Genomic DNA, 111,544 nt, shown 5'->3' with positions numbered 1-111,544 from the left:
TGGCAGTTCACGGCCTCGCAGTCGCAGGTAAACCGCTTCGGCACGGATACCGAAAGCGCTTCGAGCGCCGCCGTCATCATCAGTTCCCGGTTGGTCCGCGCGAACCGCTGGGCCCACGACACCGCGCCCATATAGTCGCCGAACAGCTCAGAGCCTTCCGGCAGGTAGGCCAGGTCTTCGTCCGGCAGGTTGATGAACCACCGCTTCATCTCGTGCTTGGCGCGCTCGATGAAATAGGAGCCGATCTTGTTGCCGATGCCCCGCGACCCTGAGTGCAGCATGATCCACACGGCATCGTTTTCATCGAGGCAGACCTCGACGAAGTGGTTGCCGGTGCCCAGCGTCCCCAGGTGGTTCTGCGCCCGCTGCGCAGACTGTGAAATCTTCGGATGCTTCTCGACGATCTTTTTCAGCTCGCCGGAAAGCTTCGAAAATTCAGCATTGGCCGCCTCAGTGGCTTCACCCCACGCGCCGCGGTCATTGACACCACCGTTGTCGGTCCGGCCGTGCGGGATCCGCGCTTCGATCGCCGTCCGCAGACCCGACAGATTGTCGGGCAGGTCAGACGCGGTCAGGGTCGTCCGCACCGCCATCATGCCGCAGCCGAGGTCGACGCCGACCGCCGCCGGGATGATCGCGCCTTTGGTCGGGATGACAGAACCTATGGTCGCGCCCATGCCCCAGTGAACGTCGGGCATGATGGCCACGTGCTTATGGATGAAGGGCATGGCGGCGATATTGTCGAGCTGCTTGCGCGCCTGATCCTCGACGGCCACACCGTCGATCCACGCCTTGATCAAGCCCCCACGGGCGCCTTGGAAAACTTGCATGTGTTTTCTCCTTTTCTGCTCGTTTTCGAAATGAAATCAAAAAAGCCCTTTCGACCGGGTCGAAAGGGCTGGATGCGAAACATCGGACGCTAAGGGTCCTATGGTTTTCGGATACAGCCCGGATTGTAATCGGGGGTCTGGCGCAGCAGGCGTGCATCAACGCCGTTCTCTTGCGAGACGGTCGGCTTGCTCATCTGGGTATAGCTGGCTTTCGTAAACATGCGGGCCTTATTTACCATCCGCGATAGCCGGTCAAGCCGGGAAAGTTGCAAACGCAACAGCGTTGCCTAAAAGACGCATAAGCGCATCTCACTATCTGGACTCTGCCTTCCATCCATGCCCGTTTCCAATGGTTAACGGCGAGGGTGGGCTTTACGTTGCACAATATCACAGGATCGATATGCGCGGCCGCGCTTGCCGGGCTGTGGTTGACGGCTTGCCCGGCCCTGGCCGAAAGCGCGCCGGAAGATCTGGTCAGCCGCGCCAATGCCGGCGATGACGCCGCGACTTCCGAACTCGGCGCCTGGCTCTACGGCCGCGAAGACAAGGCCGCCATGCCGTGGTTGAGGAAGGCGATGGCGCATGGTGATGCCGAGGCGACCTATGTGCTGGGCATGATCAAGAGAGATGGTGAACTGGGCGTCGCAGCCGACTGGAACGGTGGCATGAGCCTGCTGCAGCAAGCGGCATTAATGGGCAGCGGCAATGCCATCTATGAACTGAACACCTGCTGCGACACCCCCCAGGCCTACGCGCCGCCGGCCGCCGGCGTCGAGCGCCTGCGCTGGGCCTTGCGCGTCAGGGACGCCAATGGCGAAGATACCCGGCTGGAGGCCGAAATCGCCGCGCTCAACAAGGCCGGTTACGGCGCCGACATCGCCGAATGGCGCGTGGCCTACCTGGAAGACCTGAAGGCCGCCGAAGACGGTGACGCCCGCGCCGCCGAAGCCGTCGCCTACCGCTATCTCACCGGCGAAGGCGTCAGGCCCGACATGGCCAGCGCCGAAAAATGGTTCCAGGCCGTGGCTGACGATGGCGAATACTATCATCAGCTGATCACGGCCCGGCATTACGAGTCCGGCGAACTGGGCGACCAACGCCGCGGCATGGCCGTCATCTACTACACCCGCGCCGCCGGCAGCGTTCGCGCCCGCGCCGAAGCCGGTGACCGCGATGCGCAGGTACAGCTGGCCAGACTCTATGCCGATGACCGGCTGGGCGCCGTCAATACGGCCGCGCAGGCGTTTCAGTGGTACATCCGCGCCGCCGCCTCAGGCGATGTCGAGGCACAGGCGGCGGTCGGCAAGGCGCTGCTCAACGGGCATGGCACGACGCAGGATACAGGCGCAGGGCTCGACTGGCTGACGCGCGCCGCCAACAACAACGGCCATCGCCTGACCGGCGACGACAACGCCCGGGCGGTCTCGGCCTATCAGGTGGACCTGGCTAAGGTCCTGGCCGCCCGAGGCGAACACGCCCAGGCCGACTACTGGCTGCAACTAGGCCTGGACAATCGCGGTGATACCGATGCGGCCGATCATGTGGCGCTTCAGAGGAAGCTGCAGGGCAAGCTCAGCGACGCGCAAAAGCAGGACAATGCCAGCGCCGTGCGCGTCTGGCACGGCCGCTACGACCCGCCGGCTTACGCTTTGAAGTAATCGTGGCCGCCCTTGATCGCGCGGTGATAATCCAGCCGGCGATAAAAGGCTTCCGGATCCTTGGGCTTCACCACCCATGACGGATCGTGGTTGAGCAGGTCATAGAGCCGCGTCAGGGTAAAACGCACCGCCGAGCCGCGCGCGAACAACGGCAAGGCAGCAATCTCGGCTTCGGACAGTGGCCGCACGGCGTGATAGGCCCCGGCAAAGGCGCGGATCATCTCCGGCAAAGGCTGCCCGCCCGGCGTAAAACCCCAGGCATTGAGCGACACCGCCAGGTCATAGGCGTAGAAATCCGTGCAGGCATAGTAGTAGTCGATGACGCCCGTGACTTCGCCATCGTCGCTCATCAGCACATTGTCGGTGAAATAGTCGGCGTGGATGGCGCCCTTAGGTAGCTGGGTCGGCCATTGCCGGGCAAGCCAGTCAAGCTCCTTGCGGAAATCCTCCAGAACGTCCTGGGCGCGTGGTGAGGCCTCGGCCTTCGGCACACACCGCTCGATCAGGCCCGGCCAGGCTTGCGGCCCCATGCTGTTTTCACGGATTTGCGGGAAATCGCCGCCCATCACGTGCAGCATGGCCAGATACTGGCCCGCCGACGCGGCGTGGCGCACATCCGGATTGCGCGGCCAACGGCCCGGCAGCCACTTGATCAGGGCGCACGGCTTGCCGTTGATCTCGCCCAGGGGCTGGCCATCACGCTTGAGCGCAGGCCCCGGCGCCGGATAGCCTTTGCGGTCGAGATAGAGGGTATAGTCCATGAACCACGGCAGGTCGTCCCACGGCGTCGCGGCTTCGAACAGAGTCAGGGCGTAGAGGCCCGTCGTCGTTTCGACCTTGAAATTTGTGTTGGAGACGCCTTCCTCGATGCCTTCGAGGTGGATCAGTTCGCCGATGTCATAGTCACGCAGGTAGGCTCTGGCATCATCCAGCGAAACGGGAGTGAAAACAGCCATTTTGGCGCGGACCTGCATCCATTGGGAAACGTAAGGCGTCTGCTATAGAGCGAGCCTTGCCGTCCGCGCAAGGTCAATCAGGCTTTGCGGGTTTTGGGATTGCCGAGCACAAGTTTCACGAGCGCGCCACCCAGTGTCGAAATCACGAACCTGTTGGCCACGCGGAAGCAAACAACGCCGAAGCGGTCGAGCAGGGACTCGTTTTCCTGCACTATCTTGTTTTTATTATCGTTTTCCGACATGCGAAGCCCTCCCACCATTATATAGTAAACAATCCATCCCGCTCCCAGTCCCGCGAGTATGGATATTATAAAGCTGAGGACGGCCATTAACAACTCCATAACCATGTTGCCCGTCAGCCGCCCTGAAATAACCGTCAGAAAAATAAAAAGGCCATGCGTTTGTCACCGGTTACACGGCGACACGCGGCTCTTGCCGTTACGTGGCAGGACGACTAAATCGCGCCATTAGAATCCATCGCTTGGGCAAACGGCGGCAATTTGTTAGCTAGCCTCACCTTTTTTGAGAACCATTCCCATGTCCGCACCTGTCAATTCCGTCGTCGACCTGATCGGAAACACACCGCTGATCCGCCTGAAGGCGGCATCCGAAGCCACGGGCTGCGACATCTATGGCAAGGCCGAATTCCTTAATCCCGGCCAGTCGATCAAGGATCGCGCCGCACTCTGGATCATCCGCGACCACGAAAAGAACGGCCGTCTCAGGCCCGGCGGGACCATCGTCGAAGGCACGGCCGGCAATACCGGCATCGGCCTGGCCATGGTCGCCAATGCGCTTGGCTACAAGTGCGTCATCGTCATTCCGCGCACCCAGGCGCAGGAAAAGAAGGACGCCATCCGTCAGCTTGGCGCCGAGCTGATCGAAGTCGATGCTGTCCCTTACGCCAATCCGAACAACTATGTCCGTTATTCCGGCACCCTGGCCCAGGAACTGGGCGCGGTATGGGCCAACCAGTTCGACAATGTCGCCAACCGTCAGGCGCACATCGAGGGCACAGGCCCCGAGGTGATGAAGGCGCTCGACGGCAAGCTCGATGCCTTTATCTGCGCGGTCGGTTCGGGCGGTACGCTCGGCGGCATGAGCCTCTACCTGAAGGGCCAGAACCCGGACATCCAGATCGGCCTGGCCGACCCGTTCGGCGCCGCGCTCTACAGCTACTACACAACCGGTGAACTGAAGGCCGAAGGTACTTCGATCACCGAAGGCATCGGCCAGGGCCGCATCACCGCCAACCTGGAAGGCATCCACGTCGACCGCTCCTATCAGGTATCGGACGAAGAATGGCTGCCGGTGCTCTACGACATGATCCAGACGGAAGGGTTGTGCCTGGGCACCTCGTCGGCGCTGAACGTCGTCGGCGCGATGAAGATGGCGAAGGACCTGGGCCCGGGCAAGACGATCGTCACCGTGCTGTGCGACTATGGCAACCGCTATGCGTCGAAGATCTTCAATCCGGCTTTCCTGAAGGACAAGGGCCTGCCGACCCCGCCGTGGTTCCCGGATACGGGGGCCGCTGCGTAAGGTGTCGAGAGTCGCGAAAAGTAACCCCTTCGCTCTCCCCATTCATGGGGAGGGGGGACCATCTGCGGAGCAGATGGTGGGCGGGGCTTTGCGCGATTTGCAAAAGACACAAAACCATCAAGTCATGGCGCTTGCAGCAAACTGTGATGAGCCCCGCCCACCATTGGCTCCGCCAATGGTCCCCCCTCCCCACAGGTGGGGAGGGCGAAGTGAGTTTGCGCCTAATGGGTCTGCGCCTTTAAATATCCTGAGCGGCAAACACGGGGCGCTCCTTGGCGCCGCCCGCCGCCGGCTCGGCATTTCTCGCCTCGGCCCGCAGCCAGTCCATGAAGCGCAACTGGGCCGGGCTGGGCTCGCGCGTCTGCGGCCACACCAGGTAATAACCGAAGTTCAGCGGCGCATCGGCCTCGTCGAACAGGACCATCAAACGCCCGGCCTGGAGATCGGCCTCGGCAATGGTGCGCTTGGCCAGGGCGACGCCACGGCCGGCCACGGCCGCCTCAATGACCATGGACGACTGGTTGAAGCGCGGACCGCGCGACGCATCGACGCCTTCGACACCGTGCGCCTTGAGCCACATGGCCCAGTCCGGGCAGCTGGGGTCGGCTTCGAAGCCGACATCGTGCAGCAGGACGTGGTGACCGAGATCGGCGGGCTTCTTCATCGGCGCGGCTTCGAACAACAGCGGCGAGCACACCGGCACGACGGCTTCGGCCAGCAGGTGCTCGACATGCAATCCGTTATAATGGCCGTTGCCGTAGCGCACGGCCAGGTCGATGTCGGACACGGCGAAGTCAACCGGCTGCATGTCGGCGCTGACCCAGACGTCGATGTCTTCGTTAGCGGCGCTAAACTCGTAGAGACGCGGCATAAGCCACTTGGCGGCGAAGCTGGGCGCGGCGGAAACCGTGACGCGGCCCTTGCTGATGCCGGCCTTCATCAGGCGCGTCGCCTCGAACATCTTCTCGAAGGCTTCCTTGAGGATCAGGGCGGATGCCTTGCCGGCGTCGCTCAGGACCACGCGACGGCCGTCGCGGACGAACAGCTCGACGCCGACATGTTCCTCGAGAAGGCGGATCTGCTGCGACACAGCGCCCGGCGTGACGAACAGTTCTTCGGCCGCCTGCTTGAAACTTTCGTGCCGCGCCGCCGCTTCGAACACGCGAAGCGCCGACAGCGGCGGCAGTCTATCCCTGGACATGCCGTAACCTCTGCTAAATTCAGCGCCCTAATATAGCGCTTTTCAGTTTAACAAAACTATCTATCTGCCTCTGGAGACAAATAATGACCGACGTAAACCCCCTGCACCAAGTCGACGCGCTGGAAGCGGGTCAGACCTGGACAACGGACGTCGTCGTCATCGGCGCCGGACCGGTCGGCCTGTTCAGCGTCTTTGAACTGGGCCTGCTCGACATCAAGGCCCACCTGATCGACATTCTCGACAAGGTCGGCGGTCAGTGCGCTGAGCTGTACCCGGAGAAGCCGATCTACGACATTCCGGCCTGGCCGATCATTTCGGGCGATGACCTGACCAAGCGCCTGCTGGAACAGATCCATCCGTTCGGCGCCAAGTATCACTTGGGCGAAATGGCCGTGGCCGTGCGCAAGATCGAAGAGGGCGAGGAAGACGCGGGCCTGTGGGAAGTGACCACCGACCAGAAGACCGTCGTGCGCGCCAAGGCCATCATCATCGCCGCTGGCGGGGGGTCCTTCCAGCCGAAGAAGCCGCCGATCCCGGGCATCGAAGGCTTTGAAAACATCGGGCCGGGCAAGGGCGTCCACTATGCCGTGCGCAAGATGGATACCTTCCGCGGTAAGAAGATCGTTATTTCGGGCGGCGGCGACTCGGCGCTCGACTGGACGCTGAACCTGCAGCCGATCGCCGAACGCGTCACCCTGATCCACCGCCGCGACGACTTCCGCGCCGCGCCGCACAGCGTCGCCCAGATGCGCCAGTTGGTCGCCGACGGCAAGATGGACCTGATCATCGCGCAAGCCACCGCGCTTAAGGGCGAGACCGGCCACTTCCTCGAGTCGGTACTGATCGAAGATGCCGACGGCAATGAATCGCACATCGAAGCCGACGCCTTCCTGCCCTTCTTCGGCCTGACCATGAAGCTGGGGCCGGTGGCGGAGTTCGGCCTGAACCTGCACGAAAACCTGATCCCGGTGGATACGGAAAAGTTCGAAACCTCGACGCCGGGTATTTTCGCCATCGGCGACATCAACCACTATCCGGGCAAGCTGAAGCTGATCCTGTCGGGCTTCCACGAGGCGGCCTTGATGGCGCAGCAGGCGCACCGCTATGTCCACCCGGACCGCAAGCTGCGCTTCCAGTACACGACGTCGTCGAGCGATCTGCAGAAGAAGCTGGGCGTAAAGTAAAGGGGTTTGGGGCCTGCGGCCCCAAGTCTTCCCTAATCCAAAAGAAAGCCCCGCCCCGTTAAGGGCGAGGGCTTTTCTTTTGGAATAAGAAATATTTGTGGGGTCGCGGACCCCACACCCCATTCGCTTTACGTCAGGCGATCTGAGGCAGCCTAACTTGGCCGGAAGAACAGGCCCAGCTTCAGGCTCTCGCCAATCCGATGGGCGCGAACCATGAAGTATTCGACGGCAGCTTCATTGGGGGCGATATCGCGCAGGGTCTGTTCGAACAGATAGAGCCACTCGCCGAAGTGCGCCGGTTCTATTGAAGGCACGCGCATATGCGCCTGCATCGGCCGGCCGGAATAGCTGCCGGAATGCAGCGCGACCGAAGCCCAGAACTGTTTCAATTTGGCCAGGTGATCCGGCCAGTCGTCGACGGCGCCGTTGAACACCGGCCCCAAACGTTCGTGCACCCGCACACGGGCGTAAAACGCCTCGACCAGCCGATCGATAAAGGCTTCGTCCACGCCGATCGCGGCCGCTTCCCGGCGGATTTTTTCCCTTGCGGCCAATGCCTGTTCTGACGTCATATCCCGATCATAACATGCCGAAACAAACTGTCCCATGCGGCGGCTTGTCCAGGTGGAAAAGAGGAGGAACACGACCATGCTGCATCAGGGAAGCTGCCACTGCGGCAAGATCGCCTTTGAAGTCGAAGGTGATTTCGAAACCGCCATCGACTGCAACTGTTCGCTATGCCGTCGGCGCGGCAGCCTGTTGGCCTTTGTCGGCGTACCGGCCTTTACGCTCAAAACGTCCGAAGCCGATCTTGAGACCTACACCTTCAACTCGCACAAGCTGCAACACCATTTCTGCGGCACCTGCGGCACCGCGCCATTTTCCGAAGGGGTGAAGCCCGATGGCACACCCATGCGCGCCATCAACCTGCGCTGCATTCCCGACATCGACCTCGAGACCTTGAAGATTCGCAAGTGGGACGGCGCCAGCCATTAGTCTGGTCGCGCTTTTACCCCAAAAACCGCTGGACACTTTTTGGAAAGCGCTTGGTGCCCGCTTATCAAAACCCGCGTTCGCCAAGGTTTGCGCGCATTGTTTCCTTATTTCCGCCCTCCTAGCCTCCGACTGTCCGGGCAGGAGCCAGAATCATGCGTCATGAACAGTTTTACCACGGCAACAATATCGCGTTCGAGATCGACGCCGACTTTATCGACGGCGCTGAATGCAGCTGCGCCCTGTGCCGCCCGCACTCCAGCCTCCTGGCCTTCGCCTCGCGCGATGGCCTGACGGTCGACGTCCCGGGCGTCCATGCCCCGCATTTCAACCGCCAGCGCCTGACCCATTCGTTCAGTCATGTTTCGGACGCTGACACCCTGCATATCCGGCCTTTCGGTAGCTGGAATTCCGCCCGGTCAGCGTAAGCCGGATCGCGTTAGCCGCCCTAAACACTGCTGCCACAAACCATCGCTTTATTTCGCGGGTCTGAAACCCTACATTCAGACCTGTCGAAGTAAGAGTCTGAGCGATGTTAGCCCTCCCCCTGTCATGGCCATTGGAAAACCGTCAGGTCGTCCTGATCGGCGAAGGCGCATGGCTGACGCGCAAGCTGAACCTGTTCGCTCGCACGCCGGCGCAACTGACTGTGTTCACCCCTGTCGAAGCGACCCTGATCGAGGCCGAGGCCACCGTGCACACGCGCTGGCCCGACGCTGGCGAACTGAATGACGCCGCCCTGATCGTCGTCGCGTTCGAAGACCGCGCCCTGGCTGAAAAAGGCGCGACGCTTGCCCGCACCTCGCGCGCGCCGCTCAACGTCGTTGACTATCCCGACCTCAGCGACTTCCATTTCCCGGCGATCATCGATCGCGGTCCTTTGAGCATCGGCGTCGCCACCGGCGGTACCGCCCCCGTTCTGGCGCGCGAAACCCGCCGCAAGATAGAAGCCGCCGTACCGCCGTCGGACACGCACATCGCCGAGTTTGCGCTCGCCATCAGCCCGCTGCTGCGCGAGGCCATCACCAACGTCGATGACCGCCGCCGCTTCTGGGAAGACGTACTGCAATCGCCCGCCGCCGAACTGGCGCGTGAAGGCCGCATCGCTGAGGCTGTCGCAGCCGTCAAGGCGACCCAGTACCAAATCGAACGCGCGGGCGTTGTGCACCTCGTCGGCGCCGGTCCCGGCGATCCCGAACTGCTGACACTGAAGGCGCTGCGCCTGCTCTCCGAAGCCGACGTCATCGTCTATGACCGCCTGGTTGGCGCCCAAATCATGGATCTGGCCCGCCGCGACTCTGAGCGCTTCTACGTCGGCAAGGCGCGCTCCAACCACTCGGTCCCGCAGGAGCAGATCCACGACCTGCTGGTCGAACAGGCACGCCTCGGCAAGCGCGTCGTACGCCTGAAGGGCGGCGATCCGTTCGTCTTCGGCCGCGGCGGCGAAGAGGTCGAGGCCTTGCGCCAGGCCGGCATCGAGGTCCACGTCACACCCGGCATTACCGCGGCGCTGGGCTGCGCGGCCTCGGCCGGCGTGCCCCTCACCCACCGCGACCACGCCCAATCGGTCACCTTCGTCACGGGCCACCTCAAGGACGGCGACCACAGCAATCCGCTCCAGCTTGACTGGTCGGCCCTGTCGGCGCCGCACCACACCCTGGTCATCTACATGGGCGTCGCCACGGCCAGCGAGATCGCCGGCAAGCTGATGCATCACGGCCGCATGCCGGACACACCGGTGCTGATCATCGAGAACGGCACGCGCGCCGATGAGCGCCGCACCCTCGCCGATCTCGCAACGCTCGAAGCCATCATCGCGGCCAACCCGCCCCAGGGCCCAGCCCTGCTCATCATCGGCGAGGTCGCCTCGCTTTACGCTCCCGAAGTCGCCGGTCTCATCGAGACCGCTCAACAGGTACACGCATGAAACTGCTCACCGCCAACCGTCTGACCGACGGCCTGACGCTCTGGTATTCCGGCTCGGGCTGGGTCGAGGACGCTGCTGAGGCCACAAAACTCAGCGACGACGACGCCGACGCCCTGCTGATCGAATGGAAGCTGCGCGAAACCGAAGTCGTTGCGCCCTATCTGATCCCGCTGACCGATACCGGCAATCCGGTGCAACGCGAACACGTGCGCGAATTCGTCCGCGCCAACGGCCCGACCATCGGCCAAACCACTGATGCGGTGGCAAAAGAACATGGCCGCACGGCCATCTTTGAGGAATAAGGCATGCCAGCCACTACCCAAGCCCCGACACCTACCATGTATAAGTACGACGCCTTCGACCACGCCTTTGTCCGCGACCGTAACAAGGAATTCGCCGGCCAGGTCGCCCGCCGTCTGGCGGGTGAGATCACCGAAGACCAGTTCAAACCATTGCGCCTGATGAACGGCCTGTACCTGCAACTGCACGCCTACATGCTGCGCATCGCCGTGCCGTACGGCGTCCTGTCGTCGAAGCAGATGCGCAAGTTCGCCCACATCGCGCGCACCTATGACCGCGACTTCGGCCACTTTACCACGCGCCAGAACCTGCAGTTCAACTGGATCAAGCTGGCCGATGCGCCGAAGATTCTGGAAGAACTGGCTGAGGTCGAGATGCACGCCCTGCAAACCTCGGGCAACTGCATCCGCAACACCACGACCGACCAGTTCGCCGGTGCTGCCAGGGACGAAGTCGCCGACCCGCGCCCGTGGGCCGAAGTGATCCGCCAGTGGTCATCCAACCACCCCGAATTCACCTTCCTGCCGCGCAAGTTCAAGATCGCCATCACCGGCGCGACGAAAGACCGCGCCGCTATCCGCGTCCACGACATCGGCCTGCACCTGAAGCCGTCGGGCTTCGACGTCTATGTCGGCGGCGGCATGGGCCGGACCCCGCACGTCGCGCCGGTCATCAAGCGCGACCTGAACCCGGAACAGCTGCTGAGCTATCTTGAGGCCTGCCTGCGCGTCTACAACCGCTATGGCCGCCGCGACAATATCTACAAGGCGCGGATCAAGATCCTCGTTTCCGCTCTGGGCGCCGAAGAGTACGGCCGCCAGGTCGAAGAAGAATGGTCGCGCCTCGACAAGGCCAAGGTCGATGCCCCGGCCGCCGAGGTCAACCGCATCAAGAGCTTCTTCCCGGACCCCGCCTTCGTTGACGGGTTCGACAGCGCGGCGTTTGAGCGCGCCCGGACGGCCGATGCCGGCTTTGCCCGCTGGGTGAAGAACAACACCAACCCGCACAAACGTGACAACCACGTCTCGGTGACGATCTCGCTGAAGCCCACCGGCCTGCCGCCCGGCGATGCGTCGTCGGCGCAGATGGACGTCATGGCCGACGTGGCCGATGCCTATGGTTACGGCGAACTGCGCGTCAGCCATGAGCAGAACATTATCCTGCCGCACGTCGCCAAGAACGACCTCTACACGCTCTATGAAAAGCTCGATGCCGCTGGCCTAGGCACCGCCAATGCCGGCAAGATCACCGATATGATCGCTTGCCCGGGCCTCGACTACTGTTCGCTGGCCAATGCCCGCTCAATCCCGCTGGCCCAGGACATCTCGCAGCGTTTTGAAGACGCCAAGCTGACCGACCAGATCGGTGACCTGCAGATCAAGATTTCGGGCTGCATCAATGCCTGCGGCCACCACCATGTCGGCCACATCGGCATTCTGGGCGTCGACAAGCAGGGTATCGAATTCTACCAAATCCTGCTGGGTGGCCGCGCCGACGAGAAGGCGGCGCTTGGCCAGATCACCGGCAAGGGCCTGTCGGCGGAAGCCGTGCCCGCCGCCATCGAACGCGTTGTGCGCCTGTATCTTGACCTGCGCACAAGCGAAACCGAACGCTTTATCGACACTTTGGAGCGCGTCGGTCGCGACGCCTTCGCGGAGGCCCTGCATGAGCACGCCTAAGGCCAACTCCACCTACGATGCCCAGTTGGTCACCAATGCCGGCGACGTTATTCCCAACGGCTGGCGCCTGCTGGCTGACGACGAGACCCATGGCGTCGACGGTCCGGTCGTACTTGGTTTCGATCGCGCCCTGCGCGAACTCGACGGACTGAACGGACACTACGGCGTCCGCATCAATCCGGGTGACGATGTCCGACTGCTCGAGCCCTTCCTCGACAAGCTGACCGTGATCGAGGTCGCCTTCCCAGGCTTCCGCGACGGCCGGGGCTATTCGACCGCCCGCATCCTGCGCGAAGACCTGGGCTATACCCGCGTTCTTCGCGCCGTCGGCGACGTGCTGCGCGACCAGCTCTTCTACATGCTGCGCTGTGGTTTCGACGAGTTCCTGGTCAAGGACAAGGACCCGGCGGAGGCCGTCACCTCGGCGGCCAAACGCTTTTCAACGACCTACCAGGGGGCGGCCGATTCCGCCCGGCCGGCTTGGGCCCTGCGTCACGCCGGCGTTTAAGGATACAAGACCATGACGGTCCTGATCGACATCGCCCGCGACCTGCAAAGGTCGGAAAACGGCCAGCGCGCCGCCGAACTCAGCGCGCGTTATGAGGATATGACTCCGCAGGAGATCCTGCGCGACGCCATCCGCAACCAGTTCTTCGGCGACATCACCCTGTCATCGTCGTTCGGCGCTGACTCGGCCGTGCTGTTGCACATGGTGTCTGAGATCGATCCCAACCTGCCGGTGCTGTTCCTCGACACCGACCGGCATTTCTTCCAGACCCTGCAATATCGCGACGAGCTGGCAAGCCGCCTGGGCCTGACCAATGTCATCAACCTCAAGGCTGATGAAAAAGAAGCCGCGGACGAAGACGGCAAGGGTACCCTGTGGCGGACCCATCCTGACCAGTGCTGCGACTTGCGCAAGGTGCGGCCGCTGAACAAGGTTATGGAAACCTACGGCGCCTGGATTTCCGGTCGCAAGCGCCACCAGGCCAAGACGCGCGCAAACTTGGCCATCGTCGAATGGGATGGCCGTCATTTCAAGGTCAATCCGCTGGCCAAGTGGACGCAAGCCGATCTCGACGCCTATTTCGCCGAACACGACCTGCCGCCGCATCCGCTGGTGGAACAAGGCTTTCCGTCGATCGGCTGCTTTACCTGCACCAAGCCGGTGGAAAAGGGTGAAGACGCCCGCGCCGGCCGCTGGGCCGGGACCGAGAAGGTCGAATGCGGCATCCACAACCCGATCTATGGCGGCGACGGGATTTAGTTGGTTGATTATTTGTTAATCTGACGGCAGGGTTGCCAAACTCCACGTTTGGTGGAGCAACAACCTGGAGAACGACCTTAAATGGTTTCATATTCTCCCCTGTACAAAGGCTAACCTTTGTCAGGGATTCAAGCCTTTAATGAGTTCATGGCTCACGCTGCCAATTATCTAGAGGTAATCATTCCGGCGGCAATAGCAGTTAAATGGTTACATAAGAAAATTGTAGCGTATTTGCTAAATAGGCAGAGGCAGCCCGTTCCCGGGCTGCCTTTTTTATTAGTGCTTCGTCTCGCGGATCAGCTTGGTGTCGTAACCGAGCTCGGCCACGCGTTTGATCAGTTCATCGCGGAAACCCTGCGACGGATGGGCGTTGCGGCTCAGAATCCACAGATACTTGCCCGACGGCTCACCGACGATCGACCAGGTGTAATCGTCGGCGTGGTCCAGAACCCAGTAGTCGCCAAAATAAAAGGGGCCGAAGAAGGACACCTTCAGCTTGGCGTTGTTGCTGTCCGGCACGACCTTGGCCTTGCCTTCTGATGTCTTGCCCGGCTTGCCGTCGCGCTGACCGCAGGTGTTGAGGATATTGACCTGTCCGTCTTCAGCCAGGCTGTATTCAGCGGTAACACCATCGCAGCCCTTCTCGAAGCGGTTCTCATAGCGGCCCAGTTCGTACCACTTGCCTAGGTAGGACTTGAGATCAACAGGCTTGGCGGGTTGCGGAACGGATGTGTTGCCGACCGGCATGGCGGTGGCGATGTTTGCGGTCACCGCGACGGCAGCGATGGACAACAGGGCGACGGGAATAGCGAAATCGCGCGGTTTCATGGGAGCACTCCAATTAAGTTGGCGAACATGTACGTCGGGCGATAAGGATGCGATCATTGGCCTGCGCTTTCAATGTAACCTCCCTATTGTTCTTTTGCAGCAACGCCTCTTAGCCTCGGGCCATGAAACACGCCTTTGCCGCCCTGCTCGCCGCGCTTTTCCTGATAACCCCCGCCCGTGTCGCCGATATCGAATTGCCCGCCGTTTTTCATGATGGCATGGTCTATCTGAAGGTGTCGGTGAACGGCGCCGAACCGGTGTGGATGAACCTCGACAACGGCACCTCGCCGTCAGCCATCAGCCTCGACTATGCCCGCGGCCTGGGCCTCAAGCTCGACAAGGCGGCCGGCTGGGGCACGGGCATAGGCCACAAGCCGGTCGAGTTCTTCAATACAAAGGCCGACCTGACGGCGGGTGACAGTACACGCCGGATTGACTTCGCCGCCAGCCGGCTGGACGGTATGCTGGGGCCGGACGGAAGGCCGCTCGCCGGTGTCCTGGGGCACAGCTTCCTGGCCGGCCGGATCGTGGTCATCGATTATCCACGAAATCGCGTCTGGTTTACCTCGCGCCTGGAGCCGTGCGGCTGCGACCTGCCCATGGGCGAGGATTTCAATATCCCGACTGTTCCCGTGACCGTGGCCGGGCGTCGCATGACGGCCCTGATCGACAGCGGCGGCATGTATGAGCTGCTGATTACGCCTTCAGGCGTGCGGGCGGCGGGTTTGCAGGCCTATGCCGAGGCCGGCCGGCCGCGCACCAGCTACGGCTATGCGGGCGCGCAAACCGTTCATGTCGGGACCGCACCCGATGTCATCGTGGGAAAGATCCGGCGCGATAATCCTTCGGCTGTGTACGGAGCGTTCGGCACGTCGCCGTTGAAGTCCCAGGCAGCCTTGGGCGCCATGTTTCTCAAGGACTATCGCGTGACGTTGAACTATCAGGCGCGCAAGGTCCGGTTACAGTGAAAAAGTGCGGCATTTATCCCATTTGGGATATGACGGCCGGTGCTTGAACGGCTACGAAAAAAGTCTCCTGGTTCGGTCCGCGCGTTTATCTTCTGCGCAGCGGCCTGAAAGAAAAAGGCGGTCTCTCCCGGGGCCGCCTTTTTTTGCTTTGTTTGATTTCGGGGTGTGGGGTCTGAGACCCCACAAATCTTTCTTTTGAAGTAGGTAAGGCTTGGGGCCACAGGCCCCAAACCCCGACCATCAAGACAAACGCAACGGCGGCAACGACAGCACCGCCGCGGCAATCTGCGTCTGTCGCCGGCAGCCCAGCTTGGCCATGATCGTCTTCAGTTGCACCCGCACGGTCCCTTCAGCGACCTGCCGCTTTTCCGCGATGTCCGCCGGGCTCAGTCCTTCGGCCAGGCTGATGCTGATCTGCGCCTCGGCCTGCGACAGACCGAACAACTGCATCAGATGCCGGTCGAGATCACGCTGCCGCCCGAACGGCCGCTTGACCATGATCAGCGCCCGCCGTTTCACCCCCGGCACCCTGAGCGGCGATACGGTGACGCTCAGCCGCGCCTCGCCGATCGACAGCAGGGACGCCTCCGGAGCTGCCATGTCCGTCGCCCGCGCAATGGCGCGCTTAAGCGCCTCCGCGTCACCGCCTCCGGCACGCAGATGTCCCCGCACCTGGCGCAGGCCCGACGGCCCGCGCAGCAGCTCATCGGCCTGGGCATTGCCATCCAGAACCTTGCCGCCGGCATCGACCTGCAGGATTGCCAGCTCCATGCTGTCGAAGCTGCTGCGCGCCGCGTGCCGGTCGGTCCGCGCCGTCATCAGCTCGCCACGCACCGCCATCATCCGCTTGAGCGCCGTGCTGTACTGGTTGATGTGCGCCACCGCATCCTGGTCGAACACGTCGTGATGACGCCCACGCTGGATGCCCAGTGCACCCACACCGAAGGGCGTGTCGAAGATAATTCCCATGCAACGGAAGGTGTCGTCATCCATCGGCCGGATGAATTCGTTATACATGACGCTGCGCGCAAAGACGTCGTCGGCCACAAGGGTGTTCATGGCGACGGCCCGATTACGGATGCCCGAAGCCAGCCCCGCGCTCATCCACAGATCGTCGCCGGCATAATGCTCGGCATAGGCCTGCATGATCTCATCGGTGAAGTAGCGGCTATGGACCAGAACCTCGGCGCCGCCATGGATGTGCCGCCAGTGCAGCAGCGCCGACCGGCCGCCGGCGGCATGCGCCAATGCCTGCGGCAGCTCGGCGAACGCCTCGTCATCGAGAATCGCTTCGTAGATCAGATCCTGGCTGAGCGGCAGGCCCATCGCACACCTCCGCCGCAATCATGACGTGGCGTAACGGGGATAGCAATACAAGGCGTGATCACGTTTTGCCCGAAAAAAAACGGCCCCGAAGGGCCGCTTTCTCTTAACGCCGTTCGCCATGATGTGGCGAAAATCGTAGGCTTGCGAGAAACGAAGCGGAGCGTACTTGAGTACGTGAGCATCGTATCGCAGCGAGACTGCGGTTTGCAGCCCATCAGGGCGGGCGGCTACGCTATCTTGGCTTGCTTCTGCTGGATCGCCAGTATCTCATTCGGCATGATCTCGACAAAGGCCTTCAGGCTGTTATCCCAGTCGTCGAGCAGGGTCTTGGCCTTGGGCGACAGGGTCTTCTCGTAGTGCTCGGTGATCAGGCCTTTGAGGCCCGCCACATTGGCGTCCGGCACTGAACGCAGCGTGATGCCTTCACCGTTGACGCATGACGCCAGCGCCGCATCCGGGTCGTAGACATAGGCGACGCCACCGGTCATGCCGGCGCCGAAGTTCTGGCCGACCTTGCCCAGGATGACGACCTTGCCGCCGGTCATGTATTCGCAACCGTGCGCGCCGACGCCTTCGATGACGGTGGTCGCACCCGAGTTGCGGACGGCGAAACGCTCACCGACCGAACCGGCGACGAACAGCTTGCCCGAGGTCGCGCCGTAAAGGATGGTGTTGCCGGCCAGCGCCTGGCCTTCATGCCAGACCTTCGGGCGGACGATGATGGTCGCGCCCGACAGGCCCTTGCCGACATAGTCGTTGGCTTCGCCGATCAGGTTGATGGTCAGGCCCTTGACGGCGAACGCGCCGAGCGACTGACCGGCCGAACCACGCAGTTCCAGAGTCAGGTGGCCTTCGTCCAGCGTCGAGCCAAACTGGCGCACCAGATGCGACGACGTCCGCGTGCCGATGGCGCGCATGGTGTTGCGCACATCGTAGGTCAGGGTCATCTTTTCCTTGCGCTGAAGCACGTAGGCCGCATCCTGGACGATCTTGGCGTCCAGCGTGTCGGCCACGGCATTGCGTTCGGTCGGCAGGGTGATGATGGCGTTCTCGTCCATCTCGACCTTGACCAGCAACGGGTTGAGGTCGAGGTCGTCGAGGTGGATGCCGCCGCGCGAAATCTGCTGGAGCAGATCGGTGCGGCCGACCGCCTCCTGAAGCGTGCGCAGGCCCAGGCTCGCCAGGATTTCACGCACCTCGGTGGCGATGAAGGTGAAAAGGTTGATGACCTTTTCCGGCGTGCCGGTGAACTTGGCGCGCAGGCGTTCGTCCTGGACGCAGACGCCGACCGGGCAGGTGTTCGACTGGCATTGGCGGACCATCAGACAGCCGATGGCGACCAGCGAGGCCGTGCCGATACCGAACTCTTCCGCGCCCAGGAGCGCCGCCACGACGATGTCGCGGCCGGTGCGCATGCCGCCGTCCGCACGCAGACGGATCTGGCCGCGCAGGTTATTGAGCGTCAGCACCTGGTGGGCTTCCGACAGGCCCAGTTCGAACGGCAGGCCGGCGAATTTGATCGACGACAGCGGCGAGGCGCCCGTGCCGCCGACCTGACCCGACACCAGGATGGCGTCGGCCTTGGCCTTGGCGACGCCGGCGGCGACCGCGCCGATGCCTGATTGCGACACCAGCTTGACGGTGACGCGGGCGGTCGGGTTGATCTGCTTCAGGTCATAGATCAGCTGCGCCAGGTCTTCGATCGAGTAGATGTCGTGGTGCGGCGGCGGGCTGATCAGGCCAACGCCCGGCGTCGAGTGACGCATGCGGGCGATGAATTCCGTGACCTTGAAGCCCGGAAGCTGACCGCCTTCGCCGGGCTTGGCGCCCTGTGCGACCTTGATCTCGATTTCCTGGCACTGGTTCAGGTATTCCGCGGTGACGCCGAAGCGGCCCGAAGCGATCTGCTTGATGGCCGAGTTCGGGTTGTCGCCGTTCGGACGGCGCTGATAGCGTTCCGGATCCTCACCGCCCTCGCCCGACACCGAACGGGCGCCGATGCGGTTCATGGCGATGTTCAGCGTCTCGTGCGCCTCAGGAGAGAGCGCGCCCAGCGACATGCCCGGCGTGACGAAGCGCTTGCGGATTTCGTTGACGCTTTCGACTTCCTCGATGGCGATCGCCGCCTGCTTGGGCTGGATGGCCAGCAGGTCACGGGGCGAGGTCGGCGCCGTCTTCGACATCTTGGCCACCAGACCCGAATAGGTCTTGAAGGTCTCGTAGTCGTCGCGCGTCGTCGCATCCTGCAGCAGGTGGATCAGTTTCGGCTGATAGTAGTGGGTCTCGCCGGCGGCGCGCAGCTTGTAGAAGCCGCCGATGTGCGGGACCGGACGCTTGGAGGCAAAGGCCTTGGCGTGCAGTTCCGACAGCTTCTGTTCGATGCCCGACAGACCGATGCCCGAGATGCGCGAGGTCACGCCCGGGAAGTATTCGGCGACCAGGGCCCGCGACAGGCCCAACGCTTCGAATTCATAGCCGCCGCGATAGGACGAAATGACCGAAATGCCCTTCTTGGCCAGGATCTTCATCAGGCCGGCTTCGATAGCCTTCTTGTAGTTCAGGAAGGCCTTGTGCTCATCCAGGCCCGGATAGCGGCCCTGCGCCAGGCGTTCCTGCAGCAGTTCCAGCGACAGGTAAGGGTTGATGGCCGTGGCGCCGACACCGACCAGGACGGCGAAGGCGTGCGGATCCATGGCTTCGGACGAGCGCACAACGATCGAGACGAACGAACGCAGGCCCTTCGCGACCAGGCGCGAATGAACGGCGGCGGCCGCCAGGATCATCGGCACGCCGATCTTGTCCGTGCCCAGCTGTTCGTCGGTCAGGACGATCATCGACGCGCCGTCTTCGGCGGCGGCGACGGCTTCGTCCCGCAGGCGCTCCAGCGCACCACGCAGGCCATTGCCGGCGACGTCGCCGTCTTGCGGCAAGGCGAAGGTGGCGTCGAGCGTCGCGACCTTGCCGGCGCTGTCGAAACGGATCATCCGCTCATACATCAGCGTCGTCAGGAAGGGCGATTCGAGCACGAAAACGTTGGTCTGCGCTTCGTCTTCGGCCAGGATGTTGCCGAGGTTCTTGAAGCGCGTGCGCAGCGACATGCCCGAGGCTTCGCGCAACGGGTCGATCGGCGGGTTGGTGACCTGGGCGAAGTTCTGGCGGAAATAGTGCGCCAGCGGACGCCACTGTTCCGACAGCACGGCCAGGGGCGTGTCATCGCCCATCGAGCCGATGGCTTCCTTGCCGTCCTTGACCATGGCATCGAGCACCGTGTCGAGGTCTTCGAGCGTGAAGCCGGCGGCGATCTGGCGGCGCGCCAGCTCTTCGCCGTGCAGGACGCGCGGCTCAGGGCCCGGCGCGATCAAGGGTTCCAGCTCGATGATGTTTTCCAGCCAGGCCTTATAATCGTTCTTCGACGACAGGGCGTCGACGACTTCGTTTTCCTGGTAGAGGCGGCCTTCTTCGAGGTCGACTGCGATCATGCGGCCCGGCGCAATGTGGATGCGGCGGGCAATGCGGTCTTCGGAAACGCCCGTCATGCCGGCTTCGGAGCCAACGATCAACAGGCCGTCATTGGTTTCGGCGACGCGCAAGGGGCGCAGGCCGTTGCGGTCCTTGCCGGCGACAACCCAGCGGCCATCGGTGGCGCAGATAGCGGCCGGACCGTCCCACGGCTCCATGACGGCGTTGCAGTAGGCGTAGAGCGCCTTGTGGGCGTCGGACACGGTCGTGTTCTGGGCGACGGCTTCCGGAATCAGCAGGGCCTTGGCCATCGGCGCCGAACGGCCGGCGCGGACCAGCAGTTCGTAGACATTGTCGAGACCGGCGGAGTCCGAACCACGCGGCTGGATGACCGGCTTCACGTCGCGGTCATTGTCGCCGAAGGTCGCGGCCGCCATGCGGATTTCGTGCGACTTCATCCAGTTGACGTTGCCGCGCAGCGTGTTGATTTCCCCGTTGTGCGCCAGCATGCGGAAGGGCTGAGCCAGACGCCATTCAGGGAAGGTGTTGGTCGAGAAACGCTGGTGGAAGATGGCCACGCTGGAGACAATGCGCGGGTCCTTGAGGTCGAGATAGAAGTCGTCGACCAGCTCGGCGCGGAACATGCCCTTGTAGATCAGGGTCTTGGCCGAGAAGGAGCAGATATAGCAGTCGAGATTGGCTTCATCGACGCGCTTTTCGATGCGGCGGCGGCAGAGGAACATGGCGCGTTCCAGCGCTTCGCCCGACAGGCCTTCCGGCGCGGCCATCATGATCTGCTCGATTTCCGGGCGCGTCGCCGAGGCGCGCTGGCCCAATTGCGACACGTCGACCGGCGGCTGACGCCAGCCGTAGAGGTAGAAGCCCGAGCGCAGAATTTCCGACTCGACGATGGTCCGGGCGGCTTCCTGGGCGCCGAGGTCCGAACGCGGCAGGAAGACCTGTCCGACCAGGACCGGACCCGAGCGCGGGTTGTGACCGATATTGCGGACCTGCTCACGGAAGAAGTCCTGCGGCACGTTGATCATGATGCCGGCGCCGTCGCCCGACTTGCCGTCGGCATCGACCGCACCCCGGTGGAACAGGGCCTTGAGCGCCTTGACGGCCAGTTCGACGACGTCGCGGCGCGGCGTGCCATCGATCGAACAGACGACGCCGACGCCACAGGCGTCGCGTTCCATGGCCGGATCGTAAGCGTTGCCGTCGATCAGGGCCTGACGCTGCGAGAGGTAGTGCTGGTACGAGTCAAACTGGGTCATTATTCGGCAACTCCCGCGAGCTGGGCATCGCCATCGTTGGCGGCAGCAAGCAACTGGGTCTTCAGATAGTGGTGGATGTCGGCAGCGGCGTCCTGGCCTTCACGAACGGCCCAGACGACGAGCGAAGCGCCGCGCACGATGTCGCCAGCGGCGAACACGCCCGGCACCATGGTCTGGAACTCGCCCGCCATAACGCGGATCGTGCCCCAGCGCGTGACTTCGAGGCCTGGCTCGTTGAACATGACCGGCAGGTTTTCCGGCTCGAAGCCGAGCGCTTCGATGATCAGGTCGGCCGGCAGATCGTTTTCGGCACCGTGGATGTCTTCGATGCCCTGGCGGCCCTGCGCGTCCGGCGTCGTCAGACGCATGCGCTGGATCTTGATGCCCTCGACCGTTTCGGCGTCGCCGAGCACGGCCTTGGGCGCCGACAGCCATTCGAAACGCACGCCTTCTTCTTCGGCGTTCGACACTTCGCGGTCGGAGCCCGGCATGTTGGCGCGATCGCGGCGGTAGACGCAGGTGACGGCCTTGGCGCCCTGGCGCGTCGCGGTGCGCACGCAGTCCATGGCGGTATCGCCGCCGCCGACGACCACGACGGTCTTGCCCTTGGCGTTAAGGCGGCCCGAGGTGAAGTCTTCGATCTCGTCACCGAAACCGACCTTGTTGGCGGTGATCAGGTAGTCGAGCGCGGCGACCACACCCTTGGAGCCGCAGCCCGGCACGCTCAGGCGGCGCGCCTTGTAGACGCCGGTGGCGACCAGGATGGCATCGTGCTTGTCACGCAGCTCTTCGAAGGTGACGTCGTTGCCGATATCGCAGTTCATGACGAATTCGACGCCCGACTGGGCCAGGCGGTCGGTGCGGCGGGCGACGACGTGCTTTTCCAGCTTGAACGACGGAATGCCGTAGGTCAAAAGGCCGCCCGGACGGTCGTAGCGGTCATAGATGCTGACCTTGTAGCCGAGCGTGCGCAGGCGGTCGGCGGCGGCGATGCCGGCCGGGCCCGAACCGATGATGCCGATCGACTGGCTGCGTTCGACATCCGGCTGAATAGGCTCAATCCAACCGTTTTCGAACGCCATGTCGTTGATATAGCGCTCGACGCTGCCGATCGTGACGTTTTCCCAGCCGGATTGTTCAAGCACGCAGGAGCCTTCGCACAGGCGGTCCTGCGGACAGATGCGGCCGCAGATTTCCGGCAGGGTCGAGGTCGCCGACGAGATCAGGTAAGCCTCTTCGATCCGGCCTTCGGCCGTCAGGCGCAGCCAGTCGGGGATGTTATTCTGCAACGGGCAGCCGTGCTGGCAGAAGGGTACGCCGCACTGGGCGCAACGCGACGACTGATGCGACGCTTCTGTTGTCTTGAAGTCGGCATAGATCTCGTTGAAGTTTGTGATGCGTGTCTTCGCATCCGTCTTCTGCGGGGTCTTCTTCTTCTCGATCACAAAGCGGTTCGTTTCGCCGGTCATGGCCAACTGCCTTCTTACTTACTTCCGGGTGAAGTCCCGGCGCTATCCACGCGCGTTCCAAAAGCGGAAAAGCCACGCCTGGGAAAGTGAATTCCGTAGTCTCGCCTTTTCACCCCGCCGGTTTTTCCGGTCTGATGGCAAAAATGCCGTTGCGATATCAAAAGATACCAATTTCATTGTCTGGCGGGTAAGCCTTCTACCACGGAATGACCTTGAGGAGTCAGACTTTGATGGCAAAGACCCTGCCAAATGTGAGGTCAAGTTCCGGGAGCATGACATGCAAACCCCCTCGGCGGACTTTCGTCGCATCGAGGGGGAGCCATTTTTCCGGCCTTTGAACCCTGCTTTTCCTTAGTGCAGGGTCTCCCCGTGTTGCGACATGTCGAGGCCTTCGATTTCCTCTTCCTCTGTCACGCGCAGGCCTGTTGTGTACTTGCAGACCATCAGGATGAGGAAGGTGAGAACCGCGCTCCAGCCGACCACCACCACCAGTCCGATGAACTGTTTTACGATGGTGGCATTGGCGGCGGCTTCGCCTGTATTGATCGTTGTATCGACAAACACGGCTGTCAGCAGGGCGCCCGTAAAGCCGCCCACGCCGTGGACGCCGAAAGCATCCAGGCTGTCGTCGTACTTGAACATGTTCTTGATGTAGGTCGAGGCGACATAGCAGATCGGGCCTGTGATCAGGCCGATCAGCATGGCGCCGCCCGGGCCGACGAAGCCCGCGGCCGGCGTAATCGCGACCAGACCGGCGACCAGACCCGACAGCATGCCCAGCAGGGTCGGCTGCTTGCGCTCGATCCACTCCGGCACGATCCAGCCGATGATGCCGGTCATGGCGGCGACGATGGTGTTCAGCATGGCGACCGCGGCCAGGCCGTCCGCCGCCCATTCCGAGCCGGCATTGAAGCCGATCCAGCCGACCAGCAGCATCGAGGCGCCAATCATCGTATAGCCCAGGTTATGCGGGGCCATGTTGTCGCGGCCGAAGCCACGGCGCGGCTTGAGAACCAGGGCGCAGACCAGGCCCGCGACACCCGAATTGACGTGGACGACGGCGCCGCCGGCAAAGTCGAGGACCCCCATGGCGCCGAGGAAGCCGCCGCCCCACACCCAGTGACAGACCGGCGCATAGACCAGCAGCGACCACAGCGCGGTGAACAAGACAAAGGCCGAGAACTTCATGCGTTCGGCGATCGCACCGGCGATCAGCGCCGGCGTGATGATCGCGAACGTCATCTGGTACGCGATCCACAGGAATTCCGGCAGGTGCGGCGCGGCCGAATAGGCGGTCGAGGTCGTCACGCCCTTGAGCAGGACGGCATCGAAGCTGCCGATAAATTGATTGGCCGCGCCCGGCGCAACGCCGAAGGCCAGCGAATAGCCGACCAGGATCCACAGGATGGTGGCGACGGCGGTCACGGCGACCGATTGCGCCAGGGTCGATAGCAGGTTCTTCTTGCGGACCATGCCGCCGTAGAACAGGGCCAGGCCCGGCAGGGTCATGAACAGGACCAGGCAGGTGGCGACGATCATCCAGCCGGCATCGCCGTTGTTCAGCTCCAGGACTTTCTGATGCGCCAGCAATTGCGGCATAGCCGTAGCCGTCGCGGCCGGAGTCACCGCCACTGCACTGCCTTGCGCGCTTGCCGAAGCTATTGCCGAAGCTACTGTCATCTGTCGCCGATATCCCTAGCCCACAGCCACAGCACAATGCGCACCGAGTCTTCGGTCAGTGTGCAGGTGCGAAATGTGACGTTATTTTTTCAGTCCATAGCAAGACTCTCAGCGGAGTCAAAGTGAAATTTTTCCTGCGCTCCGACATTTTTTGAGAAATTTTCTCAATTGGTGGCAAAAATGGTTATCGCTCAGGTAAAAATTTGCGCCAAAACCACCCTGTTAGGGCACAATTACCCGCCGAATGCGGTTACAGCCGCAATAATCTGGTCCTGGGTCGCCTCGTCGAGATAGGGGCTGAACGGCAGGCTGATGACGGTTTTCGCCTTGGCTTCCGACACACCAAGGTCGCGCGGACCGCCCTGGAACATGGCGTAGCCCGGTTGCTGGTGCAGCGGGATCGGATAATAGACCGCCGTCGGCACGCCGGCATTGCGAAGATGAACCTGGAGCGCGTCACGGTTTTCGTGCTCGATCGTGTACTGCGCCCAGGTCGAGACAAAGCGGTCTTTCACGAATGGCACGCTCGCCACCTTTCCGGCCAGCAAGGCGTTATAGCGCGCGGCAACCTTCTGACGCATATCGATTTCTTCACCGAAGATGCGCAGCTTTTCGATCAGCACCGCCGCCTGGATGGTGTCGAGGCGCGAATTCATACCGACGCGGACATTGAGGTACTTGGCCTCATGATCGAATTTGTGCTCGGCCATGTCGGTCGCCGTGGCGCCGCCGTGGACGCGGAACGACACCATGCGCTCCATCAGGGCGTCGTCATTGGTCACCACCGCGCCGCCGTCGCCATAGCAGCCGAGTGGCTTGGCCGGATAGAAGCTGGTCGCGGTTGCAACGCACCATTCCAGCGACTGCCGGCCATTGATCGTGCCGCCAAACCCTTGCGCCGCGTCCGAGATCAGCGGCAGGCCATGCTTCTTCGCGATGGCCGACAGCGCCGGATAGTCGGCGGGCTGGCCAAACAGGTCGACGGCAATGATGGCGGCGGGCTTCAGCCGGCCTTCCTTGCTGACGGCCTCGATGGCCGCGTCGAGCTTGGCGACATCGATATTGTAGGTGTCGGGTTCGATATCGACAAAGACCGGCTCTGCGCCGGTCATCGGCACGACTTCGGCCGTGGCCACGAAGGTAAAGGCCGGCACGAAGACCGCATCACCTGGGCCTACGCCCAGCCCCAGCAGGATCAGCTCTATGGCGTCGGTGCCATTGGCGCACGACAGGCAGTGCTTCGATTTGGCGAAGACGTTCATGTCGGCTTCGAAGGCGCGGACTTCCGGGCCCATGATATAGGCGCCGTGGTTGATGACCTTGAGCACTGAGGCTTCGATCGCCGCGCCGATACGTTGACGCTGAATGCCGAGGTCGATAAACGGAATAGCCATGAGAAGCGCCTTTGATCGGTAACTATTTGATTTCGGGCTTTAAACAGCCCCCGCTCAGAATGCACCTCAAAAGGCGTTACCCAAGGTTTCACAGCGCACCGTGTTATGCGCACCTTCAAAAGTGTATAGCGGTTTTCGGAAAGAGATACGCGACAGGACAATAAGGGGTTACAAACGGCATTTGTCTGACTATATAGGCGCCGTCACGCCCGCCTATATGACCCTTGTGAGCGCTAACATAGTGTCCTATAGAGCCCAAAACATCACATCGTGAGGAGCCACCATGCCGGATACCCAAGGCCAAATTTCCACTAAAGGCAACCTGATCAACGGTGAGTGGGTCACCACCGACAAGACCTTCAACGATATCAATCCGTCGGACACCAACGACATCATCGGCGTTTACTCGACCGCCGGCGAAGCCGAAGTCAAGGCCGCCATCGCCGCCGCCAAGGCCGCTTTTGAAACCTGGCAGTTCTCGACGCCGCAGCAGCGCTTCGACGTGCTCGATAATGCCGGCACCGAGATTCTTGCCCGCAAGGCCGAACTCGGCGCGCTTCTGTCGCGCGAAGAAGGCAAGACCCTGCCGGAAGGCATCGGCGAAGTCACCCGCGCCGGTCACATCTTCAAATATTTCGCCGGCGAAGCGCTGCGCGCCCATGGCGAAGTCCTTGACTCGGTCCGTCCGGGCGTCAAGGTCGAGATCACCCGTGAGCCCGTCGGCGTCATCGGTCTGATCTGCCCGTGGAACTTCCCGATCGCCATCCCGGCCTGGAAGATGGCGCCTGCCATTGCCTTTGGCAACACGGTCGTCTGCAAGCCCGCCGAACTGACCCCGGCCTGCGCCTGGGAACTGGCCGACATCCTGAACCGCGCCGGCCTACCCAAGGGCGTGCTGAACGTTGTGTTTGCCCGCGGCTCTGTCGCCGGCCCGCTGATGATCGACGGCTGTGACGCCATCTCTTTCACCGGCTCGGTGCCGACCGGCACGCGCGTCCGCGACCAGGCCGTCGCCAAGGGCAAGCGCGTCCAGTGCGAAATGGGCGGCAAGAACCCGGTCGTCGTCCTCGACGATGCCGATCTCGACAATGCCGTCAACTCGGTGCTGAACTCGTCCTTCTTCTCGTCGGGCCACCGCTGCACGGCCTCGTCGCGCATCATCGTCACCGAAGGCATCGCCGACAAGTTCGTCGAAGCGCTCGCCGCCGCCACCAAGGCGATCAAGGTGGGCGACAGCCGCGCCGACGGCGTCCAGATGGGCCCGATCGCTTCGCAGGAGCAACTCGACATCGCCCGTGACGCGGTCGCCAAGGCCAAGTCCGAAGGCGGCGTCGTCGTCGCCGGTGGCGAAGACCTGACGTTCGGCACGCCTGGCTACTATTATGCTCCGACCCTGATCGACAAGACCTCGCCCGACATGGCGATCAACAAGGAAGAGGTCTTCGGCCCGGTCGCTTCGGTCATCCGCGTCAAGGACCTGGAAGAGGCCATCAAGGTCGCCAACGACACCGAAATGGGCCTGTCGGCCGGCATCTGCACCAAGTCGCTGAAGGCCGCCGAGACCTTCAAGCGTCGCATCCAGTCGGGCATGGTCATGGTCAACCTGCCGACCGCCGGCGTCGACTACCACGTGCCGTTCGGCGGCCGCAAAGCCTCATCCTTCGGCCCGCGCGAACAAGGCGCCTACGCCAAGGAATTCTACACGATCGTCAAGACGGCTTATCAGTTCCCGCTCTAAGCGCGGGAACTCAAGATCCAGATAAACTGGCGGCGCCCCATAAGGAGCGCCGCCTTTTTTTACCAGTTGTCGGCGCGGGCGTACTGACGTGGCGTTTCCGGCGCTGAGCGGACGACGCGCACATTGCTAACAGTGTCATCCTTGCCGTTGGCTTCGCCTTCAACCACCCAGGTCTTCTGACCATCGCGTTCGACGTGATAACGGAACTTGGCGCGGAACTTGGTGCTGCCGCCTTCGCAGCGGTCCAGATCGATCGCGCGCGCCCCCTGACGTTCCTCAGCCGGGATATTCTTCTCGACCTTCTGCGCGATGGCGCGGCCGACCATTTCCTCCTGGCGGCCGTCGCATTCGGCCCACGCCGGACTGGACGCCAGGGTGAGGCCCGCAAGGGTCAATGAGGCAAGGACAACAGATTTCATCATAGGGTTTCACTCCGGTTTTTTTGGTCTTGGGCGTAACGCCTGTTCCGGGCACAGCCTGAATACTGCCCTCTCAGGCTGCGCCTTTTTTTGTGATTTTCAAGTGAATTTTGTCAGCTAACGGAGTATTTTCACTGAAATTTGAGTCCGTAATTTTAATCCTTATACGGATTATAATTTTTATGAGATTATTGAATACCTTATATTTATATGTAGACCATCACACAAAAATAAGGACATCCAGCTGCGTCTCATTCGCAGCGGAAACCGCAAAATTCAGGTTTACAAAGCCAAGAGCCGCCGTGCGGGTTATAGTGGAGCCGCCTCAACCAGGAGTTTTCCATGCCGCCGATGTCCGCCTTCTGGCCCATATGGCCGAATCTCGCACCCGAAAAACTGGAGCAGCCGATCCTGCCGATCACCTTCTCCACGACAATCAACGAAGCCAATTCCTCGGCGCCCGACACCGAGCGACGCATACTGGCCCAGGACTCTTACGGCCGGCAGATCGGTCGGGTGATGGACGTAGTCGCGCTGCTGATCGAGCGCGAGGTTGAGACAGACCCCGCCCTGTCGAAAGACAGGTGCGTCACCGACCTCATGGAACTGAAGGCGCGCATCGATCGGGAAAAGACAGAGGCGCGCCAGACGCGGCAGGACCGGCTGGTCGAGGACCTGCTCGACCTGAGGCGCAGGGATGCCGCCCAGTTCAGGGCGGTCCTGGCGGCTGTCAACCTGCCGTGATTAAGCCACCGCACGGGCGGCAAGCAGGTTGTGAAGATCAGCAAGGCTCTTGGGGCGGCTGAAATAATAGCCCTGCAGGAAGTGACAGCCCGCGAGTTTCAGCAGGCGCACGTGATCTTCGGTCTCGACGCCTTCGGCCGTCACGGCCAGGCCAAGCGCGTTGGCGATATTGACCGTGCCGGCGACGAGCGCGGCGGCCTGCGGATCGCGATCGACCTTGCCGGCCAGCGACTTGTCGATCTTGATCTTGTCGAAGTTATAACGGCGCAGGTAACCGATGCTGGAATAGCCCGTGCCGAAATCGTCAAGCGCGATCGAAACGCCCAGCGCCTTCAGCGTGCCGACGGCGGCGATCGCCCGGTCCGGGTTTTCGATCAGGTAGCCTTCGGTCACCTCCAGCTCCAGACGCTCGGCCGGGAAGCCGGTCTCGGCCAGGATGCCTGCGACCTTGCTTTCAAATTCGGCATCACGGAATTGCGCCGGCGAGATATTGACGCTCAGGCGAAGCCCCGGCATGTGCAGGACGTCCTGGCACGCCTTGCGCAGCACGAACTGACCCAGCGGATGGATCAGGCCGCTGGACTCAGCCAGGGAAATGAACTGGTCAGGGAAAAGCTCGCCTTCGGGGCGGCGCGGCCAGCGGACCAGGGCTTCGACGGCGATCACGCCTTGCGTGCGCGCATCGACGATCGGCTGATAGACGACATCGAACTCGTCGCGTGTCAGACCATTGCGCATGCCGGTCTCGAGGGCTTGCTTGCGCATCCGGGCGGCATCAAGCTCGCCGTCGTACCAGGTGATGCGCGCCTTGCCGGTGCTCTTTGAATGGTACATCGCCATGTCGGCGCGGCGGAACAGCTCCTGGCTGCGGCAGGTCTTCAGGTCACCGGCGGCGATACCGATGCTGGCGCCAATCTGGACCGTGCGTTCCCCGATCTTGATCGGCTTGGTCAGGAAGGCCAGGGCCTGTTCGGCGAAAATCTGACAGTCTTGGTCAGCGTGCTTGCCGCCCAGCAGCATGGCGAACTCGTCGCCACCCATGCGGGCCAGGACGCCGTCCTTGGGCAGGAATTCCTTCAGCGCCGCCGCGACGATCATGATCAGCTTGTCGCCCGTCGAATGGCCGTAGACGTCATTGACATCCTTGAATCCGTCGAGGTCGATGAAGACCACGCATTTATGCACCGGTCCGCGCATGGCGCCGAACTTCTGCAGGCGTTCAAACAGCGCCCGGCGGTTGGGCAGGCCGCTGAGATTATCGGTCAGGGCGAAGGTCCGCGCCACCTGTTCGTTCTTGGCCAGCCTGAAGAGGCTGTAACCGGCGATGCCGAAGACCAGCAGGACGACGCCACCGATCAGCCAAGCGATCATCTGGATATGCGAGCTGGCCGCGCGAACGGCTTCCACGCCCGGCTGGCGCAGGATCCAGGTCAGGCGGCCGACCTCCTGGTTGCTGGCGTCGACAAGCCGGAGGTAAGGCTCGGCCGAATTCGTCGTCGGCGTCAGCTTGATGCCGTCGATGCGAAAGGTTTCGGACAGGTCCGTCAGCATGGCCGCCGACATGTGGCGCGTCATGACCAGATAGCGTTTGGTGGCGCCGTGACCGGTCAGGACGCCCTTGGTCGGGCGGACCAGGCTGATGCCGACAATAGCGACGCCGTCCTTCATGTAGGTCAGGCCTGAGACCGGATGGGCGCCGGAGCGAAGGGCTTCGCCATGCAGCCCGATCAGGGACGCAAATCCATTGCCGAACATAGCGAGGTCGGCGTCGGGCTGCCGTTGGCCGTTGCGGTAACCTTCAAGAACGCGGAAGTTCTCGTCGAGAACGTAGACGCCATCATAGCCGTAATCGTCCTGGGCCACGGCGCCCCAGGTCGAATAGACCCACTTCCGGTCCAGTTTGGGCGCATAAAGGTGCGCGACGGCATCGTCCCAAAGGGTGTTGTCCTCGACCTGGGAGGTCATGCGTTCAATGGTCGTCTGGATCGCGCCCTGAACGGATTCGATCGAGCGGACAGCGTAGATTTCATTCGCCTTGTCAGTCACGACGGCCAGCGACGAGTACATCAGCGCGATGATCGCCACAATGAAACCGACGCACCCCAGCGCCACCAGACCAAACAAGGTGCGCGCCTTGGGCTCGATACGCCAACCCGAGAACAACTTCTGCATTCTGCCACCGATTCGATAGGACGCTTTTCGCGCGTCCTCAGATTCGACACATCATGGGGCAAAAACGTGAATTTCTCGCTTACGCGCCGGACGCCTGAATAACTTCACCTTCGGGCGCGCCACGTAGCAGACGGTCCGGCAATGGATGTCCTTCGGCAACAAAATCCATGGCAACCGAGTTCAGGCAATAGCGCAGGCCTGTAGGGCGCGGGCCGTCCTCGAAGACGTGGCCCAGGTGCGAATCGCAGCGGCCGCAGCGGATTTCGATGCGTATCATGCCGTGCGAGGTGTCGCGAATATTCCGGATATGGTCGGCGTCGATGCATTCGAAGAAGCTCGGCCAGCCGGAGCCGGAATGGAACTTGGCGCGCGACGAAAACAGCGGCAGGCCGCAGAGGTTACAGACATAGGTCCCCTCCTCTTCGTATTCATCGAATCTGCCGCAGAAGGGCGGTTCGGTGCCGTGATTGAGCAGGATGCGCCGCGCCTCCGGATCGAGCCGGGCGGCCAGCGCCGTGATCTCATCGGCGGTCGGCGGGGTCAGGTCGAATCCCAGTGAAGACCTGGCAGCGGAAGAAGGGGAATCTGCGGACGGGGTCATTGCGCGGTCCTTTCATGCGTAGCCGTCTATATACGGCTTCCTGACCGCTACGGTTACGCCGATCGCGGATTTTTTCGCAATAAGGTTCGTGACCCCGCCCAGCCTGGCGGATCAGTAGCGGCCGAACACGTCCCGCCCCTGGCCGACATAGCGATCATCGTAGCGGTCGTCATAACGGTCATCATGTTCCGCATCGCGATAGTGACCGCTGCGGCAGGGGCAGTCGTCATGACGAGCATCATAGCGTTGATCGCTATAAGCATGCGACGACTGGTAATATTCATGCCTTTCGTTTTCGACCACGACGGCGCGCGAGACGACGCGCGGCGCCGTATAGCCGACCTCGCGGCGAACTTCGGTGGCACATGGCGGTGGCGGAGGAGGCGCATAGGCCGTCACGCACACCGACCGGCACGGTGCAGCGTAACGGTTGGCGTCTTCGTAATATTCGTCCGCGTAACGCGTTTCACGGTACGCTTCGTCCCGGTAGTCGGCATCGTCATGCGCGGTCTGGACGTCCAGTCCGCCACGGAATTCGCCGCCGGTATAGGCCTCGGGCGCGCGGTACGCGTCGCCGCCATAGACGCGCATCACGCCTTGGCCGTCGTGCGCGCGCTGCCATTGGGCGGGACGGTGGTTGCTGGAATAAGCCGCGCCGGCCGACGCGGCCAGCGGCAGAAAGGACAGTACGAACGCGGCAGAGATACCAAGAATGAGGGCGGGTCTGGTCATGTCGCAATCTCCTGATGGGCGCGCGTTAACCTATTACGCGGCCGCGAACGACTAAACCCTATTAACCATTTTCGCGAACTTATTATGCGCCTATTCCACCGGGCTCTTCGAGCCGGGAAAACCGGGCAGGGCCAGGTTGAAACGGATGGCCGCGGCGCGCAGGCCGAAGGCCGCGATGAACGCCGCGACTGCCGACGGCCAGAAAGTCAGGCCCAGGCCCTGCAGCCCCGCGAAGACGATGGCGCCCAACAGCGCCGCCGTCACATAGATTTCCCGGCGCAGCAAAAGGTTGGGCTCCCCGGCCAGGACATCGCGAATAATACCGCCAAACGTCGTCGTCAGCACACCCATGATGACCGCCGAAACGGCCGGCACGCCAAGGTTCAGCGCCTTGGCCGTACCCACCACCGCATAAGCGGCCAGGCCCAGGGCATCTAGCCACAACAGGGCGCGAAACCGCCAGCCGCGCCGCCCCATCAGCCAGACGATGAGGGCCGCGACCAGGCTGACGACGATGTAGCCCGGGCGGCTGACCCAGAAGACCGGCGCGCCGATCAAAAGGTCGCGCAGCGTCCCGCCGCCGACGCCGGTAATGGCGGCAAAGAAGCAGAAGGTGATGATGTCGTGCTTGCGATGCGCGGCCGCCAGCGCGCCCGTGGCGGCGAAAACGGCCACGGCGGCGTAGTCCAGCCAGTAAAAGGCGGTTGTAAGCGCGTCCATGCCGCGCCATATCACAGGCAATTGCCGCATTCAAAGGATAGCCGCCATGACTCCGAAGCCTGTTGTGCGTCTTCATGGCGCTTATCGAGATGACATCGGCGATCTTGTCACCCGCAGACCCATACCGTCGCGCGAGCTGAACAATATCGGCGCCTTCCTGTTTCTCAATCACCATGGGCCGCAGACCTATCCGCCCAATAATCGCGGCCTGCCCTTCGGTCCGCATCCGCACCGCGGCTTCGAGACTGTGACCTTTATTCTCGAAGGCGAACTGGCACACCGCGACTCGGCCGGCCATGAGAGCATTATCGAAGCCGGCGGCGTGCAGTGGATGACGGCCGGCAGCGGACTGGTCCACGAAGAGGTGTCGCCGGAGCGCTTCAAGCGCAGCGGCGGGCCGATGGAGATTCTTCAGCTGTGGGTCAACCTGCCGGCGCGGCTGAAGCTGACGGCGCCCGCCTATACGGGCGTGCAACAGGAAACCATTCCGGCGATTGAGACGGATGAAGGCCGCGCCAAGGTCAACCTGATCTCCGGGCAATGGCAGGGCCGGACGGGTCCGATTACATCCCTGACCGGCATCTTCATGACAACGCTTGAGCTCAAGGCCGAGGGCCGCGTTGTGTTCGAGGGTCTGACCGGTCGCGACATCTTCTTTTATGTGGCGCGTGGTGACGTGGCGGTGAATGGCGTCGACGCCGCCAGATGGCAACTGGTCGAATTTGGCGAAGGCGACCTGATTGATATCGAAGCGACGACGGATTCGGTCGTGCTGTTCGGTCACGCCGAACCCTTACGCGAACCGATCGTGGCGCACGGCCCCTTCGTCATGAACACGGTCGAGGAAATCCACCAGGCCTATGCTGATTTCCAGGCCGGGAAGTTTGGGTAGCTGTTCAACTCCTCTCCCCGTTACGGGGAGAGGGAACCTAACCAATCATCTCGTCATTAAGCGGCTCGCCGCGCGACAGGTCGCGGCTGGCCGGCTTGCCCAGCACGTCCCACAGCCGCACCGGCGCAAGGCCCAGGCCGGGGCGGATCGAGCGGACATTCTCCTTGGTCAGTTCCTCGCCCTTCTTCACGTCCTGTACGACGTAGAGCGAGCGGCGGAAGGTCTTGGAGCCGCGCTCCGAGCCCAGGGTGTCGTAATGGACGCGGCCCAGCGCCTTCCAGGCATCCTTGCAATCGCGGACCAGCGAAGTGAATTCGGCCGGCTCCAGCGAAAAGCCCGAATCCGGACCGCCATCGGCGCGCGCCAGGGTGAAATGCTTTTCGATGACAGACCCACCGAGCGCCACCGAGGCAACCGACGCGGCCGTGCCGAAAGTGTGATCGCTCAGGCCCGACACGCATTCGAACTTGCGGCCGAGATCCGGCACGGTCCGGACATTGGCGTCGGCGATATCGGCCGGATATTCGCTGACGCAATGCAGCAGGATGATTTCGCCCGTACCGTACTTGCGCGCCGTCGCGGCCGCCGCGGCAATTTCGGCGTCATTGGCCATGCCGGTCGACATGATCAAAGGCTTGCCCTTGGAAGCAGCATAGGCGACCAGCGGCAGGTCGATCAACTCGAACGAAGCGATCTTGAAGGCGGGAGCGTTCAGGCTGTCGAGGAGGTCAACCGCCGTGTCATCGAACGGCGATGAGAACAGGGTGACGCCCCGCGCCTTTGCCCGCTCGAACAGGGCCGGGTGCCAGTCCCACGGCGTGTGCGCCTCATTATAGAGATCGTAGAGCGAATAGCCGTCCCACAAGCCCCCCTTCAGCTGGAACTCCGGACGGTCGGATTTCAGGGTGATCGTGTCAGCCGTATAGGTCTGCAGCTTGATGGCGTCGCAGCCGGTATCGGCGGCGGCATCGATCATTTTCAGCGCACGGTCAAGGCTGCCGTTGTGATTCCCGGACAGCTCGCAGATGATATAGGGCTCGTGGTCGGCGCCGATCTTGCGGCCATCAATAGTGACTTCAAAGGCCATCCAAAACCTCCTCCAAAGCAGTAATCACCCGTTCGGGATCGCCGTCCTGCATATCGGCATATAACGGCAGGGACAGGGTCGTGCGGTAGTACTGGTCAGCCCCGGGCAAATCGCGGCCGGCCAATGCCCGCTCACGCCACCACGGCTGGCGGTGGACCGGAATATAATGCACCTGCGTGCCAACACCACGCGCCTTCAAACCGGCCATGACTGTGCTGCGGCTTATGCCCAAAGCTTCAAAATCGATGGTGACCGCGAACAGATGGAAGGCCGGACGCGTGTCAGCCTCGGGCGCGGTCCACGCAACCGGCAGATTGCGCTTTTCCAATGCCGCCTGATACCCGGCTACCAGCGCATCTCGCCGAGCCAAAAAATGGGGCAGGCGCTTGAGTTGGGCAATGCCCAGGGCACAGTTCAAATCCGGCAAACGATAGTTATAACCTAAGCCATGCATCTCATAAATCCAGGACCCGGCGTCGTTGTCACCGCCGAAACCAAGGCCTGCGAAGCGCAACGGATCGCGCTCGATGCCATGGCTGCGCAAAGCGCGTAAGCGCCGTGCCAGACCCGGATCGTTGGTGGTGACGGCCCCGCCCTCACCCGTCGTCAGCGTCTTGACTGGATGAAAGGAAAAGACCGCCATGTCCGATTTCGCGCAGGCGCCTGTTTTGCCGTCCGGCCCATCGGTGCCGATAGCGTGGCAGGCGTCTTCGAGCAGGAAGGCATCGTGCGCGACGCAAACCTCCGAAATATGGTCAAGCGCTACCGGTCTGCCCGAGTAGTGCACGGGTATGACCCCGGCAAAGCGGTTGGCAGGATGCCGCGTCTTCAGGGCATCAAGCGCTTCATCGAAGGTTGCGTCGGTCATCAGGCCGGTCGCCGGATCGACATCGGCGAACACGACCTGCGCGCCGCAAAAGGCAATACAGTTAGCCGAGGCCGTAAAGGTGATCGACGGCACGATGACCACGTCATTCGCCGTCAGGTCCTGGGTCAGGGCGGCGATGTGCAGGGCCGCCGTACCATTGGCCACGACGACCGCGTCCCCGGCGCCCACGGACGCAGCCAGGTCAGCTTCGAAGCGATCGACGCTGGGACCGGTCGTCAAATAATCGGAACGCAGGACCTCGACGACAGCCTCAATATCGGCTTCGCTGATCGACTGGCGGCCATAGGGAAGAAAGCTACTCAAGATAGACCTTCATCATCGCCTTGATGCCGTCGGCGTCGAGGCGCTCAGGGTTGTTGTCGCTGGCATAGAAGAAGCCCTCGGGCACCTTCTTGATGCCGCGCACCTTGGCGAAGGACTTGCGGGTATATTCGGCGAATTCCGGCTCGATGACGTAGCGGTCGTCGAGTTCGAAGGTCGAGCGCGAGTCGTCCGCCGAAATCATCATCTCGTGCAACTTCTCGCCGGGGCGAATGCCAACCACGGTCTGTTTGACTTTCGGCGCCATGGCGGTCGCCAGGTCGGTCACCAAAGTCGCCGGAATCTTCGGCACGAAGATCTCGCCGCCCTGGCTCAGCTCCAGGCACGACAGCACGAAGGCCACGCCCTGGTCGAGCGAGATCCAGAAACGCGTCATCCGGTCGTCGGTGATCGGCAGCTCCTTGGCGCCCTGGGCCAGAAGCCGCTTGAAGAAAGGCACCACCGAACCGCGCGAGCCGACGACGTTGCCGTAGCGCACGACGCAGAAACGCGTACCGATATCGCCCGACAGGTTGTTGGCGGCGACGAAGATCTTGTCGGAAGCCAGCTTGGTCGCGCCATAGAGGTTGATCGGCGAACACGCCTTGTCGGTCGACAGGGCGACCACGCGCTGGACGCGGTTGGACAGGCAGGCAGCGACAACGTTCTCGGCGCCCGAAATATTGGTCGCGATGCATTCCGACGGGTTATATTCGGCTGCTGGCACCTGTTTCAGGGCCGCTGCGTGGATGACGATATCCACAGACCGGAAGGCCAGCTCGAGACGGTTGCGGTCACGGACGTCACCGAGGAAGAAACGCAGGCGCGACAGCTTGTCGGCCGGGAACATCTCTTCCAGCTCACCGCGCATCTCGTACTGCTTCAGCTCGTCGCGCGACAGGATGATGATCTTCTTCGGATCGAAGTCGCGCAGCAGGGTCTGGACCATCTTACGTCCAAAACTGCCGGTGCCGCCGGTGATCAGGACGGTCTTGCCCTTTACCGGATCGATCTGGGGCGCGAAATCGCGAAGGGACGGCGTGGTCATAGGTTCCTAACCCGAAACTGTTTGACCCGCATGGTGAATGATCGCGGCTAAAATGACGTTAACAGTATGTCGCCGCGCATAACGCAAACAGCCCCGCACGTGGCGGGGCTGTCTGTTGTTTCAAGTCTGATTGATGGGCTTAGTCGACCATCGGACGCAGGGTGATTTCCACCCGGCGGTTCTTGGCGCGGCCTTCGGCGGTGTCATTGCTGGCGACGGGTACGCGCTCACCCATGCCGGCGATGTAGATGCGCTCGGACTTGACGCCGCGGTTGGACAGATAGCCGGCCGTCGAGTTGGCGCGGCGTTCCGACAGGTCGAGGTTAAACTCGTCACTACCCTGGCTGTCGGCATGACCAACGACGTCGATATAGGTCGACGGATACTGATTGAGGATCTGAGCGACCTCATCCAGCACCGGGAAGAACTTGGCGTCTATATCAGCCGAAGCCGACGAGAAGGTGACGTCCGACGGCATGTTGAGCACGATGGTGTCGCCGACGCGCTGGACCGACACGCCGCTGCCGCGCAACTGGTCGCGCAGTTCCTGCTGCTGGCGGTCCATGTAGTTGCCGACAGCGGCGCCGGCCAGGGCACCGATACCGGCGCCGATCATGGCGTTCTTGCGCGCCTGGTCGCCCTTCTTGTTGGAAACGGCGCCGATGGCAGCGCCGACACCGGCGCCGATCAGCGCGCCAGTCTTGGTGCGGCTTGACACGCGCATGCCGCTTTCTTCTTCGATGGTCGTACAACCGGCCAGGGCAAAGGCGGCCAGGGCGGAAACCATAATGAACTTACGCATAGGATTTGTCCTCTCACAAACAAATACTCACGCCGCTTTCGCGGCCATATTCCAAGTCGTGGCTGCGATGAACGCAAAGGCCGGATAAAAAGTCAGTGCTTTTCACCTTGGGCGGTATGCCACGACAGCGACAGTAAACGCGTTAAACTGAACCCAGAATGAAGGAGACTATTTGGCCGCCGTTCACGACTTGGCGTCGGCCTTCCTGCACCGCCACACCGTCTGGGTTTCGGGCGGCATGGTCAGGTAGGTCTGCGACAACAGGCGCACCTTGACCAGGTTCTGGTTGAGCGCGGTGGCCGCGCCGCTGCCGGGCCTGGCCGCACAACGCAGATCGCCCAGCGCATTGCGCTGCGTGACATATTCCTTATGCAGGTCGGGTTCGAGCCGGAACTCGCTGCGCTTGAACAGCTGACCGTCGGCCGACAACTCCAGCCGCGCCGCCATCTGGGTGCCTTCGTTGACCGCAAAGCGCACCAGCGTGCCGTCGGACTGGCGTTCATAGGCCGTCTTGCCGCTCACGCACGCGTTCTGAGCGTCGAAATCGAATTCGATCGGTCCAGCCGCGGCGATCGGATTGGGCGAAGCCGCGGAATCGACCGTGCAGGCCATATGGACGACGCCGGCCGGCGCTGTTGCGGCCGCGAGCGGCGCCGTCAGCCGGCGGGCGGTGTCGCGATCCTTGATCAGCAGGAAGGCGACGGCGGCGATGATGATCAGGCCCAGGGCGATCCAGCCCCACGGAATGGGATGCTTGACGCCCGGCACCTTGACCTTTTTGTCGAGCATGTTGTGCGCCGGCTTGGCCTTGGGCGCCGTCTCGTTGGAGAAGGCCGTAGGCGCTACGTCGCGTTCCTTCATGTGGATTTCGTGGCGATGGCGCATTTCGCGGCGAATAATCAGCCCGATCAGGATCAGGACCAGCACCGACAGCAGGACCAGGGTGCCCAGCTGCCAGCGTTCCAGGGCGGCGCGGTCGGCCTCGGCCTTGCGTTGCTCTTCGATGCGCGCGGCCTGGGCTTCGGCGGCGGCGGCCAAAGCATTGGTCAGCGCATCGTCCTTGACGATCTCATCCTCGCTCTTGGCGTAGCACGGCTTGGACGCCATGGTCGGCGTCACGGCGGCCGAGGCCAGGAAGGTCTGGAGTGCGGTCACGCGCGTGGCGACATACTGGCCCGTGGCGATGTCGAGGTCGCCGCCGGCCGACATGGTCGACGGCGCCGTCCAAGTGTTGACGCCCACCACCTGGCCGCACTCATTGAGCAGCGGCCCGCCGGAATTGCCGTGATTGATCGGCGCCGTGTGGAACAGGGTATCGATGCGGCTGCCGTCCGGATTGGTCGAGGCGAACAGCGCGATCGACCCTTGCGTCACATAGGCGTCGCTCGGTTCCAGCAGTTGGGTGCCCGAGCGGTTGAGCAGGTGGTCGGTCGCGTCAGGATAGCCCATCGACACGACGCGTTCATTCTTGTTGGGCTTGGCGAACAGCTTGAGCGGCGGGATCTTCAGGCCGTCCGCCTTCAGCAGGGCCAGGTCGCCCTCGGTCCAGGTCTTGACCAGCTCGACGCGCTGGTAGCCAGCGCCGGCATCCTTGTGCGGGACGATATAGACGTCGGCGCTGGATGCTTCAGCCGGCACTTCGACGACGTGGTAGTTGGTGATGACATAGCCCGGCGCGACGACGAAGCCCGAACCCATGCCGACCGAATCGAGCGGCGTGCCGCCATAGCCGCGATAGACGACCAGCACGCGCACCACCGATTGCTCGGCCGCGGAAAGCGCCTTGGTCGAATTGACCGGCTGCAGGTCGGGGTTGACGATCGGGGCAGCGGAGGCGGCCGGCTTGGCATCGTCAGCGGCGGCGCGATGGTTCAGGCCGACGCCGATGGTCACGCCCAGGCACAGGACAAGCGCAAGCGCGATCATGCGCGCGCTGACAATATTCCGACCTGCGCCTGACTTGGACGCCACCGACCCTATCCCACTCTGTCCCGGCTCAGTGCGTGATCACACTGTGTGCCCCATGCCCACGCTTTGAAGCCAAGCGTGTTTAGGATTGGTTAATAGCGGAGTTCTGTGACAAAATCACCCCTCAAGCGCTGCTTTTAAGTGACTGTGGCATAATAAAGCATCAGGTCGCCGCGGCTTGCGTTTGCCAGGTTGCGGCTTTAGATCGGAATGATTTTTGAAGTAGAAAATCATCCCGATCTAAGTTTTTGCTTTGCCGCGATATTTGGTCGAAAACCGCTGCACACTTTTCGACATATCGCTATAAGCGGAACCTCCGTTTTCTATGATCAAGGACCTGTCATGTCCGTCTCCGCCATCCCGCCCGTTCCGCTTGCCCTCTACGACGAGGATTTCGCTGGCTTTTCCGCCCAGCTGGGCGCGGCATTCGAGCGCTACGGCTTCGCGGTGCTGGGCGGGCATGGCCTCGACCCAAAGCTGCTCGACCGGGCGCTTGCCGCCACCAAGGCCTTCTTCGCCCTGCCGGAAGAGATAAAACGCGCCTATCACGTCAAGGGCAAGGGCGGCGCGCGCGGCTATACGCCGTTTGGCATAGAGACCGCCAAGGGCCACACGCACCATGACCTGAAGGAATTCTGGCACACGGGCCGCGAACTGCCGGAGGGTCATCCCTATCGTCAGTATATGCCGGACAATGTCTGGCCGGCCGAGGTCGCCGACTTCCATGACAGCGTTCTGGCGCTTTATGAAGGCCTCGACGCGCTGGGCCAAAAGGTCCTGCGCGCCATCGCGCTCTATCTCAAGCTCGATCCGGGTTTCTTCGAAGACAAGGTCGATCTCGGCAATTCGGTGCTGCGCCTGCTGCACTATCCGCCGGTGACGTCGGCGGGCGAATCCGTCCGCGCCGGCGCCCACGGCGATATCAATGTCATTACCCTGCTGCTCGGCGCCGAAGAGCCCGGCCTTCAGATCCTCGACCGCGACGGCCAGTGGCTGCCGATCACCCCGCCGGAAAACTGCATCGTCTGTAATATCGGCGACATGCTGTCGCGGCTGACCAATGGCGTCCTGCCGTCGACCCAGCACCGCGTCATCAATCCGGCCGAGGCGCGCAAGGATTTCGCGCGCTATTCGACGCCATTCTTCCTGCACTTCAATCCGCCCTACGTAATCGAGACCCTGCCGAACTGCATCGCGGAAGACCGCCCGAACCTGTTTCCGGAACCGATCACGGCCGAGGACTTTCTCCAGCAACGCCTGCGCGAGATCAAGCTGGCCTGACCGCCAACGCATCCAGCCACTCATCGAACGCCTTGCGGCGATGCCGGCTGAGCGGCAGGCTGAGACCCGTCACCAGTTCCACCTTGTCGGACCTGGCCTCCTTGATCGCCGTATCCGCCACCCAGTGCGAACGGTGAATCTGAAAGCCGTGCGGCAGCATGGCGACGGCTTCAGCCATGGTCATCAGAATCAGCGCCTCGCCCTTCGGCGTATGGACGCGCAGATAATGGTCTTCTGACGATAGCGCCAGGATCGGCTGGCTGCGCAGGCCGCGCGGCAGACGGGCGTGAAAGGCGGGGGCCTCTTCGGCGACTTCAGGTTTGGTTTCGACATGACCGCCTTCGCGAATACGCTGCCACGACAGCGCCAGGCTGATGACCCGGAAGATCAACGTCATCAGCAGGTTCTGCCAGATCAGACTGGCGGGCCCGACATTGGCCACCACATCGGGCGCGAAAAGGCTGAGACTGCCATAGACGACCGCGGCGCCCGGCAGCACCAGCGCCAGATCGACGCAAAGTCCCGCCCAGAGTGGCCAGTAGCCCTGGAAGAACCGCCGCGCGATGTCATAGGACACGATCAGCGAACAGCCGCCGATCAGCGTCACGCACAGCACGAAGTGGCCAATGCGCTCCAGCACCGTCATGCCGACATAGCTGCCGAACGGGCCGATCAGACCAATGATGATCCCCGCAACCGGCAGGCTGAGCAGGGACTGCCAGCGCAGCAGCGGCGCGGAACGCTCGGTTAAAAACGACATCGCACCCCCACACGAAAGCCATTGGCGAATAAGCGGCGCCATTGGCGAAGGAACCCTGCCACTGGCGAAAACACGGCAGACTTAGCGGGCCGCCGGCGGCTAGGCAAGACGGGTCAACCACACCAAACGGGGGAAGCCCATATGCTCAAACACATCATTCGCGGCCTGATCATCACACCAGTCGTCATGGCCACAATCGCCGCCGGCGTCCTGGTCTTCACCGCTCCCAAGTCGCCGCCGCCCATCGTCGCCATCGAAAGCGCCAATGATCCGATGGCCGCCTACGCCAGACAACAGCCACCGGCCCAGTACCTGACGGCACGCGATGGCGCCAAACTGGCCTACCGCATCTATCCGGGCAAGCCCGGCGGCGGCGTGGTGGTCGCCGTGCACGGATCTTCGGGCACCACGGTCGCGATGCACGGCGTCGCCAGCACGCTTTCGGCACGAGGCGCCACCGTCTATTCGCTCGATATGCGCGGTCATGGCCTGAGCAAGGGACCGCAAGGCCGTCTGGGCGACGTCGTCTATCGCGGCCAGTATGAAGACGACCTGGCGGATTTTGCCGAACTGGCGGCACGCGAACATCCGGGTGAAAAGCGGCTTCTCGTCGGCCATTCGATGGGCGGCGCGATCATTCTGAGGACCGCGAGCCTGCCCGCCTATGCAAAGAATTACGATAGCTATCTGGCTTTGGCGCCGCTGATCGCGCCGGGTTCGGTGATGGATCGTCCCAATCAGGGCGGCTGGACGACGGTCAGCGTGCCGCGCATCGTGGTCTTAACCATACTCAACAGCTTCAGCATTTCGGCATTCGACCACATGACCGTGCTGGCCATGGCCGTGCCGGAAACCGACAACAATATGCGCCCGCGCAGCTACAGCCATGCGCTGCTGGCCTCAGCCAACCTGCCGCGCAAATGGGAACCGGCGGTCGCGGCAATCAAGGCCCCGACCCGCATCCTGATCGGCAGCGATGACGAACTGTTCCGTGCCGAGACCTATCCGACCGAACTGGGCCGCGTGAATTCTGCCATTCCGGTGACGCTCCTGCCCGGCATCGGCCATATGGGCATTGTGTATGAGCCTAAGGCGCTTGAGGCGGTCGGGAGCACGGTGGCGGAGATGTTGGCGAAGTAGAAAAACGTCCGGGTATGGGGCCTGCGGCCCCACACCCCGGACGTTATCAGCTTACGCCTGCCAGCCGCAGGTCTGCCCCTTGTTCTGCTCCTGCAGCCATGCATCCAGCGGTGCGAAATAGTCGAGCACCGCCTTGGCGTCCATTTCGCGCGTGCCCGTAAAGGCTTCCAGCGCATCCGGCCACGGTTTCGACTGGCCCATTTCCAGCATGTTCTGCAGACGCTCGCCGACAGCCTTTTCGCCGTAGATCGAACAACGGTGCAGCGGGCCTTTCCAGCCGGTCTGCGCGCACGCCGCCTGCTGGAACTGGAATTGAAGCACGTGCGCCAGGAAGTAGCGCGTATACGGCACCGACGCCGGCACGTGGTACTTGGCGCCCGGATCGAAGCTGGAGGCCGGACGCTCGCCCGGCGGCATCAGACCCTGGTACTTGTTGATCAGCTCCCACCAGCGGCGGTTATACTCCGCCTCGGTGATCTGGCCCGAGAAGGCCTCCCAGCGCCAGCGGTCGACCATGATGCCGAACGGCAGGAAGGCGACCTTCTGCAGCGCCATCTTCAGCAGGAACGGAATGTCCTCGGACTCGGCCGGCACCTTGTCCAGCAGGCCAATCTGGTTGAGATAGGTCGGCGTCACCGAGCTTAAGCCGACGAAATCGCCGATCGCTTCGTGGAAGCCGTCATTGGCACCGTTCTTGAACAGATACGGCTGATCCATATAGGCCCACTGATAGTAGTTGTGACCCAGCTCGTGGTGGATGGTGTAGAAGTCCTCGGCATTGACCTGGGTGCACATCTTGATGCGCAGGTCCTCGCGGTTGTCGACATCCCAGGCCGAGGCGTGACAGACGACTTCACGGTCCTTGGGGCGCACGATCTGCGACCGCTCCCAGAAGGTCTGCGGCAGTGGCTTCAGGCCCAGCGAGGTGTAAAAAGCCTCGCCCGTCTTGACCATCTGAACTTCGGTATATTTCTTGTTGGTCAGCAGCTTGTCGAAATTGTAGCTCGACTTGATGGTCTTGGGCGCCACCACGTCATAGATGTTCGACCAGTCCTGGGCCCACATATTGCCCAGCAGGTCGGCGCGGATCGGTCCGGTCTTGGGCTGGACCATATCGCCGTATTTTTCGTTCAGCTTGCGCCGCGTGAAGCAGTGCAGGTTGTCGTAGAAAGGCTTGATCTGGCCCCACAAACGGTCGGTTTCGGCGGCAAAGGCGTCGGGCGCCATGTCATAGCCCGACCGCCACAGGGCGCCGGTGTCCTTGTAGCCGAGGCCCTGCGAGCCCGTATTGGCGGCGGCGATCAGCTTGGTGTAGTCGGACTTCATTGGGCGGGCGATGCCCATCCAGCCTTCCCACATGGCGCGCGTCGTGACGGGATCGCGGCTGGTCGCCAGGACGTTCGACGCCTCGGTCAGGTTATAGGTCTTCTGCTTGTAGGTGAACTTGCCCGTCGAATAGGTCGAATCGAGCTTGGTCGTCAGTGCCGCCAGTTCTTCGGCCGCGCCGGGACGATCGGCCGCCGGCAGGACTTGCGACAGGCGCAGCAAATCGAGCTTGCGCCGCGTGTCGGCGTCAACCTCGACGTCGTTGAACCTGGCAGCACCCAGCGCAAGCTTGACGGTCGCTTCGGTCAGGGCCGCATTGGCCTTGGTTTCCAGCCATTCGGTGTCGTGGATGATGTAGGTCGCCCGCGCCCATTGCGCATGGTTGGCGGCTTCGCTCAAGGCCGCCAGCTGCTTTTCGGCGTCGTCGGCATAGGCCTTGGCTTCGGCGGCGGTCGGCTTGGCCGGAGCCGGCGGGGTCGTATCCTGCGCGATAGGCTTGGGCGCTTCCGGCACCGGCCCAGGCGTCGTATTCGACGTGGTCGCACAGCCGGTAAGCAGCGCGACACACGCCGCGGACAGTAACAGATGCTTCATGACAGCCCTCATTTCCGCAATGGTTAATTGGCGGGAAGGGAAGGCTATTTCTAAGGGAGCGTCAAGGGGTTTGACGGTGTATGGCAAACGCCACCACACCCCCGATCAAATCCCTATTTGCTGCGCGAAACCGGGCCGGCCGAACGGCCAGCCTTTTCGACGGAGCGTTGCTGCTGCTCCATGGCCGCACGCGCCATTTGCTGGCTGCCGAGCATCTGCGCGGGATTTCCCTTGTCTGCGCTTGCCGTTGCGGATGTGGTAGCGCAGCCGCTAAGCAGAACCGGCGCAGCCAGAACCGTCGTCACAGCGCTCAAAAATAATAATGCACGCTTCATAACAGCCTCCCGTCTTGGTTGATTAGCCAAGGGAAAGCCATTTTCACGAAAGCGTCAAGCCGAATCTGGTGTCCTTACACCGTGATCAGTCCGCCGACAGACAGGCATTATAGCCACCGGCATCGACGGCCCGGGCACGCGACTGGATGCTGCCGGACCGCTTCTTGACGTACTTGCCCGGTTTGGCGGCCTTCCACTTCAGCGGGCTGGGCAGGATCGCCGCCAGGCGTGCAGCCTCTGCGCGCGTGAGGTTTTTCGCGCTCTTGCCGAACCAGTGGCGCGATGCCGATTCGGCGCCGTAGACGCCGGGCCCCCATTCGACGCTGTTGAGATAGACCTCAAGGATACGGTCCTTCGGCCACATGACCTCGATCAGGAAGGTGTAATAGACCTCGAAGCCTTTGCGCACCCACGACCGCGACGGCCACAGGAAGACGTTCTTCGCCGTCTGCTGTGAAATGGTCGAAGCGCCACGCTTGCGCTTGTGACTGGCATTATACTTCTGCGCCTTCTCGATGGCCTCGTAGTCGAAGCCGTCGTGCGTGCAGAACTTGGCATCCTCGGCGGCGATGACCGCGGCCTTGAGATAGGGGCTGATATCATCGGCCGACACCCAGCGATGGTCCAGCCCCTTGCCCTCGGCCAGCCGTTGCCACATCAGGAACGTGACCGGCACGGGCACGAAGCGGTGGATGGCGACGGACAGGATCGAAAACGCAAAAAAGCCGACGATGACAAGGCCGATCAGCCGCAGCCAGCGAACTTTACGCTTCGGCTTTGGCACGGGCTCTTGCTGCGCTTCCTCGATCGGCGCCGCTTCATTCCCGGCCTTGTCATAAAGAATCTCGGCGTCCGGCGCGCCCTTGGCCTCGCCGCCCTCGTCTTCGTTACTCATCTACTCGCCCCAGGTAAGCCCCTATGCTTCCACCTCGTAGATATAAACGAAACCGTCCTCATCGCCAAACAGTATGCGTGTACCGGTTTCGGACAGGGCCAGGGCCGTGATCGGGCTGCCTTTTTCGCGCTTTATCCATTCGATGCCCGTCGATTGCAGCTCACCCAGCCAGACGCGGCCATCCTCGGTGCCGGCGGCCAGCAGCGTGTCTTCGCTGCTGCCCGCAACGACCGACACCATGGTCGATGGTTCTGGATTGATCTCGGAGGCTTCCTGGCCCATCGGGCCGTTGGGCCCGAGGAAGGGCCACACCACCGCGCCATTGGCGCCCGATGTGGCAAGAAGCTTGCCCTGGGCGAAGAACTGCAAGGACTTGATCTTGGCGGGATAGCCGCCCATGCGCATGTCCTTACTGTCCTTCAGACGCCAGCCGTGCAGGGCGTTTTCCTGCATGGCGGTGACGACGTAATCGCCCTTGGGCGACATGGCCAGGCGGGTATGCGATCCCGTCCACTTCAGCTTGGTCGGCTTTTGCTGAGCGACACGCGTGAACCAGACATTCACGCCGTTATAGGTCGAGCAATAGAGCTTGCGGCCATCCGGCGAAAAGGCCAGGTCGGACACCGAATGATCGTGGGTAAATATATGCTCGGTCTTTTTCAGCAGGTCGCGGACGAAGACCTTCTTGGCGGCGACATAGGCGATGACCTGGGCGTCGCCGGCAACCGCGATCCGGTCTATCCAGGCGCCCTTATGAACAGCCAGCTCGACCGAACCGGACTCCTTCGTCGTCCACACAACGCGGCCATCGTCGCCACCGGTGATGACGCCGACGCCGGTCGGGTGGACAACCGCGGTCAAAAGGCCAGCATTCGGGTGCGCCTCGAAGCTCTTGTCCGAGTCGGGAAACACGACGCGGCCGTCGCCAAGCGCGACAATGGCTTCGTCAACGGTATCGAACAGGGCGGCAACGACGAATTCGTCGTAGGATTTGGTCGTCAGGGTCATGGCACGCTCATAAAATCCCCTCTCCCTGCTTGCGGGGAGAGGGTTAGGGTGAGGGGCAATAGACCGGAGACGGCGTCTCGGAAAGCCTTTTTTGCCCCTCATCCGGCTAAGCAAGCTTAGCCACCTTCTCCCCGCACGCGGGGAGAAGGAAAGAAATCAAACCAGGCTGGCCTCGAAACCGGCGCGCAAGGCGGCCTCATCCAGGTGACGGCCGATAAATACCGCGCGCGACACGCGCTTTTCCCCCTCGCGCCACTCCTGTTGCAACTCACCTTCGAGGATCATGTGCACGGCCTGGAAGACGAGGCGCTTTTCTTCACCCTTGACGTTGAGAATCCCCTTGGCACGCAGGATGTCCTGGCCTTTTTCCGCCAGCAGCTTGTCCAGCCATTGGGTGAACTTCATGCCGTCGACCTGGCGATCGGAGCTAAGCGACACGCTCTTGATCTCTTCGTCGTGGATCGGGTTGATGGTGTGGCTGCAATGTTCGTCATGGACGTGACCGGCTTCGCCGTGGGCCGGATTGTGGTGATGATGACCATGGTGATGATGGTCGTGACCACAGTGCTCATCGTGGACATGACCCGGCGCGCCGTGGGCCGGGTTGTTATGGTGATCGTGATGGTGGTGATCATGATCGTGATGATGGTGGTCATGATCATGGCTATGGGCGTGGTTTTCGACCGTCTCCATCTTGGCCAGGTCGAAGCGATGCTGGTTGAGCAGGCTCTTGATCGGCACGTCCGAACGCTGGGCGCGCTGGATCGAGGCCAGCGGGTTCAGCCCCTTCAGGCGGCCTTCGATCTCATCAAGCTTCTCCGGCGTCACCAGGTCGGTCTTATTGAGGATAATGTGGTCGGCGAACGCGACCTGTTCCTTGGCCTCCTTGCCGTCCTTCAGCGCCTGTTCGAAGTGGCGCGCGTCGACCAGGGCCGTCACCGAATCGAGATAGGTCTTGGCCTTGATCTCTTCATCGACGAAGAAGGTCTGCGCCACCGGGCCGGGATCGGCCAGGCCGGTCGTCTCGACGATGATCGCGTCGAACTTGCCCTTGCGCTTCATCAGGCCCGACAGGATGCGGATCAGGTCGCCGCGCACCGTGCAGCAGACGCAGCCATTGTTCATCTCGAACACTTCTTCGTCGGCGCCGACGATCAGGTCATTGTCGATGCCGATTTCGCCGAACTCATTGACGATGACCGCGTACTTCTGGCCGTGGTTTTCCGAAAGGATGCGGTTCAGCAGCGTCGTCTTGCCGGCCCCGAGATAGCCGGTAAGCACGGTGACGGGGGTCTTCTGGGAAACGGCAGCGGTGTCGGCCATGGTCATCTCTTAGTCTGTTCGGGGCTGTTACTTTATATCCGGTCTAAGTATGCCTTTGTCGGATGAAATCAAGCCAAAGTGACGACGCCGGGTGTAAAACGGCCGCTACGCCACATATTGGTCTTCAGTTTTTGGCGAACATGCGTTATATTGCGCTGCACAATATCGTTTTGCGTAAGAGCCTATGTCCGACACTGCCACCCTCCCCGCCAAAGATCGCCCCCTTCTGCTGACCTCCGCTGAATTCGCCCGCCTGGCCGACCTGGCCTGGCGCACGGATCCGCGCAAAAGCCTGGCGAAACAGGTCTCCGAAGCCATCGGCGTATCCGAAAGCTCGGTTGAGCGGTGGCTGAAGGACGACGCACACCCCGCCCCCGCCGATCGCATCGCCCAGGCGCTGAAGCTGGCCAATGAGCGCATGTACGCCAATGCCGATCTCCTGATGAAAGTCGCGACCGTCCTGTCCAGCCATCCGGCGTGAGCACGGCCTGACAATAATTGACGAAATTCGGGTATCCGGCGTTGACTCTATGCGACATCTGAGTATAAGTCGCGCCCTCTCGCCCAGGGCCTACCCGGTCCATGGGGCGGTTTTTCCATTTCTCGCGCGGACAGTTGAGCCTATCGCTCACAACGCCTGCGCCATATATGAGGCACTTGACCATGTACGCGGTCATCAAAACAGGCGGTAAGCAATACCGTGTCGCCGCCGGCGACCTGATCAAGGTCGAAAAGCTCGAAGGCGAACCCGGCGCTGCCGTGACCTTCAACGAAGTGCTGATGCTCGGCGACGTCGTCGGCGCGCCTCTGGTTGACGGCGCCGCGGTCACCGCGACCCTCATCGAAACCCGCAAGGGCGAGAAGGTCCGCATCTTCAAGAAGATCCGCCGTCAGGGCTATCGCCGCACGACCGGTCACCGCCAGTTCGAAACCGTCCTGCGCGTCACCGGCATCTCCGGCGCCGGCAAGACGTCGAACTGGGACGGCACCGTCTCGCTGACGACGAAGGCCGAACTGAACGCCCGCGCCCGTAACCTGGCGCCGCGTGGCGTTGCCGCCGCTGTCGAAGCCCCGGTCGTCGAAACGGCTCCGGTCGCTGCTGAGGAGGCTGCGGCCCCCAAGAAGAAGGCCGCGCCGAAGAAGAAGACCGAAACCACCGCTGACGAAGCGTAAGTAGAGATTTGAGGAGCTAGTCCCATGGCACACAAAAAATCTGGCGGTTCGTCGCGTAACGGCCGCGATTCAGAATCCAAGCGCCTCGGCGTAAAGCGTTTTGGCGGTGAGAACGTTCTCGCCGGCAACATCCTGGTTCGCCAGCGCGGCACCAAGTTCTGGCCAGGCACCAATGTCGGCCTCGGCCGCGATCACACGCTTTTCGCCACAGCGACAGGCGCGGTGAAGTTCACGACGAAGCGCGACAACCGTTGTTACGTGTCGATCGTTCCGGCTGCTGAAGCCGCCGAATAAGCACTGATCAGACATTTCGGATCGTGCTTACGAAAAGTTAAGCCGATCCGGACCGAGATTTGAGCGGGAGTCCGGATTCTACCGGGCTCCCGTTTTCGCGTTTGGATTTCAGAAAAAAGACCTGAAATCAAAAAAGTGATCCCGCTCAGAGACACACCCTCTCGAACTGACACAGTTCGACCCTAAATAGGCCGCATCCCGTCCGCATAAGGGCGCGGTAAAAGGCCAAAGGAGATGAGCAATGATCACCAGACATGACATTGACCGGCAGCCACCCATCGGTAAGCCTGAGCAGATCAGCATCGAAACCTCGCGTCTCAGCCTGACGCCGCTCAAAGCCGCCGACATCGATAATTTCATGGCCGTGTTCGCCGACAAAAACGCCGCGCGCATGACCCATGCCATCCCCCACCCGCTCAGCCGCGACGAAGCCGCAAGGCTCTTAAGCGACATGGCGGCGTCGAAACTGACCTACTGGGCCGTCCGCGTTGAGGACGAGCAGTTGATCGGTGTGATCTCGCTGACCAAGTCGACCTGCGGCAAGGCCCCGGGCATGCATAGCTTCGGCCCCAACCTGAGCGTCTTCATCGCTCCTGCGCACCAGGGCCGCGGCTATGCGCTGGAGGCCATCGACGGCCTGCTGCGCTGGGTCAAGAAGCGCAAACTGCACCGCATCGTCCATGCGGCGCACTTTGCCGACAACGAGCCGTCGGCGCGCCTGCTGGTCAATGCCGACTTCCTCTATACCGGCCGCAAGACGATGGAGACGTCGCGGGCGCGTGATGGCGAACATCAGGCCCTGCACATGATCCGGATTCTGTAGCGGTCTGTTTGACCGTCTGAGGTCCCTATAGCCCCCACCACCGCATCTTGCCTGTGCAAGCACAGGCTCGTGCGGTCCCCCTTGTTTGTCGGAATGGTGCTAGAGTTTTGATGGATTGGAGCGTTCGCAGCGCTCCAATCCATCTGAAGGCTGGACCGTTTTCCCCTGAGCTTCGTGGGCTGTTGGGGAGCTGGGTCACCTTTGGATTTCATGCCTCGGATGGTTGCGTGGGCGTAAGGGCCCGAAGACACAAGGGTGAGATCATGAAACAGGGTGAGTATAGCATTGTCGTAGCCGGTTTGGATATCGGCAAGGGATGGCTTGATGCAGCTTTGGCAGATGTTGATGTCCATCAGCGGTTTGCCAATACAGCGACAGGGATTTTGGATCTGATAGCCTGGCTGAAGCCGCACGGCGTTACGCGCGTGGGTATGGAGGCGAGCGGAAACTACGAACGCGATGTGCGTGAAGCGCTGGAGGCTGAGGGCTATGAGGTCATTGTCCATCAGCCACAGGAAATCCGGGCCTTTGCCCGCTTCCGCCGCCTGCGGGCCAAGTCGGACAAGATCGATGCCGGCATAATCGCCAAGGCGACGAAGCATTGGGAAGGCATGGTTGCCCGGCGGGACAAGGACCTAGTCGAGATGGCGGAAATCCTGACGCTGTACGAGCATGTCACCAATATGCTGGCGCAAACCCGCACCATTGCTGAACATCAGCGTCTGAAGGCGGTCTGCGAGGTCCAGGCCAAACTGGTCGATCAACTCCGCCGGCAGAAGGAAAACCTTAAGGCCATGGTCCTACGCCGCATTCGGCAAAGGCCCGACCTCGTCGCACGCTTTGACCTCCTGAAAAGCCTGCCCGGCATAGGAGAGACTGTGGCGGCGGTTCTTGTGGTCCGCATGCCAGAGCTAGGCGCGCTCAAGCCTGGTCAGGCGGCATCACTGCTGGGTGTCGCGCCCTTCGACCGCGATTCCGGCGCCATGAAAGGCATGCGCTTTATCAGCGGAGGACGGGCAAGGCCAAGGACCTTTGTCTATCTCGCCGCCGTCACCGCGAAGCGAAAAGGCGCCCTCAAAGTCTTCGCGGAAAAGCTCATCAATGCCGGAAAGCCCAAAAAGGTCGCTATCGTCGCCATCATGCGAAAGCTTATCGAAGCCGCCAACCTTGTCCTCAAAAGACAAGCGCCTTGGATAACCAAAGACGCCTAATCCACATGGTTGCTCCCCACACGCATTCGATTTCGTTACTACGAATGAGGTGCGCGCAGGGAGGTATAGAAAAGTAAACGTCAGTGCCGTCCGCCGGTAATTGTATAGACGACTGGCTCTCATCATTCCTCCCCATGAGCGGCGCAGACTTTCAGCGCAATGAAGCGAGTGGGGAGGGGAACCGCACAACTGAGCGATAGCGAAGGCGATGCGGTGGTGGGGGCCATTAACCCTCCTTATTCTCCCCATGAGCACAAGGTCGTTGATCTTGTGCTCGTTTTCGTACAAGTAACGCCGATGAAGTTCCTCGATCAGTGCAAGATTTTTATTCGTTCCGGCAACGGCGGAGGCGGCAGCGTCTCCTTCCGTCGGGAGAAGTTTATCCCGAACGGTGGCCCCGACGGCGGTGACGGCGGCAAGGGCGGCGACGTCTGGATCGAGGCGGTCGAGGGCCTGAACACCCTGATCGACTATCGCTATCAGCAGCACTTCAAGGCGAAGACCGGCGAGCACGGCAAAGGCCGCCAGATGCACGGCGCCAATTCCGAGGACGTCGTCCTGAAAGTCCCGGTCGGCACCGAAGTCTTCGAAGAAGATTTCGAAACCCTCATCGTCGACCTGGACGAACCCGGCAAACGCCACCTGCTGGCCAAGGGCGGCAATGGCGGCTGGGGCAATACCCGCTTCAAGGGCCCGATCAACCAGGCGCCGACCTTCGCCCTGCCCGGCCAGGAAGGCGAGGAAAAGTGGCTGTGGCTGCGCCTGAAACTCATCGCCGATGCCGGACTTCTCGGCCTGCCCAATGCCGGCAAGTCGACCTTCCTGGCGGCCTCCAGCGCGGCCAAGCCCAAGATCGCCGACTATCCCTTCACGACGCTGGTCCCCAATCTCGGCGTGATCGACTTAGGGCCTGACCAGCGCTTCGTCCTGGCCGATATCCCCGGCCTGATCGAAGGCGCGTCGGAAGGCGCCGGTCTCGGCACCAAGTTCCTGGGCCACGTCGAACGCACCAAGGTGCTGATCCACTTGGTCGACGGCACCCAGGATAACCCGGTCGAGGCCTACAAGATCATCCGCCGCGAACTGGAGGCCTATGCCGCGGACCTGGCGGAACGGCCGGAAATCGTCGCGATCAACAAGGTCGATTCGATCGACGCCGATACGCGCAAGTCTCTGAAGCAGAAGATCAAACGCGCTTCGGGGCAGACACCGCACATGATATCGGGCGTCACCGGCGAAGGTGTGCGCGAGCTTTTGTTCGCCGCGCTTGAAACCATCCAGGGCAACAGGCCGGAAAATAAGGACGACGAGGCCGAGGTCTCGGCGCCTTACGACCCGTGGGACAAATGATCCGCTGATGTGGTTTGCCGGCCCCGCTCCGATGTCGCCCGCCATGGGCTCTGCCCTGCGCAGCGGACCACATCTGGAACGCGGCATGACGGTCGGGCTGTTCGGCGGCTCGTTCAACCCGGCGCATGAGGGCCACCGCCACGTCGCCGATACGGCGCGCGCGCGCTTGGGGCTCGACAAGGTCATATGGCTGGTCTCGCCGCAGAACCCGCTGAAAAGTCGTCATGACACCGCGCCGCTCAGTGAACGCATCGAAGAACTCAGGCCCTTTATCGGACCGAACGACGTCATTTCGGACTTCGAAACCCGGATCGGCGCGACCTATACGCTCGACACCCTGCGCGCCCTGAAAACGCGCTATCCCGGCGTTCATTTCGTCTGGATCATGGGCGGGGACTCGCTGGCCAGCTTTCACCGCTGGCGGGGATGGGTGCAGATCATGCACATGGTGCCGGTCGTCGTCGTCTCGCGTCCCGGCGCGCTGATGAAGGCCCGCCTGTCGCCGGCCGCCAAACGCTTCGCCCACTACCGCCATCCCGAACGGGCCGGCCATATCCTGCCCTATCGCCAGGCGCCGGCCTGGAGCTACATAAAGGGCCCGCTGCACGGTCATTCATCGACGGCGATCCGCGCGCAACGCCGCACGCCATTGAAATAATTCCGGCGGCGATTCAAGACTCTAGGCGTTCACAAACGCTTGCAGAACTTAAATGTGAAGCCGCAGCCTTGAACGAGGGATGACCGGGAACCAAGTTTGTGATACGGTTATTGCCGGTACAGTCGTAAAAGGAACCCTGACCCTGTCTCTTCAACCCGCGCATGATGCGCAAAAGCCCGTTATCGAGTCTCAATCGCTTGAGACCACCACTCTGAGCACGCTGGCCGAAGGGGAGGCCACAGGCCAGAATTCCGACATGTCGCTGGAAACGCTGATCGTCAACCGTCTCGACGACGACAAGGCGCAGGACATTGTCTGCATCGACCTCAAAGGCAAGTCATCGGTCGCCGACACCCTGATCATCGCATCGGGGCGCTCGCACCGCCACGTCGGCGCTCTGGCCGACCACGTGCTGCGCGCCCTCAAGGAAGCCGGCTATGGCAAGGCCAAGGTCGAAGGCCTGCCGGCCTGCGACTGGGTGCTGATCGACGTGGGTGACGTCGTTGTCCACGTCTTCCGTCCGGAAGTCCGCGCCTTTTACAATATCGAAAAGATCTGGTCGCTGTCGCCTTCGGACCACAGCCTGTCCTGACATCCATCAAGGGGGAAGCTTCGTGAAACAGCTGGCAATGCTTACGGCAGGCCTGTCCCTGTGTCTGGCCGCCCCTGCCCTGTCCGCCCAGCGGCCGATCAAGGCCATTAAGCTTCCCACCCAATGCGCCGGCTTCAGCAACAGCCAGCATGCGGCGGCGTGTTACAGCGCGCGTCTCGACGCCGCCACGGCATCTTTGGAAGCCACGATCGCCGAGATCATTCTGAAGGGCAAGTTCGACCCCGATGCTGCGGCCTCCAAGACCTTCGATTCCGCCCACGACTTTTGGCTCAAGGAAATGAACCTGACCTGTAAAGCCGTTGAGAGTTTCTACGAGGGCGGGACGCTCGCGGTCGCCGAACCCTTGCGCTGCAAGGTCGAAATGACGGAAGGCCGTACGCAGTTGCTGCGCAGCCTTTACCGGACGGTTTTGAAAAACTGATATGAAGCTGACCCTGTGCGCCGTCGGCAAGCTCGGCGCGACCACTGAAAACGCCATGGCGCGCGATTACTTGAGCCGCGCCACGCAGACCGGCCGCTCATTGGGCCTGGGTCCCGCCGACCTGATCGAGGTCGAAGCGAAGAAGGCCAAAAATCTCACCTCAGCGCAGTTGAAGGCCGCCGAAGCCGAAGCCATCCGGGCAGCCCTGGCCGAGGGCGGTATCCTGATCGCCTGCGACGAGCGCGGCGAGCAACTGACCTCGCGCGCCATCGCGCAACGCATTGAGAAATACAAGGATCGCGGCGAACGGCGCGTCGTCTTCCTGATCGGCGGCGCTGACGGGCTTGATGCGGACCTGCGCAACTCAGCCGCCTTTTCGCTGGCCTTCGGGCCGCAGACCTGGCCGCACGCACTTGTGCGCGTCATGCTGGCCGAACAGATGTACCGCGCCGTGACCATATTGGCCGGCCTGCCGTATCATCGGGATTAATGCAACGCTTCGACCGGCGCCAACAGGCGCAGCAGGACCTGGTCGCGCCTTTGCTCAGCCGACACCAAAGGCGTGACGCCATAGTGGTCCTCTGCGGCCACCGAGGCGCCACGCGCCAGCAGCAGCGACACCACCTCATACTTGCGGCAGCGCGCCGCCACCAGTAGCGGCGTCTCGCCGTCGATATTGCGCGCTTCGATGTCCGCGCCCTTGTCGAGCAGGACCTTCACCCCGTGAACGAAGCCTTCCTGGGCCGCCGTATGCAGCGGCTGGTCCTGGTCGGGGAAGGATGGCTGGTCGACGCCAGCGCCCGCCTTGATCAGAAGGTCGGTCATGTCGTCGTCTTCAAAGGTCACGGCCTGGCGCAGGGCCGCGCCCTCTTCGGCGCTGACGTCGGCGTGGCGCGCCACGAACACCGCCGCGATCGGAATATTGCCGCTGGCGGCCGCCGCGACCAACGGCGTGAAGCCGCGATTGTCGTGCTGCATCAGGTCGGCGCCGGCCTGGATCAGGGCGTCGGCGATGCGCAGGTGCGCCGGCGTCATGTCGAGGCTGGCATACTCGGCCAGGATGTGGAGACCACTGAAGCCCAGGGCATTGATCGTCAACGGATCCGCGCCGTTTTCAAGCAGCAGGCGGACTATGCCGTCATGGCCGCCACTGACGGCCAGGTGCAGCGCCGTGTCATCATTGCTGTCTGCCAGACTAAGATCCGCCCCGGCCATCACCAGTAGGGCCGCCACATCCCCCGCCCCGGCTTCGCAGGCATGGTGCAGGGCCGAACGGCCGGCAGCATCGGTCAGGTTGACATCGACGCCCGCCGCGACCAGCGCGCGCGCATCGCGCACCGCCCACTCGCCGGCGGCCGGGTCGCAATCCTCGTCCTTCGTGACGCTGGCGGCGCGCATCAGGGGTGTCTCGCCTGAATGGGTGCGGACATTGGCGTCCAGCCCCTGGCCCAGAAACCAGCTGAGGACGCGTTCATCGGGCGTAGCAATCGCCAGGTGCAGAGGCGATGTGCCGTCATAGGCGTTACAGGTGGCGGGATCGGCGCCCGAGGCTTCGAGCGTTTGCAGCACGCCCAGGTCGGCGAACGGCCCGCTTAAAGCCGCATGAAAAACCGGCGCGGGATCGCCTGGCTCATAGGCCAGGGACACGCCCAATCCCAGCGCGGAGCGCAGCATCGGCAGGTGGGATTTGGCTAGGGCGCGAAACAGCGCCTGACGCAGGCTGTCCATTGGCATCGTGAGAATCGTCAGTGTTCGGGAGCGGAGAGAACGCCGAAAACGCGACCGAAGCAAGGCAAACTTGCTGTGAAGATTGGCCAGCGTTTATTGAAGGTTAATGCGGCATACAATAGGTTCGTAACCATGAAGCGCGCCCACGCCTTGTTCCTGACCGTCACCTGCCTGTTCCTGCTGGGAACGGTCGCGCAGGGCGATGCCCAGCAACGGACGCGCGCCCTGAGCGTGCAGGAGCAGGAAGAGCTGGAAAGGCTGTCGGCGGAGGTTCGCGCCAATACGCGCAAACGCGACGCCACGCGCCAGACCGCCCGCCAGATTGGCCGCGAAATCGAGGACCTGAGGCAGCGCATCATCGACATTTCGCGCCGCCAGGGCGCTTCCGAGACGCGCTCGGCGGTCTTCCGCGCCCGGCTCGAAACGCTGAATCTTCAGGAAGCCGACATCACGCGCAAGCTGACGGCGATGCGCGCCAAGGAGGCGCGACTGCTGTCGGCCCTGCAAATCTATACGCGCAACCCCCCGCCGGCCATCTTCATCTCGACCCGCCGCGCCAATGACGCGGTCGTCGCCGCCATCATCATGCGCGAAATCACGCCGGAGCTGCAAAAGCGCACCAGGGCCCTGGCGGCCCAGAACGCCGAGCTGGTCCGGCTGCGCCGCCAAGCCGCCCTGCAGAACGAATCGCTATTCGTCGCCGAAAGCGACGTGTCACGGCAGCGCTCTGAGATCGAGGCCCTGATCAGCCAGAAGCTGGCCCTGGAAGACCAGTTGCTGAGCCAGGCCGACAAGCTGGAAGCCCGCGCCGAGGAGTTGAAGACGCAGGAAAACCGCATGCGCGGCGAACTTCCGCTGCGCGGCCTCCTCGGCATCGGTCAGAAGGCGCCGAACCAGTTGCAGCAACCGGTCGTCGGCGACAAGGTCTCCGACTTCGGCCAGGTTTTGGGGAGCCAATCAGAGGGCGGCCGCCCCGAACGCGGCGTGCGTTTCTCGGTCCAGCCGGGCGCGCAGGTGACCGCGCCGATCGAAGGCGAGGTCGAGTTCGCCGGCCCGGTCGAATCCTACGGCCAGGTGGTGATCCTGAATGCCGGCAACAATTACCACGTCGTCCTGACCGGTATCGGCAGGGTGTTTGTCGACAAGGGCCAGACGCTCCGGCGCCATGAACCGATCGGCCGCATGCCGAACCTTTCGGAACGCAAGGTCACCCTCTATATGGAGCTGAGGCATGGGGAAACGCCGGTCAATCCCCTGACGCCGCTGCAAGTGTCTTCGCGCTAACACTTGCAGAGATTTTATTCACAGGCCGACCCGCCCCGTTTACGCCACACTCACACTCTTATATGAGAAGTTAAGTTGAGTACCCCGTCCCCTGAGGATCGCATGAAGAATTACGTTCTGGGTGGCGTCGCCGCCCTGGCTCTCAGCATCGGCGCCGTGGCTTATGCCAACCAGCCGGTCTTTTCGCCCCGTTCCGACACCTATCGGCAACTTGAGCTGTTCGGCAATGTGATGGCCATCGTCCAGCAGGACTATGTCGTCAAGACCGACAGCAAGAAGCTGATCCAGTCGGCGCTGGAAGGCATGCTGGCCAGTCTCGATCCGCACTCCAACTACCTGTCGGACGAGGACTACAAGGAACTGCAGGAAAAGACGCGCGGCAATTACGGCGGCATCGGCCTGGAAGTCCAAAGCGAGGACGGTGCGGTCAAGATCGTGACGCCGATCGATGAAACCCCTGCCCAGAAGGCCGGCCTCCAGTCGGGCGACTACATTACCGCCATCAATGGCACCAGCATCCTGGGCATGCGTCTTAACGATGCCGTCACCAAGATGAAGGGCGATCCGGACACCAAGGTGACGCTTACTGTGGTCCGCGCCGGCAAGGACGAACCCTTCGACGTCACCCTGACGCGCGAAATCATCAAGGTCCGTTCGGTCCGCGCCCGCATGGAAGGCAATTTCGGCTATTTGCGCATCGCCAGCTTCTCGGAAACGACGGCTAACGACACGCGTGACGCCCTGGCCAAGCTGATGGCCGAGAACAAGAACATGAAGGGCCTGGTCCTCGACCTGCGCAACAATCCGGGCGGCCTGCTCGATCAGTCGGTCGGCGTTGCCGACCTGTTCATCGACGGCGGCGAGATTGTGTCTCAGCGCGGCCGCGATCCCAAGGACATCATCCGCTACCAGGCCAAAAAGGGCGACATGCTGAAGGGCATGCCCATGGTCGTCCTGACCAATCCCGGCTCGGCCTCGGCAGCGGAAATCGTCGCCGGTGCGCTTCAGGACCATCACCGCGCCTCGATCGTCGGCCTGACGACCTTCGGCAAGGGTTCGGTCCAGAGCGTCATTCCGCTGGGTGAGAACCGCGCCGTGAAGCTGACGACCGCGCGCTATTACACGCCGTCGGGCCGCTCGATCCAGAAGACCGGCATAGAGCCCGACCTGGAAGTCGCGGCCTCCAAGGAGCAGGCCAAGTACATCGCCACGGCGGCCATGCAGTATTCGGAAGCGGCCTACTCTAACGCGCTGGACTCCGACGAAGGCAAGGCCCGCCGCGCGTCGCACACCGTCCAGGAAGTGCCGCCGGACAGTTTCGACACCAAGACCGGCGACTTCATCCTGACACGCGGCCTCGACGTCCTGGGCTATGGTGGCGACGTCAAGATCGCCGCGGCGCATCCGCGCGGCCAGGCCCTGGCCGATGCCGACCTGGTCGACAAGCCGGGCAAGCGCTTCGAGAACCTGACCAAGGCCGGCGCTACGGGCGAGGCCAAGCCGAAAGACGCTTCTCCAGCGTCGTCATCTTCGTCGTCCAGCACTTCGAAGAACTGATCGCTTCGCACAGCGATCATTAAGGGCGCGGGTCTTGATCGATCCGCGCCCTTGTTGTTTTCTAAAGCCATGTGGAAGCGGATCATCATCTATGGCGGACTCCTTGCGGCGGGCACCCTGGCCTTGCAGTGGCTGGATTACCGCTATCTGACGCGCGTCCATCCGATCGAGATTTACATCTTTCTCATCGCCGCCGCCTTTCTGGCGCTTGGCATCTATATCGGCGTGCGCGTCATCCGCCACGACCGGCCCGCGCCATTCGATGGCAATCCGAAGGCGCTGGCGACACTGGGCATCAGCCCGCGCGAACTGACCGTCCTGCAGGAAATCGCCGCCGGCCATTCCAACAAGGAGATCGCCCGCCGCCTGGCGATCTCACCCGACACGGTCAAGACCCACGTCGCGCGCCTGTACGAAAAGCTTGAGGCCAAACGCCGCACCGATGCGGTCAACCGGGCAAGGGAGCTTGGTATTTTATCCTGATTTCGTCCCAATCACCCTTTTGGGCGATTGTCCTGCCCCCGCATTCCGATCGCTAATGCAGGCCTCATTCCATTTGTGGAGGCTCATCATGCTCAAGAAAATCCTGTCCTACGGCGCCATCGCCGGCATCATCGTCGGCCTGCCGATGTTCCTCATGACTGTAAGCCTCAAGGGCCATCCGCCGGCGCCGTGGGGCATGGTCATCGGTTACACGACCATGCTGGTGGCGCTCAGCACGGTCTTTATCGCCGTCAAGCGTCACCGCGACGCGGAGCTGGGTGGCGTCATAAAATTCTGGCCGGCCTTCGGTCTGGGCCTGGGGATCAGCATCGTCGCCGGTATCCTCTATGTGCTGACCTGGGAAGCGGCGCAGGCCGTCAGCGGCATCGATTTCGCCGGCGATTACAGCCGCGAACTGATCGAGGCCCAAAAGGCCAAGGGCATTGGCGGCGCCGAGCTTGCCAGGTTCACCGCTGAAATGGAGGCCTTTCGCACCAACTACGCCAATCCGTTGTGGCGCCTGCCGATGACTTTCGCGGAAATCTTCCCGGTTGGCATATTGGTGTCGCTGGTCTCGGCGGCGCTGCTGCGCAACAGCCGCTTCCTGCCGGCAAGGCGGTAACGACAGGCACATTGTTAGTCTTTGTTAACCGAATTCCGGCACATTGCGGATGAGGAATCCCGTCATGTTCGCCAAGCCCAAACTCCCGTCCTTCCCCAGCGCCAGCACGTTCAAAGCGGCGGCGAAGTTCGATCCGCGCGCGGCGCTGGACAAGACGGTCGAGCTGTTCAAGAAGCCTTATGTCGCGCCGCTGACGGCGCTGGGGGCGTTTGCCCTGTGCCTGGTCGCCTTCCTGACCCTGGCCGGCGATCCGGACGCCGCCTCGCCGTCAGTGCGCATCAAGCTTGACCGCGAAAAGGCGACCTCGGCGCACGTCAACACCTACAATTCCGAGCCCGAACAGGCCTTTACGCTCGACGCCATGGGCATGTTCCCCGAAGCCGGCGCGGACGCCTTCGCCAATGGCTACGCGACGCCGGCCGACGGCCCCGCCGTCATTACGCTTCCCGGCGACCTGGCCGAAAAGGCGATCAAGGCGCCCAAGCCCGGCGTCACGCCTTTGCCCCAGACACCGATCGCCGGCCTGTTCCAGCAGAGCCCCGGTGGCCCAATGCCGATCATCGCCAGCAATGGCATGACCGTATCGTCGGCCTATGCCCGTCCGTTCAAGAGCGACGGCCGGCCGATGGTATCGCTGATCGTCGGCGGCCTGGGTCTCAACCCAACGACGACGCGCGAAGCCATCGAGAGCCTGCCGCCACAAGTCACGCTGTCCTTCGTGCCCTACACACCCGGCCTGCAGGGCTGGATCGACCTGGCGCGCGCCAATGGCCATGAGGTCATTGTCGAAGTGCCGATGCAGCCGACCAACTATCCCGACAATGACACGGGCCCGCAAACCCTGATGGCCAACAGCCGCATGGAAGACCTGATGGCGCGCATGAACTGGGTAATGAGCCGCGCCAGTGGCTATTTCGCCCTGTCGAACTATCAGGGCGGCGCCTTCTTCAAGGACAAGGCGGGGCTCGGCACCTTCATGCAGAACCTGGAAGCGCGCGGCGTTGCCTTTATCGACGACGGCCAATTGCGCGGTACAGGCGGCGCATGGGGCCGGGCTTCGGCTGACCGGGTTGTCGACAGCCAGATCAACGCGACAGCCATCAGCGCCCAGCTTATGGGGCTTGAGCAGCAGGCCAAGTCGCGTGGCGCTGCACTCGGCACCGGCTTCGCCTATCCGGTGACACTGGCGGTGGCGCTGAAGTGGACGCAGGAACTGGACGGCCGCGGTCTGCAACTTGCCCCGGCTTCTGCCCTGCTCAAGCACTAAGAGATGACTGAAGCGCCCAAGAATTACCGCCCCAATGTTGGCATCGTCGTCTTCAATGGCGAGGGCAAGGTCTGGCTGGGTCACCGTTTCGGCATGACCGGTGACCACAGCTGGCAATTTCCGCAAGGCGGAGTCGATGAAGGCGAGGACCTGGAAGCCGCCGCCCTGCGAGAGCTCTATGAGGAAACCGGCATCCGCTCGGTCGAAATCGCGGCGCGAACAGTGGACTGGATCTATTACGACTTCCCGCCCGAGGTGCTGGCACAGGGCCGCATCGGCCGCAACTTCGTCGGCCAGAAGCAGGTGTGGTACGCCATGCGCTTTACCGGCGACGACAGCGAAATCGATCTGGCCGCCCATCACGAGCAGGAGTTTTCGCGCTGGGAGTGGTGCTCGCTGGACAGCGTGATCGATCGCGTCGTCCATTTCAAGCGCGACAGCTATCGCCAGGTGATCGCGGAGTTCGGCGCGGTCATTCACGGGTAACGCTGTTGTGTCTGCTAAGCGGGCAATGCTGACTTTTCCTGACATGGTGTGACGGATAGGTGTGGGCGCCCACCTCACCCCCAACCTCACCCAAGGAGCCAATCATGTATATCGACGGATTTGTCGCGGCAGTGCCGGCGGCCAACAAAGACAAGTATGTGGAAATGTCGAAAGGCTATGCGGATTACTGCAAAGGCCTGGGAGCGATCAAGATCGTGGAATGCTGGGGCGATGACGTGCCGGATGGCAAGCTGACGTCCTTCCCGATGGCCGTGAAGCTCGAGGAAGGCGAGGTCGTCGTCTTTTCGTGGGTCGAATGGCCGGACAAGGCGACGCGCGACGCTGCCAATCAGAAGATGATGAGCGATCCGGAAATGGCGAAGATGGAAATGCCGTTCGACGGCAAGCGCATGATCTATGGCGGCTTCCAGCCGCTGCGCGAAGTATGAACTGAAAACTAATGGGGTTTGGGGCCTGCGGCCCCACAAACCTTTTCTATTCCAAAAAGAAAGCCTCGTCCCCAAAAGGGCGAGGCTTTCTTTTTGGATCAGGGAAGACTTGGGGCCGCAGGCCCCAAACCCCGTAAGTTTTAGTGCACGCTTTCGAGGTACTCGCTGGCATGCTCCGCCAGGATCGTCATGCCCTCGGCGTTGACGTCGGCAAAGCCGCCGCGCACCTGGAAGACACGAGTCGTCCCGTCGTTCATGACAATGACCTCGCCTTCGGCCAGGATGGTCATGAACGGCGCGTGGCGCGCCAGAACGCCGAACTGGCCTTCAACGCCCGGAGCGACGACCTGATCGACGTCGCCCGAGAACAGCTCGGCTTCCGGCGTAACCAGCGAGACGTGGAGCTTCTCAGCCATGATTACTTGCCTTCGCCGGCCAGGCGCTCGGCCTTGGCAATGGCGTCCTCGATGGTGCCGACCATGTAGAAGGCGGCTTCCGGCAGATGGTCGTAGTCACCGTTGGCGATGCCCTTGAAACCCTTGATCGTGTCTTCGATCGACATCAGCACGCCCGGCGTACCCGTGAAGATTTCGGCGACGTGGAAGGGCTGCGACATGAAGCGCTGGATCTTACGGGCGCGGGCGACCGTCAGTTTGTCTTCTTCCGACAGTTCGTCCATGCCCAGGATGGCGATGATGTCCTTCAGCGCCTTGTACTGCTGCAGGATTTCCTGAACGCGCGTGGCGACCGTGTAGTGCTCTTCGCCGACGATGCGCGGATCCAGGATACGCGAGGTCGAGTCGAGCGGATCAACGGCCGGATAGATGCCCTGTTCGGCGATCGAACGCGACAGAACGGTCGTGGCGTCCAGGTGGGCGAACGAGGTGGCCGGCGCCGGGTCGGTCAAGTCGTCGGCCGGAACGTAAACGGCCTGAACCGAGGTGATCGAGCCCTTGTTGGTCGAGGTGATGCGCTCTTGCAGACGGCCCATTTCGGTCGCCAGCGTCGGCTGATACCCCACGGCCGAAGGAATACGGCCCAGCAGAGCCGACACTTCAGAACCGGCCTGTGTAAAGCGGAAGATGTTGTCGACGAAGAACAGAACGTCCTTGCCTTCGACGTCGCGGAAGTACTCGGCCTGGGCCAGGCCGGTCAGGGCGACGCGGGCGCGGGCGCCGGGAGGCTCGTTCATCTGGCCGTAAACCAGGGTGCAGCGCGAGGTACCGCCGCCGCCGTGCTGGTTCACGTTCGACTCGATCATTTCGTGATACAGGTCGTTGCCTTCGCGGGTACGTTCACCGACGCCGGCGAACACCGAATAGCCGCCGTAGGCCTTGGCGATGTTGTTGATCAGTTCCTGGATGGTAACGGTCTTGCCGACGCCGGCGCCGCCGAACAGGCCGATCTTGCCGCCCTTGGCGTAAGGGCAGATCAGGTCGACGACCTTGATGCCCGTGACCAGCAGCTCGGCTGCCGTCGCCTGGTCGGCGAAGGCCGGGGCATCGGCGTGGATCGGGTTGAAGAACTGAGTATCGATCGGACCGGCTTCGTCGATCGGCTCGCCGATGACGTTCATGATGCGGCCGAGCGTCGCCGGACCGACCGGCACGGTGATCGGACCACCCAGGTCGGCGACTTCCTGGCCGCGGACCAGACCTTCGGTCGCGTCCATGGCGATGGTGCGGACAGTGCTTTCACCCAGGTGCTGGGCGACTTCGAGCACGAGACGTGCGCCCGAAGCGGTGTTGGTGGTTTCTAACGCGTTCAGGATGGCCGGAAGCGCGCCGTCGAATTCGACGTCGACAACGGCGCCGATGATCTGCGAGATGCGGCCCTTGTTGGCCGTGATCGTCTGGTGGGCGGTCATGGTTTAGTTCCTAGAGGGCTTCAGCGCCCGAGATAATTTCGATCAGTTCCTTGGTGATCTGGGCCTGACGCGAGCGGTTGTACTTCAGCTGCAGGGCCTTGATCATTTCGCCGGCGTTGCGCGTGGCGTTATCCATCGCGCTCATCTGAGCGGCGTAGAAGCCGGCATTGTTTTCGAACAGGGCCGACAGAAGCTGTACCGACAGGTTGCGCGGCAACAGCACTTCAAGGATTTCCTCCTCGCTGGGCTCGTATTCGTAGACGGCTTCGCTCTTGCCCGCCTCCGCGGTCGCGTCGATTTCGGCCGGGATCAGGCGCTTGGACGCCGGGATCTGGCTGATGACCGATTTGAACTGCGAGTAGAACAGAGTGACCACATCGGCGCGGCCTTCATTGAATTCGGCCGTGATCTGTTCCGAGATCGGCGCAACGACGTCCAGCGTCAGCACCTTTGTGCCCGACAGGTCGTGGGACTCGACGATACGGTCGGCATACAGGCGCTTCAGCTGATCGCGACCCTTGCGGCCGATTGTGATGATGCGGACGTTGCGGCCCTGGGCGATCTGGGCGTCGATGAATTCGCGGGCGGCGCGGACGATGGCGGTGTTGAAACCACCGGCCAGACCGCGGTCCGCCGTCGCAACGACAACCAGTTGATTGGTTTGCGAGCCGGTACCGGCCAGCATCTTCGGAGCGTCACCGCCCGAAATGCGGCTGGCCAGGCTGGCGATCACCGAAGCCATGCGCTTGGCGTACGGACGGGCGTTTTCCGCCGCGTCCGTTGCGCGCTTGAGCTTGGCCGCGGCCACCATCTGCATCGCTTTCGTGATCTTCTGCGTGGCTTTCACGCTTCCGATCTGATTGCGCATGTCCTTCAAGCTGGGCATGAAGCGAGGTTCCTTTTAGGCCTTAGGCGAAGCTGGCGGTGAAATCGGTGATGATCGACTTCAGCTTGTCTTCGAGATCGGCCGACAGGGCCTTCTGGTCGCGGATGGCGCTGAGCAGGTCGACGTGACGCGTGCGCAGCAGCGAAAGCAGGTCCTTCTCGTAGCGGCCGACGTCCGAGACGGCGACCTTGTCGAGGTAACCACGCGTACCGGCGTAGATGACCGCGACTTGCTCTTCGACCTTCAGCGGCGAATATTGCGGCTGCTTCAGCAGTTCCGTCAGACGGGCCCCACGGGCCAGCAGGCGCTGGGTAGCCGCGTCGAGGTCCGAACCGAACTTGGCGAAGGCGGCCATTTCGCGATACTGGGCCAGGTCGCCCTTGATGGCGCCGGCAACCTGCTTCATCGCCTTGATCTGGGCCGACGATCCGACGCGCGACACCGACAGACCGACGTTCACGGCCGGACGGATGCCCTGATAGAACAGGTCGGTTTCCAGGAAGATCTGGCCGTCGGTAATCGAGATCACGTTGGTCGGGATGTAGGCCGAAACGTCGTTGGCCTGGGTTTCGATGACCGGCAGGGCGGTCATGGAACCGGCGCCATTGTCTTCGTTCAGCTTCGCGGCGCGTTCCAGCAGGCGCGAGTGCAGGTAGAAGACGTCGCCCGGATAGGCTTCACGGCCGGGCGGACGGCGCAGCAGCAGCGACATCTGACGGTAGGCGACGGCTTGCTTGGACAGGTCGTCATAGATGATCAGGGCGTGCATGCCGTTGTCACGGAACCATTCGCCCATGGCGCAGCCCGCGAACGGGGCCAGGTATTGCAGCGGGGCCGGTTCCGAAGCGGTGGCCGACACGACGATCGTGTAGTCCAGCGCGCCGTTTTCTTCCAGCGACTTGACGATCTGGGCGACGGTCGAACGCTTCTGGCCGATGGCGACGTAGATGCAGTACAGCTTCGCCTTTTCGTCGGTGCCGGCGTTGACGGCCTTCTGGTTGAGGATGGCGTCGATGCAGACGGCGGTCTTGCCGGTCTGACGGTCGCCGATGACCAGTTCGCGCTGGCCACGGCCAACGGGGATCAGGGTGTCGATGGCCTTGATACCGGTCTGCACGGGCTCATGCACCGACTTGCGCGGGATGATGCCCGGCGCCTTGACGTCGACGCGGCGGCGCTCTTCCGAGACGATCGGGCCCTTGCCGTCGATCGGCTCACCCAGCGGGTTGACGACGCGGCCCAGCAGGCCCTTGCCGACCGGCACGTCCACGATTTCGCCGAGGCGGCGGACTTCGTCGCCTTCGCGGATTTCGCGGTCTTCGCCGAAGATAACGACGCCGACATTGTCCTTTTCCAGGTTCAGGGCCATGCCCTTCACGCCGGCCTTCGGGAACAGCACCATTTCACCGGCCTGGACCTTGTCGAGGCCGTAGACACGGGCGATACCGTCGCCGACCGACAGGACCTGACCGACGTCCGAAACGTCAGCTTCCTCACCGAAACCAGCGATTTGTTGCTTGAGAATGGCCGAGATTTCGGCAGCGCGAATATCCATGAGTGTTACGCTCTCTTCAGGGCGAATTTAAGGGAATCGAGTTTGGTCTTGAGCGAGGCGTCGAACAGACGCGAGCCTACGCGAACTTTGAGGCCGCCGAGGATGGCCGGATCGACCGAGGTGGCGATCGAGGCCGATTGGCCAAGCGTCTTGCCCAGCTGATCCTTCAGCGCGGAAAGCTGCGCGTCGGTCAGCGGCACGGCGCTGACGACTTCGGCGTTCACGATACCCTTCTGGGCGTCGTAAAGCTTGTTGAAAGCATTAAGGAACGGGAACAGCTGATCGACACGGCGATTGGCCGCCAGGACACCGAAGATCTTCTTGGTCAGGGCGTTCAGCTTCAGCCCGTCAGTAACGGCCAGGAGGCCCTTCAGCTTGACGTCCGAGGTGTAGACGTAGGACGAAACGAAGTTGCGCAGCTCGGCGCTGTTCAGCAGGAGGTCCTTGACCTTGGCCAGGTCGCCGTAGACGGCATCAAGAACCTTCTGGTCCTGGGCCAGTTCAAAAGCGGCCTTGGCGTAACGGTCGCCGGCTTCCGTTTCTCGAAATTGTTCGTTCACGTGCACGTCCAGATTGGCATTTATAGTGTCTGTTGGCGCGAAAAACACGCCGGACATGAGGTCGCGAGCGCACATCATGCGCTACAAGTGCCTCAAAGCGCGGGCTCCTTAGCATAGGGATTTCGGCACCGCAACCGACGAAGCCCGGGCTTTATGAAGATTCAGCAACAGCTGGGTGCGACAAAATATCCCTCGCGTGCGGCAAAATATCTTTTGACGCCATGCCTTGAGATTTAAGGCGATTCTTATATGTATTGGCGAAGCAATCAAACAGATGAGACTTATTACATGGAAGCTATAACAGCCCTGCTCGCAGATCCCGGCGTATGGGCGGCGCTCATTACCCTGGTGGTGATGGAAGTCGTGCTGGGCATCGACAACCTGGTCTTCATCTCCATTCTGTCCAACAAGCTGCCGGAGAAGGATCGCCAGAGAACCCGCCGTATCGGCATCGGCCTGGCCCTGGTCATGCGCCTGGGCCTGCTTCTGACCATCGGCTGGATCATCGGCCTGAAGGCCGAGGTGTTCAACCTGGGCCTCACCGGCCCGATCGGCGAACACGGTGAGCCGATGTTCGAAACCTCCTTCTCGTGGAAGGACCTGATCCTGATCGCCGGCGGCCTGTTCCTGGTGTGGAAGGCGACCAAGGAAATCCACCACACGGTCGACACCGCCCCGACGCACGACGTCATGGACGCCAAGAATGCCGTCATCAGCAATGCCGGCGCTGCCATCGTCCAGATCATCCTGCTCGACCTCGTCTTCTCGATCGATTCGATCCTGACGGCCGTCGGCATGACCGACCACATCCCGGTCATGATGACCGCCGTTATCATCGCCGTCCTGGTCATGCTGCTGGCCTCGGATCCGCTGGCCAACTTCATCGAAAAGAACCCGACCGTCGTCATGCTGGCGCTCGGCTTCCTGCTGATGATCGGCACCGTGCTGATCGCCGACGGCTTCGGTGTCCACGTCCCCAAGGGCTATATCTACGCCGCCATGGCCTTCTCGGCCCTGGTCGAAGGCCTGAACATGCTGTCACGCAACGCCAAGGCCAAGTCGGACGCAAAGACGCGGCTGCACTGATGGATATCTCGGCGGCATGGACCCGGCTGGATACGCCCGGCACGGACCATTGCCGCCTGTTCGCCACAACTGACGGATATCGTCTTGAAGGTAGCGCCCGCTTCATCGAAGCGGGCGTTTCCGTGTCCATTGACTACACGGTTGATTACGCAGCCGATTGGTCGACGCGATCCGCCACGGTCAACCGCGAGGGCACGATCCGTCATATACGCCGCGACAATGGCTGGTTTATCGATGATGTGGCCGTGCCCGGGATCGACGCGCTCAAGGACGTCGACTTCGGTTTTACCCCGGCGACCAATCTCGCCCAGGTCAAACGGCTTGATCTTGCCGTCGGTCAAGCCGCCGAATTGCACGTTGCCTGGATGGATGCCGATCAGGCCGGACTGGTCCGCCTGTGGCAATACTACCGGCGCACGGACGATCTGACCTACGCCTATGAGGCGCCGGAATATCAGGCAACCCTGGTGTTTTCGGAAGGCGGGTTTGTCGCCGACTACCCTGATCTCTGGAAAATGACGACGTGATAACGTCGTTTTAAGCCTGTCGTGTCAAACTCATGCCGTTTCGCAGAAGGCGAAGGACATGTACGTAGACAACGGTTATATCGCCAGCGCATTCGTGCGCCGGCCCTCAGCTCCGCCATTCCCGGAAGCGCCCAACCCCGCCGCCAAGGTGGTGGAGCGTCCGCTTGCGCGCGGCATGTCCAACGAAAAATACCAGCTTTTGAAAAAGGCCGACGATCACCGCAAGGAATTGCAGGAAAAGACGTCGAAAGCTATGGATACGCCAGAAATGCGCGTCCAGAACGAGGCCAAGACGCGCGCCCGCGAAAAGCTCAAAGCCATCGTCGAGAAGCTTAAGATCCTCAAGAAGTTGTTTTCTGGCAATGCCAAGGAAATGGCGCGCGCCATGATGCAGGTCTTCAAGGAATTGAAGGCCGCGCTCAAGGAGTTCAAGGAAGCTGGCAAGGCGCAGATGGACGCGGTTGCATCCGCCGCCGCATCGGTCGTGCCGCCCATGACCACAGGCGTTGATCCAGCCAAGCCCGAGGGCGACGTCAAGGCCGCTGAGACCACAGCCAATACCGTCACGAACGACGAACTGATGGGCTCCATGCGCAAGTCGCTCGGCGAAGACGGCATGGAGTTCCTGAAGGAACTGAAAGCGATCCTGAAGCACATCGACGAAAAGATGCTTGCGCCGGCGCGTATTCAGAAGGCGGCGCAAAAGCCCGACGAAGACACCGATAAGGTCTTCGAGGATATGGATAAGGAACTGAAGGAGTTGCGCAAGGCCATGGCCGACATGGAGCGCGACCTGAAGAAGGATGCACCGGAGACGGGCATGTTCCTCGATATGCGGGCCTAAAGGTGGCGTGTGAAATCCATCGATTGGTGGAGGATGCGCTCTACCATTATGCCGTCCGGCAGATGCGTGAAGAAGACAACATGGGAGCCGATATTGGCTTTGAAATATCCCGTCCGGATATGGTCGCAGGATTTTCCCAAATCCGGCCTGTCCGAAGTGCGCGCGATGAACTGATTGATGTCGCGGAGATAAGAGTCGGCTTTTGCTGTGCCCCAGTTTTCCACGCTGTAACGCCAGATCGCTCTTAAATCCTTGCGCGCTAATGGCCTGAGAATAAAGCGGCTCATTCCGGCAAGGCCGCGTACTCCGCGTTCATCTCAGCCAGAAACTGATCAATATCAAACTCTTCACCAGGTCCGCTTTCTTCGCCAGCAATCAGGGCGGCGCGCAAGGCCGCCAACTTAGCTTCTTCCGCTTCCAGCAAACGCAAACCCGCCCGCACGACATCGCTGGCCGAGCTATAGCGCCCTTCCGCGACCTGAGTATCAATAAAGCTGACGAAATGATCGCCCAACACGAAGGACGTATTCTTTCCCATGATCGCGCTCCGTTACCAAGAATTGGTATATCACAGAAAGCTATACGGGTCGATATCGATGATCATGCGGATGGCATTGGGACGTTTGATCGCGCCCAGCCAGTGATTGAGAAACGCCTGGAGGTCGCGGTTGCGGTCGGCGCGCACCAGGAAGCGCTTGCGCCATTGCCCGCGCACCAGGGCCAGCGGGGCATCGGCCGGCCCATAGACGTCGATGCCTTCACTGTTCGGGATGAACAGGGCCAGTTCGCGCGCAAACCGGTTGAGTAGCGCCTGGTCGCGCGCCTGCAGGATCACGGCCCCTAGCCGTCCGAACGGTGGGAATTTCGCCATTTCGCGTGACATCGATTCGTAGGCATAGAAGGCCTCGCGATCCTGCCGCGCCAAAGCCTGCATGACCGGGTGCTCGGGCGAATAGGTTTGGATAACCGCCCGCCCCGGCTTAACCTTGCGCCCTGCCCGGCCGGTCGCCTGGGCCAGCAACTGGAAGGTCCGCTCCGCCGCGCGCAGGTCGCCGCCCTTCAGGCCCAGGTCGGCGTCAACAATGCCGACCAGGGTCAGGTTCGGAAAGTTGTGCCCCTTGGCCGCAGCCTGGGTGGCGATGACGATATCGATCTCGTGGTCTTCGATGCGGCGCACCAGGTTGGCCGAGGTCGCCGCATCCGGCGTGGTGTCCGAACTGAAGACTTCGGAGCGCGCCTCGGGAAAGCGTTCCTGAACCTCTTCGAGGATACGCTCGACACCAGGCCCGACCGAGATCAGGCTGTCCTGCGCGCCGCAGTGCGGACAGCGCGCCGGCTTCTTCATCGAAAACCCGGTCAGGTGACAGACCAGACGGCCTGACGACCGGTGTTCGACCAGCCACGAATCGGTCTTGGGCGAGGTCATCTTCTCGCCGCATGCCTTGCACAGCACGAGCGGCGCATAGCCGCGGCGGTTGAGGAACAGCATGACCTGTTCGCCGCGTTTCAGCGTCGCCAATATGGCGCCGACCAGCGGATCGGACAACCAGCGCCCCTTGTCCGGCGCATGGGCCTTCATGTCGATCAACGAAATGTCGGGCAGTTGCGCCGTGCCGTGGCGCTGCTCCAGCCTTATCCAGGTGTAGCGGCCCTTTTCGGCATTGGTCAGGGTCTCCAGCGACGGCGTCGCCGAAGCCAGGATGATCATGGCGTTGTCGAGACGGGCGCGAAACACGGCCAGGTCGCGGGCATGATAACGCACACCCTCCTCCTGCTTGTAGGAACTGTCGTGTTCCTCGTCGACGACGATCAGGCCCAGCCGTTGGTAGGGCAGGAACAGCGCCGAGCGCGCGCCCACCACCAGCCGGACCTTGCTTGCCGCTACGCCCTCCCAGATGCGCCGGCGCGAGCCATTGGAGATATTGGCGTGCCACTGGGCCACCTCGACACCGAAACGCGCCTTCAACCGCCCCATGACTGCCTGGGTCAGGGCGATTTCCGGCAGCAGGATCAGGACCTGCGCATCGGGATCATCGCGCAGCACATCGGCAACCGTCTCCAGATAGACCTCGGTCTTGCCCGAACCTGTCACGCCATCGAGCAAGATGGGCGCGAATGCTCCCTTGTGCTGCTCGTCGCGCAAAAGACTATGCGCCGCCGCCTGGCCTTCGCTTAAGTTAGCCGGCGCAAGGTCCGGATTGGGCTGCGGCGGGTCTTCGTCGCGCATCTCTACTTTTAGCAGCGCGCCATCCTTCTCCAATCCCGTCACCACACCAGGTGACACCCCTGCGGCAAACGCCAGTTCGCTCAAGCCCATGGGCAGCAGGGCCGTTTCCAGCACGCGTTCGCGCGCCTTTGTCATACGCGCAGGCGCCTGGTCACTGCGGATATAACCCATCCGCACCTGGCCCTTGGTGGCGCGCAGGGCCCGCAGGCAGCCAACGAGAAAGACGCCGGGCGGCGTCAGGGTCCACTGTGCCGCCCATAGCCAGAAGGTCAGGGATGCCTCTGGCACCGGCGGATCATCGAGCCTCTGCTGGATGGCCTTAAGCTTCAGATCCGCGTCCGGCGCAGCCTCGAAACCGATGACCAGCCCCCGCACCCTGGCGTGGCCCAGCGGCACCTGGACGTGGTCGCCGGGCGCAATATCCATACCTTCCGGGACCAGATAATCGAGCGCTGCGTCCATCGGCGCCAGCACCACAACCTTTGCCACCCTAAGGCTTTGGTTAACAAGTAAACTCAGTTGGGGCGCGTCGGGACTCATCCCCTCACCTCTAGCATGAATCGACACAGGTCACCCGCAAAAGCGCTTCACAGATGCAGGATGCCGGGCTAGAGTTCTGGGCAACTTTCTTATGGCGGCAGCGATGAACACCGAAACCGGCAGTCCGACGCTCGATCTTGACGACTGGCAGGCAGTCCGCCGCCACATGGTCGCGCACGCCGACGCCATCCTGCGCGACAAGGCCCTGCTCGAAGCCTTGGGGCTTCAACCCAAGTCGCGCCACCTCATCGATTTCGGACCGGCCGCCCTGGCCAAGCTGGAACAGCGCGCACTCAAGGACTTCGACGTCCGCCGCCAGCTGGAAGCCACCGCCAAGGCCAATTTCGACGCCCAGGGCCAGACGCACGCGCTCTGCCTCAGCCTGATGGAAGCGCGCAACCACTCCGACCTGGCGCGCCGCCTGCACGAAGAGGCGCGCAACCGTTTCGGTCTGGTCGCAGCGTCTATCGCGCTCGAAAATACCGGCCCGGTGCCGCTGGGCTGGAAGACGCTCGATGACGGCGGCGTCGATTACATTATCGGCGAACAGGGGTTAAGCCTGCTAGGTCCGGATGGCGTTTGCCGCGTCCTGTTCGACGACGATGTCCGCCGCGTTAAGTCAGCCGCCGTCCTGCGCATCGCCTTGTGGCGTGAAGGCCGGCCCGGCCTGGTCGCTTTCGGCTCGAATGATTTCGATGGCTTCTCGCCGGAGATGGGCGCCGAACTTGTCGCCTTTGTCGCCCGCGTCGTTGAGCGCGTCGCCGATCGCTGGCCAGTGTTGTAACGCCAAATCTGAAATGATTTTAAATGGAAGCGTTGTTCTAGTCTCGCTTATCGCGATACTCATCGAAGTTCGCTGGGTTTTAAGCCATATCGTTCCCGCCATGATCACGCTCTGGTAACGCACACTTAGCAAATCTTTGCTTATTCTTTACGCTTAACTTATCCCAACCTGTTCCCGCATGGAGTATAAGCGGACGTGCGCTTTGCGTCGTTTTGGTCTCCCTCCCCGACCCAACAAGGTGTTGTTTGGAGTAAGCCCTCTCACCGTCTCCGGCATTCTTTGCGGCGGGGCGGGGAGGCCGCCCAAAACGCTATATCGTACCCGCCGGCCCAATAATGGATCTCGCCGACGCGCAATTTCAATGGTTACAATGGCTTAAGGGGCAGCGGCGTTGTTCGCCGCGCACCCTTGAGGCCTATGGCCATGCCCTCAGGCACTATTTTGGACATCTGGCGCGGACGCTGGGTGCGGAGCCAACGCTCGATGATGTGGTGGCGGTTTCGTCAGCGGACTTGCGCGGCTGGATGGCGCACCTGCGCGCCAAGGATCCGCCACTGTCACCGCGCTCGGTGGCGCAGCATGTGTCGGCGATCAAGACCTTCCACAAATGGCTGGACCTTCATCATGACCTGGCTAATGCCCAGGTCGCCATGCTGCGCGGGCCCCGCCTGAAGGCCACCCTGCCCCGCCCGCTCAATCTGGATCAGGCCATCGGGCTGATTGCAGAAACCCGCATGGATGCCGATCGTGACGATTGGGAAAACGCCCGGGACGAGGCCGTCTACATGCTGCTTTACGGCCTGGGCCTGCGGATTTCCGAAGCCCTGGCTCTGACCGTGGCCGATACGCCGTTGAGCGATGCCCTGCGCGTCACCGGCAAGGGTAACAAGATGCGTGTCCTGCCTGTCCTGCCTGCCGTGCGCGACGCCATCGAGGCCTACAAGGCCAAGCAACCATATACCTTGCAGCCGTCCGACAAGCTTTTCCGCGCCAAACGCGGCGGCGAGCTGTCCCCCCGCCACGTGCAGGCCAGCGTCCAGCACATGCGTTCGCGGCTGGGCTTGAGCGACCGCGCCACGCCGCACGCGCTACGCCACTCGTTTGCCACGCATTTGCTGGGTTCCGGCGCCGACCTGCGCTCGATTCAGGAACTGCTGGGCCATGCGTCGTTGTCGACAACGCAGAAATATACCCAGGTTGATACCGAGAAGCTGCTGGCGGCTTATGCGTCCGCACACCCCAAAGGTTAGCTCGTTTTCTTCGGCATAAGCCCCAGAAGCCGCTGATATTCAGCCTCTCCACTACACGCAAAGACATTCGCGCGACGGTCGGGCGCCATTAGAAGTGCGTCCACGCAGGCCTCAGTCAGGAGAATGGTGTCCGGATTTAGGGTTGAGAGATCAATCGTACTGCCGGAACCCGTAAGCGAGTAGTCATGGGTGTAAGCCCGCCCACCAGCGCCGCGCCCTGGCGGAGGGGGTGGAGACGGCGACGACCATTCATCTTTGCGGATCGGCGGCCCAGAACGTGAAGGCCCAACAAACGAATTGGCGGCTTTCTTGATCCACTTTTTGGCTTTTTTCTCCTGCCCAGGGCCTGCTCGTCCAGCCTTCAGCGCCAGGCCGTAAATAAGCCTGTCACGCGCGTAACCTTCGCGGGCGCTTTTTTCGAGGTCGGCCAGTGGGGCGACCAGAGCCTTTTCGACGATTTCAACAATATGCACCATGCGGGCAGCAAGGACCGCGGCGGGATCCTGTTCATTGGTGCCGGCAGGCTGCGACACGGCCGCACCGGCCGAAAGCCCCAAAGCGATAGTGCTTAGTATGACGGTTCTGATCATAACTCCCCCCTCAAACGCCAACGTACCAGACCTGGTGATAAACACCAACTTATGGGGCGTGGGGCCGCGCGCCCACAGACTACCTGATACCAAAGAAAATGCCTGGCCTCTTAGGGCCAGGCATTTTCTTTGGTTCTAAAAAGACTTGGGGCCGCAGGCCCCAAACCCCATAAGTTTAAGCTTGCATCGTCCAGCCTTCGACGCCCATGGCCGCCTGGCGGACGGCTTCCGAACGCGTCGGGTGCGGGTGGCAGGTGCGCGCCAGGTCTTCCGACGCGCCACCAAAGGCCATCAGCACGCAGACTTCGCCGACCATTTCACCGACCTGTGGGCCCATCATGTGCACGCCCAACACCTTGTCGGTCTTGGCGTCGGCCAGGAACTTCACGAAGCCTTCGGTCTCGTGGTTGATCTTGGCGCGGCTGTTGGCCGTGAACGGGAACTTGCCGGCCTTGTACTGCACGCCGGCCGCCTTGAGTTGGTCTTCGGTCTGGCCGACCCAGGCAACTTCCGGGAAGGTGTAGACAACGCTCGGGACCAGGTTGTAGTCGACGTGACCCGCCTTGCCGGCGATCAGTTCGATACAGGCCACCGCGTCTTCTTCGGCCTTGTGCGCCAGCATCGGACCAGTAATGACGTCACCGATGGCCCATACGCCCGGCGCTGCCGTCTTGAAGTGGTTGGTCGGGATGAAACCGCGTTGATCGGTCGTGACACCAACCGTTTCCAGCCCCAGCCCTTTGGTGAAGGGACGGCGGCCAATAGCGACGAGGACGACGTCGGCCGTGACCTTTTCCTGCGCACCGCCGGCGGCAGGTTCCAGTGTCAGCTCGACGCCCTTGGCGCCCGTAGCGGCCTTGGTCACCTTGGTGCCCAGCTTGAAGCTGACGCCCTGCTTGACAAGCGCCTTCTGGAAGGCGGTCGCGACTTCAGTGTCCATGCCCGGCGTGATGCGGTCAAGGAATTCGACGACGGTGACCTGGGCGCCCAGGCGGCGCCACACCGAACCGAGCTCCAGGCCGATGATGCCTGCCCCAACGACGACCAGCGACTTCGGCACGGACGGCAGCGACAGCGCGCCGGTGGAATCGACAATCTGCTTCTGGTCGACATCGACGCCTGGCAAAGGTGTAGGCTCGGAGCCGGTGGCGATGACGATGTTCTTGGTGACAAGCGTCTGCGTCGCACCGTCATTGCCCGTGACCGTCACCCGGCCCTGGCCAGCGATCGTCCCGCGACCGACGAAGTAGGTCACCTTGTTCTTCTTCATCAGGAATTCGACGCCCTTGGTCAGCGCCGTGACGCTGTCCTGCTTGGCCTTCATCATCTGGACGAGGTTCAGCTTCGGCGCCGGCACCTCAATACCGATGCTGGCGAACTCGGACGACGCCGCTTCAAACAGCTCCGACGCGTGCAGCAGCGCCTTCGACGGCATGCAGCCGACGTTCAGGCAGGTGCCGCCCAGCACCCCGCGCATCTCGACGATGGCGGTCTTCAGGCCCAGCTGTCCGGCACGGACGGCGGCATTGTATCCACCCGGCCCGCCACCGATGATGACTACGTCGAAATTCTGGTCCTCGGCCACGTCAAAGCCCTCTCACGTCAAGGAATTCGGATGCCCAGCACGTAGGAGCCCAGGCCCATCGGGTCAAGTCAAAACTGAAGAATCTTCAGGCCAGTGGCCTGAAGACGTAACAGCTCCAACTAGTCCAGCTCGGCGCGCATCATCCTGGGCTTCGGCCGCAGCCTCGAAGCGTAGATCATCAGACCCAGTACCAGCGCCAGCAGTGTCAGCACATAGCGCGGGTCCCAGGTTGAAAGGACATCAAAAATCTTGTCGGTAGTGCCAAAACCCGGGCTGCCCGAGGTCAGGTAGGTCAGGGCCAGGTCGGCCAGGAAGCCCAGGGCATAGGTCAGGGCGGCGCGGACATTGCCGTTGGCGTGCAGCAGCGCCGCGACCAGATAAAGCAGGATGACCCCGGCCCAAAGCGCAACAACCGGCGTATTCTGGGTCTCGATGGCTTCGACGGCCGTATCGCCCTGGATCGAGTCCATTGGGATCGTCGTTTCGCTATCCATTGCTCCCGAGCCCGCCGAGTGATCGATGCGATCGGCCTGCATCGACGGCACGGACTGTCCCGTATCCGGTGGGAAGAGGAAGTTCCTGGCCACGGGGAAAGCGATCCATGCGGCGTAGAGAACGGTAATGGCGACGAGCAAATACCGGAAAAACTTCATGATTCCCCCCTCGGGTCACGGCCCGCAAGGGGCGTCGCGGTTTCGGTTAACGCGGATATTAACCTAAACCGCGCGTTCTGGCTATTCCTCCAGTTGGGGAGCGTCCGCACCGTCCAGATTGGCCAGTTGCGCCGCCGGGTCATCCTTCAGCGTGCCGAGCGTGCCCAGGTTCTGGCCGGCGAAATCCGCGGCCGCCATGAAGTTGGCTTCGGTCACGCAGGCGCGCACGCCCAGCACATAGGAGGTGCGATAGATGCGCGCCGCCGTCACGCGCATTTCCGCGTATTTTTCCGGCGTCAGCTTGGTTTCGGCGAGGGCGACCGTCTGCGCCTTCTTCATGCGCGCGAACGACCGCGCCGTCGTGGTGCAGGTAATGGCGGCATTGGCCACCTGGCGGCGGATAATAGGCTCTGTGACGAGGTTATAGTCGTCGGCGTCATTTTCCATCCGGTCGACCATGAATATGTTGGTCGCCGCCCCGGTCGAATCGACCCCGGTGCCGACGTGATTGAGTGGCTGGCGCTCTTTGGGCCGTCCGATGTGCTGCGCCAGGTAGACCCAGAAGTCGCCATTGTCGAGCATGGCGTCTTCGTCGAAGGTGACGTTGCCGAACTTATCGCTGGAGGTCAGGTACTGGTCAAGCAAGGCGCGATAGGCGGCCTTGAGCTTTTCCTTTTCGCCCTGGGGCATGGACGCCGTTGCCGACGGACGGCCAAGATAGAGCCCAAGGCCATATTGCAGCATGTTCTGGGGATGCTGGATATCGGCCTTGGCCAGCAACGTTTCCATGGGCACCGTCATGGCTGCCTTGACGTGCGCCTGCCCCTTTTCCGCATCCTGGTCGGTAAAGACTTCCTTGCGACGCATGGCCTGCGAGCGCGTTTCGGCATGCAGAGGCGCCGCCAGGGACAAGGCGGTCGCGGCAACAACGGCCGAAGCCAGCAGTGTGCGGATGATCATGGAATTCCCCGGACTTATTATTTCAAATAGACTAATCACAAAGCACCGGCTTTGTCTCGGCGTTTCAAGACCCGCACTTTTTTTCGCCAGGCGCGTGGCGATTAAGTCAATATCAAAGCCATCCGCCTAAGGTGGCGGTATGCAGACCAGCGGCCTATCCGTCCTGAGCCACAGCCTTGGCGCCGTCGGCGACGTGCTGGGGCGCGTCTTTCTGGCGGCAGGATCGACCTATTCGCTGATGTCGCTAATGGCGGCGCTGGTCATTTCCGCCGTATTTCTTGGCGTTCGCCGCCGGCGGCGGCATCCCTTGCCCTGGAAGGCGCTGGCGCGGGCCCTTTTTCCGGGCAGCATCTGGGGACATCGCTCGACTCGTGCCGATCTCGGGATGTTTCTGCTCAACACCTTCGTCACCCTGTCGCTGATCGGCTGGAGCCTGATCTCTGCGAGCACGGTCAGCCAGGTTACGGGCGGGATGCTGCGCGGCGCGTTTGGCGTTTCCCCTGCGCTTCTGCCGGGTTGGACAGGTATGGCTCTTTTGACGATAGCGACCTTTCTGGCCTACGATTTCGGTTACTGGTTCGATCACTGGTTCAAGCACAGGACGGCGTGGCTGTGGCCGTTCCACCGTGTGCATCACACCGCCGAGGTTCTGACGCCCTTTACGGCGGCGCGCATGCATCCGATCGACACGCTGATCTTTTCCAACATCCTGGCGCTGACGGTCGGCACGGTGCAGGGCATAGGCCAGTACCTGCTCGGCGAGGCACACGTGGCGCAGGTTTCCGGCACGAACATTATCCTGGTGGCGTTCATGTACACCGTCGTCCACCTGCAGCACTCGCACATCCGCATCGCGTTTACGGGAACGCTGGGAAAATGGTTCCTGAGCCCCGGCCATCACCACCTGCACCATTCCGACAATCCGGCGCACTATGACTGCAATTTCGGCTCGTGCCTGGCGGTATGGGACCGGGTATTCGGCACGTTGCGCCTGCCGGAAGCGAGGCAAAGTCTGCGCTTCGGCTCGCCCGGCGAGGAAGATGTTCACAGCGCGACGGGCAGCCTGCTGCATCCGTTTGTCTTGTCGTGGCGGGCGATCGTTCGCGGCTATCGGCCGTCCGACCTGAAGGCGTCCCCGGCCAGCCCGCGGGCATGACCGAGCGCAAAGACGCGTTGCATGCTGTCCTTGTCGAAGGCCAACAGACCGCCGCCGCTGAAATCGTCCGGGATGCTGGCGGTCAGCACACCCACCCCGTTACGCGCGGCAAACCCGCGTATGGAGATCAGTGTCGTGCGCGCCTGGGCCCGCGTCAGGGTGTCGAGGCTGCGCGCCGCCACGTCCAGGCTGCGGTTCCGGGTGACGGCGAAGTGCGGGCTGACATTGCCGTTGATCAGCACATAGATGCGCGCGTTCGAGCGCAGGTCCTGCGGCACGGTCCAGCTCAGCATCGATTCCGGCAGGACGAAGAAGGGCATGGTGACGCTGCCGTCGACATGCATTTCCTCGATCCGGCGTCCGTCCGCCGTCTGGGTCGTAATCATCACCGGTGCGAAGGCGCCAGGCACGCTGGCCGACGCGGCAAGGATTTCACGGATCAGCGCGCAGGCTTCGGTTCTTCCTGCATCGCCGCCGTCGCGCCGGTCCCTGTCCGTTCCTTGAGTGGCTATGGCGCCGATATCCCAGATGACACCGCTTTGGGTGTCGAGATTGGTGGTGGCGACATAGAGCCGGCCGCCCTGCTCGGTCTTGGCGGCAATGGCCTCGATCAAGGGGACGTCGACGAAGTGCTCGACCAGGGCCGCGAAGCGGCGCGAGCTGAACATACCGGGTGTGAACAGGGCGCCGAGACCGCGCTTGGACATGGCTTTGGTGGCAATGCCGCTGGTGTAGGCGTCGCGCAGGCGGTCGTCATAGGCGCTGCCGAGATAGGCAAAGGGTGCGATCAGGGCGCCGGTCGACACGCCGGTGACGACATCGAACTCCGGGCGATCGCCGCGTTGCGTCCAGCCATTGAGCACGCCGGCGCCGAAGGCTCCGTCCGCACCGCCGCCGGATAATGCCAGGATCGACAAGGGGCCGGAAGTCTTGCGTGCCTGCCTTTGGGTGCGCAGGTCCTGCTCCAGCCGTTCGGTCAGCTGGTTGTCGTCAGAGGTCATGCGGATGGCGGTAAAGCCGACCGGCTGCGCCTGTTTCTGCGCGGTGTCGTCGAACAGCTCGCGCGGCATGCTGAGGCAGCCGGTTAGGGACAGGCAGGCACAGAGGATCAGGAACGCGCGGATCATGGCTTTGAGTACCATTTTGGGGGTGGCCGGTGAAGCGCGGATATGTATCGGGGTTTGGGGCCTGCGCCCCAAGTCTTCCCTAATTCAATAAAAAACCCCGCCCTTTAGGGGCGAGGTTTTTTATCGAACAAGAAAGGTTTGTGGGTCACGGACCCCACGCCCCAATACATCTCAGTGCTTAGACGTCCAGCACAAAACGCTGCGGATCTTCCAGGCCTTCCTTGACGCGGACCAGGAAGGTCACAGCTTCCTTGCCGTCGACGATACGGTGATCGTATGAGAGGGCCAGGTACATCATCGGACGGATAACCACCTGACCATTGACCGCCATCGGGCGCTCCTTGATCGAGTGCATGCCCAGAATACCGACCTGCGGCATGTTCAGGATCGGCGTCGACATCAGCGAGCCGTAGATGCCGCCGTTGGTGATGGTGAAGGTGCCGCCTTGCAGCTGGTCGATCGACAGCGTGCCATCGCGCGCCTGCTTGCCCAGAGCGGCAATGCCCTTTTCGATGCCGGCCAGCGACAGGCTGTCGACGTCGCGCAGAACAGGAACAACCAGGCCCTTGTCGGTGCCGACGGCGATGCCGAGGTCGTAGTGGTTTTTGTAGATGATATCCGTGCCTTCAATCTCGGCGTTGACGGCCGGGATATCCTTCAGCGCGGCGACGACGGCCTTAGCGAAGAAGGACATGAAGCCGAGCTTCACGCCGTGACGCTTCTCGAACACGTCCTTATAGGCGTTGCGCATCGTCATGATGGCCGTCATGTCGACTTCGTTGAACGTTGTCAGCTGCGCCGCCGTGTTCTGCGATTCCTTCAGGCGGCGCGCGATCGTCTGACGCAGGCGCGTCATCTTTACGCGGTCCTCACGGGCGCCCACGGCACGCGGCGCGGCAGGGGCCGAAGGCACAGGCGCGACAGCGACCGGCGCGGGCGCCGGCGAAGACAGGGCCGCCAGGGCGTCGCCTTTGGTGATGCGGCCGTCCTTACCCGTGCCGTCGACCTTGTTCGGGTCGAGACCGGTTTCGGAAACGATGCGCTGAACGGCCGGCGACAGCGGCTTGCCGGTGTCGGCAGGTGCGGCAGCAGCCACCGGTGCCGGAGCAGCCGCGGCGGCAGGCGCCGACGAAGCAGCGACCGAACCGTCGGTCGAGATCTTAGCAATGACCTGGCCCGGCGTCACGGTCGCACCGTCCGCGGCCAGGATGTCGGCCAGGGTGCCGTCAGCCGGCGAAGCCACTTCAACGGCGACCTTGTCGGTTTCGATTTCAACCAGGACTTCGTCCTTTTTGACGGAGTCGCCCTTCTTCTTGCGCCACGTCGAGATGGTGCCTTCGGCGACGCTTTCGCCCATGACCGGAGTCTTGACGTCGAGCAGGGCCGCGCCACCCGAAGCAGCGGGGGCCGGTGCAGCAGCCTTGGCGGCAGGTGCCGCAGCAGCAGCCGGAGCGGCCGAGGCAGCAGCAGCGCCAGCGCCACCAACAGTGCCTAGCTTGGTGCCCGGGGTTACGGTTTCGCCTTCGCCGACCAGGATCTGCAGCGTGCCGTCAGCGGGCGAAGCGACTTCGAGCGAAACCTTGTCGGTTTCCAGCTCGACCAGCACTTCGTCCTTCTTGACGGCGTCGCCATTTGTCTTGGTCCACTTGGCGACGGTGGCTTCGGTTACGGATTCTCCCAGGACGGGAACGAGGATGTCAGCCATTGTCAGGCTCCAATTTCAGCATGTTTTGAAGCCCGCCGCTTCATAAGCGGCGGGCAATTCGGGGAGAAGGGGTTTAAGCGAACGCTTCGTTCAGGCCGATGGGCTTCGTCATGCGAAGGCCTCATTCAAGAAAGTTTCCAGTTCCTTGAGGTGGCGGCTCATCTGACCCGCCGCCGTCGAGGCCGAAGCCGGGCGACCGACATAGCGGGCGCGCTTGGCCTTGATTTTGAGGCGTTCGAGCGTCAGTTCCAGCCACGGGTCGACGAACGACCAGCCGCCCATATTCTTCGGCTCTTCCTGGCACCAGACCAGTTCGGCATTGGCGAAGCGGCCCAGTTCCGTCATCAGCGACTTCATCGGCCACGGATAGAACTGTTCCAGGCGCATCAGGTACACGTCCTTGATGCCCTTCTTCTCACGGTCTTCCAGCAGGTCGTAATAGACCTTGCCCGAACACAGGATGACCCGACGGATCTTATCGTCAGCCACCAGCTTGACGCCGGCCATTTCGGGCTTGCGCTCGGCGTCGTCGTGCAGGACACGGTGGAAGCTCGAACCTTCGGCGATTTCCGACAGCGACGAGATCGCCTTCTTGTGACGCAGCAGCGACTTCGGCGTCATCAGGATCAGCGGCTTGCGGAACGGCCGGTGGATCTGGCGGCGCAGGATGTGGAAATAGTTCGACGGCGTCGTGCAGTTGGCGACCTGGATATTGTCCTCGGCGCACATCTGCAGGAAGCGTTCGAGACGCGCCGACGAATGCTCCGGCCCCTGGCCTTCGTAACCGTGCGGCAGCAGCATGACCAGGCCCGACATGCGCAGCCACTTGCGCTCACCCGAAGTGATGAACTGGTCGATGATGACCTGGGCGCCGTTGACGAAGTCACCGAACTGGCCTTCCCACAGGGTCAGGGTGTTCGGGTCGGCCAGGCTATAGCCGTATTCGTAACCCAGCACCGCTTCTTCGGACAGGGCCGAGTCGATGCCTTCGTACTGGGCCTGGCCGTCGCGGATGTGGTTGAACGGGAAGTACCGCTCTTCCGTCGTCTGGTCGACCCAGCCCGAATGACGCTGCGAGAAGGTGCCGCGGATCGAATCCTGGCCCGACAGGCGTACCGGGAAGCCTTCGTCGAGCAGCGAGGTGAAGGCCAGCGATTCTGCGGTGGCCCAGTCGAGGCCTTCGCCAGTGGCGATCATCTGTTGACGCGCCTCGATGACGCGCTTCAGCGTCTTGTGGACGTCGATGTCATTCGGAATCGTGGTGATCTTCTTGCCGAGCTCGACCAGCTTGGCGCGCGGAACCGAGGTGGTGCCACGGCGCTCGTCTTCTTCCGGCAGGCCCAGGCCCTGCCACTTGCCGTCCAGCCAGTCGGCCTTGGTGGCGCGGTAGGCCTTGCCGGCTTCGAATTCGGCATCAAGGAAAGCATCGAACTCAGCGACGAAACCATCGACCTCGGCTTGCGTCACGACGCCTTCCTGAACCAGACGCTGCGCGTACAGTTCGCGAGTCGACGGATGGTTCTTGATCTTGGCGTACATGATCGGCTGAGTGAAGGTCGGATCGTCGCCTTCGTTGTGACCGAAGCGGCGGTAGCAGAACATGTCAACGACCACGTCCTTGGCGAACTTCTGGCGGAACTCCGTCGCCATCTTGGCCGCGAAGACGACGGCTTCGGGGTCGTCGCCGTTACAGTGCAGGATCGGCGCCTGGGCCATCAGGGCCACGTCCGACGGATAGGGCGACGAGCGCGAAAAGCGCGGCGCCGTCGTAAAGCCGATCTGGTTGTTGATGACGAAATGCAATGTGCCGCCGGTCTTGTAGCCTTTCAGGCCCATCAAGGCGAAGCATTCCATGCCGACGCCCTGGCCCGCGAAGGCGGCGTCGCCGTGGATCAAGAGGCCGACCGCGCCGGAACGGTCCGGCACGGCGTCGGTCTTGCCCTTGTTCTGGAAGGCCTGCTTGGCGCGCGTCTTGCCCAGCACGACCGGGTTGACGATTTCCAGGTGCGACGGGTTGGCCGTCAGCGACAGGTGGACATTGTTGCCGTCGAACGAACGGTCCGACGAAGCGCCCATGTGATACTTGACGTCCGACGAGCCTTCGATGTCCGACGGCAGGGTCGATCCGCCCTGGAACTCGTGGAAGATGGCGCGGTAGGGCTTGCCCATGACGCCGGCCAGCACGTTCAGGCGGCCACGGTGGGCCATGCCGAAGATGATGTCCTTCACGCCCAAGGCGCCACCGCGCTTGATGATCTGCTCAAGGGCGGGGATCATGGCTTCACCGCCGTCAAGGCCGAAGCGCTTGGTGCCCGGGAAGCGGCGGTGACAGAAGCGTTCGAAGCCTTCGGTCTCGATCAGCTTCTTCAGGATGGCGATCTTGCCTTCCTTGGTGAAGGTGATTTCCTTGTCGCGGCCTTCGATGCGCTCCTGCACCCACGCCTTTTCGGCCGGGTCGGAGATGTGCATGTACTGGACGCCGATATTACCGCAGTAGGTGCGGCGGACGATGGCGATGATTTCCTTGAGCGTCGCCGTCTCAAGACCCAGGACGCCGTCGATGAAGATCGGGCGGTCCTGGTCGGCGGCCGTGAAGCCCCAGTATTCCGGCGTCAGTTCCGGGTTCTGGATCGGCGGTTCGAGACCCAGCGGGTCGAGGTTGGACTGCAGGTGGCCACGGATACGGAAGGCGCGGATCAGCATCAGGGCGCGGATAGAGTCGCGCGCGGCGCTTTGGGTATCGGCGGCGGAGGCTTGCGGATTGCGCTGCTGGATCCCTTTTTCGACCTTGGCGGCGACCGCCGGCCAGAAGCCGTCCATGGCGGAAATCAGTTCATCGCGCGGTCCCTGGCCCGGATTGGCCCACCCCCCCGCGGCGGCATTGGCTTTCACATTGTCGGGACGGTCGAGCAGTTGATCAAAGAAGGCCCGCCATTCCGGCGGCACGGAGTTGGGATCTTCGGCCCACCTCTCCTGCATCATTTCGATGAACACGGCGTTCGCGCCGTAGAGGAACGAGGTCTCCGCGAAGACCTGATTGAGCCGGCCGGAATCGTCCGCCATGGTGTTTGCCTGTCAGACGGCCAACTACGACACCGCCTGCCTTTCACACAATTTGTATGCACGCGTTGTCCGTGCAGATGTTTCAAGGTCTGGACGGCCAATCACGACACCGCCCGTTCTTGCTCCTGTCCTGCGCGTCGCGGTGAGGCGGTTTCTCCTCACCGCACGCAGGACAGGGTACGCATACCAGTTTTTCAAAGCCCTGTTTAGCAGGAAAAGGGTTAATCCTCCGACAAACAGAACTTCTGTTTGTTACAGGCCCTTCAGAACCGACAGCAGGGTCTCACCCAGCGCCGCGGGCGACGGAGCGACCTTGATGCCGGCCGCTTCCATGGCCGCGATCTTGTCTTCCGCACCGCCCTTGCCGCCGGAAATGATGGCGCCGGCGTGGCCCATTCTTCTGCCCGGCGGGGCAGTACGCCCGGCGATGAAACCAGCCATCGGCTTCTTGCGGCCGCGCTTGGCTTCGTCGCGCAGGAACTGGGCGGCGTCTTCTTCGGCCGAGCCGCCGATTTCGCCGATCATGATGATCGACTTGGTCTCGTCGTCGGCCAGGAACATTTCCAGGACGTCAATGAACTCGGTGCCCTTGACCGGGTCGCCACCGATGCCGACGGCCGTCGTCTGGCCGAGGCCGGCATTGGTCGTCTGGAACACGGCTTCATAGGTAAGCGTTCCCGAGCGCGAAACAACGCCTACCGAACCCTTGGAGAAGATGTTGCCCGGCATGATGCCGATCTTGCATTCATTCGGCGTCAAGACGCCCGGGCAGTTCGGCCCGATCAGGCGCGACTTGGAGCCTTGCAGCGCCTTCTTCACCTTGACCATGTCCAGCACCGGAATGCCTTCGGTGATGCAGACGATCAGCGGGATTTCCGCTTCAATGGCTTCCAGGATGGCGTCGGCCGCGAAGGGCGGCGGGACGTAGATGGCCGAGGCGTCGGCGCCGGTGCGATCCTTGGCTTCAGCGACGCTGTCGAAGACCGGCAGGCCGATGTGGGTGGTGCCGCCCTTGCCGGGGGTCACGCCGCCGACGACCTGGGTGCCGTAAGCGATGGCCTGTTCGGAGTGGAAGGTGCCTTGCGCGCCGGTGAAACCCTGCGTGATGACCTTGGTGTTCTTGGTAACGAGGACTGACATTAGCGCTTAACCCTTGACGGCTTTGACGATCTTGGCGGCCGCATCGGCCAGGTCGTCGGCGGCGATCACGTTCAGGCCGCTTTCATTGATGATTTTCTTGCCGAGCTCGACATTGGTGCCTTCCAGGCGGACGACCAGCGGAACCTTCAGGCCGACTTCCTTGACAGCCGCGATCACGCCCTGGGCGATGATGTCGCACTTCATGATGCCGCCGAAGATGTTGACCAGGATGCCCTTTACCTTCGGGTCCGAGGTGATGATCTTAAAGGCTGCCGTAACCTTTTCAGTCGTGGCGCCGCCGCCGACGTCGAGGAAGTTGGCGGGCTCCGAACCATAGAGCTTGATGATGTCGAGCGTGGCCATGGCCAGGCCGGCGCCATTGACCATGCAGCCGATTTCGCCGTCGAGCGCAATGTAGGACAGGTCGAACTTCGAGGCTTCGATTTCCTTCTCGTCCTCTTCGGTCGTGTCGCGCAGCTCGACGATGTCCGGATGGCGGAACAGGGCGTTGCCGTCGAAGGACACCTTGGCGTCCAGGACCAGCAGGCGGTCGTCACCCGTGATGATCAGCGGGTTGATTTCCAGCATGTCCATGTCCTTGGCGTTGAACGCCGTGTACAGCTGGTTCAGGAGCTTGGCGCCCTGCTTGGCTAGGTCGCCCTTGAGGCCCAGCGCTGAAGCCAGCGCGCGGGCATGGGTCGGGAAGACGCCGGTGGCGGGGTCGATGGTGAAGGTGTGGATCTTTTCCGGCGTGTCATGGGCAACGTCTTCGATGCTCATGCCGCCTTCGGTCGAAGCGACGACGGAGACCTTGGAGGTTTCGCGGTCAACCAGCAGCGACAGGTACAGTTCCTTGACGATGTCGGCGCCTTCTTCGATGTAGAGGCGGTTGACCTGCTTGCCCTTGTCGCCGGTCTGGATGGTGACCAGGACGCGGCCGAGCATTTCGTCGGCGTTGGCCTTGACGTCCTCAGGCGACTTGACGACGCGGACGCCGCCCTTGGCGTCGGGGCCCAGGCCTTCGAAACGGCCCTTGCCGCGGCCACCGGCGTGGATCTGCGACTTGACGACGAAGACCTTGGAACCGGCCTCCTTGGCGAGGTCCTTGGCGGCCTTTTCGGCCTCTTGCGGAGAGAAGGCGGGATAGCCGCGCGGGACGGCCACGCCGAACTGCTTCAGGACGGCCTTGGCTTGATGCTCGTGAATGTTCATGGAACCGGTCTTGCAATAGTGAATGAACGACAGAGCCGGTCCCGTTCAATTCATCACAAATTGAGCGTGAAAGGCTCTGATGTGTGCGTGACAATCGAACACAACGCCATATGGTAGCGCAATCTTTAATTGTCTGACAATTAGGGCGAACGCCGTTGCTCGTCCAGGATCGGGGCGCTTTATAAAGACCAAGGCTTATTTGTGCAACCGCTCAATCACAGAAAATTGAGTCGCCACGGCTTTTCTTCGAAAACGCAATGTCGTTGATTTGTAAAGCATGTTACCGCTATCGCAAAGACAACGCTGTCACGCTATCCAAGCAGTTTCAAACGCTTAGGCGGGACATTTTCGGACAAGACCATTTTAGCCAAAGAATATGTGCCACATCAGCCGGCCAGGCAAAAAGGTGAACACGCCCGCGATCAGCAGCGCGCCGATATAGAGCTGATAGGCCTGTGCACGGTGGCGCTTGATATCGCCGCGCCGCGCCGCCAGAACCAGGATCGGCAGAGCGATCAGAGTGAGGGCCGACAAGATGTGGATGAAGCTGAAGGCGCCGTGATTGATCGAGCGGATGAAGAAGCTCGAAACCGCGACCGTGAACATGACGATGACCCATCCCCAGCCGACGATGCGGTGAAAGGTCGTGCCCTTGGGTCCGAGTATCTGGAGGGTGGCGACGGCGAAGGCGATCACCGCCGCGGCAAGGTGGATCTGTACGGCCGGTGAAACATGCGAGACGAGCGACAGGTCCGGCCAGTGCGGGTGGGCATAATGATCGAGGAAGGAGGTCATCGGATGCGGCCTTTCTTTGCAGGAGGAATTGCCGCATAAGTCGCAGGTCCCCGTTCCCTGTCCGAGACAATGCGCGAAACGCCCGACCAGATGCGTGAAATGCCGGCCCCTGCCATTGGCGCTTCGCCAGTTGCAGGCCTTATCAACATCGTGACCCATCCCTGGGGCGAGCGGCAGTGGCTGCGGGTCTATTCCGTCGCCATCGCCATGGCCTTTTTCCTCAGTTTTACCGGGGCGATGGGCAGCCAGGACGCGCCGATTGCCGTACGCATGGGCTACTGGCTGGCGACCATGCTGGGCGGTACGGTAGCGGTCCAGTTGGTCAGCCTCGTTCTCCACCGTTTCAGGGCGCTTGAGCCCCTGGCTGGCGCAATCGTGCTGTTCGTACTGGCCGTGCCGGCGGTGACCCTAAGCGTATGGCTGATCGACGGGCTTTATTTTCGCCATGGCTTGGACCCGCGCATGATACTTTATACCGTCCGGCCGGTGACCGTCATCACCCTGGCCATGTCGGTCTTGCAGTATCTGCTTGAGCGCACGCCGCGCCAGAGCCACGTGCATCCGGAGGCGGACCGGAAGGAACCGGCGCAGGCCTTTCGCGGGCGGCTGCCGTTCAAGTACCAAAAGGCGGAAATCCATGCCCTGTCGGCTGAGGATCACTATCTCAGGGTCCATACCTCGGTCGGCCAGACCCTGCTCCTGATGCGGCTCTATGACGCCATCCGCGAGCTCGACGGCATCGAGGGCTCGCAGGTACATCGCTCGTGGTGGGTAGCCAGGGATGCCGTCAGCGATGTGATGCGCAGCGACGGCAGGGTGACGCTGGCGCTCAAAGGTGACGTCGAAGCCCCCGTCAGCCGCAGCTATGCCAAGGTGTTGAGGGCTGAAGGCTGGTTCTAGGCTTGCCGCTTTCGCATTGTCCAGCCGTCCGCTTTGGTAGAAGCCTGGTAAGTCTAGTTGGGCGTTTCCAGCACCTTGTCGAGCTTCTCGAAGCTCTGCCGCCAGCCTTCGGTCGAGCCCATGCCGTCAAAGGCATCGCGCTCGGCCTGCGTGGCGAAGACCTGCTCGACCGTCAGCTGGGTTTCATTGTCACCGAGCGCTTGGAAAGCCACCTTGGTAATGACCGTCAGGGATGGCAGGGTATCCTCGTCCCCGCCTGCCCTGGTGAACTGCAAGGCGAGGTAGTCGTGCCAGTTGGCCGGATGGTCGTCGTGGTGCATCTCCATGACGAGGCGGCTCTGCTCCGCCACCTCCAGATATTCCCCCTGGAGCGGATAGGCGTCGTCATCGGCGCCATACATGATGAGCGCGAACCGGCCTGACGGACGCACGTCCAGCTTCGCGTCGGTAGTAAACCCGTGCGGTCCCCACCAGCGCGAGATAAGCGCTTCGTCGGTCCAGGCGCGCCAAACCTGCGCAAGGCCGGCGTCGAAGGTCCGGCTCATGACAATGGCTATATCGGTACGGGTAAAGCTTGTGTCGGCCATGGTTTGCTCCGGAATGGAGCATGACGTTGAGCGCCGCTGCCTAAAAAAACAATGCGGCGCTCGCTGTCTGGTCAGGCATTACTTCTTTTCAGCCAGCGCCTTCAGCCGGCCAAGGCCCTTTTCGAAGTCATTCCCGACCAGCGTATCCATGTCCATGAACAGGTGCATGATCTTGGCCGGAAACGGCACGGGCCCCGTCATCTTCCAGGTGACCAGGGTCTCCTCGCCTTCGTCGATCAGGTTGAACAGGGTGTCGTTCGTCGCCTTGAATGGCCGGAGGAAATCCAGCTTGATGTCGACCGATGACGGCGCTTCGGCGTGGTGGATCTCCATGCGGCCGGCGCCGACGCGCTTGTTGCCTTCCCATTCGTAGATGGCCCCCACGCCCGACGGCGGGCCGGAATAGGCGCGGCGCAGGTCCGGATCGAGATCCTCCCACGGCGACCACTTACCCCAACCTTCGGGCTGAAAATTGGCGATCAGCGGATAGATGTCCGCCGGTTTGGCGCGAATAAGCTGGGAACGCTTGACGGTAAAAGTGTCGGGCCGCGTCGCCACGAAAGCCAGGAACGCGACCAGCAGTACAAGGACGACAAGTATAATCGTAGTCATTGGTTACTCCTCCCGGTAGGTCGCCGGCTCTCTCAGGCCGGCTTATCGCAATTGATCATCCAAGGTATGCCGAAACGATCAGTCACCATGCCGAAACGCTCCGCCCAGAAGGTCGGGGCCAGCGGCATGAAGACGTTGCCGCCCTCGGCAAGGGCGGCAAAAATACGCTCGGCCGCGACGGTGTCGGTCGTGGCGTAGCTGATGGAAAAGCCCTGCGGCGTCTTGAACATGCCCGGCGGGCTGTCGCTGGCATGGATAATGTCGTCGCCAATCTGCAGGGTGGCGTGCATTATCCCGTTCTGAAGCTCCGGGCCAAAATCGTCCTTCATCGGCGATTCGCCGAAGGTCTGCTGGAAAATGACCTTGCCGTTGAACACCTGCTCGTAGAAGGCCAGGGCGTCGGCGCAATTGCCGTTGTAATGGAGATAAGCGTTAATCTTCATAGGGTCAGTTCCTGACGGTGGCGGCGCTTCGGTATTCAATGCCCGAAGCGCCGTTTTGGCAAGCACCGTTATTCAACCCATAAGGGATTTTGAGCATTGTCCGCTTCAAATGAAGCGGACAATGCTCAAAAATTTTTTGTTTTGTCGCATTTTCTACGGCGAACCGGGGGCCACTGCCGGGAAATGCTTCGGGCTCAAAATCCTTAGCTCAAACTGGCCAGATGGGCATCCAGTTGCGCGAACGTCCCGCCAAAGGCCGCCTGCATCCCGGCGTGACCGGCAATAAAGACGGCGCGCTCCTCGGCCGTGGCGTTGATCGGCCACGAGCGGCTTTCGAAGACCGTCTTGCCGTTGCTTTCGCTGAACGACTGCTCAACCAGTACTTCCAGTGGCCACAACGGCGCCATCGGGTGGCGGACCGGGTCGCCGGCTTCGGTGCAGAAGGAAACGACATACGACAGGCGGTTGGGCTTCTCGATGGCGCGGAACACCCACTTGCCCCACATGGTCACGCCGGTCGGCATCTGCATGCCGTAGAGAAACGTCCCGCCCGGCGTCAGGTCCAGCGACCGCACGACCAGTTTCAGACCGGCCGGGCCGAACCATTTGGCCAGGTGATCGGCTTCGGTCCACACCGACCAGACAACCTGCGGCGGCGCCTCGAAAGTGCGCGTCAGCTTGAAGACTTCAGTCTCTGAATTGGGCTGGTCGGACATGGCTTATCCTTTTGGTCAGCGGCTGAGGAAATCCTCGAGCCGGTCGAAATTCTGTTCATTGGCGGCATGGAGGAAGTGCACCAGGTCATCGCCCAGAGCGTTGGCCTGCTGCGACGGCGCGAACTGCATGCGCCAGCCAAGCCGCGTGCCTTCGCCCTCGGCGTCGAAGGTCATGGTCATCAGAAAGTGATGCACCGGCTGGAGGTGTTCGAGGACGATGCGATGCGGCGACACTTCGTGAAAGGTTTTTTCATTCGGAAAGTCCTGGTCGCGCTCATTGCGCATGGTCACGCGAAAAGCGCCGCCGGGCCGAAGCTCAAAAGCCTCTATTGTATTGGTAAAGCCGTGCGGTCCCCACCAATGGACCAGCTTTCGCGGGTCGGCAAAGGCGTCGCGGACGCGTTCGGGCGCATGGCCGATCACGCGCTCATTTATGACCTCGATGCCGTTGAACGCGGCTCGTGGGCGTGTCCGGTTGACCTGCCACTCGTCGCGCGTCTGGCCCCAGATATTGACGGCCACGGCGGCATGCGGATCGGGCAGCTTGCCCGGCCCCTGGTCGTAGGAGCCGAGGCTCTTTGCAACGCCCGCCGACGCCAGGTTGTCAGGCGCAATGGTGTGGACGACATGATCCCATTTGAGCACGTCGAAGACATAGTCCATGGCTGCCGCGGCGGCTTCGCGGGCATAGCCCTTGCCCCAGTGCCGCGCCATCAGGCCCCAGCCGACTTCGCGGTCCGGCCACTGCTCCGGATAGAGCGGCCCGATACGCCCCATCCACTCACCCGTTTCCTTGTTGAGGACGCTGAACATGTGAAAACCGTCCAGGTGCCAGGCGCCCGCCATCATGCACATGGTGCGCCACACCATGGCCGGCGACTGGACGCCGCCCAGGTGCTTCATGGTTTCAGGATCGGCATGGAAGGCGCAAAGTCCGTCGAAGTCCGCCCGCACGGGTGGGCGCAGGATCAGGCGCGCGGTTTCAAGCGTGGGGCCAAGCGGCGACGATGTGATCATGCTACCGCGTTAGGCCTATACCCGGCGGTCGTCAATAACCACTTCATCGGGCGGAATCCGGCGGCGGGACACGCGGTCGACATAGACATAGCGCACCGCCGTACCGCCGCCCCCGCCCCAGACACCGATGCCGAGCAGGAACCCGAAGTCGTACCACCGCCCGACGTTCGGGAAGGCGTACATGCGGATGCTGTCCGAGAACAGGCTGAGCGCGAACGAAATCGGAGCCAGCAGCCCGTCGGCCAGGCCGCGCAGGAAGGCAGGATCACCCGGGCTGCCCATGGGCCGCTCGGCGCAGGCCGCGAGGCTGAGCAACACAAGGGCCAGCCCGGCCATGACAATCGTACGTGAAGTCTTCATGCCCTGTCTCCTTTTGTGGCGTTACCCTGCCGCCGTATCGGCCAGGGTGCAAGTCACAGCCGCGGAACCGGGCACGGTTAGCTGGGTTTCGGAGCCCTTGGTCCAGAACTCATAGGCGCCGTCCGGCGTGGCGGACTGATATCGCGCACCGGACGCCGCGGCCGATCCGGTCAGGACGACCGAACTGTCGTCACGCTTCAGGATAACCACCGGCGTCGTGCTGTTGACGAAGGTCGAGGTCATGAGCTTGGTCGTGCCCGGGCAGCGCCAACTGACCGGTCCGGCGCTGATGCCGGCCGTGTCGTTGCGCGCCGTGGCATAAGCCGCGCGCAGGTCGGCGATCCGGTCGGTATAGGCCGTTTGCAGGCAGGCTTTCACATCGACGGTTTCGGCGCAGGCGTCGCGCTTTTGCAGCCAGCCGCCTTGCAGACGATGCAGGGTCGTGCGTTCGGCGTCCGAAACCTTCAGGTCGACGACCTTGTAGAGACGGGCCAGTTCGACATCGAGTTCCGCGACCTCGGGATTGGCGCAGACCGCCGTTTCACCGCCGGGCAGGGCGCGGTTGCAGTCAAAGCTGGCGCGTGCGACGACGCTGGCGCTGACCGAAGCCTGAGGCGCGGCCGAAGTTGTGGTCGTCGTCGTGGTGGTAGTGGTTTCCGTCGCGGCGTCGCGCTGGTTACACGCAGCAACCGACAGGGTTACTCCGGCCAGCACCAGCAGCAGGCATATAGGCGTCTTGGCGAATTTCATGGCGATGGCCCTCTCTGGCTTCCTCGCTTTTTGCGTACCACCCGCCGAATAAAAAAGCCGCCCCGAGTTTGGGGCGGCTTCCGTAAAATCCCGATGGGGATTTATGTGCACTCGTGCAATTACGCCAGCGACGGGTCGATGGTCTTACAGGCGGCAATCAGGCCTTGGACCGACTCGACCGACTTGGCGAACATCGCCTTTTCGTCGTCGTTCAGCGTGAACTGGATGATGCGTTCCGCGCCTTCCTTGCCGATCACGACCGGCACGCCGACATAGAGGTTGCGCAGGCCGTATTCGCCCGAAAGATAAGCAGCGCACGGCAGGACGCGCTTCTTGTCCTTGAGGTACGAGGTCGCCATGGCAACGGCCGATTCCGCCGGCGCATAGAAGGCCGAACCGGTCTTCAAGAGGGCGACGATTTCGCCGCCGCCGCCGCGCGTGCGCTTCACGATTGCGTCAAGCTCGTCCTGGGTAAAGAAGCCTTGCGCGACGCATTCCGGCAGGCTCAGGCCGCCGATCGTCGAGTGGCGCACCATCGGAACCATGTCGTCACCGTGGCCGCCCAGCGTCCAGGCGTGGATGTCTTCGACCGACACGCCGGTCTTTTCGGCCAGGAAGTAGGCGAAGCGGCCCGAGTCGAGGACGCCGGCCATGCCGATCACCTTGTTGTGCGGCAGGCCCGAGAATTCGCGCAGCGCCCAAACCATGGCGTCGAGCGGGTTGGTGATGCAGATGACGAACGCGTTCGGGGCATACTTCTTGATGCCTTCACCGACAGCCTTCATGACCTTCAGGTTGATGCCCAAAAGGTCGTCGCGGCTCATGCCGGGCTTGCGCGGCACGCCGGCGGTGACGATGCAGACGTCGGCATCGGCGATGTCGGCATAGTCGTTGGCGCCCTTCAGCGCGACGTCCGAACCGAAAACCGTCGTGGCTTCGGCGATATCCAGCGCCTTGCCTTGCGGCACGCCTTCGGTGATGTCGAACAGAACGACGTCGCCCAGTTCCTCACGCGCGCAGATGTGGGCCAGAGTGCCCCCGATCATGCCCGCACCAATCAAAGCAATTTTCGCCCGCGCCATGAGAACTCCCTCTGCATGCAGCTATAATAATCTGGCGGCCATCTAAACCCTGACGACGCAGAGGGCAAGTGTTTGCTGCAATGCGGCCGATATTGGCCGCCGGCTGTTGCCGCAAACCAGAGGGTGACGTGTTCAGGTAGGCCCCTCGTCATGCATTTGGTCAGATATCGAAAGGCTCCCCCTTCCGTCATTTGCTCCGCAAATGCCACCTTCCCCGTAAACGGGGAAGGAAAAAAGAAACGTAAATTCAGCTAGTTCCTTCCCCATTTACGGAGAAGGTGGCGGCGCGAAGCGACGACGGAAGAGGGACGCTGTATCCCACAGAGCGTAACTATCAAACGAATGTCATCAGACGCTAGAGCGATATGGCGAAAAGTGCCAAGATGCGTTTTTTGGGGTTTTCGCCTTAAATATCGCGACAAAACAAAAAACTTAGGTCGGTATGATGTTTCCACTTAAAATCATACCGATCTAGCGCACCACGGCGCGCGACATGACGACCGGCACCTTGCGGCCGGCCACATCCATCAGGGTGCCGCGCCAGCGGCTTTCGGTCTCTTTGCGCAAGTGCAGGATGGTCGGCGAGCGGGCGCGACCCTGGAAGTAGTTGACTTCCATCTCGTTGCCGATCAGGCTGATGTCGGAGACAAAACCGGTCTCGTTCAGGCCCAGGCCGGCCGTCATCGACCGCCACGCGCCTTCCAGGCGGCCACGGACGCCTCCTTCGTTGCGCAGTTCCAGCCCGATCAGCTTACGGCCGTCCGCGTTGGCGACCTCCCAGGAGCCTTCCATCTGGCCGACCTTCGACGAATAGGCGGACAGGATGGTGGAGTCGTAACGCGCCTCGGCGTCGCTCTTGGGGCCTTCATAATCGCGGGAATAGGCCTCGACGCTGACCGCGCCGGACTCAGGAGTCTGAGGTGCGCCATCCTGACCCAGCAGGGCGGCCGCCATAAGCAAAACAGAAAACACGTCTACATCACCTGTCAGGAATAGGTTCGAATGATGCCCCTGAGACACGGAACCGCGCGCGGCATTACCGTATTATTAGGCATATGCGCCCGTCCCTTAAGAATTCATTCACCTGACAAGTGAACAACAGGAATTTGTCGAAGCTTTGACGTTTGGCCCGGCACCCATGGCTGCTCGCCTTATCCGCGTGTGGTTACGCCAGCAATTGAGAACCTGTCGCAAACGCATAACCGATAAGGCAAAAAGACCCTTTCAAGGGCATTGCTTTATTGACATGACACCCTTTGGGCTTAAAAAGGCCCCGACTTTGTCGCCCGGTAACATACCGGTCACACAGATTTTATAGTTCGTCGCTTAAAACCTTCGGGTCCAGGGCTCTGCACATGTCCAACACCACGCCACCGCGGCCGCTTTCCCCCCACCTTCAGATCTGGCGCTGGCATGTCACCATGCTCAGCTCGATCCTGCACCGTGTGACCGGTTCGGCATCGGTGGCCGGCATCGTCCTGATCGCCGCCTGGCTGATCTGTCTGGCGCTGGGACGCGAAACCTACACGGTGTTCCTGCAATATGCCGCATCGCCGCTGGGCCTGCTGGTCTGGTTCGGCCTCAGCCTGGCCGGTTTCGTCCACCTGACCGGCGGCCTGCGCCACCTGATCTGGGACCTGGGGCTCAGCTTCAAGCCCAAGGACGCCGACACACTGGCGACCTGGACCATGCTGCTGGGCGTCGCCCTGACCATCGCCTTCTGGGCGGTTCTGTTCACTTCGGGAAAGGTCGCGCTGTGAGCACCAAGGAAGCCCTCGCCAAGAACGACGCTTCGACCCGTTCGGCACAAAGCTGGAAAAAATCCGAAAAGCACGGCGCCGGAGAATGGCTGGCCGAACGCTTTACCTCGCTGGCCCTGATCCCGCTGACCCTGTGGGCGGCCTGGGGCGCCTGGCAGATCGCCGGAGGCGGCTTTGACGCTGCTCTCGCCTTCGTCAGGAACCCGTTCAACATGGCCGCCATCGCGGTCAGCATCGTCCTGGCGGTCTGGCACATGTATATGGGCGTAAAGGTCATCATCGATGACTACCTGCAAGGTCCGATGCGCGGCGTCTGCATCTTCCTCACCTTTCTCCTGAGCGTCGCTGTCCTGTTCGGCAGCCTCGGCGCGCTCTATCTCGTGTATCAGGGGGCGTAAATGGCTGCCGGCAAGTACAATATCATCAACCACGAATATGACGTGGTCGTCGTCGGCGCCGGTGGCTCCGGTCTGCGCGCCGCACTCGGTGCCGGTCAGGCCGGTCTCAAGACCGCCTGCATCACCAAGGTCTTCCCGACACGGTCACACACGGTCGCGGCCCAGGGCGGCGTCGCCGCAAGCCTCGGCAATATGGGCGAGGACAAGTGGGAATGGCACATGTACGACACCGTCAAGGGGTCGGACTGGCTGGGTGACCAGGACGCCATCGAATATCTGGTGCGCAACGCGCCCAAGGCCGTCTACGAACTCGAACACTGGGGCGTGCCCTTCTCGCGTACTGAGGATGGCAAGATCTATCAGCGTCCGTTCGGCGGCATGACCAAGAACTTCGGTGAAGGCCCGGTCCAGCGCACCTGCGCCGCCGCCGACCGCACCGGCCACGCCATGCTGCACACCCTGTACGGCCAGTCGGTGCGCAACAATGTCGAATTCTTCATCGAGCACTTCGCCCTCGACCTGATCATGGATGACGGCACCTGCCGTGGCGTCACCACCTGGCAGCTCGACAACGGCGACATCCACGTCTTCCGCGCTCACCTGGTCATCCTGGCGACCGGCGGTTATGGCCGCGCCTACTTCTCGGCGACCTCGGCCCACACCTGCACCGGCGACGGCAATGCCATGGTGCTGCGCGCCGGCCTGCCGCTGCAGGACATGGAGTTCGTGCAGTTCCACCCTACCGGCATCTACGGTTCGGGCTGCCTGATCACCGAAGGGGCGCGCGGCGAAGGCGGCTACCTGACCAACTCGGCGGGTGAGCGCTTCATGGAACGCTACGCACCGTCGGCCAAGGACCTGGCGTCGCGCGACGTTGTCTCGCGTTCGATGACCATGGAAATTCGCGAAGGCCGCGGCGTCGGTCCCAAGAAGGACCACATCCACCTGCACCTCGACCACCTGCCGCCGGAAATCCTGCACAAGCGTCTGCCGGGCATCTCGGAAAGCGCCAAGATCTTCGCCGGCGTCGACGTGACCAAGGAGCCGATCCCTGTCATCCCGACCGTCCACTACAATATGGGCGGCATCCCGACCAATTATCACGGCGAAGTCCTGACCAAGAAGGGCGACAATCCCGACACCGTCGTGCCGGGCCTGATGGCCGTCGGCGAAGCGGCCTGCGTGTCGGTGCACGGCGCCAATCGCCTGGGCTCCAACTCGCTGATCGACCTGGTCGTGTTTGGCCGCGCCGCCGGCCTGCGGTCCAAGGAACTGGTCCAGCCGAACACGCCGCACAAGACGCTGCCGGCCTCAGCCGTCGATGCCCACCTCGATCGCCTCGACAGCTTCCGCAATGCCTCGGGTGGCACGCCGACCGCTGTCCTGCGTGACAAGATGCAGGCCGCCATGCAGGCTGACGCCGCCGTCTTCCGCACCGGTGAGACCCTGGAACAAGGCTCCAAGAGCTTGACCGCTATCTTTAAAGAGTCCGACTATATCGGCATCAAGGATCGCGGCATGATCTGGAACACCGACCTGGTCGAAGCGCTGGAATACGACAACCTGATTTCGCAGGCCGTCGTCACCGTTGACTCGGCGCTGAACCGGAAAGAGAGCCGCGGCGCTCACGCCCGCGAGGACTTCCCGAACCGCAACGACGACGAGTGGATGAAGCACACCCTGACCTGGATCGACCTGAAGTCGGGCGTCACCACCATCGACTACCGTCCGGTCCACACCTACACCATGACCAACGACATCGCGTACATCGCGCCCAAGGCACGGGTCTATTAAAATGGTTGAGTTAACCCTCCCCAAGAATTCGAAGATCAAAAAAGGCAAGACGTACAAGGCCGCCAAACGGACCAGGACGACGCGCACCTACAAGATCTATCGCTTCGACCCGGCGACTGGCGAGAACCCCAGCTGGGACACCTATGAAGTGGATTCGGCCGACCACGGCCCGATGCTGCTGGACAGCCTGATCCACATCAAGAACACGATCGACTCGACGCTCAGCTTCCGCCGGTCGTGCCGCGAAGGCATTTGCGGTTCGTGCGCCATGAATATCGGCGGCCGCAACACCCTGGCCTGCATCAAGGGCCACGACGAGTTCTCTGGCGACATCACCATCGCGCCACTGCCGCACATGCCGGTCGTCAAGGACCTGGTGCCGGACCTGACGGGCTTCTACAATCAGTATGCTTCGATCGAGCCGTACCTGCAGTCGAAGACGCCCGATCCGGAAAAAGAACGCCTGCAGACGCCGAAGAACCGCGACAAGCTGGACGGCCTCTATGAGTGCATCCTGTGCGCCTGCTGCTCGACCTCGTGCCCCAGCTACTGGTGGAACCAGGACAAGTACCTCGGCCCGGCGGCCCTGCTGCAATCTTATCGCTGGCTGGCCGACAGCCGCGACGAGAACACCAAGGAACGCCTGGAAGCGCTGGAAGACCCCTTCAAGCTCTATCGCTGCCACACCATCATGAACTGCGCGCAGGTCTGCCCGAAGGGCCTCAATCCCGCGAAGGCTATCGCGGAAATCAAAAAGATGATGCCGGCCAAGGGCTAACCCTCCATTCCTTTTCCTTCCCTGCGCAGCGGGGAGGGGGGACCGAAGGCGGTGGGAGGGGCATCCCCCTTCCGTCATTTGCTTGCGCAAATGCCCATGGCTTGCGAAAGCTATACTTTCGCTGTCGCCAAACCCACGAAACGGGTAAGGAAGACAGTCATTTACTGCTAAAGACCTTCCATGCCCAAGATCACCTATATCGAACATAACGGCAAAGAACACACGATCGAGGTCAAGGTCGGCCAGAGCGTCATGGAAGGCGCCGTCAAGAGCAACATTCCGGGCATCGATGCCGACTGCGGTGGCGCCTGCGCCTGCGCCACCTGTCACGTCTATGTCGACGAGGCCTGGACGGATAAGACCGGCACTGCCTCGGTCATGGAAGAATCCATGCTCGACTTCGCCCAGGAGCTTCAGCCGACCTCGCGCCTGTCGTGCCAGATCATCGTCAAGGACGATCTCGACGGCCTGATCGTCCGCATGCCGGCGGACCAGCACTAGGCGCGTCCCACGCACCCTGATTGTGTTGACATTCGCGGCCTGTGCCGTTCAAATGTCTCTGCTTTGTATGCGGTCCGGCGAGCCGCGGGCGTTCAGTGACAATCAGACGTGACAGGCGCCGTTGCAGCAAACGCAACGGGAAACAGGGGCGAACATGGCGACCATACCAACACTCAACGCATGGCTGGAATCGACCAAGCTGGGGTGGAACCAACCCCGCAGCAGCGAAATGAAGGCTATCGACAAAGCCATCGACGCCTACTGGAAAGGCGGCGGCGGCGCGTCTCCAGGTGTGGCCGCAAATCTCCGCAATATCCGTCTGGCGCTGGAAGCCTGGAAGAAGGCGAAGGGCGCCGCCTGGGAAAGCTCCGATCGCAACAAGCCACCTGCAAGGCCCATATCGGCGCTCGACCAGGCCCTGAAGTCTGCGGCGACCGCGGGTCTGTCGCCGGAAGAAAAGGCCGCGCTCGACTACATTGCCCAGGACCGCGAACGCCGTATCCGCCAGGTCTTTGCACATGCCCAGATCAACCTGCGCATCATGGACATCCAGCACCAGGTCCGGACCGTATCCGCCGATCTGAGAGCCGCCGTCGACGCCAATTATGCCGGCGACAAGGAGAAGGCCAAGCGCAACCAGAAACAGGCGGTCCTGCACGCCAAGGCCTATCAGGCGGGCAACCAAAAGATCGTCAAGGAAGTAAACCAGGTCAAGACCGCGACGACACAGGCCGTGACGGAAGCCGGCAACCTGGGCAAGGAAAGCGCCAAGGAAGCCGCAAAAGCCGCTTTCAGTTCACAGATCGATGAAATCCGCGCCGCCTTGACGGAACTGTTCGGCGAACCGGTGCGCGATGTCATGGCCTTTCTGCGCAACCTGCTGCTTGAGAACGGCATGGGCAGCCTGCTCGAAGTGGCGGAAAAGATCGCCGACATGCTGCCCTTGCTGTCGCTGATTTCTGGCGGCGTCAAGGCGCTCGTCTCCGCCGGCAAGGCAGTATACAGGGCCTATCAGCAATATAGTTTCGGCACACACGCCATAGCGATCGAACCGGGCGCACCGGCCAAGGCATTCGAGGCGGTACAGACCCTGTTGAAGCGCGACACCATGGACGCGCTTGCCAAGGCGGCTATCGACGGTGCTCAGTTTGCCGCCAACGCCGCTTTGACGGCGGCGCACGGTGTTGGCTCCGCGTTGTCGCCTGTCGTCTCAGCCGCCGGCGCCGCGGCCAATGCCATCCGCGTCATCACAATGTTCGCCATCAAGATCCGCGAGACGCTGCGCATTCGCCGGCTGCTGAAGAGCCCGGAAAAACTCGACGCCAGCGTCTTCCAGAAGGCGCCGTTGATGGGCGCTTACATGCTGGTCTGCTCCAACACTTCGGATATTGTCGCCTTCTGGTATGAAACCTTTGGCGCGCAAGGCTGGATGGATAGTGTCGAGGAAATGGTCAAGAAACACATCGATCCCGTGCTGAATACCTGTCAGCGCTATATCCAGGCCTCACCGTTTATCATTACCGGCGTGCCCCTCCACCGGTCGGCCTACGGCAACTCGATGGGCAACAAGGTATTGGCCAAGGTTGCGGGGAAATTTTAACCTGACGAGAAGCATAGATAGGCAGCGCCGCCGCAAGGCGGCGTCCGTCATTTAAGTATAGTGATTCATTTTTGAACATTGTTCAAATTTAAGCCACAAAGTCGCCATATCCTCCGGGCGCGGCCAATCTCGGCCGTCTTTTATCCTGCTGGGGATGATATGACCGATACTGTTTCAACGCCCTATCCCGACGACACGCCGCCTTCGCGCCGCCCCATCGTCAATCGTTCCAAGGGCACCAAGCTGATCATCGTCTGCGTGCTGGCCGTGCTGATGGCCATACCGGCCCTGCTCGTCTGGGGCCTATTGCTGGAACGCACCCACCGCGCCGAAACCGTGGCCCAGGAAATAGGTGGGCTGGTCGGCGGACCACAGACCTTCATGGGGCCGGTCATCAGCGTGCCCTATGTCGTGCCGCGACGCGAAGTCATCGACGACCAGGGCCGCAAGTCGACGGTCGACGGCCGCACGGGCGCCCTGATCGTTTTCCCGGTGACGGGCAAGGTCACGGCCAGGACGAAAAGCGAAGTCCGCTCGCGCTCGCTGTTCCGCGTGCCGGTCTACACCAGCGACATGGCCTTCGACGCCCATTTCGACTTCTCGGCCGCCACCGCCGAAGCACCCGCCGGCGCGGTGCTGCAGTGGGACAAGGCGGAACTTCTGACCGGCGCCAGCGACTCACGCGGCGCCCGCAGCGATATCGCCGCCAACATCGGAGGCGCATCTACCATTTTGGCGCCTGCCAAGACCGGCCGCCAAAGCTTCAGCGGCGAGCGGTCGGGCTCGCTCGACCTCGACATGTTCGCCGCGCCCACCGCCATCTCGCCCGAGACGCCCATCGATGTCAGCGTGCGCATGACCTTTACCGGCGCGCAGGAGATCGCCTTCCTGGCCTTCGCCAAGTCGACCGACGCGTCGATCACCGGCGACTGGAACTATCCGTCCTTCGGCGGCGGCTTCCTGCCCGTGACGCGCGCCCTGCCGCGCGACGCGACCACGGCACCAAACTCCGGAGAGGTTGTCCTGAAAAAGGGCTTCCGCGCCGAATGGAAGATCCCCTTCATCGCCCGCGGCCTGCCGGCCGTCACCGACGCCAGCACCTTCGCGTCGCTCGGCAAGTCGGCCGTGTCGGTCAGCTTCGTCGAGCCGACCAATCCGTACAAGAGCGTCGGCCGCTCGCTGAAATATGCCCTGCTGTTCGTCGGCCTCGTCTTCCTGACCTATTTCGTCTTTGAAAGCACCGGTCGCGCCAAAAAGGAACTGCACCCGGCACAATATATCCTGGTGGGACTGGCGCAGATCACCTTCTACCTGCTGCTGCTGTCGTTTGCCGAACGCATCGGCTTTGACGCCGCGTTTGCGGTGGCGGCGACGGCGACTGTCGTGCTGATCTCGGGCTATGCCGGCCTGATCTTCGCCAGCCTGTGGCGCTTCATCGGCGCACTGGTCGCCTTCAGCCTGCTCTATGGCCTGATCTACATCCTGATGCGGCTCGAGGACTATGCGCTGCTGGTCGGCGCGGTATCCGCCTTCATCGTCATCGCCTCGGTGATGCTGCTGACGCGCAACATCAACTGGTACGCCAATCGCAGCGAATAGGGTTGAACCGGTGGATAATGCATCCTAAGCATTATCCACCGGATTCATTTACCTATGTCCCTGTCTCTTAAAGCCTATCTGCCCCGCCCCATGGCCGTCAGCACGACCGAACGCATTCGTGCGGCAACGGGCGGCGCCGTCGGCATAGCTGTCACCGCATTTATCAGCCTGGCGATCGCGAGTTCGATGGGCTTGTCGCCGTGGCTGGTCGCGCCCTTGGGCGCCAGCGCCGTGCTGGTCTTCGCCGTGCCGTCCTCGCCCCTGGCCCAGCCGTGGTCGGTCGTCGGTGGCAATACGGTTTCGGCGCTGGTCGGTCTTATGATGTGCAACCTGATTCCGGACCCGGTGGTTGCCGCGTCGCTGGCCGTCGGCTGCGCCATCGGCGCCATGTTCGCCACGCGCTGCCTGCATCCGCCGGGCGGCGCCATGGCGCTCCTGGTCGTGCTGACGGATACCAAGGCCTGGGAATTCGCCCTCTTCCCGGCGCTGACCAATTCCGTGCTGCTGGTCGCCGTCGGCGTCGCCTATAACAGCTTGACCAAGAAGGCCTATCCGCATCTGGTGGCGACCGCGCCGGCCGCGACGCCGTCTGGCCTGATGCGCATCAGCGAAGCCGACCTGGCCCTGGCGCTCGCCGAAGAGGACGAGGCCCAGGTCATCGCCCCAGATACGCTGAGCCGCATCCTGGAACGCAGTGAGGTCCGCGCCTGGCAGCGCATGGCTGGCAATAAGACCTGCGCCGGCATCATGACATCGCCCGTGCACACCGCCCATTTCGGCAGCCACCTGCGCGATGTCTGGACCATGTTCCAGACCTACGACATCAAGGCCGTGCCTGTGATCGACCGCAAGCACCGCGTCCACGGTATCGTCACGCCGGCCATGATCGAGGCCGAGGCTGAAAAGCACGGCGGGCTGAAGGCCATGCTGGCGCCCAGGGGCACGGCCCATTCCGAAATGCCGGAAGCCGCCGTCCAGGTCATGAGCGAAGATTATGTCACGGCCCGTGTCGATGATCCGCTCGACGGACTTATGCCACTGTTCTCAAAGGGCGACCGCCGCCACGTCCTGGTGCTGGATGCGGATCGCAGGCTGGTTGGCATAATCAGCACATCGGACCTGATGCGCGCGGTCTTCCACGCGGCTTAAGCCACATCCTCGACGTCGCCGCCGTCTTCGAGGGTATCGACGATGCTGAGCGGCTCCGGCGTGTGCGCAGGTGCCGGCACGCCCTGCCCGGCGCGGCTCTGGTTCGGCAGGTGGATCTTGAAGCTGGCGCCTTCGGTCGGCTCGGACTCAAGCGTGATCCAGCCATCGTGCAACTCGACCAGCGCCTTGACCAGCGCCAGGCCCAGGCCCGGGCCACCGCGTTCGCGGCCGACGTAGCGGTCGAAGATGTGTGCCTGGACGTGATAAGGTATGCCGCGGCCGGCATACGAAACCTCGAGCTCGAGGATATCGCCCTGCTTGTTGGCCTTGAGGTTGACAGTACTGCCCGAGGCGGCGTTGCGGATGGCGTTGCCAAGCAGGTGGTCGAGGCACTGGCCCAGGCGGCGCGCATCGACATGGACGGTGTCCGCCTCCAGCACGCCCTCATAGTCAAACCTGACGCCGCGCGCCTTGAACATCTCGGCCTGGCGCGTGCCCGATTCCACGACGATGTCGAACAGGCGGACATCGGCCGGCGCGACCGACATTTCGCCGGCGTCGATCTGCGCCATGTCGAGCACGTCATCGATCGAGCGCGCCAGTTCCTGGGCGGCCGACTGGATCGATTCCAGGAAGGCCTTCTGCTTGGTATCCTGGCCCTTGTTCTGGGCGTGCAGCAGGTCGGCATAGCCGACGATCGTCGTCAGCGGCGTGCGCAGTTCGTAGGAGACATTGGCGACGAAGTCGCGCTTCAGGCGGACCGACTCGTTCAGCGCCTCATCGCGCGCGTCGATGGCCTTTTCCAGCTGGCGCGTGGCGGTAATGTCGGAAAACGCCACCAGCGTCGCGCCGTCCGGCAGGGGCTGGGTCCGCCACTGCGCCAGGCGGCCGTCCGAGATGCGAATTTCGCCCAGTTGCGGGGCGCGCGCCAGAGGATCGGTGTCGGTAACGCGGGCCTTCAGCTCGGACCAGAAGCTGCGATCGTGGACCAAAGGCAGGCACAGTTCGGCGACCTGGCCGAAATCCATGACCGGGTTGATGTCGTCGCTGCCCAGTTCCCAGAACTTGTCGAACGACTGGTTGCGCAGCCGCAGGCGCCCGTCGCTGCCGAAGACGATGACCGCGTCGTTCAGCTGGTCGAGCGTCGACTTCTGCACCTGGATCAGCGAGTTGAACTGGGCCTTCAGCTTCAGTTCGCCGGTCTTGTCGCTGAACAGCAGAAGCAGGCCGCCTAACGGGTGCGGCTGGCGCACCACGCGCATCGAACGGCCATCCGGCAGGGTCCACATCTCGTCGGCCGCCGTCTGGGTCAGTCCGTAGAATTCCAGCTCACGCGTCTTGAAAGCGCTATAGTCCGAGGTTTCCGGCAGGCGCCGCTTCTGGCGCAGGCGGTCGAGCCATTCGCCATGGGTCGGACGTTCGGCCAGCCACGCCGGCTCCAGTTCCCACAGCTTCTCGAAGGCACGATTGTGGAAGGTGAGCTGCTTTTCCGGGCCGAAGATGGCGACGGCGTCTTCGAGCGCGTCCAGCGTCTCGTCGTGCGCCTTGGCGTGGCGCTTCAGCGCTTCGCGGCTTTCTTCGGCCTCGGTGACGTCGATGGCGTAGGCGGAGGTATAGGCGTCGTTGAGCGGCTCGGCGATAATATGGAACGAGCGACGCTGGCCATTGACCGTGATCCAGCGAAAGCCTTCGCGGCGCGCGTGACCGCTGACGGCCTCTTCCACCAGGGCGTCGGCGCTGCGGTCGAGCGTGGCATTGGTCTTCAGCGCCTCTTCGAGCGTCGCCGTCTCGGTCGCCTTCAGGAAGGCGGCATTGGCCCAGACGATACGGCCGTCGCGGGCGCAAATCCAGCTGGGCGCCGGCAGGTGTTCGGCCATCTGGGCGAACGGTCCCGACGACAGCGAGGCCTTGGCGCCGGCGATGGCCAGGCGGATCCACGCCGTGGCGCCGGACGACTTGCCTTCGACGACCAGGGTGACGCCGGCGGGCGCGCTGACAAAGGTGCCCGCGCCTTCGGCAAAGACTTCGAAACGGCACGAGCGGCCTTCGGAGATCAGGTTTTTCAGGCCCAGTGCTGCTTCCGGCGAGGTTTCGCCGAGCGCTTCGACCACGCGCGGCGCCAGTTCACTGTCTTTGGCGTTCTTCAGGCCCAGGGCCTCGGCGCATTGTTTCAGGGTGTCGTCGCCCCAGACCAGCCGGACGGCATCGCCTTCAACGGCAAGGAAGGCCTCATCGAAGGCCGAGGTGGCGGCATCGAGTTCACTTAAGGTCACGTCGCGCATGGCCAGGTCGGCGCGCAGCGCTTCGCGCGCAACCGTCGTGCGCTTGCGCAAGCGCCACGCCAGGTAGGTGGTGGAGAGCGCAAGCGCCATGGCTCCCGCTGCCGCCGTATAGGCTATTGACTCCATGGCCATGAAAGCGTCCGCCAGTACTCGTCCGAATCAACTTGATCCTTCACTATAAATCAACTTCCCTGACAAGACTGGAAAAAAGAAAACCGCGATTGCGTGTCTCCGGTCACGGGGGTAGGATGCAGCGGATCAAATCATGAACATTGGTAATCATGACCTTGCCCCTTTATCCTGTCGCTTCTGATGGCCACGCCGCCCTTGCCCAGCTGAGGCAGGGCGACGGCGTCCGCTTTGCGCGTGAAAAGGAGGCCGAGAAGGCGGCGAACGGCCGGGTCGATTTCGTCACCCAGTCGATCGGGCCGCTCTACGACAGCGAAGACGAGGCGCGGAAGGCCTATGCTTCGGTGCTGGACGACAGCCGGGTCTGCGTCCTGACGTGCAGGCGCAAGTCGCCTCCGCCGGCCAGACGTGCTTCAACGGAGCCCGTGCTGGAAAACGGCGTACGTTGGCCGAAGGCGCCCATGCCGGTGGACAGTGTATGGCAGCTGTCGATCAGCTACTGGAAGCCCGCACCTGTGGGGCGCACGGTGAAAGGCGAGGCGCCGGAAGGCCAGGCGCGTCGCTTGCGCAAGACCGCCAAGGGTCAAGAGCTGACGCGTGAGCAGATCCTGGCGCTTATGGACACGCCGATGGCGGCGGCTCGCCCGCAGAAGTCCTTGGACTTTGGGTTGTTCGATTTTATTCCGCCGGATAATCCGGACATCGTGATTGCCGACGAGTAGCTCTGAAATTCAAGATGACGAGGCGAAAATCGTTAGCTTCCGAGAAACGGAGCGGAGCGTACTTGAGTACGTAAGCACCGTATCGCAGGAAGATGACGATTTGCAGCCCGTCAGGTTGGATTTCACTTTGGGGCGCGCTTGGCCAGAATGCGTTGTAATGTCCGGCGGTGCATATTCAGCCGCCGCGCCGTTTCAGACACGTTCTGTCCGCAAAGAGCGTAGACACGTTGGATATGCTCCCAGCGCACGCGGTCGGCTGACATCGGATTTTCCGGCGGCGGTGGCGCGTGGTCCTCGACCACCAGCAGCGCCTTGACGACGTCGTCGGCATCGGCAGGTTTGGAAAGATAGTCGATGGCGCCCGACTTGACCGCCGCGACCGCCGTGGCGATATTGCCGTAGCCCGTCAGCATGATGGCGCGGGCGTCCGGGCGCTTCTTGTTCAGCGCCTCGACCGCCTTCAGGCCATTGCCGTCTTCCAGGCGCATGTCCATGACCGCAAAAGCCGGTGGTGTCTTCTCGATGATATCGAGCGCTTCGTGGACGCTTTCGGCCATGGTGACTGCGAAGCCGCGCGTTTCAAGGGCGCGCGCCAGCCGGTTGCGAAACGGCGCGTCGTCGTCCATCAGCAATAGCGACTTATCTGCGAGTTCACTCATGCGGGCAGAGATCGCCGCAGCGAGATTGTCGGTTTGGTGCGGATCGTCACTCATGACCTATGTCCTTCAAACATCTATCGATAAGATATCCACGGGTTCGCGCCGCCACAAGGCCCGCACATAAGCGCCTCCCTCTTCGCGGTTGCCGAAAGTGACCGTGGCGCCGGTATGTTCGCACAGGGTCTTGGCAATAAAAAAGCCCAGCCCCATGCCGGAATGGCTTTGCCCGGCAGCCTTTCCGGCCGGTAGCTCATCGTCCTCGCCATAGACGCGCGACGAGATGTAGGGCTCGCCCAGACGCGACAATATGTCCGGCGAAAAGCCGGCGCCGTCGTCCTCGATCGTCAGGCTGACGAAGGAGCGCGTCACGTCGAAGCTCAGAAACACCGTCGTGCGGGCAAAGTCGGTGGCGTTTTCGACAAAGGCCGAGACGGCGTGCAGCCATTCCGGCCGGCGGCGGATGCGCAGGCTATCGGCGTCGCCATCCTCCGACGTCACCGAAATCTCGAACTTGCGGCGGCTGGCGGCATAGGGGGCGGCGGCGGCTTCCAGGAAGGTCTTCAACGGAATTTCGTCATAGACCGAGTCGCGTTGCTCGGGCTTGGTCGACAGCGACTTCAAGATGTCGCGGCAACGCTGGCTCTGCGAAACCAGAAGCTGCGCGTCCTCATAGAGCGGATCGGTGGTTTTCAGGCTGCGCAGCATCTCCTTGGCCACGACCTGGATCGTCCCAAGCGGCGTGCCAAGCTCATGTGCCGCCGCTGCCGCGAGGCCACCGAGCGCGCTCAGGCGATGTTCCTTTTCGAGCACGGCCTGGGTGGCCGACAGGGCCTGCTCCATCTTGGTCGATTCCAGAGCCGCCTGCCAGGCATAGCCGGCGGTAAACGCAATACCGACGATAATGGCGCTTAAGAACCCGTAGCGGTAGATGTCGGGCAGTTCGAAACTTTCGCCCGGAAGCCACGGCAGTTCCAGCGACCAGAAGGCGAGACCGAATGCCGACGCGATGGCCACCCCGATGACCGGCAAGGCAAACCGCGTCGGCAGGTTGGCGGCGGCAACGGTCGCCGGCGCCACCAGCATCAGGCAGAACGGATTGTTGAGCCCACCCGTCACGCCCAGAAGCGCCGTGAGTTGCAGGGCATCGAACGACAGCTGGATCGCCGCCTCCCAGCCGTGCATGCGGTGGGCATTGCGGCGATTGAGGGTCAGGACCAGGTTCAGCCAGGCGCTGGCCATGATGATGGCGAGGCACGTCCATAGCCGGATCTGGAAGCCAAAGACGTAGGCGATCAGCAGGACCATACCCGTCTGCCCCAGGATCGCCAGCCAGCGCAGCAGCACCAGGGTACGCAGGCGCAGGTGGTCGCGGCCTTCGGTCAGGGTCAGGGGTGCGGCATCGTCGCCGTTGAAAAAGGCCTGAAGGCGATTTAGGGTCCGGCCCGACATTCTCTCGTCCCTTGTTTGATTCCGACTTATATCCTGAAGCGACGCCTGTGAAACAGATGACAAAAATACGCATCGGCATCATCGCCGCGGCCTTCGTTCTTCTCGCCGGTCTGGCGGCCTTCAGCTGGTACCAGACCCTGACCGGACCGCGCATGGTGACGAGCGAGATCGATCCCAATGCCCGGCAGTTGGGCGGCGCCTTCATCCTGACCGACCAGAACGGCCGTACGGTCGATGAATCGATCCTGAAGGGCAAGTGGACCGCCGTCTTCTTTGGCTACACCTACTGCCCCGATATCTGCCCGCTGACGCTGCAGTCGCTGGCGCGCACCAAGGCGGCGATGGGCGACAAGGCCAAGGATTTGCAGATTGTTTTTATCTCGGTCGATCCGGCGCGCGACACGCCCGCCAACCTCAAGGCCTATCTGGAAAGCGGCGGCTTCCCCAAGGGCGTTATCGGCCTGACAGGCACGCAAAGTCAGATCGACGCGGTCACCAAGGCCTATGGCGCCACGGCCATAAAAAAAGGCGACGCCGACAGCTACACCTTTAACCATACGTCGATCGTCTACCTGATGGATCCCAAGGGCAATTATAACAGCGTGCTGACCGAGGATCTGCCGCCGGAAAAGAGCGCAAAAATGGTGCGTGAGATCATGCGTTCGCCCTATTAGACAAGGGCCGGAAGGTTTGGCGCGTGAACATCCGGATCAGCGCCCACCACTTATTTTTCGTATGTTGCAGCACAATATAATTTGAACAGCCGTGTAACCATTTGGCAGCACGGCCGTGATAGTGTTAGCTATACGCTCAGTAACCGGTACAGATCCAGATGCTCTACTCCCTGCACGAATATGCCTATTACGGCGCGGCCCCGTTCCGTGCCCTGGCGCAGATGACCCGGGACTTCTGGGGCTCGAAGCTCAACCCGGCTTCGGACACCGCGATCGGCCGCACCCTCTATGCGTCGGCCGAGCTGTTTTCCAACGTCACCAAGCGCTATGGCAAGCCCGA

Annotated in this window: 110 protein-coding genes (2 of these 110 cut by a window edge); 51 read left to right on the top strand and 59 right to left on the bottom strand. The window is 62.3% G+C overall.

What is annotated here, in order from left to right; translation table 11 throughout:
* Together J2X24_RS13740 and J2X24_RS22765 are read right to left on the bottom strand one after the other, a co-directional pair.
* Positions 1–830: the 5' portion of an RtcB family protein gene (locus J2X24_RS13740; RefSeq protein ID WP_209722608.1), read on the bottom strand. It extends 397 nt beyond the left edge of the window; 830 of the gene's 1,227 nt are visible here — the first part of the coding sequence; it begins with the start codon at positions 828–830; its stop codon lies off the left edge, out of view.
* A 98-nt stretch (positions 831–928) separates the two neighbouring features.
* Positions 929–1,051, bottom strand: coding sequence for a hypothetical protein (locus J2X24_RS22765; protein ID WP_281064956.1), 123 nt, complete (start codon positions 1,049–1,051; stop codon positions 929–931).
* Positions 1,052–1,207: 156 nt separating this feature from the next.
* On the opposite strand from J2X24_RS22765, the gene J2X24_RS13735 reads away from it, so the two are divergent.
* Positions 1,208–2,488, top strand: coding sequence for a tetratricopeptide repeat protein (locus J2X24_RS13735; RefSeq protein WP_209722604.1), 1,281 nt, complete (start codon positions 1,208–1,210; stop codon positions 2,486–2,488).
* On the opposite strand, the gene thrB is transcribed toward J2X24_RS13735, so the two are convergent.
* Together thrB and J2X24_RS13725 are read right to left on the bottom strand one after the other, a co-directional pair.
* A complete protein-coding gene (thrB, locus tag J2X24_RS13730) occupies positions 2,473–3,444 on the bottom strand; it encodes a homoserine kinase (protein WP_209722601.1) in 972 nt (323 codons plus the stop codon). The two genes, J2X24_RS13735 and thrB, sit on opposite strands and share 16 nt — an antisense overlap.
* A gap of 77 nt (positions 3,445–3,521) precedes the next feature.
* Positions 3,522–3,686, bottom strand: a complete 165-nt coding sequence (locus tag J2X24_RS13725) for a hypothetical protein (RefSeq protein WP_209722599.1) — start codon at positions 3,684–3,686, stop codon at positions 3,522–3,524.
* 295 nt (positions 3,687–3,981) lie between these two features.
* Between J2X24_RS13725 and J2X24_RS13720 the strand changes: the two genes are divergently transcribed.
* Positions 3,982–4,986 carry a cysteine synthase A gene (locus J2X24_RS13720; protein WP_209722596.1) on the top strand — a complete coding sequence of 335 codons (1,005 nt, stop codon included), beginning with the start codon at positions 3,982–3,984 and terminating at the stop codon, positions 4,984–4,986.
* Positions 4,987–5,224: 238 nt separating this feature from the next.
* On the opposite strand, the gene gcvA is transcribed toward J2X24_RS13720, so the two are convergent.
* Complete coding sequence (gene gcvA / locus J2X24_RS13715) at positions 5,225–6,187, bottom strand: transcriptional regulator GcvA (RefSeq protein WP_209722593.1); 963 nt, start codon at positions 6,185–6,187, stop codon at positions 5,225–5,227.
* An 83-nt stretch (positions 6,188–6,270) separates the two neighbouring features.
* Here gcvA and J2X24_RS13710 point away from each other — a divergent pair, with 83 nt between their 5' ends.
* The gene (locus tag J2X24_RS13710) at positions 6,271–7,371 is read left to right on the top strand and encodes an NAD(P)/FAD-dependent oxidoreductase (RefSeq protein WP_209722590.1); all 1,101 of its coding nucleotides are present in this window, start codon (positions 6,271–6,273) and stop codon (positions 7,369–7,371) included.
* Between the two features lie 152 nt (positions 7,372–7,523).
* Here the strand turns inward: J2X24_RS13710 and J2X24_RS13705 are convergent, their stop codons facing one another.
* A complete protein-coding gene (locus tag J2X24_RS13705) occupies positions 7,524–7,943 on the bottom strand; it encodes a group III truncated hemoglobin (RefSeq protein ID WP_209722587.1) in 420 nt (139 codons plus the stop codon).
* Between the two features lie 76 nt (positions 7,944–8,019).
* Between J2X24_RS13705 and J2X24_RS13700 the strand changes: the two genes are divergently transcribed.
* The 7 genes from J2X24_RS13700 (at position 8,020) to J2X24_RS13670 (ending at position 13,537) form a co-directional block, all read left to right on the top strand.
* Positions 8,020–8,367 carry a GFA family protein gene (locus J2X24_RS13700; RefSeq protein ID WP_209722583.1) on the top strand — a complete coding sequence of 116 codons (348 nt, stop codon included), beginning with the start codon at positions 8,020–8,022 and terminating at the stop codon, positions 8,365–8,367.
* A gap of 152 nt (positions 8,368–8,519) precedes the next feature.
* Positions 8,520–8,792 carry a hypothetical protein gene (locus tag J2X24_RS13695; protein ID WP_209722580.1) on the top strand — a complete coding sequence of 91 codons (273 nt, stop codon included), beginning with the start codon at positions 8,520–8,522 and terminating at the stop codon, positions 8,790–8,792.
* A gap of 104 nt (positions 8,793–8,896) precedes the next feature.
* Positions 8,897–10,291, top strand: coding sequence for a siroheme synthase CysG (gene cysG, locus J2X24_RS13690; protein WP_209722576.1), 1,395 nt, complete (start codon positions 8,897–8,899; stop codon positions 10,289–10,291).
* Complete coding sequence (locus J2X24_RS13685; protein WP_209722573.1) at positions 10,288–10,593, top strand: DUF2849 domain-containing protein; 306 nt, start codon at positions 10,288–10,290, stop codon at positions 10,591–10,593. Before cysG ends, J2X24_RS13685 begins: the two co-directional genes overlap by 4 nt.
* A gap of 36 nt (positions 10,594–10,629) precedes the next feature.
* Complete coding sequence (locus J2X24_RS13680) at positions 10,630–12,270, top strand: nitrite/sulfite reductase (protein WP_209722762.1); 1,641 nt, start codon at positions 10,630–10,632, stop codon at positions 12,268–12,270.
* Positions 12,257–12,778, top strand: a complete 522-nt coding sequence (locus J2X24_RS13675; RefSeq protein ID WP_209722570.1) for a DUF934 domain-containing protein — start codon at positions 12,257–12,259, stop codon at positions 12,776–12,778. Before J2X24_RS13680 ends, J2X24_RS13675 begins: the two co-directional genes overlap by 14 nt.
* Positions 12,779–12,790: 12 nt before the next feature.
* The gene (locus tag J2X24_RS13670) at positions 12,791–13,537 is read left to right on the top strand and encodes a phosphoadenylyl-sulfate reductase (protein WP_209722568.1); all 747 of its coding nucleotides are present in this window, start codon (positions 12,791–12,793) and stop codon (positions 13,535–13,537) included.
* A 276-nt stretch (positions 13,538–13,813) separates the two neighbouring features.
* On the opposite strand, the gene J2X24_RS13665 is transcribed toward J2X24_RS13670, so the two are convergent.
* Positions 13,814–14,365 carry a lipocalin family protein gene (locus J2X24_RS13665; protein ID WP_209722565.1) on the bottom strand — a complete coding sequence of 184 codons (552 nt, stop codon included), beginning with the start codon at positions 14,363–14,365 and terminating at the stop codon, positions 13,814–13,816.
* 122 nt (positions 14,366–14,487) lie between these two features.
* Here J2X24_RS13665 and J2X24_RS13660 point away from each other — a divergent pair, with 122 nt between their 5' ends.
* Positions 14,488–15,333: an aspartyl protease family protein gene (locus J2X24_RS13660; protein WP_209722562.1), complete on the top strand. Its 846-nt coding sequence runs from the start codon at positions 14,488–14,490 to the stop codon at positions 15,331–15,333.
* 240 nt (positions 15,334–15,573) lie between these two features.
* Here the strand turns inward: J2X24_RS13660 and J2X24_RS13655 are convergent, their stop codons facing one another.
* The 5 genes from J2X24_RS13655 to J2X24_RS13635 all read right to left on the bottom strand — a co-directional run bounded on the left by J2X24_RS13655 (position 15,574) and on the right by J2X24_RS13635 (position 25,938).
* Positions 15,574–16,677, bottom strand: coding sequence for a helix-turn-helix transcriptional regulator (locus J2X24_RS13655; RefSeq protein WP_209722559.1), 1,104 nt, complete (start codon positions 16,675–16,677; stop codon positions 15,574–15,576).
* 209 nt (positions 16,678–16,886) lie between these two features.
* On the bottom strand, positions 16,887–21,395 hold the full coding sequence (gltB, locus tag J2X24_RS13650; protein ID WP_209722556.1) for a glutamate synthase large subunit: 4,509 nt from the start codon (positions 21,393–21,395) through the stop codon (positions 16,887–16,889).
* Positions 21,395–22,864 carry an NAD(P)-dependent oxidoreductase gene (locus J2X24_RS13645; RefSeq protein ID WP_209722553.1) on the bottom strand — a complete coding sequence of 490 codons (1,470 nt, stop codon included), beginning with the start codon at positions 22,862–22,864 and terminating at the stop codon, positions 21,395–21,397. The genes gltB and J2X24_RS13645 overlap by 1 nt, the downstream gene beginning before the upstream one ends.
* Before the next feature lie 351 nt (positions 22,865–23,215).
* The gene (locus J2X24_RS13640) at positions 23,216–24,544 is read right to left on the bottom strand and encodes an ammonium transporter (RefSeq protein WP_209722549.1); all 1,329 of its coding nucleotides are present in this window, start codon (positions 24,542–24,544) and stop codon (positions 23,216–23,218) included.
* 233 nt (positions 24,545–24,777) lie between these two features.
* Positions 24,778–25,938 (bottom strand): DegT/DnrJ/EryC1/StrS family aminotransferase, encoded by a 1,161-nt coding sequence (locus J2X24_RS13635; protein WP_209722546.1) that lies wholly within the window; start codon positions 25,936–25,938, stop codon positions 24,778–24,780.
* A 283-nt stretch (positions 25,939–26,221) separates the two neighbouring features.
* Here J2X24_RS13635 and J2X24_RS13630 point away from each other — a divergent pair, with 283 nt between their 5' ends.
* A complete protein-coding gene (locus J2X24_RS13630) occupies positions 26,222–27,676 on the top strand; it encodes an aldehyde dehydrogenase family protein (protein ID WP_245344686.1) in 1,455 nt (484 codons plus the stop codon).
* Between the two features lie 59 nt (positions 27,677–27,735).
* Here the strand turns inward: J2X24_RS13630 and J2X24_RS13625 are convergent, their stop codons facing one another.
* The gene (locus J2X24_RS13625; RefSeq protein WP_209722543.1) at positions 27,736–28,098 is read right to left on the bottom strand and encodes a hypothetical protein; all 363 of its coding nucleotides are present in this window, start codon (positions 28,096–28,098) and stop codon (positions 27,736–27,738) included.
* Between the two features lie 339 nt (positions 28,099–28,437).
* On the opposite strand from J2X24_RS13625, the gene J2X24_RS13620 reads away from it, so the two are divergent.
* Positions 28,438–28,839, top strand: a complete 402-nt coding sequence (locus tag J2X24_RS13620; protein ID WP_209722540.1) for a hypothetical protein — start codon at positions 28,438–28,440, stop codon at positions 28,837–28,839.
* Here the strand turns inward: J2X24_RS13620 and J2X24_RS13615 are convergent, their stop codons facing one another.
* The 4 genes from J2X24_RS13615 to J2X24_RS13600 all read right to left on the bottom strand — a co-directional run bounded on the left by J2X24_RS13615 (position 28,840) and on the right by J2X24_RS13600 (position 33,064).
* Complete coding sequence (locus J2X24_RS13615; protein WP_209722537.1) at positions 28,840–31,011, bottom strand: bifunctional diguanylate cyclase/phosphodiesterase; 2,172 nt, start codon at positions 31,009–31,011, stop codon at positions 28,840–28,842.
* 79 nt (positions 31,012–31,090) lie between these two features.
* On the bottom strand, positions 31,091–31,612 hold the full coding sequence (gene msrB, locus J2X24_RS13610) for a peptide-methionine (R)-S-oxide reductase MsrB (protein ID WP_209722534.1): 522 nt from the start codon (positions 31,610–31,612) through the stop codon (positions 31,091–31,093).
* A 111-nt stretch (positions 31,613–31,723) separates the two neighbouring features.
* Positions 31,724–32,344 (bottom strand): hypothetical protein, encoded by a 621-nt coding sequence (locus J2X24_RS13605; RefSeq protein WP_209722531.1) that lies wholly within the window; start codon positions 32,342–32,344, stop codon positions 31,724–31,726.
* A 90-nt stretch (positions 32,345–32,434) separates the two neighbouring features.
* Complete coding sequence (locus tag J2X24_RS13600; RefSeq protein WP_404977828.1) at positions 32,435–33,064, bottom strand: trimeric intracellular cation channel family protein; 630 nt, start codon at positions 33,062–33,064, stop codon at positions 32,435–32,437.
* 46 nt (positions 33,065–33,110) lie between these two features.
* Between J2X24_RS13600 and J2X24_RS13595 the strand changes: the two genes are divergently transcribed.
* Positions 33,111–33,956: a pirin family protein gene (locus tag J2X24_RS13595; protein WP_209722528.1), complete on the top strand. Its 846-nt coding sequence runs from the start codon at positions 33,111–33,113 to the stop codon at positions 33,954–33,956.
* A 37-nt stretch (positions 33,957–33,993) separates the two neighbouring features.
* Here J2X24_RS13595 and pseI read toward each other — a convergent pair whose 3' ends face one another.
* From pseI to J2X24_RS13570, 5 genes are all read right to left on the bottom strand, one after another.
* Positions 33,994–35,043 carry a pseudaminic acid synthase gene (pseI, locus tag J2X24_RS13590; RefSeq protein WP_209722525.1) on the bottom strand — a complete coding sequence of 350 codons (1,050 nt, stop codon included), beginning with the start codon at positions 35,041–35,043 and terminating at the stop codon, positions 33,994–33,996.
* Positions 35,033–36,238, bottom strand: coding sequence for a UDP-4-amino-4,6-dideoxy-N-acetyl-beta-L-altrosamine transaminase (gene pseC / locus J2X24_RS13585; protein ID WP_209722753.1), 1,206 nt, complete (start codon positions 36,236–36,238; stop codon positions 35,033–35,035). The genes pseI and pseC overlap by 11 nt, the downstream gene beginning before the upstream one ends.
* The gene (gene pseB / locus J2X24_RS13580) at positions 36,228–37,280 is read right to left on the bottom strand and encodes a UDP-N-acetylglucosamine 4,6-dehydratase (inverting) (protein WP_209722521.1); all 1,053 of its coding nucleotides are present in this window, start codon (positions 37,278–37,280) and stop codon (positions 36,228–36,230) included. The genes pseC and pseB overlap by 11 nt, the downstream gene beginning before the upstream one ends.
* A 139-nt stretch (positions 37,281–37,419) precedes the next feature.
* Complete coding sequence (locus J2X24_RS13575) at positions 37,420–38,082, bottom strand: YiaD family glycine zipper/OmpA-like lipoprotein (protein ID WP_209722505.1); 663 nt, start codon at positions 38,080–38,082, stop codon at positions 37,420–37,422.
* A 183-nt stretch (positions 38,083–38,265) separates the two neighbouring features.
* The gene (locus tag J2X24_RS13570; RefSeq protein ID WP_209722502.1) at positions 38,266–40,008 is read right to left on the bottom strand and encodes a S1C family serine protease; all 1,743 of its coding nucleotides are present in this window, start codon (positions 40,006–40,008) and stop codon (positions 38,266–38,268) included.
* A 384-nt stretch (positions 40,009–40,392) separates the two neighbouring features.
* Here J2X24_RS13570 and J2X24_RS13565 point away from each other — a divergent pair, with 384 nt between their 5' ends.
* Positions 40,393–41,331: an isopenicillin N synthase family dioxygenase gene (locus tag J2X24_RS13565; protein ID WP_209722499.1), complete on the top strand. Its 939-nt coding sequence runs from the start codon at positions 40,393–40,395 to the stop codon at positions 41,329–41,331.
* On the opposite strand, the gene J2X24_RS13560 is transcribed toward J2X24_RS13565, so the two are convergent.
* Positions 41,318–42,091: a LytTR family DNA-binding domain-containing protein gene (locus tag J2X24_RS13560; RefSeq protein ID WP_209722496.1), complete on the bottom strand. Its 774-nt coding sequence runs from the start codon at positions 42,089–42,091 to the stop codon at positions 41,318–41,320. The genes J2X24_RS13565 and J2X24_RS13560 overlap by 14 nt on opposite strands.
* 141 nt (positions 42,092–42,232) lie before the next feature.
* Here J2X24_RS13560 and J2X24_RS13555 point away from each other — a divergent pair, with 141 nt between their 5' ends.
* Entirely contained in the window at positions 42,233–43,231 is a 999-nt protein-coding gene (locus tag J2X24_RS13555) for an alpha/beta fold hydrolase (RefSeq protein WP_209722493.1), read from the top strand.
* Positions 43,232–43,282: 51 nt separating this feature from the next.
* Here the strand turns inward: J2X24_RS13555 and J2X24_RS13550 are convergent, their stop codons facing one another.
* The 5 genes from J2X24_RS13550 to J2X24_RS13530 form a co-directional block, all read right to left on the bottom strand.
* Positions 43,283–45,151 carry a M2 family metallopeptidase gene (locus J2X24_RS13550; RefSeq protein WP_209722490.1) on the bottom strand — a complete coding sequence of 623 codons (1,869 nt, stop codon included), beginning with the start codon at positions 45,149–45,151 and terminating at the stop codon, positions 43,283–43,285.
* A gap of 113 nt (positions 45,152–45,264) precedes the next feature.
* The gene (locus J2X24_RS13545; protein WP_209722487.1) at positions 45,265–45,486 is read right to left on the bottom strand and encodes a hypothetical protein; all 222 of its coding nucleotides are present in this window, start codon (positions 45,484–45,486) and stop codon (positions 45,265–45,267) included.
* 85 nt (positions 45,487–45,571) lie between these two features.
* Positions 45,572–46,381 (bottom strand): monofunctional biosynthetic peptidoglycan transglycosylase, encoded by an 810-nt coding sequence (gene mtgA / locus J2X24_RS13540; protein WP_209722483.1) that lies wholly within the window; start codon positions 46,379–46,381, stop codon positions 45,572–45,574.
* Between the two features lie 21 nt (positions 46,382–46,402).
* Positions 46,403–47,389, bottom strand: a complete 987-nt coding sequence (locus tag J2X24_RS13535) for a WD40 repeat domain-containing protein (RefSeq protein WP_209722481.1) — start codon at positions 47,387–47,389, stop codon at positions 46,403–46,405.
* Between the two features lie 156 nt (positions 47,390–47,545).
* Positions 47,546–48,712 (bottom strand): CobW family GTP-binding protein, encoded by a 1,167-nt coding sequence (locus J2X24_RS13530; protein WP_209722477.1) that lies wholly within the window; start codon positions 48,710–48,712, stop codon positions 47,546–47,548.
* 184 nt (positions 48,713–48,896) lie between these two features.
* Between J2X24_RS13530 and J2X24_RS13525 the strand changes: the two genes are divergently transcribed.
* The 10 genes from J2X24_RS13525 to rlmH all read left to right on the top strand — a co-directional run bounded on the left by J2X24_RS13525 (position 48,897) and on the right by rlmH (position 55,745).
* Positions 48,897–49,193, top strand: coding sequence for a helix-turn-helix domain-containing protein (locus J2X24_RS13525; RefSeq protein ID WP_209722474.1), 297 nt, complete (start codon positions 48,897–48,899; stop codon positions 49,191–49,193).
* 182 nt (positions 49,194–49,375) lie between these two features.
* Positions 49,376–49,885 (top strand): 50S ribosomal protein L21, encoded by a 510-nt coding sequence (gene rplU, locus J2X24_RS13520; RefSeq protein WP_209722471.1) that lies wholly within the window; start codon positions 49,376–49,378, stop codon positions 49,883–49,885.
* Positions 49,886–49,909: 24 nt separating this feature from the next.
* Complete coding sequence (gene rpmA, locus J2X24_RS13515; RefSeq protein ID WP_209722468.1) at positions 49,910–50,179, top strand: 50S ribosomal protein L27; 270 nt, start codon at positions 49,910–49,912, stop codon at positions 50,177–50,179.
* Positions 50,180–50,420: 241 nt separating this feature from the next.
* Positions 50,421–51,002, top strand: coding sequence for a GNAT family N-acetyltransferase (locus J2X24_RS13510; protein WP_209722465.1), 582 nt, complete (start codon positions 50,421–50,423; stop codon positions 51,000–51,002).
* A 263-nt stretch (positions 51,003–51,265) separates the two neighbouring features.
* Positions 51,266–52,213, top strand: a complete 948-nt coding sequence (locus J2X24_RS13505; protein ID WP_209722462.1) for an IS110 family transposase — start codon at positions 51,266–51,268, stop codon at positions 52,211–52,213.
* Positions 52,214–52,510: 297 nt separating this feature from the next.
* Complete coding sequence (obgE, locus tag J2X24_RS13500) at positions 52,511–53,563, top strand: GTPase ObgE (RefSeq protein WP_209722460.1); 1,053 nt, start codon at positions 52,511–52,513, stop codon at positions 53,561–53,563.
* Positions 53,564–53,570: 7 nt separating this feature from the next.
* A complete protein-coding gene (locus J2X24_RS13495) occupies positions 53,571–54,221 on the top strand; it encodes a nicotinate-nucleotide adenylyltransferase (RefSeq protein ID WP_209722457.1) in 651 nt (216 codons plus the stop codon).
* A 79-nt stretch (positions 54,222–54,300) separates the two neighbouring features.
* On the top strand, positions 54,301–54,813 hold the full coding sequence (rsfS, locus tag J2X24_RS13490) for a ribosome silencing factor (protein ID WP_245344683.1): 513 nt from the start codon (positions 54,301–54,303) through the stop codon (positions 54,811–54,813).
* A 22-nt stretch (positions 54,814–54,835) separates the two neighbouring features.
* Positions 54,836–55,255, top strand: a complete 420-nt coding sequence (locus J2X24_RS13485; RefSeq protein WP_209722454.1) for a lysozyme inhibitor LprI family protein — start codon at positions 54,836–54,838, stop codon at positions 55,253–55,255.
* A 1-nt stretch (position 55,256) separates the two neighbouring features.
* Positions 55,257–55,745, top strand: coding sequence for a 23S rRNA (pseudouridine(1915)-N(3))-methyltransferase RlmH (gene rlmH / locus J2X24_RS13480; RefSeq protein ID WP_209722452.1), 489 nt, complete (start codon positions 55,257–55,259; stop codon positions 55,743–55,745).
* Here rlmH and J2X24_RS13475 read toward each other — a convergent pair.
* The gene (locus tag J2X24_RS13475; protein ID WP_209722449.1) at positions 55,742–56,983 is read right to left on the bottom strand and encodes an ankyrin repeat domain-containing protein; all 1,242 of its coding nucleotides are present in this window, start codon (positions 56,981–56,983) and stop codon (positions 55,742–55,744) included. The genes rlmH and J2X24_RS13475 overlap by 4 nt on opposite strands.
* 132 nt (positions 56,984–57,115) lie before the next feature.
* On the opposite strand from J2X24_RS13475, the gene J2X24_RS13470 reads away from it, so the two are divergent.
* The 7 genes from J2X24_RS13470 (at position 57,116) to J2X24_RS13440 (ending at position 63,131) form a co-directional block, all read left to right on the top strand.
* Positions 57,116–58,267, top strand: coding sequence for a murein hydrolase activator EnvC family protein (locus tag J2X24_RS13470; protein ID WP_209722445.1), 1,152 nt, complete (start codon positions 57,116–57,118; stop codon positions 58,265–58,267).
* Between the two features lie 102 nt (positions 58,268–58,369).
* On the top strand, positions 58,370–59,824 hold the full coding sequence (locus J2X24_RS13465; RefSeq protein WP_209722443.1) for a S41 family peptidase: 1,455 nt from the start codon (positions 58,370–58,372) through the stop codon (positions 59,822–59,824).
* Positions 59,825–59,875: 51 nt separating this feature from the next.
* Positions 59,876–60,307: a helix-turn-helix transcriptional regulator gene (locus J2X24_RS22760; RefSeq protein WP_281064955.1), complete on the top strand. Its 432-nt coding sequence runs from the start codon at positions 59,876–59,878 to the stop codon at positions 60,305–60,307.
* An 88-nt stretch (positions 60,308–60,395) separates the two neighbouring features.
* Positions 60,396–60,929 carry a DUF4199 domain-containing protein gene (locus J2X24_RS13455; protein WP_209722440.1) on the top strand — a complete coding sequence of 178 codons (534 nt, stop codon included), beginning with the start codon at positions 60,396–60,398 and terminating at the stop codon, positions 60,927–60,929.
* 64 nt (positions 60,930–60,993) lie between these two features.
* Positions 60,994–62,196, top strand: a complete 1,203-nt coding sequence (locus J2X24_RS13450; protein WP_209722437.1) for a divergent polysaccharide deacetylase family protein — start codon at positions 60,994–60,996, stop codon at positions 62,194–62,196.
* 3 nt (positions 62,197–62,199) lie between these two features.
* Positions 62,200–62,682: an RNA pyrophosphohydrolase gene (locus J2X24_RS13445; protein ID WP_209722434.1), complete on the top strand. Its 483-nt coding sequence runs from the start codon at positions 62,200–62,202 to the stop codon at positions 62,680–62,682.
* A 104-nt stretch (positions 62,683–62,786) separates the two neighbouring features.
* Positions 62,787–63,131 carry a DUF1428 domain-containing protein gene (locus J2X24_RS13440; RefSeq protein ID WP_245344682.1) on the top strand — a complete coding sequence of 115 codons (345 nt, stop codon included), beginning with the start codon at positions 62,787–62,789 and terminating at the stop codon, positions 63,129–63,131.
* Positions 63,132–63,271: 140 nt separating this feature from the next.
* Here the strand turns inward: J2X24_RS13440 and J2X24_RS13435 are convergent, their stop codons facing one another.
* From J2X24_RS13435 to J2X24_RS13415, 5 genes are read right to left on the bottom strand one after another with little or no spacing between them, the layout of a single operon-like run.
* Positions 63,272–63,547: an ATP synthase F1 subunit epsilon gene (locus J2X24_RS13435; protein ID WP_209722430.1), complete on the bottom strand. Its 276-nt coding sequence runs from the start codon at positions 63,545–63,547 to the stop codon at positions 63,272–63,274.
* 2 nt (positions 63,548–63,549) lie between these two features.
* Positions 63,550–64,998 (bottom strand): F0F1 ATP synthase subunit beta, encoded by a 1,449-nt coding sequence (gene atpD, locus J2X24_RS13430; RefSeq protein WP_209722428.1) that lies wholly within the window; start codon positions 64,996–64,998, stop codon positions 63,550–63,552.
* Positions 64,999–65,008: 10 nt separating this feature from the next.
* Positions 65,009–65,884 carry a F0F1 ATP synthase subunit gamma gene (locus J2X24_RS13425; protein ID WP_209722425.1) on the bottom strand — a complete coding sequence of 292 codons (876 nt, stop codon included), beginning with the start codon at positions 65,882–65,884 and terminating at the stop codon, positions 65,009–65,011.
* 22 nt (positions 65,885–65,906) lie between these two features.
* Positions 65,907–67,439, bottom strand: coding sequence for a F0F1 ATP synthase subunit alpha (atpA, locus tag J2X24_RS13420; protein ID WP_209722422.1), 1,533 nt, complete (start codon positions 67,437–67,439; stop codon positions 65,907–65,909).
* Positions 67,440–67,444: 5 nt separating this feature from the next.
* Positions 67,445–67,999, bottom strand: coding sequence for a F0F1 ATP synthase subunit delta (locus J2X24_RS13415; protein WP_310003769.1), 555 nt, complete (start codon positions 67,997–67,999; stop codon positions 67,445–67,447).
* 288 nt (positions 68,000–68,287) lie between these two features.
* Here J2X24_RS13415 and J2X24_RS13410 point away from each other — a divergent pair, with 288 nt between their 5' ends.
* Genes J2X24_RS13410 through J2X24_RS13400 form a run of 3 tightly spaced genes read left to right on the top strand, consistent with a single transcriptional unit; the run spans position 68,288 to position 70,456 of the window.
* Positions 68,288–69,085 carry a TerC family protein gene (locus J2X24_RS13410; protein ID WP_209722417.1) on the top strand — a complete coding sequence of 266 codons (798 nt, stop codon included), beginning with the start codon at positions 68,288–68,290 and terminating at the stop codon, positions 69,083–69,085.
* Positions 69,085–69,612, top strand: coding sequence for a putative glycolipid-binding domain-containing protein (locus J2X24_RS13405; RefSeq protein ID WP_209722414.1), 528 nt, complete (start codon positions 69,085–69,087; stop codon positions 69,610–69,612). Before J2X24_RS13410 ends, J2X24_RS13405 begins: the two co-directional genes overlap by 1 nt.
* Positions 69,613–69,670: 58 nt before the next feature.
* A complete protein-coding gene (locus J2X24_RS13400; protein WP_209722411.1) occupies positions 69,671–70,456 on the top strand; it encodes a hypothetical protein in 786 nt (261 codons plus the stop codon).
* Here the strand turns inward: J2X24_RS13400 and J2X24_RS13395 are convergent.
* The 3 genes from J2X24_RS13395 to J2X24_RS13385 are packed head-to-tail and all read right to left on the bottom strand — an operon-like array spanning position 70,453 to position 73,223.
* Positions 70,453–70,743 carry a type II toxin-antitoxin system RelE/ParE family toxin gene (locus J2X24_RS13395; protein ID WP_209722408.1) on the bottom strand — a complete coding sequence of 97 codons (291 nt, stop codon included), beginning with the start codon at positions 70,741–70,743 and terminating at the stop codon, positions 70,453–70,455. The genes J2X24_RS13400 and J2X24_RS13395 overlap by 4 nt on opposite strands.
* On the bottom strand, positions 70,740–70,997 hold the full coding sequence (locus J2X24_RS13390; RefSeq protein ID WP_310003854.1) for a type II toxin-antitoxin system ParD family antitoxin: 258 nt from the start codon (positions 70,995–70,997) through the stop codon (positions 70,740–70,742). The genes J2X24_RS13395 and J2X24_RS13390 overlap by 4 nt, the downstream gene beginning before the upstream one ends.
* Positions 70,998–71,024: 27 nt before the next feature.
* The gene (locus J2X24_RS13385; RefSeq protein ID WP_209722402.1) at positions 71,025–73,223 is read right to left on the bottom strand and encodes a primosomal protein N'; all 2,199 of its coding nucleotides are present in this window, start codon (positions 73,221–73,223) and stop codon (positions 71,025–71,027) included.
* 103 nt (positions 73,224–73,326) lie between these two features.
* Between J2X24_RS13385 and J2X24_RS13380 the strand changes: the two genes are divergently transcribed.
* Positions 73,327–74,007 (top strand): DUF484 family protein, encoded by a 681-nt coding sequence (locus J2X24_RS13380; protein WP_209722399.1) that lies wholly within the window; start codon positions 73,327–73,329, stop codon positions 74,005–74,007.
* 335 nt (positions 74,008–74,342) lie between these two features.
* Positions 74,343–75,257: a tyrosine recombinase XerC gene (locus J2X24_RS13375; protein ID WP_209722396.1), complete on the top strand. Its 915-nt coding sequence runs from the start codon at positions 74,343–74,345 to the stop codon at positions 75,255–75,257.
* Here the strand turns inward: J2X24_RS13375 and J2X24_RS13370 are convergent.
* The 4 genes from J2X24_RS13370 to J2X24_RS13355 all read right to left on the bottom strand — a co-directional run bounded on the left by J2X24_RS13370 (position 75,254) and on the right by J2X24_RS13355 (position 79,045).
* Complete coding sequence (locus J2X24_RS13370) at positions 75,254–75,847, bottom strand: hypothetical protein (RefSeq protein ID WP_209722393.1); 594 nt, start codon at positions 75,845–75,847, stop codon at positions 75,254–75,256. The genes J2X24_RS13375 and J2X24_RS13370 overlap by 4 nt on opposite strands.
* 175 nt (positions 75,848–76,022) lie before the next feature.
* Positions 76,023–77,432 (bottom strand): dihydrolipoyl dehydrogenase, encoded by a 1,410-nt coding sequence (gene lpdA, locus J2X24_RS13365; protein ID WP_209722391.1) that lies wholly within the window; start codon positions 77,430–77,432, stop codon positions 76,023–76,025.
* Positions 77,433–77,551: 119 nt separating this feature from the next.
* Positions 77,552–78,085 (bottom strand): hypothetical protein, encoded by a 534-nt coding sequence (locus tag J2X24_RS13360; RefSeq protein WP_209722388.1) that lies wholly within the window; start codon positions 78,083–78,085, stop codon positions 77,552–77,554.
* 81 nt (positions 78,086–78,166) lie between these two features.
* Positions 78,167–79,045 (bottom strand): hypothetical protein, encoded by an 879-nt coding sequence (locus tag J2X24_RS13355; protein WP_209722385.1) that lies wholly within the window; start codon positions 79,043–79,045, stop codon positions 78,167–78,169.
* A 139-nt stretch (positions 79,046–79,184) separates the two neighbouring features.
* Between J2X24_RS13355 and J2X24_RS13350 the strand changes: the two genes are divergently transcribed.
* Positions 79,185–80,201 (top strand): sterol desaturase family protein, encoded by a 1,017-nt coding sequence (locus tag J2X24_RS13350; protein ID WP_209722381.1) that lies wholly within the window; start codon positions 79,185–79,187, stop codon positions 80,199–80,201.
* Here J2X24_RS13350 and J2X24_RS13345 read toward each other — a convergent pair.
* From J2X24_RS13345 to J2X24_RS13320, 6 genes are all read right to left on the bottom strand, one after another.
* The gene (locus J2X24_RS13345; protein ID WP_245344681.1) at positions 80,153–81,343 is read right to left on the bottom strand and encodes a patatin-like phospholipase family protein; all 1,191 of its coding nucleotides are present in this window, start codon (positions 81,341–81,343) and stop codon (positions 80,153–80,155) included. The two genes, J2X24_RS13350 and J2X24_RS13345, sit on opposite strands and share 49 nt — an antisense overlap.
* Before the next feature lie 163 nt (positions 81,344–81,506).
* The gene (gene odhB, locus J2X24_RS13340) at positions 81,507–83,033 is read right to left on the bottom strand and encodes a 2-oxoglutarate dehydrogenase complex dihydrolipoyllysine-residue succinyltransferase (RefSeq protein WP_209722378.1); all 1,527 of its coding nucleotides are present in this window, start codon (positions 83,031–83,033) and stop codon (positions 81,507–81,509) included.
* Between the two features lie 108 nt (positions 83,034–83,141).
* Positions 83,142–86,096: a 2-oxoglutarate dehydrogenase E1 component gene (locus tag J2X24_RS13335; protein WP_209722374.1), complete on the bottom strand. Its 2,955-nt coding sequence runs from the start codon at positions 86,094–86,096 to the stop codon at positions 83,142–83,144.
* Positions 86,097–86,348: 252 nt separating this feature from the next.
* On the bottom strand, positions 86,349–87,236 hold the full coding sequence (sucD, locus tag J2X24_RS13330) for a succinate--CoA ligase subunit alpha (protein WP_209722371.1): 888 nt from the start codon (positions 87,234–87,236) through the stop codon (positions 86,349–86,351).
* Between the two features lie 6 nt (positions 87,237–87,242).
* On the bottom strand, positions 87,243–88,448 hold the full coding sequence (gene sucC, locus J2X24_RS13325; protein ID WP_209722367.1) for an ADP-forming succinate--CoA ligase subunit beta: 1,206 nt from the start codon (positions 88,446–88,448) through the stop codon (positions 87,243–87,245).
* A 363-nt stretch (positions 88,449–88,811) separates the two neighbouring features.
* On the bottom strand, positions 88,812–89,243 hold the full coding sequence (locus tag J2X24_RS13320) for a DUF2306 domain-containing protein (protein ID WP_209722364.1): 432 nt from the start codon (positions 89,241–89,243) through the stop codon (positions 88,812–88,814).
* 69 nt (positions 89,244–89,312) lie between these two features.
* Between J2X24_RS13320 and J2X24_RS13315 the strand changes: the two genes are divergently transcribed.
* A complete protein-coding gene (locus J2X24_RS13315) occupies positions 89,313–90,143 on the top strand; it encodes a LytTR family DNA-binding domain-containing protein (RefSeq protein ID WP_209722361.1) in 831 nt (276 codons plus the stop codon).
* A 53-nt stretch (positions 90,144–90,196) separates the two neighbouring features.
* Here J2X24_RS13315 and J2X24_RS13310 read toward each other — a convergent pair whose 3' ends face one another.
* From J2X24_RS13310 to J2X24_RS13270, 9 genes are all read right to left on the bottom strand, one after another.
* Positions 90,197–90,730: an SRPBCC family protein gene (locus J2X24_RS13310; protein ID WP_209722358.1), complete on the bottom strand. Its 534-nt coding sequence runs from the start codon at positions 90,728–90,730 to the stop codon at positions 90,197–90,199.
* A 78-nt stretch (positions 90,731–90,808) separates the two neighbouring features.
* A complete protein-coding gene (locus J2X24_RS13305; RefSeq protein WP_209722355.1) occupies positions 90,809–91,342 on the bottom strand; it encodes an SRPBCC family protein in 534 nt (177 codons plus the stop codon).
* Between the two features lie 32 nt (positions 91,343–91,374).
* Positions 91,375–91,785 carry a VOC family protein gene (locus J2X24_RS13300; protein ID WP_209722352.1) on the bottom strand — a complete coding sequence of 137 codons (411 nt, stop codon included), beginning with the start codon at positions 91,783–91,785 and terminating at the stop codon, positions 91,375–91,377.
* A 203-nt stretch (positions 91,786–91,988) separates the two neighbouring features.
* Entirely contained in the window at positions 91,989–92,501 is a 513-nt protein-coding gene (locus J2X24_RS13295) for an SRPBCC family protein (protein WP_209722349.1), read from the bottom strand.
* Positions 92,502–92,516: 15 nt separating this feature from the next.
* Positions 92,517–93,518: a GNAT family N-acetyltransferase gene (locus tag J2X24_RS22855; protein ID WP_209722346.1), complete on the bottom strand. Its 1,002-nt coding sequence runs from the start codon at positions 93,516–93,518 to the stop codon at positions 92,517–92,519.
* 15 nt (positions 93,519–93,533) lie between these two features.
* On the bottom strand, positions 93,534–93,878 hold the full coding sequence (locus tag J2X24_RS13285; protein WP_209722344.1) for a hypothetical protein: 345 nt from the start codon (positions 93,876–93,878) through the stop codon (positions 93,534–93,536).
* A 21-nt stretch (positions 93,879–93,899) separates the two neighbouring features.
* Positions 93,900–94,628, bottom strand: a complete 729-nt coding sequence (locus J2X24_RS13280; protein ID WP_209722341.1) for an MliC family protein — start codon at positions 94,626–94,628, stop codon at positions 93,900–93,902.
* Between the two features lie 119 nt (positions 94,629–94,747).
* Positions 94,748–95,710, bottom strand: a complete 963-nt coding sequence (gene mdh, locus J2X24_RS13275; RefSeq protein ID WP_209722338.1) for a malate dehydrogenase — start codon at positions 95,708–95,710, stop codon at positions 94,748–94,750.
* A 471-nt stretch (positions 95,711–96,181) separates the two neighbouring features.
* Positions 96,182–96,682 (bottom strand): hypothetical protein, encoded by a 501-nt coding sequence (locus tag J2X24_RS13270; RefSeq protein WP_209722336.1) that lies wholly within the window; start codon positions 96,680–96,682, stop codon positions 96,182–96,184.
* Between the two features lie 383 nt (positions 96,683–97,065).
* On the opposite strand from J2X24_RS13270, the gene sdhC reads away from it, so the two are divergent.
* The 8 genes from sdhC to J2X24_RS13230 all read left to right on the top strand — a co-directional run bounded on the left by sdhC (position 97,066) and on the right by J2X24_RS13230 (position 105,289).
* Positions 97,066–97,470: a succinate dehydrogenase, cytochrome b556 subunit gene (gene sdhC / locus J2X24_RS13265; protein ID WP_209722333.1), complete on the top strand. Its 405-nt coding sequence runs from the start codon at positions 97,066–97,068 to the stop codon at positions 97,468–97,470.
* The gene (gene sdhD, locus J2X24_RS13260; protein ID WP_209722331.1) at positions 97,467–97,868 is read left to right on the top strand and encodes a succinate dehydrogenase, hydrophobic membrane anchor protein; all 402 of its coding nucleotides are present in this window, start codon (positions 97,467–97,469) and stop codon (positions 97,866–97,868) included. Before sdhC ends, sdhD begins: the two co-directional genes overlap by 4 nt.
* Complete coding sequence (gene sdhA, locus J2X24_RS13255) at positions 97,869–99,662, top strand: succinate dehydrogenase flavoprotein subunit (protein WP_209722326.1); 1,794 nt, start codon at positions 97,869–97,871, stop codon at positions 99,660–99,662. It abuts the gene before it with no gap.
* Between the two features lies 1 nt (position 99,663).
* Positions 99,664–100,440: a succinate dehydrogenase iron-sulfur subunit gene (locus tag J2X24_RS13250; RefSeq protein ID WP_209722324.1), complete on the top strand. Its 777-nt coding sequence runs from the start codon at positions 99,664–99,666 to the stop codon at positions 100,438–100,440.
* A gap of 180 nt (positions 100,441–100,620) precedes the next feature.
* The gene (locus J2X24_RS13245) at positions 100,621–100,941 is read left to right on the top strand and encodes a 2Fe-2S iron-sulfur cluster-binding protein (protein ID WP_209722322.1); all 321 of its coding nucleotides are present in this window, start codon (positions 100,621–100,623) and stop codon (positions 100,939–100,941) included.
* Positions 100,942–101,095: 154 nt separating this feature from the next.
* On the top strand, positions 101,096–102,541 hold the full coding sequence (locus tag J2X24_RS13240) for a hypothetical protein (RefSeq protein WP_209722319.1): 1,446 nt from the start codon (positions 101,096–101,098) through the stop codon (positions 102,539–102,541).
* 159 nt (positions 102,542–102,700) lie between these two features.
* On the top strand, positions 102,701–104,140 hold the full coding sequence (creD, locus tag J2X24_RS13235; RefSeq protein WP_209722316.1) for a cell envelope integrity protein CreD: 1,440 nt from the start codon (positions 102,701–102,703) through the stop codon (positions 104,138–104,140).
* Positions 104,141–104,194: 54 nt separating this feature from the next.
* Complete coding sequence (locus J2X24_RS13230) at positions 104,195–105,289, top strand: HPP family protein (protein WP_209722312.1); 1,095 nt, start codon at positions 104,195–104,197, stop codon at positions 105,287–105,289.
* Here J2X24_RS13230 and J2X24_RS13225 read toward each other — a convergent pair.
* On the bottom strand, positions 105,286–107,703 hold the full coding sequence (locus J2X24_RS13225; RefSeq protein ID WP_209722309.1) for a PAS domain-containing sensor histidine kinase: 2,418 nt from the start codon (positions 107,701–107,703) through the stop codon (positions 105,286–105,288). The two genes, J2X24_RS13230 and J2X24_RS13225, sit on opposite strands and share 4 nt — an antisense overlap.
* A 149-nt stretch (positions 107,704–107,852) precedes the next feature.
* Between J2X24_RS13225 and J2X24_RS13220 the strand changes: the two genes are divergently transcribed.
* Positions 107,853–108,422: a hypothetical protein gene (locus J2X24_RS13220; RefSeq protein WP_209722306.1), complete on the top strand. Its 570-nt coding sequence runs from the start codon at positions 107,853–107,855 to the stop codon at positions 108,420–108,422.
* 122 nt (positions 108,423–108,544) lie between these two features.
* Here J2X24_RS13220 and J2X24_RS13215 read toward each other — a convergent pair whose 3' ends face one another.
* Together J2X24_RS13215 and J2X24_RS13210 are read right to left on the bottom strand one after the other, a co-directional pair.
* Complete coding sequence (locus J2X24_RS13215; protein ID WP_209722738.1) at positions 108,545–109,081, bottom strand: ActR/PrrA/RegA family redox response regulator transcription factor; 537 nt, start codon at positions 109,079–109,081, stop codon at positions 108,545–108,547.
* A gap of 66 nt (positions 109,082–109,147) precedes the next feature.
* Positions 109,148–110,530 carry an ActS/PrrB/RegB family redox-sensitive histidine kinase gene (locus J2X24_RS13210; RefSeq protein WP_209722303.1) on the bottom strand — a complete coding sequence of 461 codons (1,383 nt, stop codon included), beginning with the start codon at positions 110,528–110,530 and terminating at the stop codon, positions 109,148–109,150.
* Positions 110,531–110,586: 56 nt separating this feature from the next.
* Here J2X24_RS13210 and J2X24_RS13205 point away from each other — a divergent pair, with 56 nt between their 5' ends.
* Together J2X24_RS13205 and J2X24_RS13200 are read left to right on the top strand one after the other, a co-directional pair.
* Positions 110,587–111,204, top strand: a complete 618-nt coding sequence (locus J2X24_RS13205; protein ID WP_209722299.1) for an SCO family protein — start codon at positions 110,587–110,589, stop codon at positions 111,202–111,204.
* Positions 111,205–111,362: 158 nt separating this feature from the next.
* Positions 111,363–111,544: the start of a polyhydroxyalkanoate depolymerase gene (locus J2X24_RS13200; RefSeq protein WP_209722296.1), read on the top strand. The gene runs 1,069 nt beyond the window's last position; the window shows 182 of its 1,251 coding nt (coding positions 1–182); its start codon is at positions 111,363–111,365; its stop codon lies off the right edge, out of view.

The organism is Asticcacaulis solisilvae, from assembly GCF_017875235.1.
GTDB classification, from domain to species: domain Bacteria; phylum Pseudomonadota; class Alphaproteobacteria; order Caulobacterales; family Caulobacteraceae; genus Asticcacaulis; species Asticcacaulis solisilvae_A.
This window is presented reverse-complemented; position numbering and strand designations above follow the sequence as displayed.

Excerpts from the sequence above, each read along its gene's own strand:
- mtgA (WP_209722483.1), bottom strand. The coding sequence starts at position 46,381 with ATGAGTAACGAAGACGAGGGCGGCGAGGCCAAGGGCGCGCCGGACGCC.
- J2X24_RS13505 (WP_209722462.1), top strand. The coding sequence starts at position 51,266 with ATGAAACAGGGTGAGTATAGCATTGTCGTAGCCGGTTTGGATATCGGC.
- J2X24_RS13280 (WP_209722341.1), bottom strand. The coding sequence starts at position 94,628 with ATGAAATTCGCCAAGACGCCTATATGCCTGCTGCTGGTGCTGGCCGGA.
- J2X24_RS13695 (WP_209722580.1), top strand. The coding sequence starts at position 8,520 with ATGCGTCATGAACAGTTTTACCACGGCAACAATATCGCGTTCGAGATC.
- J2X24_RS13425 (WP_209722425.1), bottom strand. The coding sequence starts at position 65,884 with ATGCCCAGCTTGAAGGACATGCGCAATCAGATCGGAAGCGTGAAAGCC.
- J2X24_RS13440 (WP_245344682.1), top strand. The coding sequence starts at position 62,787 with ATGTATATCGACGGATTTGTCGCGGCAGTGCCGGCGGCCAACAAAGAC.
- J2X24_RS13410 (WP_209722417.1), top strand. The coding sequence starts at position 68,288 with ATGGAAGCTATAACAGCCCTGCTCGCAGATCCCGGCGTATGGGCGGCG.
- sucC (WP_209722367.1), bottom strand. The coding sequence starts at position 88,448 with ATGAACATTCACGAGCATCAAGCCAAGGCCGTCCTGAAGCAGTTCGGC.
- J2X24_RS13475 (WP_209722449.1), bottom strand. The coding sequence starts at position 56,983 with ATGGACAGCCTGCGTCAGGCGCTGTTTCGCGCCCTAGCCAAATCCCAC.
- J2X24_RS13575 (WP_209722505.1), bottom strand. The coding sequence starts at position 38,082 with ATGCGTAAGTTCATTATGGTTTCCGCCCTGGCCGCCTTTGCCCTGGCC.
- J2X24_RS13230 (WP_209722312.1), top strand. The coding sequence starts at position 104,195 with ATGTCCCTGTCTCTTAAAGCCTATCTGCCCCGCCCCATGGCCGTCAGC.
- J2X24_RS22855 (WP_209722346.1), bottom strand. The coding sequence starts at position 93,518 with ATGATCACATCGTCGCCGCTTGGCCCCACGCTTGAAACCGCGCGCCTG.
- J2X24_RS13510 (WP_209722465.1), top strand. The coding sequence starts at position 50,421 with ATGATCACCAGACATGACATTGACCGGCAGCCACCCATCGGTAAGCCT.
- J2X24_RS13670 (WP_209722568.1), top strand. The coding sequence starts at position 12,791 with ATGACGGTCCTGATCGACATCGCCCGCGACCTGCAAAGGTCGGAAAAC.
- J2X24_RS13250 (WP_209722324.1), top strand. The coding sequence starts at position 99,664 with ATGGTTGAGTTAACCCTCCCCAAGAATTCGAAGATCAAAAAAGGCAAG.
- gcvA (WP_209722593.1), bottom strand. The coding sequence starts at position 6,187 with ATGTCCAGGGATAGACTGCCGCCGCTGTCGGCGCTTCGCGTGTTCGAA.
- pseI (WP_209722525.1), bottom strand. The coding sequence starts at position 35,043 with ATGGCCTTTGAAGTCACTATTGATGGCCGCAAGATCGGCGCCGACCAC.
- J2X24_RS13560 (WP_209722496.1), bottom strand. The coding sequence starts at position 42,091 with ATGTCGTTTTTAACCGAGCGTTCCGCGCCGCTGCTGCGCTGGCAGTCC.
- odhB (WP_209722378.1), bottom strand. The coding sequence starts at position 83,033 with ATGGCTGACATCCTCGTTCCCGTCCTGGGAGAATCCGTAACCGAAGCC.
- mdh (WP_209722338.1), bottom strand. The coding sequence starts at position 95,710 with ATGGCGCGGGCGAAAATTGCTTTGATTGGTGCGGGCATGATCGGGGGC.
- J2X24_RS13620 (WP_209722540.1), top strand. The coding sequence starts at position 28,438 with ATGCCGCCGATGTCCGCCTTCTGGCCCATATGGCCGAATCTCGCACCC.
- J2X24_RS13525 (WP_209722474.1), top strand. The coding sequence starts at position 48,897 with ATGTCCGACACTGCCACCCTCCCCGCCAAAGATCGCCCCCTTCTGCTG.
- sdhC (WP_209722333.1), top strand. The coding sequence starts at position 97,066 with ATGTCCAACACCACGCCACCGCGGCCGCTTTCCCCCCACCTTCAGATC.
- J2X24_RS13705 (WP_209722587.1), bottom strand. The coding sequence starts at position 7,943 with ATGACGTCAGAACAGGCATTGGCCGCAAGGGAAAAAATCCGCCGGGAA.
- J2X24_RS13455 (WP_209722440.1), top strand. The coding sequence starts at position 60,396 with ATGCTCAAGAAAATCCTGTCCTACGGCGCCATCGCCGGCATCATCGTC.
- J2X24_RS13240 (WP_209722319.1), top strand. The coding sequence starts at position 101,096 with ATGGCGACCATACCAACACTCAACGCATGGCTGGAATCGACCAAGCTG.
- J2X24_RS13345 (WP_245344681.1), bottom strand. The coding sequence starts at position 81,343 with ATGGTACTCAAAGCCATGATCCGCGCGTTCCTGATCCTCTGTGCCTGC.
- J2X24_RS13205 (WP_209722299.1), top strand. The coding sequence starts at position 110,587 with ATGACAAAAATACGCATCGGCATCATCGCCGCGGCCTTCGTTCTTCTC.
- J2X24_RS13215 (WP_209722738.1), bottom strand. The coding sequence starts at position 109,081 with ATGAGTGAACTCGCAGATAAGTCGCTATTGCTGATGGACGACGACGCG.
- J2X24_RS13335 (WP_209722374.1), bottom strand. The coding sequence starts at position 86,096 with ATGGCGGACGATTCCGGCCGGCTCAATCAGGTCTTCGCGGAGACCTCG.
- J2X24_RS13360 (WP_209722388.1), bottom strand. The coding sequence starts at position 78,085 with ATGAAGTTTTTCCGGTATTTGCTCGTCGCCATTACCGTTCTCTACGCC.
- J2X24_RS13245 (WP_209722322.1), top strand. The coding sequence starts at position 100,621 with ATGCCCAAGATCACCTATATCGAACATAACGGCAAAGAACACACGATC.
- J2X24_RS13625 (WP_209722543.1), bottom strand. The coding sequence starts at position 28,098 with ATGATGAAATCTGTTGTCCTTGCCTCATTGACCCTTGCGGGCCTCACC.
- J2X24_RS13615 (WP_209722537.1), bottom strand. The coding sequence starts at position 31,011 with ATGCAGAAGTTGTTCTCGGGTTGGCGTATCGAGCCCAAGGCGCGCACC.
- J2X24_RS13370 (WP_209722393.1), bottom strand. The coding sequence starts at position 75,847 with ATGATCAGAACCGTCATACTAAGCACTATCGCTTTGGGGCTTTCGGCC.
- J2X24_RS13550 (WP_209722490.1), bottom strand. The coding sequence starts at position 45,151 with ATGAAGCATCTGTTACTGTCCGCGGCGTGTGTCGCGCTGCTTACCGGC.
- J2X24_RS13600 (WP_404977828.1), bottom strand. The coding sequence starts at position 33,064 with ATGGACGCGCTTACAACCGCCTTTTACTGGCTGGACTACGCCGCCGTG.
- J2X24_RS13565 (WP_209722499.1), top strand. The coding sequence starts at position 40,393 with ATGTCCGTCTCCGCCATCCCGCCCGTTCCGCTTGCCCTCTACGACGAG.
- J2X24_RS13445 (WP_209722434.1), top strand. The coding sequence starts at position 62,200 with ATGACTGAAGCGCCCAAGAATTACCGCCCCAATGTTGGCATCGTCGTC.
- J2X24_RS13295 (WP_209722349.1), bottom strand. The coding sequence starts at position 92,501 with ATGTCCGACCAGCCCAATTCAGAGACTGAAGTCTTCAAGCTGACGCGC.
- J2X24_RS13285 (WP_209722344.1), bottom strand. The coding sequence starts at position 93,878 with ATGAAGACTTCACGTACGATTGTCATGGCCGGGCTGGCCCTTGTGTTG.
- J2X24_RS13495 (WP_209722457.1), top strand. The coding sequence starts at position 53,571 with ATGTGGTTTGCCGGCCCCGCTCCGATGTCGCCCGCCATGGGCTCTGCC.
- J2X24_RS13710 (WP_209722590.1), top strand. The coding sequence starts at position 6,271 with ATGACCGACGTAAACCCCCTGCACCAAGTCGACGCGCTGGAAGCGGGT.
- J2X24_RS22765 (WP_281064956.1), bottom strand. The coding sequence starts at position 1,051 with ATGTTTACGAAAGCCAGCTATACCCAGATGAGCAAGCCGACCGTCTCG.
- J2X24_RS13310 (WP_209722358.1), bottom strand. The coding sequence starts at position 90,730 with ATGGCCGACACAAGCTTTACCCGTACCGATATAGCCATTGTCATGAGC.
- creD (WP_209722316.1), top strand. The coding sequence starts at position 102,701 with ATGACCGATACTGTTTCAACGCCCTATCCCGACGACACGCCGCCTTCG.
- thrB (WP_209722601.1), bottom strand. The coding sequence starts at position 3,444 with ATGGCTGTTTTCACTCCCGTTTCGCTGGATGATGCCAGAGCCTACCTG.
- J2X24_RS13535 (WP_209722481.1), bottom strand. The coding sequence starts at position 47,389 with ATGACCCTGACGACCAAATCCTACGACGAATTCGTCGTTGCCGCCCTG.
- J2X24_RS13465 (WP_209722443.1), top strand. The coding sequence starts at position 58,370 with ATGAAGAATTACGTTCTGGGTGGCGTCGCCGCCCTGGCTCTCAGCATC.
- J2X24_RS13555 (WP_209722493.1), top strand. The coding sequence starts at position 42,233 with ATGCTCAAACACATCATTCGCGGCCTGATCATCACACCAGTCGTCATG.
- J2X24_RS13635 (WP_209722546.1), bottom strand. The coding sequence starts at position 25,938 with ATGGCTATTCCGTTTATCGACCTCGGCATTCAGCGTCAACGTATCGGC.
- J2X24_RS13305 (WP_209722355.1), bottom strand. The coding sequence starts at position 91,342 with ATGACTACGATTATACTTGTCGTCCTTGTACTGCTGGTCGCGTTCCTG.
- J2X24_RS13530 (WP_209722477.1), bottom strand. The coding sequence starts at position 48,712 with ATGGCCGACACCGCTGCCGTTTCCCAGAAGACCCCCGTCACCGTGCTT.
- J2X24_RS13660 (WP_209722562.1), top strand. The coding sequence starts at position 14,488 with ATGAAACACGCCTTTGCCGCCCTGCTCGCCGCGCTTTTCCTGATAACC.
- J2X24_RS13350 (WP_209722381.1), top strand. The coding sequence starts at position 79,185 with ATGCAGACCAGCGGCCTATCCGTCCTGAGCCACAGCCTTGGCGCCGTC.
- cysG (WP_209722576.1), top strand. The coding sequence starts at position 8,897 with ATGTTAGCCCTCCCCCTGTCATGGCCATTGGAAAACCGTCAGGTCGTC.
- J2X24_RS13320 (WP_209722364.1), bottom strand. The coding sequence starts at position 89,243 with ATGACCTCCTTCCTCGATCATTATGCCCACCCGCACTGGCCGGACCTG.
- J2X24_RS13395 (WP_209722408.1), bottom strand. The coding sequence starts at position 70,743 with ATGAGCCGCTTTATTCTCAGGCCATTAGCGCGCAAGGATTTAAGAGCG.
- J2X24_RS13355 (WP_209722385.1), bottom strand. The coding sequence starts at position 79,045 with ATGATCATCCGCACACTGCTGGCTTCGGCCGTTGTTGCCGCGACCGCC.
- J2X24_RS13665 (WP_209722565.1), bottom strand. The coding sequence starts at position 14,365 with ATGAAACCGCGCGATTTCGCTATTCCCGTCGCCCTGTTGTCCATCGCT.
- J2X24_RS13385 (WP_209722402.1), bottom strand. The coding sequence starts at position 73,223 with ATGAGTCCCGACGCGCCCCAACTGAGTTTACTTGTTAACCAAAGCCTT.
- J2X24_RS13630 (WP_245344686.1), top strand. The coding sequence starts at position 26,222 with ATGCCGGATACCCAAGGCCAAATTTCCACTAAAGGCAACCTGATCAAC.
- J2X24_RS13675 (WP_209722570.1), top strand. The coding sequence starts at position 12,257 with ATGAGCACGCCTAAGGCCAACTCCACCTACGATGCCCAGTTGGTCACC.
- J2X24_RS13380 (WP_209722399.1), top strand. The coding sequence starts at position 73,327 with ATGAACACCGAAACCGGCAGTCCGACGCTCGATCTTGACGACTGGCAG.
- gltB (WP_209722556.1), bottom strand. The coding sequence starts at position 21,395 with ATGACCCAGTTTGACTCGTACCAGCACTACCTCTCGCAGCGTCAGGCC.
- atpD (WP_209722428.1), bottom strand. The coding sequence starts at position 64,998 with ATGACCGCCCACCAGACGATCACGGCCAACAAGGGCCGCATCTCGCAG.
- obgE (WP_209722460.1), top strand. The coding sequence starts at position 52,511 with ATGAAGTTCCTCGATCAGTGCAAGATTTTTATTCGTTCCGGCAACGGC.
- sucD (WP_209722371.1), bottom strand. The coding sequence starts at position 87,236 with ATGTCAGTCCTCGTTACCAAGAACACCAAGGTCATCACGCAGGGTTTC.
- J2X24_RS13470 (WP_209722445.1), top strand. The coding sequence starts at position 57,116 with ATGAAGCGCGCCCACGCCTTGTTCCTGACCGTCACCTGCCTGTTCCTG.
- J2X24_RS13545 (WP_209722487.1), bottom strand. The coding sequence starts at position 45,486 with ATGAAGCGTGCATTATTATTTTTGAGCGCTGTGACGACGGTTCTGGCT.
- J2X24_RS13220 (WP_209722306.1), top strand. The coding sequence starts at position 107,853 with ATGACCTTGCCCCTTTATCCTGTCGCTTCTGATGGCCACGCCGCCCTT.
- J2X24_RS13605 (WP_209722531.1), bottom strand. The coding sequence starts at position 32,344 with ATGACCAGACCCGCCCTCATTCTTGGTATCTCTGCCGCGTTCGTACTG.
- J2X24_RS13435 (WP_209722430.1), bottom strand. The coding sequence starts at position 63,547 with ATGGCTGAGAAGCTCCACGTCTCGCTGGTTACGCCGGAAGCCGAGCTG.
- J2X24_RS13300 (WP_209722352.1), bottom strand. The coding sequence starts at position 91,785 with ATGAAGATTAACGCTTATCTCCATTACAACGGCAATTGCGCCGACGCC.
- J2X24_RS13680 (WP_209722762.1), top strand. The coding sequence starts at position 10,630 with ATGTATAAGTACGACGCCTTCGACCACGCCTTTGTCCGCGACCGTAAC.
- rsfS (WP_245344683.1), top strand. The coding sequence starts at position 54,301 with ATGACCGGGAACCAAGTTTGTGATACGGTTATTGCCGGTACAGTCGTA.
- msrB (WP_209722534.1), bottom strand. The coding sequence starts at position 31,612 with ATGACCCCGTCCGCAGATTCCCCTTCTTCCGCTGCCAGGTCTTCACTG.
- rlmH (WP_209722452.1), top strand. The coding sequence starts at position 55,257 with ATGAAGCTGACCCTGTGCGCCGTCGGCAAGCTCGGCGCGACCACTGAA.
- J2X24_RS13685 (WP_209722573.1), top strand. The coding sequence starts at position 10,288 with ATGAAACTGCTCACCGCCAACCGTCTGACCGACGGCCTGACGCTCTGG.
- J2X24_RS13645 (WP_209722553.1), bottom strand. The coding sequence starts at position 22,864 with ATGACCGGCGAAACGAACCGCTTTGTGATCGAGAAGAAGAAGACCCCG.
- J2X24_RS13375 (WP_209722396.1), top strand. The coding sequence starts at position 74,343 with ATGGATCTCGCCGACGCGCAATTTCAATGGTTACAATGGCTTAAGGGG.
- J2X24_RS13720 (WP_209722596.1), top strand. The coding sequence starts at position 3,982 with ATGTCCGCACCTGTCAATTCCGTCGTCGACCTGATCGGAAACACACCG.
- J2X24_RS13700 (WP_209722583.1), top strand. The coding sequence starts at position 8,020 with ATGCTGCATCAGGGAAGCTGCCACTGCGGCAAGATCGCCTTTGAAGTC.
- pseB (WP_209722521.1), bottom strand. The coding sequence starts at position 37,280 with ATGACCACGCCGTCCCTTCGCGATTTCGCGCCCCAGATCGATCCGGTA.
- J2X24_RS13450 (WP_209722437.1), top strand. The coding sequence starts at position 60,994 with ATGTTCGCCAAGCCCAAACTCCCGTCCTTCCCCAGCGCCAGCACGTTC.
- sdhA (WP_209722326.1), top strand. The coding sequence starts at position 97,869 with ATGGCTGCCGGCAAGTACAATATCATCAACCACGAATATGACGTGGTC.
- rplU (WP_209722471.1), top strand. The coding sequence starts at position 49,376 with ATGTACGCGGTCATCAAAACAGGCGGTAAGCAATACCGTGTCGCCGCC.
- J2X24_RS13400 (WP_209722411.1), top strand. The coding sequence starts at position 69,671 with ATGTACGTAGACAACGGTTATATCGCCAGCGCATTCGTGCGCCGGCCC.
- J2X24_RS13225 (WP_209722309.1), bottom strand. The coding sequence starts at position 107,703 with ATGGCCATGGAGTCAATAGCCTATACGGCGGCAGCGGGAGCCATGGCG.
- rpmA (WP_209722468.1), top strand. The coding sequence starts at position 49,910 with ATGGCACACAAAAAATCTGGCGGTTCGTCGCGTAACGGCCGCGATTCA.
- J2X24_RS13725 (WP_209722599.1), bottom strand. The coding sequence starts at position 3,686 with ATGTCGGAAAACGATAATAAAAACAAGATAGTGCAGGAAAACGAGTCC.
- J2X24_RS13405 (WP_209722414.1), top strand. The coding sequence starts at position 69,085 with ATGGATATCTCGGCGGCATGGACCCGGCTGGATACGCCCGGCACGGAC.
- J2X24_RS13210 (WP_209722303.1), bottom strand. The coding sequence starts at position 110,530 with ATGTCGGGCCGGACCCTAAATCGCCTTCAGGCCTTTTTCAACGGCGAC.
- J2X24_RS13640 (WP_209722549.1), bottom strand. The coding sequence starts at position 24,544 with ATGACAGTAGCTTCGGCAATAGCTTCGGCAAGCGCGCAAGGCAGTGCA.
- J2X24_RS13570 (WP_209722502.1), bottom strand. The coding sequence starts at position 40,008 with ATGATCGCGCTTGCGCTTGTCCTGTGCCTGGGCGTGACCATCGGCGTC.
- J2X24_RS13315 (WP_209722361.1), top strand. The coding sequence starts at position 89,313 with ATGCGCGAAACGCCCGACCAGATGCGTGAAATGCCGGCCCCTGCCATT.
- atpA (WP_209722422.1), bottom strand. The coding sequence starts at position 67,439 with ATGGATATTCGCGCTGCCGAAATCTCGGCCATTCTCAAGCAACAAATC.
- J2X24_RS13595 (WP_209722528.1), top strand. The coding sequence starts at position 33,111 with ATGACTCCGAAGCCTGTTGTGCGTCTTCATGGCGCTTATCGAGATGAC.